The sequence below is a fragment of the Endobacterium panacihumi genome (assembly GCF_050847465.1).
Taxonomy (GTDB): Bacteria; Pseudomonadota; Alphaproteobacteria; order Rhizobiales; family Rhizobiaceae; genus Neorhizobium; species Neorhizobium panacihumi.
The window spans coordinates 171,312-286,654 of record NZ_JBOZRA010000004.1; the positions used below are offsets into that span (position 1 = coordinate 171,312).

Consider the following 115,343-nt stretch of genomic DNA (forward strand, 5'->3'; position numbering starts at 1 on the left):
GGCCGTCAACTTCGCGCCCATCGAGAAACACGCGTCCGGAATCCACCGTCTCGACGCCGGAGATGATGCGCAGCAGGGTGGACTTGCCGCAGCCGGAATGACCGACCAATGAAACGATCTCGCCCTTGGCGATGTCGAGCGAAATGCCGTTGGCGGCAGCCGTCGTTCCGAAAGCGCGACTGACATTTTCCAGCCGCACCGCAATATTTCCAGTCATGCGCAACACTCTCCCCTTGCGGCGCGGAAACTGCCACAGCGCATCCCGCCGGTGAAGACCGGGTGCATCACAATGCAGAGAATTATGGTCCGTTCAGGCTGCCGAGCGCGCGCCGGTCAGATAGGCTTCCAGCGCATCCACGGCATCGTCCAGCCTGCCGGAATTATCGATGGTGACAATACGCCCCGGCAGGTTCGGCACGGAGATCGGCATTTCGCGGGCGATGCGGCTGCGGATATCCTCCGCCGTTTCCCGTCCACGCGACAATAGCCGCTCGACACGAATGTCCGGCCGCGCCGTGATCTCCAGCACGTCCATGCGGGCAAACTGTGATGCCGCCTCCGCCAGCACGGCGCGGGAAAGATTGGCGATGAGAATACCGCCCTTCTCCACATGCTCTGCGGCTTCCCGGCGCAGCGAATAACAAAGACCGTGCGCTTCCCAGTCGAGACAGAATTCACCGTCCTGCCGCGCATCGGCGAAATCTGCGCGGGAAAGAACCTCGTGGTCCTCATTGTCGGGATCGGCATCGCGGGTGATGACACGCTGAGCGAACCGGATATCCGGCCGATCCTGAAGGCGGGCGGCGACCGCCCGCATCAGCGTATCCTTGCCGGCACCGCTCGGGCCGACAACAGCTATGAAAAGTCCCTGTCGGTCAGCAGACACGATTGCCCTCCCGCCAGACGCCGACGACCACCGGCGGCAGGTCGCGTTCGGCGCGGACCCGCACCAGATCGGCACGGCGACCGACTTCGATACGGCCGCGATCATCAAAACCCGCAGCGCGGGCCGGATTGTCGGAAATCAGCCGCACCGCATGCGGAAGATCGGCAAGTTCGCGATCAGCTAGCACGAAGGCGGCCTGCATCATCGAGAACGGAATGTAGTCGGATGACAGGATATCGAGCGCACCCTTTCCCAAGAGATCGAGCGCCGAGACATTGCCCGAATGCGAACCGCCGCGCACGACGTTCGGCGCGCCCATCAGCACCTGCAGACCAGCTTCGCGCGACAGCACTGCGGCTTCAATGGTCGTCGGGAATTCGGCAAGTGCGATGCCAAGCTCGACGCCTTCGGCGACATGGGCGGCGGTTGCATCGTCATGCGAGGCAATCGCAATACCGGCCGCGTGGCAAAGCTCGGCAATGCGCTTGCGGTTGCGGTCCGAATTGGCTTCGGATTCGGCGATGCGGCGCGTGCAGAAGGCATCGAATTCGGCATTCGAAAGTTTCTTCTTGCCCTGATAATAGATGCGGTAGGTTTCGAGGCTGACAAACTGGCGCTGGCCCGGCGCATGGTCCATCAGCGAGGCCAGACGCACGCGGTCATTGCTGCCCATCATGTCGAACTGTTCCGCCACATCCGCCACCGATACTTCGCACCGCAGATGGATGAAATGTTCGGCGCGGAGACGACCGGCCGCATTGGCCTGCGAAATCCGGGTTGCCATCGCCGCCATATCAGACGGGCCAAGATCGGTATCGTCATCGATACCGACACGCAGCGCATCGAACACGGTGGTGATACCGGAGCTTGCCACCTGCCCATCATGCGCCTGCAGCGCCGCATCCATGTTCCAGCGCACTTTTGGGCGCGGCTGAAAGTGGGTTTCCAGATGGTCGGTATGCAGCTCGACGCAGCCGGGCAGCAGATAATCGCCATTCAGGTCAATGCCGTCGGTCGAATGACCGCCAGAAATATCGGCAATCTTGCCGTCGCGCACCAACACGCTGCCGGTGACGATTTCATCGGCGAGAACGATGGCGCAATTGGTGAAGATGGTTTCTTGAGTCATGATGTGTTCACAGCTTACGGAGCGTTTTCAAAACGCTCAAGGAAAGAATGCGGGAAAGTGTCATATCACCAGTTTGCGCAACTGCTGGGACAGAAGGTCCATCAGGCTGACGGTGACAATGACGATGATGAGCATGGCGGAGGCCTGCGGGTAATAAAAACCGCGAATGCTTTCGAACAGGACCTGGCCGATGCCGCCGGCGCCGATGACGCCGAGCACGGTGGCCGAACGGATATTTGATTCCAGACGATAGAGAGACAGCGAGATCCACAGCGGCAGAACCTGCGGGATGACACCGAACAGAACCTGCTGAACACGCGAGGCGCCGGTGGTGCGGATCGCTTCGACCGGACGCGGATCGATGGCTTCGACGGCTTCCGAAAACAGTTTGGACAGCGTGCCGGTCGTGTGAATGAACAAAGCCATCACGCCCGCAAACGGGCCGAGGCCGACGGCCACGACAAAAAGAACGGCAAACACGACTTCATGGATGGCGCGGAACATGTCCATCAGGCGGCGGACCGGCTGGTTCACCCACCACGGTGCCATGTTGTGGGCGGACAGGATGCCGAGCGGAATGGAGAAAGCCACGGCCAGGAACGTGCCCCAGAGCGCGATCTGCACGGTGACGACCATTTCCTCGAGATAAAACCGCCACTCGCTGAAATTGGGCGTGAGAAAGCCGCTGGCATATTCGGCCATGTTGCCGGCATCGGTGAAGAGATATGTGAAGCGGCCCATCTCGGCCGGACCCCAGCTATAGGCAAGTGCTGCAATCACCGTCAGCAGGATCAGGCCATTGCGCGAACTGCCGGGCTGTTTCGGCAGCGGCTTGGTCGTGGCGGTGGTGGAGGTCATCGTCGCGTCGCTCATGGTTTGGGTGTTGTGCCGGAAGAAGGGCCAGCCCCCAAGGGCAAGCCGACCAGTTGAATTCCGTCATCCTCGGGCCTGTCCCGAGGATGACGGCGGAGAGACTTGCGCCCTTCGGCGTTAGCCTGGGCAGGCCCAAAGGCCTGCCCACTGATCGTTCAGACCAACTGAAATCAGTTGGTGCTGACCTTGGCGAGTTCGGCTTCGAACTTGGTCTTCTGGGCCGTCAGGTCCTTGATCTTGGCTTCCTTTGCGGCAGCGTCCAGCTTGGCGTCGCCCTGCGTCTGGCTGATCGACTTGGTCAGTTCCATGACGCGGATCGGCAGAAGCTGCGCATCGCTCGAGCTACGGAACGGTGCCCATTTCAGGCCGGCGAGAATCTTCTTTTCTTCCTCGACATTGCCCTTCGACTTGTCGGTACCGTAGGTCAGGAAAAATTCGCGGATCTTGCCCTTGTTTTCTTCCGACAGATCCTTGCGCCATACGATCGGGTCGGCCGGGATCAGCGGCGAACGCCAGATTTCGCGGATGTTGTCATAGGCCTTCGGGTTGTTCTGCTTGATCAGCGCCATGCTCTCGGTGTTGTTGGCAGCAGCATCTACCTGCTTGTTGGCAACAGCCATGGCATTGGTTTCGTGGTTGGCGTTGGTGACGTTCTTGAAGCACTTCTTCGGGTCGATGTTCTTGGCGGAAAACACAAAGGTCATCGGAACGAGGAAGCCGGAGGTGGAGTTCGGATCGCCGAGGCCAAAGTTGATCGACTGGTCGCATTTAAGGACCTGATCGATGTTCTGGATCGGGCTGTCCTTCGGGACGATGACGACGGACCAGTAGCCCGGCTCACCGGTGGCGGCGACGCTCTGCACGAAAACTTCGCCATCGGCGCGGTCGACGGCTTCCATGGCCGACTTGTTACCGTACCAGGCCATCTGCACCTTGTTGAAGCGCATGCCTTCGATGATGCCGGCGTAATCGGAGGCGAAGAACGGCTTGACGTCGAGGCCGGTCTTTTCCTTCATGTCGTCCAGCAGCGGCTGCCAGCTGGTCTTGAGGTTCTGCTGGGATTCGGTCGAGATGATACCGAAGTTGATCGTGTCTGCCGCAAAGGCTGCGGAGCTCATGGTGAAGACGACGGACATCGCCGCCATGCTTTTCAGAATCGCGTTCATCGTGGTTCTCCGAGTTTTCAAAGAGTGATCAGGCGAGCTCCAGCTCGGCCCGAGGACGTTCTCGCTCCGCGGCAATGGCAGGAGCAGCTTGACCGGCCGGTGCATCCGGCAGGACCAGTTCTTCCGAGGCCGCACCGTAAAGTTCGGCCAGGAATTCGTTGGAAAGCGCTGTGGACGGACCGTCATAAACGATCGCGCCGTCGCGCATGGCGATGGTGCGCGGGCAATAACGACGCGCATATTCCACCTGATGCAGCGACACGACGACGGTGATGCCGTCCTGCGAATTGATGTCCGACAAAACGTCCATGACGCGGCGGGCAGAGGATGGGTCGAGCGCCGAAATCGGTTCGTCGGCGATCAGGATTTCCGCTTCCTGCACCAGCGTGCGGGCAATCGCGGCGCGCTGCTGCTGGCCGCCCGAAAGCGTCGAGGACCGCTGCGCGAACACTTGCGGAATGCCGACACGCTCCAGCGCCGCATGCGCCTTCAGTTTTTCGGCGCGGTTGAAGATGCCAAGCGTTCCGCGCCAGCGTGGCGTGCGGCCCAGATGACCGATCAGCACATTGGTCATCACCGACAGGCGGCTGACCAGATTGAACTGTTGAAAGATCACCGAAATGCGGCCGCGCTTCAGCCGTGGATTGAGACGACCGCCGTCCTGGCACAGGTCACCCAGCACATCGATACGACCACCCTTGCTGTCGGCCGTTTCAAGGCCGGCAATATGGCGGATCAACGTGCTCTTGCCGGAGCCGGAGGCGCCGATCAGGGCCACCATCTCGCCACGCTCCACGGTGAGGCTTACCTTGTCGAGGGCGCGGTTTTTGCCGAAGGTTTTCGACAGATTAGAGACTGTAATCGCGGACATTCTTCTTCCCCTGAAAGTGAGAGGTTTCAAGAAACTCTGACGATGTTTCGATGATGTTTCGGAGACAGTTCAGTGAAACTTCTGTGTCAGCCAGCGTATTTCCCCAGGAAGTCCTCGGCAGACAGATCACGAAAATCCTGCAATGCTTCAAACAACTGGTCGTGGCCCCAGTCCCACCATGCAAGCGCGTCCATGCGCTCGCCGATGCCGGCGGAAAAACGGTCGCGGATCAGTTTTGCCGGCACCCCGCCGACGATGGTGTAAGGCGCCACATCCCGGCTGACGACGGCCCCCGCCCCGATGACCGCGCCATTGCCGATCTTGATGCCCGGCATCACCGTCACACCGTGGCCGATCCAGACGTCATGACCGACGATCACGCGCCTCGCGCGGCGAGCGGCAAAAAAGTCGGCCTCATGCTCGGCACCTTCGAAATAATCGCCGGCGCGGTAGGTGAAGTGGTGCAGCGTTGCCCGCTCGGTCGGGTGATTGGTCGCGTTGAGACGAACCGCAGCGGCAATATTCACGAACTTGCCGATATCCACGCACCAGACCATGCAATTTTCCCTGACATAGGAATAATCGCCCATCGTGGTTTCGGTGACGGTCGAACCGGCCGCCACTTCGGTGTAGCGGCCAAGCTGGCTGTCAGTCACGACAGCGGTCGGATCGATAAAGGGAACGGTGGCGGAAAGCTGTTTCTGCATCACGCGGCCTTTCGTGCGGAGAAGGCGGAAACGTCAATCGTGCGCGTCGCCACCGCATCACGCACCGGCTGATCGTGAAAGATGCCGAGGATGGCGGTACCGGCATCCAGCTTTTCCTGGATCATCGAAATCACCACGTCACGATTGGCGGCATCGAGCGAAGCGGTCGGCTCGTCGAGCAGCAGGATCGGGTGATCGGTGATGAAACCGCGGGCAATGTTGACACGCTGCTTTTCGCCACCGGAGAAAGTGGCGGGCGGCAAGTCGAACAGCGCTTCAGGCAGATGCAGGCGACGCAGCAGACCGGCAGCCTTTTCCGCAGCCACGGCGCGGTCGACACCACGCGAGACCAGCGGTTCGGCGACGATATCCAGCGCCGAGACACGCGGGACTGCGCGCAAAAACTGGCTGACGTAACCGATGCAATCCCGCCGCTGATCGAGCACGAGACGCGGATCACCGGCACCGAGATCACGAGCCTCGCCGGAGGTCCGGTCGCGGATGAGGATTTCGCCGCTGTCGATGGAGTAGTTTCCATAGACCATGCGCAGGATGGACGATTTGCCGACACCGGACGGCCCGCCGAGCACGACACATTCACCGGCGAACAGTTCGAAATTCACATCGTTGACGACCGGCAGGATAACGCCGTCACGCAGATGCATGGTGAAGGACTTTGCCACGTCGCGAACCGAAAGCAGCGCGTTGCCTGTCTCTTGGATTGAAACGCTCATGATCACGACTCCAGGATCGAGGCGACGAGAAGCTGGGTATAGGGATGATGCGGATCATCGAGCACGCGGTCGGTCAGACCGGTTTCAACGATGCGCCCGCTCTTCATGACAATCATCCGCTGCGACAGAAGGCGTGCCACGGCCAGATCGTGGGTGACGATCACCACCGCAAGACCAAGATCGCTGACCAAACCACGCAGCAGATCGAGCACACGCGCCTGCACCGAAACGTCGAGACCACCGGTCGGCTCGTCCATAAAAATCAGTCGAGGGCGGGTGACGAGATTGCGGGCAATCTGCAGACGCTGGCGCATGCCGCCGGAAAAGGCGACAGGCTTGTCATCGATGCGGTCACCGGCGATTTCCACGCGGCCCAGCCATTCGGTGGCCGTATCGCGGATCTCGCCATAATGACGGTCACCGATCGCCATCAGCCGTTCTCCGACATTGGCGCCGGCAGAAACCCGCATCCGAAGACCATCAGCCGGGTTCTGGTGCACAAAACCCCAGTCGGTGCGCATGAGAAACCGCCGCTCAGCCTCCGAAAGATCCGCGAGATCGGGAAAACGGCCATCACGCATATGGTATTGGATGCTGCCGCTGGAACGCTCCAGCCGACCGGAAATGCAGTTGAGTAGCGTCGTTTTGCCGGAACCGGATTCACCGACGATGGCGACCACTTCGCCCGGCCAGACATCGAAGGAAATGTCGGTGCAGCCGATGAAATCACCGTAACGGCGCTCAAGGTCACGCACGGACAGGATGGGAGAGCTCATGCCGCGTCCTCCTTGACGGTTTCTTGGCCCGCGATCGGCAGGCCCGGCCCGTGATGGCCGTCAGCGCGGCGCGTTTCGCAATGGTCGGTATCGGAGCAGACATACATGCGGCCGCCGCGATCATCGGTCACCACCTCATCGAGATAGACCCCGGTGGCATTGCAGAGCGCGCATGGCTGTTTGAATTTCTGCACTTCGAACGGGTGATCCTCGAAATCGAGGCTGACGACATGGGTGAAGGGCGGCAGCGCGTAGATGCGCTTTTCGCGACCGGCACCGAACAGCTGCAGCGCCGGCGAACCGTTCATTTTCGGATTGTCGAATTTCGGGATCGGCGACGGGTCCATCACATACCGATCCTCGACCTTGACCGGATAGGCATAGGTCGTGGCGATATGGCCGTGCTGGGCGATATCCTCGTAAAGCTTGACGTGGATCAGTCCGTATTCCTCCAGCCCGTGCATGACACGGGTTTCGGTCTCGCGCGGTTCGAGAAAACGTAAGGGTTCCGGGATCGGCACCTGATAGACGATGACCTGACCGGCGGAGAGCGGCGCTTCCGGGATACGGTGTCGCGTCTGGATGACCGTTGCATCGGCTGTTTTCGTCGTCGTCGCCACATTGGCGGTTTTCGCGAAAAAGGCGCGGATGGAGACAGCATTGGTCGTATCGTCGGCACCCTGATCGATAACTTTCAGCATATCATCGGGACCGAGGATCGCCGCCGTCACCTGCACACCGCCGGTGCCCCAGCCATACGGCATCGGCATTTCGCGTGAGGCGAACGGCACCTGATAACCGGGAATGGCGATACCTTTCAGGATCGCGCGGCGGATCATGCGCTTGGTCTGTTCGTCCAGATAGGCGAAATTATATTCCGGAAGCGTCATTCTGCGGCCTCCCTCATCTCATCGTTGGTGGCCTTGGCCTTGTTCAGTGTGCGCAACAGGTCGAGTTCTGCCTGGAAGTCGACGTAATGCGGCAGTTTCAGATGTTCGACGAAACCGGTCGCCTGAACGTTGTCGCAATGGGCGAGCACGAATTCCTCGTCCTGCGCCGGCGCCAGCCGCTGTTCATCGAATTCGTCGGCCCGAAGGGCACGGTCAACGAGGCTCATCGCCATCGCCTTGCGTTCGGACTGGCCGAAAACCAGACCGTAACCACGGGTGAACTTTGCGCCCTCTTCGCTGCCGCCGGTGAACTGCGACACCATCTGGCATTCGGTCACCCGAACGCTTCCGAGCGAGACGGCAAAGCCGAGTTCCGGCACATCGATCTCGACATCGACTAGACCGATGCGGATTTCACCGACAAACGGATGGGTGCGACCGTAACCGCGCTGCGTCGAATAACCGAGCGACAGCAGAAAACCTTCGTCGCCGCGCGCCAACGCCTGAAGGCGCACATCACGATCCGCCGGAAAGGCCGTCGGATCGCGGGTGAGATCGCCCGGCTCGTCGTCGGACAAGACGTCGCGTTCGATCAGGCCTTCATCGTTGAGAATGTCGGTCACCCGAGGGGCGCGGCGTTCATCCTCGCGGGCACGGCGCAGCGGTTCATCGACCGGTTCGTCACCGGCCATGGCCGGATCGATCAGGCGGTGGGTGTAATCGAAGGTCGGCCCCAGAAGCTGGCCACCCGGAATATCCTTGTAGGTGGCGGAAACACGGCGTTCGATACGCATCTTTGCGGTATCGATCGGTCGCGAATTGCCAAAACGGGCAAGCGTGGTGCGATAGGCACGCAGCAGAAAGATCGCCTCGATCATGTCGCCACGCGACTGGCGCACGGCCATGGCGGCAAGATCGGGATCGTAGAGCGAACCTTCGGCCATGACACGATCGACGGCGAGCGCCAGCTGGCCGGTGATCTGCGCAAGCGTCAGCGCCGGCACATCACGATCACCGCGACGGCGGTCGGCCAGCAGTCGATGGGCATTGGCAATGGCGGCTTCCCCGCCCTTGACGGCTACATACATGGCTCAAGCCTCCTCGATGCTTGTCGTGCGCGGCAGGCCGATCGCTTCACCGCCGCAGACCAGCAGCACATCAAGCCCCAGCGGATAGGCAGCGCGGTTTTCCGCCATGGCGGCAACGAAACCCAGCGGCAGACCGACCGGCGTAATGACCGTTTGGGTTTCGATGCCGGGACCGGTGAGTGTCAGTGGCTCACCTCCGACAAGGCTTTCAACCGGCAGAAGCAGGGTGGCGGAGCGATCCGGGTAATCGCTGGTGCCGATCGGAAAGGATGTCCATGCTGAAACGGGACTTCCCTTATCCAGCACCGCAAAGCCCGCGCGAAAAACATCGGCCGTGCGCGGCGCACCGGTGTGAAACGACATCCAGCCAATGGCATCGTCATTGTTTTCCGGCTTTTCGAACCAGACCGGCGTATCGTAATCGGCCAGCGTCAGCAGAATGGCGGCAGCGGCCTGCGAAAGCGGTGCCGGAGGCGTGACGAAACCGGAAAGATCGGCAATGGTGCCCGGCTCAGCCAGCGCATTCATGACGCGGCGAAAAACGGCCTGACTATCCATCACAGGATTGGCAAACCCACCCTCAAAAACATGGCCTTCCGAACGCGTATTGATCAAAACGCTCATCAGTCTTCTCCCCGCACCATGGTGAAGAAGTCGACGCGCGTCGCTTCCGTTTCTTCGGCCTGAATTGCGGCCTGCTCACGGGCATATTGCAATGCGGGTTCGACAACCGATTTTTCCACGCGGGCAACCCAGTCCGGCAGCTGGCGTAGCGCATCGAGATGGGCGACCATGCGCGCCTTGTCGGCATCACGACCGAGCACGATCGAATGGCCGAGTTCACCGCTCTCCAAACGCACCGTGGCGCGCGTCACGCTGGCCTCGCCGAGATTGAACGGGGCACCGCCGCCGCCGATCCGGCCGCGCAGCATGATCGCACCGATCTCTGGCCCGCGCACCGCAATGGCGCCGGGCGCGCCGGCTGTATTCTGATTGTAAAGTTCATGGAGCAAACTGCCCGGCATGGACGCCATCGCATCCAGGGCCCGTTTCCTCCGCGCATTCGCTGTTTCTGCCGTCATGTCACACCTATTTATCTATTTGTGTAGACAACTAATCTAATCGAGGTTATAGAACCTGACCAGTGACAGCTTGATGACATTTCGCATTTTTATTGGAGTACGTTGATGCACGCCCTCGATGACGGCATTTCCCGCTGGCGCCGCGTCGCCGACGCCATTCGCGCCGACATCGCTTCCGGCATTATCGCACAGCAGCTTCCGCCCGAAGTCGAGCTTGCAGAACGCCACGGCGTCAACCGCCATACGGTGCGCCGCGCCATTGCGGCTCTCTCGACCGAGGGATTGCTGCGCGCCGAGCGCGGGCGCGGCACATTCGTCAACGCCCAGCCGCCGCGCGTGATCTATCCGATTGGTGAGCGGGTACGTTTTCGCGAAAACATGATGAAACAGTCGATCGAGCCGTCAGGCCGGTTGATCGGCGCCGAGCGTGTGGCCGCCGATGCACGGCAGGCGGCACTATTGGATGTCTCGGTCGGCGCGCCGTTACACCGGCTGGAGCGTCTCGCCGTGGTGGACGGCATGCCGATGTCGCGCTCCACCTCGCTGTTTTCGGTGGAGCGTTTTCCGGACATCATTTCGGCTTATGCGGAAACCGGATCAATCACCCAGGCGCTGCAAAAATCCGGCGTCAGCGATTACCGCCGTCGCGAGACCCGCATCACGGCGGAGCGAGTCTCACCCAATGATGTCGACCTTCTGCAATGCGCCAGCGACGCCATCGTGCTGATCAGCAACGCCGTCGATGTCGATATGGAGGGCAAACCGGTCCAGAGCGTGCGCACACGTTTTCTCGCGGACCGGTTTGAATTATCCTTCAAGCCGGATGCCGACTGAGCTTTTTCAGGCCCAGGTACGCTCGAGAACGGAAATCCAGTTCTCGTGCCCGATCTTCTTCAATTCCGCGTCGTTAAAGCCATGCTTGCGCAGGGCTTCGACCAGACGCGGCAGGCCGGCCGCATCCTTCATTTCGGCCGGAATGGTCGTGCCGTCGAAATCGGAACCGAGCGCAACACGATCGATGCCGATGCGTTCGGCGATATAGGCAACATGGCGCACCAGCAGGTCGAGGCTGGTATTGGCATCCTTGATGCCATCGTCACGCAGGAACAGCACGCCGAAATTGATGCCGACGAGACCGTCCGTATCGCGGATCGCGTCGAGCTGGCGGTCGGTGAGGTTACGGCTGTGGTTGCACAGCGCATGCACGTTGGAATGTGAGGCCACCAACGGCGCGTTTGACAGTTTCGCGATTTCCCAGAAACCGGCCTCGTTCATGTGCGACAGGTCGACCATGATCTTCAACTCGTTGCAGGCGCGGATCAGGTCGCGACCGGCTTCCGTCAGACCGGGACCGATATCGGGAGTAGACGGGTAACGGAATGGCACACCATAGGCAAAGACGTTGGGGCGGCTCCAGACCGGACCGAGCGTTCGCAGGCCCGCCTGATGCAAAACATGAAGCGCATCGAGATCGGCGGCCACGGCTTCCGCGCCCTCGATGTGGAAAACGGCGGCAAAGCTGCCGGTATCGATCGAACGGCGGATATCCTCTGCCGTGCGGCACACAGTCACACCACTTTGCGACCGCGCCTCGATTTCGAACAGCAACCGCGCCATCGCCAGCGTTTCGTTGATGGCATCCGGTTGCGCCGGCGTCGGGTAATCACCATTGGCGTCCTTCGTCATGCTCGGCGAAGGCACGTAGATGGCGCAAAGGCCTCCGGCCAGACCACCGGCCTTGGCGCGCGGCAGGTCGATATGCCCCACATCCTCACCCTCGAGAAAACGCTTGACCGGATCGGCGCCGCCATCGCGTCGCAGGCGCAACAGCACGTCATTATGGCCATCGAAGATCGGGAGCAAATTGTTCAACATTTTCTGAAGTGTCCTGCCGGAACATTGAAGTTTCGTTTATCCGTAAGTAGGCGTGGCGACGTCCGCAAATGCAAACCGCGCATAACCTATGCGAAAAATGGAATTGGTCGGTTTTTAAACACACTGTTAAGACCGCTATAAATTGCGGCAAAATCTTGCCACCCCTTAAATCCCGGGGGCGGCACATCAAGGGGAATATAGCAATGGTATCAAGACGCAACTTTCTGATCGGCGGCGCAGCCGTTCCGTTCCTGTCCTATCTCGAACTGGCCGAAACCGCCTTTGCGGCCACGCCGAAGGACATTCTGGTCGTTGCACAGCAGCTCGACAACATGACCAGCCTTGACCCGCATGAGGGTTTTGAGGCCGTCGGCGGCGAGATGATCAGCAACATGTACCAGAAGCTGGTGCGTGCCAACAGCGACAACCCCGATACCGTGACCCCGGTCATCGCCGCTTCCTGGGAAGCCGATGCCGACAATAAGGTCTTCACCTTCAAGCTGTCCGACCAGAAGTTCGCGTCTGGCGCCGCCGTCACCGCCGAGGACGTAGCGTTCTCGCTGCAGCGCGCCATCAAGATGAACAAGAGCCCGGCCTTCATCATCAACCAGTTCGGCTTCACCGCTGAAAACGCAGAAGCCCGCATCGTCGCCAAGGACGAAAAGACCGTCGCGCTGACGACCGAAGCACCGACCGCGATCTCCTTCCTGCTGTTCTGCCTGTCGGCGAACATCGGCGCCATCGTCGAAAAGAAGACCGTTCTCGAAAACGAAACAAACGGTGACCTCGGCAACGCATGGCTGCAGAAGAACAGCGCCGGTTCCGGCCCGTTCAAGCTGCAGGCCTGGAAGGCTTCGGAAAGCATCGCGCTGACGCTGAACGAACACGGCCCCTACAAGGGCAACCTGAAGCGCGTCATCATCCGCCACGTGGTCGATCCGTCCTCGCAGATGCTGATGCTCCAGAAGGGCGACGTCGATATTGCCCGCGACCTGACCTCGGAACAGCTGAAGGCGCTTCAGTCCGACGAGAACGTCACGCTGGTGCGCAAGCAGATCGCCTCGCTCGTTCTAATCTCGCTGAACCAGAACAATGCCAACCTTGCCAAGCCGCAGGTATGGCAGGCCGTCAAGTGGGCGCTCGATTACGAAGGCATGCAGAAGAACATCGTGCCTTTGACGCACGTCGTTCACCAGAGCATGGAGCCGACCGGTTTCCCGGGCACCGTTTCCGACACGCCGTTCCAGAAGAATGTCGAGAAGGCCAAGGCCCTGATGGCCGAAGCCGGTCTTGCAGACGGTTTCGACATCACGCTCGACCACTACTCGGCCCAGCCTTACCCGGACCTCGCCCAGGCGATCCAGGCGAACCTTGGCGAAATCGGTATCCGCGTAAAGCTGCAGTCGGCTGAAAACCGCCAGGTTCTCACCAAGATGCGCGCCCGCGGCCACGAGATGGCACTTTCGGCATGGGGCACCGACTATTTCGACCCGAACTCGAATGCCGAAGTGTTCTGCATCAACAAGGACAATTCGGACGACGCCAAGAAGAAGCCGTTCGCATGGCGCTCCAGCTTCAAGAATGACGACCTGGCCGCCAAGGCAGAAGCTGCCCGTGACGAAAAAGATCCGGCAAAGCGTCTGGAGCTTTACGAAGCCCTGCAGCGCGAGTTCATGGAAAACAGCCCGTTCGCCATCATGTTCCAGACCACCAAGACCGCGGCTTGCCGCAAGAACGTCTCGGGCGTGACCATCGGCGTTCTGTCTGAAGGCAACACCTACCTCGAGACTTCCAAGTCGTGAACAAGCGTTTCAAAAGCCTTGCAGCAACACTGAGCAGCGTCCTCCTGACGCTGTTCGGTTTGACTGTGCTGACATTCCTCATCGGCCGGGTCATGCCGGTCGATCCGGTCATTGCCGCCGTTGGCGACAATGCGCCTGAGGATGTCATTCTTCGCGTACGCACTGAGATGGGCCTTGATCAGCCCATTCCGGTGCAGTTCCTGCATTATCTCTATCAACTCGCCCACGGCGATTTCGGCATGTCGGTTCTGACCAAGAACCCGGTTGCCGAAGATATCGTGCGCTTTTTCCCGGCGACATTCGAGCTTGCGACCGCAGCCCTTCTGCTGGCCATGCTGATCGGCATTCCGCTTGGCGTCTGGGCAGCCGTCCGTCAGGGTTCGTTCACCGACCAGGCGATCCGCGTCGTCTGCCTCGCCGGCCATTCCGTGCCGGTCTTTATGCTGTCGCTGATCTCGCTTCTGATCTTCTATTCCTGGCTCGATATCGCCCCCGGCCCCGGCCGTCAGGACATCATCTTTGACGGCATGATCGATACGGTCACCGGCATCCTGACCATCGACACGCTGATCGCAGGCGATTTCGATGCGTTCTTCGATGCGCTTGCGCATATGGCCCAGCCGGTCATCATCCTCGCCTATTTCTCGATGGCCTATATCGCCCGCATGACGCGCGCCTTCATGATCGACGCGCTCAAAGGCGAATATGTCATCACGGCCCGCGCCAAAGGTCTGTCGCTGACCACCGTTATCTGGGGCCACGCCTTCCCGACGGTTGCCGTGCAGCTCGTCACGGTCGTCGCACTCACCTATGCCGGCCTTCTCGAAGGCGCCGTCGTCACCGAGACCGTGTTCTCGTGGCCGGGCATCGGCCAGTATCTGACCGTCTCCCTCATGAATGCGGACATGAACCCGGTCGTCGGCACCACGCTCCTGATCGGCATTATCTATGTCGGCCTCAACCTGATTGCGGACATTCTCTACCGCGTCCTCGATCCACGGGTACAATAATGATCGCCACCTTCCGAAACTGGGCGCTGGACGAAAATCCGTCCTCGCGCCGCCAGGCCGCCTGGGGCAACTGGTACCGCATCTGGCTGAACCTGCGCGGCAATGCGCTCGGCATGATCGGCCTGACCATCATCGCCATCTTCATCGGCATCGCCATCTTCGCGCCGCTTCTTGCCACGCATGATCCGGCAGCGCAGGATCTCGCCAACCGTCTCAGCGCGCCGACCGCTATCCACTGGTTCGGCACCGACGAGCTTGGCCGCGACATCTTTTCGCGCCTGCTTTACGGCGGCCGTGTCACGCTCGGCATGGTCATCGCCGTCGTGGTTCTCGTTGCGCCGCTAGGCCTCGCCATCGGCTGCATCGCCGGTTATTTCGGCGGTGTCGTCGATACGGTCCTGATGCGCATCACCGACATCTTTCTGGCCTTCCCGCGTCTCGTTCTGGCGCTCGCCTTCGTGGCAGCCCTGCAGCCGGGCGTCGAAAGCGCCGTACTCGCCATCGCGCTCACCGCATGGCCGCCCTATGCCCGCATGGCCCGCGCCGAAACGCTGACGGTGCGCGGCAGCGACTTCATCGCGGCTTACCGTCTGACCGGTGGCTCTTCGTGGCGCATCATCTTCCGCCACATCATGCCGCTTTGCGTGCCGACGCTGATCGTGCGCGTCACGCTCGACATGTCGTCGATCATCATCACCGCCGCCTCGCTCGGCTTCCTCGGCATGGGCGCACAGCCGCCGTCGCCGGAATGGGGTGCGATGATCGCCACGGCAAAACGCTTCATCTTCGAACAGTGGTGGGTTGCCGCCATTCCCGGCATCGCGATCTTCATGGTGTCGCTGGCCTTCAACTTCCTCGGCGACGCCCTGCGCGACGTCCTTGATCCGAAGGCGGCCTGATATGCTAGTCGAAATCAAGAACCTGCATATCGGCTTTGAAAGCCGCACCGGCTTTGCGCCCGCCGTCAAGGGCGTGTCGCTGACGCTCGGCACCGAAAAGCTCGGCATTGTCGGCGAAAGCGGTTCGGGCAAGAGCCTCACCGCCCGCGCCCTGATGAAGCTTCTGCCAAAACAGACGCGGATCGAAGCCGACAAGCTGGAATTCGACGGCATCGACATGCTGTCGGCGTCGGAAAAGCAGATGCGCACGATCCGCGGCAAGCGGGCCGGATTCATCCTGCAGGACCCGAAATATTCGCTGAACCCGGTGAAGACGATCGGTAGCCAGGTGGCCGAATCCTGGCGCGCCCACAAGGGCGGCAGCAAGCGTGCAGCCCTGGAAGCCGCCATCAATCTTCTGGAAATGGTAAAGATCCACGATCCTCGCAAGGTGGCAGCATCCTATCCGCACGAAGTTTCCGGCGGCATGGGCCAGCGCGTCATGATCGCCATGATGCTGGCGCCGGATCCGGAACTGCTGATCGCCGACGAACCGACCTCGGCGCTCGATGCCACGGTACAGGCGGAAATCCTGCGCCTGATCGAGGAACTGGTATCGGAACGCGGCATGGGCCTTCTGCTCATCAGCCACGACCTGCCGCTGGTCTCGCATTTCTGCGACCGCGTCGCCGTGATGTATGCCGGCCATGTCATGGAAGAGCTGAAGGCATCCGACCTCCTCTCCGCCCAGCATCCCTATACGCGCGGCCTCTTGAACTGCATGCCCTCGCTAATGCATCCCAAGGAGCGCCTGCCCGTCTTGACCCGTGATCCGGAGTGGCTGAAATGACCATCGAGATGGACAATCTGCGCATCTCCTTCGGTGACAAGGAAGTCGTCAAGGGCGTGTCCTTCAACGTCGCCGAAGGCGCCAGCTTCGGCATCGTCGGCGAAAGCGGTTCGGGAAAATCCACCGTGTTGCGCGCCATGGCCGGCCTCAACAACGACTGGTCGGGCCGCATCGCCTTTTCCGGCGAAAATGCACCGCTGAAACGCCCACCGGCCTTCTTCCGCAAGGTGCAGATGGTGTTTCAGGACCCTTACGGCTCCTTGCACCCGCGCCAGACGATCGACCGCATCCTGTCGGAACTGCCGCTCGTGCACGGCATGGACAATATCGACGACCGCATCGCCAGGGTTCTGTCGGCTGTTGCGCTGCCGCAGACGGCGCGTTTCCGTTATCCGCACCAGCTTTCCGGCGGCCAGCGCCAGCGTGTGGCGATTGCCCGCGCGCTGATCGCCGAGCCGGACGTGCTGCTGCTGGACGAGCCGACCTCGGCGCTCGATGTCTCGGTTCAGGCGGAAATCCTCAACCTCCTCGCCGATCTGCGTGCCGAGCGAAACCTCACCTATGTGATGGTCAGTCACAATCTCAGCGTCATCTCACATCTTTGCACCGAGGTCGGCGTGATGATCGATGGCCACATGGTCGAACAGGTCACTGCCGAGGATTTGAGGCTCGGCAATATCGAACACGCTCACACGCGCGAACTGCGCAGCCTGAGCGTGGAGTTGGAAGAACCGGCCTGAGGATAAAAGCCTCTCCGTCGTCATCCTCGGGCTTGTCCCGAGGATCCAAGCCCTGACCATGCATTCGACGTGGTTGGATGCTCGGGACAGGCCCGAGCATGACGGAGGAAAAAACAAACCCGTCATTGGAGAAGCGAAATGTCGATCACAGCCAATTGGGAAGCCGCACGGAACGCCGTGAAGAAATTCACGGCCGGATGGGGCAGTGACCAGCCCGGCGGCGCGGTGATCGGTTTCGATGCCAACGGCATCCGTTTCGCGGAAGCCGGCGGCGTCGAAAGCCTCGCGACCATGGCCCCCTTCTCCGCCGATACGGTCGTGCGTTACGCCTCCGTCACCAAGCACGCATTCTGCGCCATGGTGCTATCCCACCCGCAAGCCATTTCGCTCGACGACACGCTCGGCCAGCATTTGCCCGAGCTGCAGGAACCGTTGGCGAGCGTCACCGTCGGCCGCGCTCTCGACATGAGCGGCGGCCTGCCCGACACCCGCGAATGCCTCTCGCTGCTCGGCCTTTCGGTCTACACCGAAACCAAGGCCGGACCGCTGATGGAATTCCTCGCCCGCCAGACCCGCCTGAACTACGAGGCCGGCACCGAAGTCTCCTATTCCAACACCGGCTACCGCCTCGTCGAAACGGCACTTGAACGCAAGGGCCTGTTCTTCCGCGATTTCATCCGCGGCGCCGGCGCAAAAGCCGACGCCACGCTCGATGCTCCGGATGTCTGGAACGATGCGGTCGCCGGTCTCGTGCCGGGTTACTGGCACGACGGTGAAAAATGGCAGCTCTCCGCCGCCGGCCTGCATATTTCCGCCTCCGGCAGCATGACCGGCAGCGCCACCGGCCTTGCCAACTGGGTCCGCGCGCTGGCGGCCGGCAACGGCGCGCTCGCCGGCATCCTCGATACACTTGCCGCACCCCGCGCCCTGTCGGATGGCTCCGAAAGCGGTTACGGCCTTGGCCTTCGCCGCACCATCCTCGATGGCCGCAACTTCACCGGCCACGGTGGCTCGCATCCCGGTTACAAGACCTATTTCCTCATTGATCAGCAAAGCCAGAGCGGTTTTGTCGTCGTTTCCAACCGCGAAGACACCAATGGCAACAAGATCGCGCAGGAGGCCATGGCCGCCCTGCTCGATCTCGCTTTGCCCGTCGCCTCCCCGGTCCTGACAGATGGCCTTTACGTCACCGAAACCGGTCCCTTCTGGATCGAGGTCAAGGGATCTACCGTCACCTGGCTCGATGCCGATGACACCGCTTATGAAGACTTGGACGGTTTCGTCTCATCCTTCTCCGCCTCGTCACCGATGCGCCTGAAGATGGACGGCGATGCTATTATCGGCCAGATCGGCCATCCGCCGCGCAAATTTCTGCCCGCCATCGATACCGGCATCCCGGCCACGCTTGCAGGCCGCTGGTTCTCCGATGAAGGCGCATTTTTCGAGATCGATGGCGATGCCGTCGTCATGGGCGTCGGCCCGGTCCGTCACCGCATGCCCTTGAAGGCGCTCGGCAATGGGCGCTTCCTGTTCACGCTCAAGGATGGACCGTGGACCAAGCGCGTCTGCCTGCATGTTCTTGCCAAAAACCGGCTCGAACTGGTTCTGTCGCGTGCAAGAATGATCGAATATAGCAAAGGCACCTGATTGCAATTTCCCACCAATCGGACCAATGAAAAACCGATACCGGTTTTGTTTTGGAGTGTTCGGTGGAAGTCAAATGGCTTGAAGATTTTCTGGCGCTGGCCCAGACGCTGAATTTTTCCAAGGCGGCGGACGAGCGAAATGTCACCCAATCCGCCTTCAGCCGCCGCATCCGGCAGCTGGAAGCCTGGGTCGGCACCAGCCTGATCGACCGCGCCACCTATCCGTCACGGCTGACGGAAGCCGGTAAAAGGTTCGTGCCGATCGCCGAACAGACACTGCAGAACCTTTACCAAGCCCGGCGCAATCTGCAGCACGAGGAAGGTAATGATGCCCGCACAGTGACGCTGACGGCGCTGCACACGTTGTCCTTCACCTTTTTCCCCGACTGGCTGAGCGATCTGCGCGAAAAACTCGGGCCACTCGTCTCACATATGCGGCCCGACTCGGGCAGCATGGACGAAAACCTCAATTCGCTGATCGACGGCGATTCCGATTTTCTACTCACCTACCAGAACCTGCACGTACCGATGCTGCTCGATCCGCAGTTCGAACATCACAGGCTCGGCGCCGAAACCATCATCCCTGTCAGCGCTAAAAATGAGAACGGCGAGCCCCTCCACCGGGTGGAGGCAGGCTTCGCGCATGTCAGCTATCAAAAAACGTCGTTTTTCGGTCAATTGATCGCCGGCACGCTGGCCACGCGCCTGCCAGCAGACAATCGCGTGCATGTCGGCAGTCATTCGGTTGGCCTGAAAGCCATGGTGATGTCGGGTTGGGGGCTTGCCTGGATCCCGGAAAGCCTCATCAAGGCCGAACTGGCAGACGGCCGGTTGGTGCGCGCGGCGGAACCGGAATGGGATATCGAGGTGGAAATCCGCCTCTATCGCTCAAAAGAAAACCGGCGGCCCATCGTCAGAAAAATCTGGGATGTTTTAACGGCCGCCGGCTAGTTCCGTCCCGCTCCAAACGGGGATTGTTTTAAGGAGCGATCCGGGAAACTTCAAAAATCACACTGCCGTGCGGCGGGCATTGTCCATATAGAGCGTGCGCAGGCGCTGGAACATCGGGCCGGCCTTGCCATCGCCGACCGGCTTGCCATCGATGAAGGTGATCGGCACGATGAAGTTCGAAGCGCTGGTCAGGCAGGCTTCGCGCGCCGCCATCGCTTCTTCCACCGTGAACGGGCGCTCTTCGATGGTCAGGCCCTGTTCGCGGGCAAGATCCAGAACCGCGAGGCGCGTGCAACCCGGCAGGATCGCCGTGCCATTGCCACGGGTGACGATCTTGTCGTCATGCGTGATGATATAGGCCGTCGACGATGCGCCCTCGGTGACAAAACCGTCTTCCACCATCCATGCCTCGTCGCAGCCTTCGGCCTTGGCGACGCGTTTGGCCAGAACCTGCGGCAGCAGACAGACGGTCTTGATATCGCGGCGTTCCCAGCGCTGGTCCGGCACGATCTTGACCTTCAGGCCCTTTTCGACGGCAGCGACGTGCTCCAGCGTCTTTTCCTGGGTGAAAAGAAGCAGCGTCGGCTCGATATTGTCCGAATAGAGGAAATTGCGGTCCTCGGCGCCGCGCGTGTATTGCAGGTAGATAACGCCTTCGGTCAGCTGGTTCTCCTCGACGAGGCGCTTTTCGATGGCGACGATCTCGTCGGTCGAAATCGGCAAATGCCCCCCGATTTCGCGCACGCTGCGTTCCAGACGCGCCATGTGCAGCGGGCTGTCGATAAGCTTGCCGTCGAGAACCGCCGTCACTTCATAAATGCCGTCGCCGAACAGGAAACCGCGATCGAAGATCGAGATATGCGCTTCGTTTTCGGGCAGGAAGGCACCGTTGAGATAAACGATGCGAGGCGTTGCGGCAGGCATTCAGAACTCCAGTCTTCAGTTTCAGCGGCGCTTCAGGGCGAAGAGCGAAATGGCATTGTAGGTGGAAGGTTTGTCGGTGCCGGCGTTGTAGCCGTGTGTGGTCGTTGCCATGGTCATCGAATTGATGATGGCTTCTTCCGAGGCCTCGATGACGGCTTCGAACAGGGGCGAAACCACATCGTTGGAGAGAACCGGATAGCTGGCAACCGCCTTGCGGCGCTCCGGCGTGCGGCGCAGCTCTTCGGCAGTGGAAAAGGCCAGGGCATAATCGCCCGAACCGTTGCTCAAGGCCGCACCGGTGCGCGCCAGACCACCAAAACAACGCTCGGCCAGACGTTTGAGATTGCGTGAGCACAGCGGCGCGTCGGTCGCGACGATCATGACGATCGAGCCGTCCTTGTCATGCGCACCTTCGGCCTCGTAAGGCTGGCCCGCAACCGTCAGCTTGCCGCCATAGTTCGACTGCACCAGCACGCCGACCGTATAGGCAACACCAGCCACGGAAACGACACGCGAACTGGTGCCGATCCCGCCCTTGAGGCCGAACGCTACAGTCCCCGTGCCGGCGCCAACAGCGCCTTCCTCGGCCGGACCACTCTTGGCGACAGCCAATGCCTGCGACATTTCTTCAACGGTCGGGCGCGCGGCGCGAATATCGTTGAGACGGGAATCGTTCGTTTCCCCGACGACCGCATTCAGCGAAACGACGCGCTCATTGCCAGCCTGCGCCAGCGTATGACGGTTGATCGCCTCGATGGCGCGGCCAACGCCGAGCGTATTGGTCAGCAGGATCGGCGTCTCGATCTCGCCGAGTTCCGCGATCTGCGTCGAGCCGGCAAACTTTCCAAAACCGTTGAAGACGGCAAGTGCCGCCGGAACCTTGTCCTGGAACAGATTGCCGCAATGCGGCAAAATCGCCGTGGCGCCGGTGCGCGTCCGCTCACCCTCAACGCAGGTCACATGACCGACGGCAACACCTGCGACATCGGTGATCGCGTTCAGTGCACCGGTCTCGTAATGGCCGACAGAAATGCCCAGCGCGCGCAGACGCACGCGTTTTTCGCTGCTCATCGAAGGGGTCCCAGTCCGTGATTTTTCGCAACCCTACTTGAGCGAAACGCCTTGGGGCACAACAAAAACGGAATAGTTTCAGACCGGGTTTGCAACACCCTTCAGGAAACGGCCGGGAAAGTTTCGCGGCAACACCGCGCCAGAAGACCATCAATATAACATGAGTATTCTTATCATATTAATTTACCGATTAGGAAGCGCGTGATATTGGCGGGGACGGATGGCGGGAGGAAGCCGTTGATCGTGATCAATGCCCATGTCGGCCATGGAGCTAGGATCACGAACGGAGCACACGACGAGACGTTTCGGCGTCTTGTTGTGGTGGGGAGGAGCCTTGACCACGTGTTTTAGAAAGACAGACAGATGGGCATCCTTTCCGACCGGCTCATTTCCATGGAGCCATGGCTGCACGACAGCCCAGACACCGAGTTCAGCGATGACGGCAGCCCGGCAACGGCACCGCTGACCGTAGCTGTTGCCACCGCATTTCTGGACTGCCGCTGGGCAATTTCGGCGACACAAGCAGCGCCCCCATTGCCGGTACAAGCAGCCGAACAGCCGCTATTCGACGCGCTCCACGCCTCCGAAGAATGGAGTGCCGAGGACGGCTCCCTTTTCGTTGAATTCGACGGCTTTCTCATCGATCGACAGACAGCGGCTGTTGCCTGCGCTGGCATAAGCCCTCCGATCGCCGCGTGATCAGCGCTTGAAAAAAGCCAAGCGGCCAACATCTCACATCCATCGATGGCCGCCTCGTCGTTTCCATAGACCAAGAGACTATTTTACAAGGAAATTTTGCATGGCCGAAGAACGTACGCATGTGTTGGTTATCAATTGCGGCAGTTCGTCGCTGAAGTTCAGCCTGTTCGCGGGAACGGACCGTTCCGCCATCCTTTCGGGTCTTGCCGAAAATCTCGGCCAGCCGGAAAGCCGGTTGATCCTCAAGGAGAATGACGCAAAGATAACCATCGCACTCGATGACGGCAGCCATGATGTCGCTCTTCGGCGCCTGATGGCAGAACTTCAGCAGCGTGGCCTCCTGGATGCCATCGGCGCCGTCGGTCATCGCATCGTTCACGGCGGCGAACGGTTTGTTAAGGCAACCCGTCTCGATCCCGAGGTCATCGACGAAATTGAATCCATTTCCTATCTCGCTCCCCTGCACAATCCGGCCAATGTGCTGGGCGTGCGCGTTGCCATGGAAGTTCTCGGCTGGGTCCCGCATGTCGCCGTTTTCGACACCTCTTTCCACATGACAATCCCGCAGGCGGCCCACACCTACGCCATTCCGCATGACTATCGTGATGCCGGCGTGCGCCGTTATGGTTTCCACGGCACCAGCCACAGCTTCGTTGCCAAGGAAGCCGTCGACCTGCTGGGCCTCGATCCGAAGGACCACGGTCTGGTCATCGCCCATCTCGGCAACGGCTCTTCGGCAACCGCCGTGCTCAATGGCGAAAGCGTCGACACGTCCATGGGGCTCACCCCGCTTGAAGGCCTCGTCATGGGCACCCGTTCCGGCGATATTGATCCCGGCGCAATCTTCCACATTGCCCGTCAGGACAAGCAGTCCATCGACGATCTCGACAAGCTTCTGAACCGCAAGAGCGGCCTTCTCGGCCTGTCCGGCCTGTCGAACGATTGCCGCACGCTGGAAACCGCTGCAGGCGAAGGACATGAAGGCGCAATTCTGGCGCTCGATGTCATGGTTCACCGTCTCGCCCGCTACATCGGTGGTCTCGCCACCTCGCTGCCGCGCCTTGATGCGGTGATCTTCACCGGCGGCATCGGCGAAAACTCTTCGTTTGTTCGTGCCAAAACCATCGCACGTCTGGCAGCCCTCGGCATCAAGCTCAATGAAGAGACGAATGCCGGCATGTTCGGCGGTCGTTGCGGCATCATCAGCGCCAAGGGCACCGGGCCGGCAGCCGCCGTCATCGCCACCAATGAGGAATGGGCCATCGCCAACGAGGCGCGCCCCTACATTGGGCAGGAAATCCGCAAGGCCGGGTAACCCACGCTTCGCACGATCGCAGCGCCCGCCGCTTATGATGCCGGGCGCTTGCAGCCCAAAAACTCCCGGCCATGCCGGACACAAGAGAAATATTGAAAGGCTAAAGTTATGACCGCACGTGTCATTTTCCTGGCGCCACTGGCGCAAGACGTCGGCCTCACCTCGGTTGCACTCGGTTTTGTCCGCGCTCTGCAGCGCGACGGCCTGAAGGTCGGCTTCGTCAAGCCGATCGCGCAACCGACGGCGAACGAACATCCCGGCTCCACCTTGCGGGCGACCGAAACCTCCAGTCATTTTGCCCGCACGCTGTGCCTGACGGAAGCGCCTGACCCCATCGCCTTCGCTTATGCGGAAGAGCTGCTGCGCAAGGGCGAGCTGGACCTTCTTCTTGAAGAAGTGGCCACGATGACCGAGGCGCTACGCGCCGACCATGACGTCGTGGTGGTCGAGGGCCTGATCCCGTTTGCCGACATTCAGATCGCGCAGCGCCTCAATGTCGAGATTTCCCGCAGCCTTGGCGCGGAAGTGGTGCCGGTCATCAACGGCGCCGACAACGACGGCAAGCGCCTGACGGATGCCGTAGCCCTTGCCCGCCGCCAATATATGCGCGAGGCCAACCGCCATTTTGCAGGTCTTCTCGTCAACAAGCTGCCGGAAAAGGGCAATCGCCAGGCCCTGACCGATGCGCTGGCCGCCACCGAGATGAGCGAAAGCGAGATCATCGGCACCATCCCCTATCGCCCAAGCCTTAACGCGCCGCGTCTTTCCGACCTTGTCTCCTCGCTCGACCTCAAGGTCGAACAGGGGGATGATCTCGATGGCATCCGCGTGCGTGAAATCGTCGTGGCCGCCCGCTCCGTCGAAAACATCATCGATCGCCTTGGCCCGATGACGCTGGTCGTCATGCCAGGCGACCGCAGCGATATCGCGCTCGCAACCGCACTTGCCCATATGCGCGGCATTCCAATCGCCGGCATGCTTTTGACCTGTGATGCGCTGCTCGCCCCGCCGGTTGCCGAGCTGATCACCTCTTCCGGCCCCAGCACGCTGCCGATCCTCTCCACCCCGGACGACACCTATGCGACCGCCTCGCGCCTGTCACATCTGAGCTACCATGTCAGCCGCGACGATGGCGGCCATATGGAGCAGGTGATCGAGTTCATCGCCGAACATATCGATACGCGCTCGCTGCGCCAGAAGATCGGCAAGCCGCATGAAGCCCGCCTGTCGCCACCACGGTTCCGCAACCAGCTGATCGAGTTCTCACGCCGCGCCAACAAGCGCATCGTTCTGCCGGAAGGCGAAGAGCCGCGCACGCTGCAGGCCGCCGTCATCTGCCACCGCAAGCGCATCGCCCGCTGCGTGCTGCTCGGCAATCCCGAAACCATCCACGCCATGGCCCGCGCCCAGAAACTCGATCTGCCCGCCGATCTCGAAATCGTCGATCCGCAGAGCGTTCGCGCCAACTATGTCGACGCCATGGTGGAACTGCGCAAGTCCAAGGGCATGACTCCTCCCCAGGCCATGGCACAGCTGGAAGATACAGTCGTTCTCGGCACGATGATGCTGGCGGTCGGCGAAGTCGACGGTCTCGTCTCCGGCGCCGTCCACACCACGGCCAGCACCGTTCGTCCTGCCCTTCAGCTGATCAAGACCGAACCGGGCCAGAGCATCGTCTCCTCCGTCTTCTTCATGCTGATGCCGGACCAGGTTCTCGTTTATGGCGACTGCGCCATCAACCCGAACCCAACCGCCGAGCAACTGGCCGAAATCGCGCTGCAATCCTCCGACACCGCCCGCGCCTTCGGTATCGATCCGCGCGTCGCGATGATCTCCTATTCCACCGGCGCGTCCGGCACCGGCGGCGATGTCGACAAGGTTCGTGAAGCGACGGCCCTCGCCCGCGCGAAAAACCCGGAACTGCTGATCGACGGTCCGATCCAGTATGATGCGGCAAGCGTGGAAAGCGTCGGCCGCTCCAAGGCACCGGAAAGCCCGGTCGCCGGCCGCGCCAATGTCTTCGTTTTCCCGGACCTCAACACAGGCAACACGACCTACAAGGCCGTTCAGCGTTCCGCCGATGTCGTGTCTGTCGGGCCGATGCTGCAGGGCCTGCGCAAGCCGGTCAACGACCTGTCGCGCGGCGCTCTGGTCGATGACATCGTCTTCACCATCGCGCTAACCGCCATTCAGGCGGACGCTCCGAAGATCGTCGATGAAAAACCCTTGAAGAGTGCAGTCAACGCATGAGCGCGCTCGATCATCAGGACGAAAGCCTGAAGGAAACCAAGTCCGCCATCCGCGGACTTGATGCAGGCCTCATTCTCGCACCACATGAAATTGCGGTCGAGGCCGAGGAAATGGGCGTCAAGAAAAGCAAAAGCGACACCATTACACTTCTGGCACTGGCGATCCTCGCCGGCGCCTTCATCGGGCTCGGCGCCATGTTCGCGACCACGGTCGCATCGGGCGCCGACGGCATCCTGCCCTATGGCGTCACCCGCCTTCTGGCCGGTTTCAGCTTCTCGCTCGGCCTTGTTCTGGTGCTGATCGGCGGCGCCCAGCTTTTCACCGGCGACATGCTGATGGTGATGGCCTGGGCCAGCAAACGCATCAGCACCGTGAAGATGATCAAGGTCTGGGTTCTGGTCTGGATCGGCAATTTCATCGGTGCGGCCGGTGTGGCGCTGCTGGTCTTCCTCTCCGGGCATTACAAATTTGGCGGCGGCGCAATCGGTATCGCCGCCCTGCATTATGCCGAGGCCAAATCCATGCTGCCGCCGCTCGAAGCCTTTTCGCTCGGCATCCTGTGCAACATTCTGGTCTGCCTCGCCGTCTGGCTGACACTCGCCGGCCGCAGCGCCACCGACCGCATCTTGGCGATCGTCTTCCCGGTCACGGCCTTTGTTGCCGCCGGCTTCGAGCACTGCGTCGCCAACATGTATTATTTCTCCATCGGCTTGATGATCCATTATGGCGGCGCCGAAAGTTTCCAGGCGCTCGTCGCCGGCCATACGGCTCCGATCCCGCTCAGTGGTGTCGCCATGAACCTCCTCGTCGTCACGCTCGGCAACTGGGTGGGCGGATCGCTGCTGGTGGGCGGCATCTACTGGCTGATCTACCGGCGGCCAAAACGCCTGGCGAAATAAGACACTCGGTTTCGGCTATACCAGACGCCCGCGATTTCGCGGGCGTCTGTGTTTCCAGAAGCGAGAAAAACACCGCTCACCCCGAGCAGAAACTTGCCACGCGACAGCCCGATCGTGTTAGGTGAAACACAATCGTGAATGCGTCAAAACCATTTGCGAAACAGTGAAATCCCATGATCAGGCAGAGCCCCGCATGAGCGCCCCCGTCTACAAGTCCTTCGAACAATCGCTTTCCGAATTCGAAAACATCGCAGAAAGCGTCGCGCCGATTTCCAATGACGAGCTCGCTGCGCGCATTGCAAAACTGCAGGGCCTGATGCTCGAAGCGGGTGTGAAGTCGGTTTATCTTGACACCTCCACCAGCCTCACCTATTTCACCGGCATCACGCTCGGCACCAGCGAGCGGCTGCACGGCGCGATTATCCCTTCCTCCGGCGCGCCGATCTATATCAGCCCCGCCTTCGAGGAACCGAAAACGGTCACCTTGATCCGCATCGGGGGCGAAATCGCCTGCTGGGAAGAGCATGAAGACCCGGCCCTTCTCGTCGCGAACCTGATCTGCGACCTGCCTGCAAAGGGGAGCGCGCTGGCCTTTGACCCAGCCACGCCCTTCGCATTCTTCACGCCGATCGCATACCATATCGGCGCGCGTCTGAACACCATCGGCGCAAAGGACCTCATTGCTGCCTGCCGCCAAATCAAGTCGGCCACCGAAATCGCCATCATCCAGACCGCGATGACGGCGAGCCTCAGCGTCCACAAGGCCGTATGGGAAGGCCTCTACGAAGGCATTTCGACCACTGAGATCATCGACTTCATTCAGGCCGCACACGCAAAACTCGGTATGCGCCACGTGTTCGCCGCCGCCCAGTTCGGCGAGGCCACCGCCTATCCGCATGGCGTGCCCTATGCGCAGACGCTCAAGAAAAACGACATGGTGCTCATCGATCTCGGCGGGCATATCCATCGATACAATTCGGATATCACCCGCACCTACATTTTTGGCACGCCGACCGAGCGCCAGCGCGAACTCTGGGATCTGGAAAAGAAGGCGCACCGCGCCGGCTTCGAAGCCGCACAAATCGGCACACGTTGCGAAGACGTCGATGCCGCCGCGCGAAAAGTACTGACGGATGCCGGTTACGGCCCGGATTATCAGGTGCCCGGCCTGCCCCATCGCACTGGCCATGGACTTGGTATGGATCTGCACGAAGATCCGTTCATCGTGCGCGGCAACACGACACGGCTCGAACCCGGCATGGTGTTTTCAGACGAGCCGATGCTCTGCGTTTACGGCGAATGCGGCGTTCGCCTGGAAGACATCATCTACATGTCGGAGACCGGCCCGGTGTTTTTCACCGAACCTGCGCACTTGATTGAAAGGCCGTTCGGCTAACGATCAGCCGAACCGTTGCGGCGAGAAGGCGGCGATATCGATCGCCGTTTTCTGCTCTGTCAGCATGTCCGCGACAAGCCGCGCCGTGCCTGCCGACTGGGTGAGGCCGAGATGGCCGTGGCCAAAAGCGTAGACGACATTTGGCGCGCCCTTCGCGCGGCCGATCGCCGGCAGGCTGTCCGGCAATGACGGGCGAAAGCCCATCCATTGCGTGCCGCCCTCGGCCTTGAGGCCCGGCAGAAAGGTTTGCGCCTTTTTCAGCATGGCTTCCGAGCGCTTGAAATTCGGCGGCAGATCCAGTCCGCCGAGTTCGACGGCGCCACCGACACGAATGCCGCTGGTCAGACGCGTCACGACAAAACCGTGGCCGCCGAATGTGACCTGCATGCGCAGATCAAAGGCGTCGGCGGGCAAGGTCGTGTTGTAACCACGTTCCGTTTCCAGCGGAATGTTTTCACCCAGCGTTTTCGCAATACGGTGTGAAAAGGCACCGGCCGACAGAACGACTTTTCCGGCGCTTCGCTTGCCGCCATCCGCCGTCAAGATCTCCACACCATCGCTGACCGGCTGTAGCGCCTTAACCTCGGTTATCTCGATTGTGCCACCAAGCGCGGAAAAATGCTCGGCGAGGGCCAGCGTATACAGTTTTGGATCGGCAATCGAATACCAGCCCGGCGTGAACGTGCCACGGATGAACCGTGGCGCCAGCCCAGGCTGCAGGTCCGCCATTTCGGCAGCGTCCATGTGCCGGAACTCGATACCGTGTTTTTCGCGCGCTTCCCAGCCCAGCAGCGACGCCTGAAATTCCGCATCGCCTTCATAGACCTGCAGGTTACCGTCCTTGCGCAACATCGGCAGCGTGCCGGTTGCCGACAGAAACGCTTCCAACTCGGCCTTTGAAAGATCCATTAGCGAGGTCTGGGCGCTGGTGGAATGCGCCACACGCGATGGCTGGCACGCGCGCCAGAATTTTAGCATCCACGGCGCGATCTGCAGCGCATAGGCCGGCGGAATGCTGAGCGGCCCGAGCGGATCGAGCAGCCATTTTGGCGCCTTTTTCAGAATGCCGGGAGAGGCGAGCGGAAAAATATCGGTAAAGGCAAAGGCGCCAGCATTGCCGGCCGAAGCACCGGCGGCCGGGCCCTCACGATCGATGACGGTGACATGCAAACCCCGCATCTTCGCGGCAATGGCAATCGACAGCCCGACCACGCCTGCGCCGATGACGACAACATCAGACCTCATAATGTTCCCAAACTTTCCGGCGGCCTTTTCGGCACGCTCTCGTTCCCATCCCCAAAAGAAAAGCCCTCCGCGCGGAGGGCTTTTCAAATCGTTATCAGGCCTTGGCGCTCTGGATCGCACCCGGCAGCTTGCTCCAGTCGGCATACCATGTGTCGAACAGCGCAAGCTGCGTATCGACATAACCGCGCTGGCTGTCGGAGAGCACGTCCGTTTCGATGAAGTTCAGCGCGTATTCCTTATCACCCTTCAGCACCATCATGTGCTTGAAATAGAGAACCAGATCCGGGCCTTCGTCAAAGGAGGAGAGCACGCCGAGCGCCTCTTCCAGTTCCTTGGCACGCACACGGGCATCGGCATCGCCCTTCGCCGCAGCAATGGCAAGATTGCACAGATGCAGCACTTCCTTCGGCAGGACATTGCCGATGCCGGTGATGGCGCCGGTCGCGCCGCAATTGACATAACCGTGGTAGACGGCGGTATCGACGCCGATCATCAGCGTGACATTGTCATCGCGGCTGGTGATGTTTTCGGCCGCATAGCGCATGTCGTTCGGGCCGCCGAATTCCTTGAAACCGACAAGGTTCGGATGTTCGGCGCGCAGCGAAAAAAACAGGTCGGCGCGGGTGGCAAAACCGTAATAGGGGCTGTTGTAGATGACCGCCGGAAGGTCCGGAGCGGCAGACAGGATGGCCTTAAAATGCGCCTTCTGCGCCGAGATGACCGAGCCGCGCGACAGGACGCGCGGGATGACCATCAGGCCATTGGCGCCAACCTTCTGGGCATGCGCCGCAAGCGCCACGGCAGACGCCGAATTGATGGCGCCGGTGCCGACGATGACCGGAATGCCGGCCTTCACCAAGCGCTCGACGCCCTCCATGCGCTGCGCATCGGTCAGCAGCGGCCAGTCACCCATCGAGCCGCAATAGACAACAGCCGACATGCCGGCATCTATCAGTTGCTTCGCCTTCGCAACCAGCGCATCGAAATCCGGCGTGCGGTCGGCCTTGCAGGGGGTCATCAGTGCCGGGACGACGCCCGAAAAGATATTTGCCATTCCCGAAACTCCTCAAAATCCGTTGGCGGGCAAGCACACCCACGCTTCTGGAAACGAAGAATACTCCTTCCGCATTCTTTGTCGACAAAAAAAATACAAGATTTTTTAGAGTTCGATGTCCTGCCTTTCATGGCGTGTCAGAAGACGACCGATCTGCTCGACGATCTGTTCGCCATGCGCCTTGCCGAGACGGTCGGCGGCATCGATGTCCCGCGCCTCGATGGCAGCGATGATTTCCTCATGCTCATCGACAAAACGGGCAGGCAAGCGATCATCGTAGGATTGGTAATAGAGCCGCAACATGCGCCGCCCCTCGCCCAGAAGACGATCGAAAAAGCCGGCGTAATAGGCGTTACGACCGCTCGCAGCGATGGCGGAATGGAAAGCGGCATTGGTGGCGATCATCGCCAGCGCATCCTGCGAGCGTACGGCATCGCTGAATTCGGCCTGATAGGCGCGAATGACCTCAAGATCTTCCGCTCTATGATGCTGGGCAGCCAGCCGGGTGGTGACGCGGTACATCAACACCAGCGCGTCGAAATAGGCATGCATGCCGAGGAAATCGATATTCGACACCATGGTCGAGCGATTGGGCAGGGTTTCGATCAACCCCTCACCGGCCAGTCGCACCAACGCCTCGCGGATCGGTGTGCGCGACATGCCGAAACGGCTTGCCAGCGCCACCTCATCGATGGCGCTGCCGGGTGCCAGTTTCAGGTCGAGAATTTCGTCACGCAGAAGATCATAGACCAGCTTGACGCCGGAACCGCGCTTGCGCTCGACAGTCTGCTCCGGATCGGAATCGGTCATGACGGAATCTCCTTGTCGACATGATGTCTTCTGCCTTTAGCGCATTGGCGGGAAAACGTCAGCCGGACAAAGGATATTCAGGTTTCGGATGTCACCCGTGCATAGGCCCCGAGAATGAAGCGTTCCGCTCTCAGGAGATAGGCTTCCAGCATTTCTGCGGCACCGACGGCATTGCCAGCCTCAAGTGCGGTGACGATCTCGAGATTCTGATCAATGAAAGGGCCATGCAGGAATTCGGGATCTTTCAACAGTCCGAAGACAAGCCGTAACTCTAGCGCAATCTGCGCATAAAAACTGGCCATGCGCGGGCTGTCGGACAATTCCACGATGGCCGCATGAAAGGCGATGTCGGCACTGCCGACCCCAAGCCAGTCTTTTTTCTCGCGGCATTGACGCGCCTGCTCGACAGCAGCACGCATGCGGGCGACACCGGGATGACGCGGATGCGCATGCGCCAGCGCCGGACATTCGATGAAACGACGAACGCGATAGATATCGATGATCGTCGTCATGCTTGGTGTGGAAACGAATACGCCGCGATTGGCTTCGTAACGCAGCAGACCTTCCTTGGTCAGCATGCGAAACACTTCGCGCAGCGTGTTGCGCGACACCTGCAACTCTTCGCTCAGTGTCTGTTCTGACAGATGACTGCCGGGGGTCAGGCGCCCGGAAATCACCTGTTCACGGATGCGCGCCGCAACGGTTTCGGCCAGCGTCTGCACCTGTTCGGTCGCACGCGAACCGGCCTGCATCTTGCCATCGGTCGAGCCGGAAGCTTTTGGCTCCTCTACCTGTGGTTTGCGTACAGCCAAGCCGTTCCCCTTCGTCCACGGACCATGTTCTTTCATCCCGGTAGAACGCGCGCGCGCCCTTCACAAGAGAAATGACGCGCCTGTGGCACTGCCGGGCGAATAAAACCGTGCAAAAATTTAATCACGCCCACAAATTGAGCATTTGGCGCTTTGTAGGGCAATACATAAAAATTGTTCAACACTATGGACAGCATTGTTCTCCTTTGTTAGCTTTTGTTCAGAATAAGGCGAGGGAAGAGCGTTCATGATGAACATCGACATCAACAGCGACCTGGGCGAAAGTTTTGGTGCGTGGAAGATGGGCGATGATTCCGCCATGCTCGATATCGTCAGCAGCGCCAATGTTGCCTGCGGTTTTCATGCGGGCGACCCGGCAGGCATTCTCAAGACAGTTCGCGCAGCAGCCGAGCGTGGCGTCGCCATCGGCGCCCATGTCGGTTATCGCGATCTCGCCGGTTTCGGCCGCCGCAACATGGATCCGACGAGTGAAGAACTGATCGGCGACGTGATCTATCAGATCGGCGCCCTTCAGGGTCTCGCAAAGGCGGCCGGCACGCGCGTCACCTATGTGAAGCCGCATGGCGCGCTCTACAACACGATCGCCATTGACAAGCGTCAGGCCAAGGATGTCATCGATGCCATCCTTTCCATCGATCCGTCGCTGGTGCTGATGGCGCTTGCAGGCTCGCAACTTGTCGAACAGGCCCGCGCCGCCGGCCTGACGGTGGTTGCAGAAGCCTTTGCCGACCGCGCCTATACGCCGGAAGGCAATCTCGTCTCACGTCGTGAAAAGGGTTCCGTCCTGCACGACCCCGACCTGATCGCGGCACGCATGGTGCGCATGGTGAAGGAGGGTGTGATCGAGGCGATCGACGGCACGCTCACCAAGGTCGATGCGCAGTCGATCTGCGTGCATGGCGACAGCGAAGGTGCCGTCGCCATGGCAAAGCGCCTGCGTGAAAAATTCGAACAGTCCGGCCTCGCCATCCGCGCCTTTACCGGGACCGCCTGAACGATCATGCCATCCGTCATGCAAACCACGACCCGAGACACGTCGATGCGCATCCTGCCGGTGCGCGGCGATTGTATTCTCGTGGAACTTGCCGATCTCGGCGAGGCGCTGGCGTTGTTCGATGCCCTGACGACCAACCCGGTCGAAGGCATCACCGAAATCATTCCGGCGGCACGGACGCTGCTGATCGCTTTCGATCCCTACACGATTTCCGACGATGCGCTGATCGCAGCCGTCTCGGATATGTCGGGTGGCGAGCGCAAGGCCGCATCGGGTGCGCTGGTCGAAATTCCGGTTCGTTATGACGGCGAGGATCTGGCCGAGGTTGCCGCCATGACCGGCATGAGCGTTGAGGACGTGATCCGCCTGCATGGCGAAAGCGATTTTGTTGCGGCCTTCACCGGTTTCGCGCCCGGCTTCGCTTATCTCTCGGGCGGCGATCCACGCTTGGCCGTGCCGCGCCGCAAATCTCCGCGCACCAAGGTTCCGGCCGGTGCCGTCGGCCTCGCCGGCGAATTCAGCGGCGTCTATCCGAAAACGAGCCCGGGCGGCTGGCAGTTGATCGGCACGACGCCGCTCGCCATGTTCGATATCGATCGCACGCCGGCCTCGCTTCTGCAGCCGGGCAGTCGCATCAAATTTCGCGACATGGCGAAGGATGCGGCCTATGAGATCAAGGCGTCGAGTAAATCCGTATCAGCCAAGAAAACCGCATCGACGCAAGCCGCGACCGCATCGATCGAAATCCTCTCCATCGGCCTGCCGGTCGTGTTTCAGGATCTCGGCCGCGCCGGACAGGCCGGACAGGGTATCAGCGTTTCGGGCGCAGCCGATCGTGCGGGCTTCAAGGCCGCCAACCGGCTTGTCGGAAATGCGGCAAACACGACGGCGCTTGAGATAGCTCTCGGCGGCCTCAGCTTCCGTATGCGTGGTCAGGGCGTCATGGCGCTGACTGGAGCAACGGCGCCGATCTCGATCACCGGTGCTGACGGCAGCAAAATTACGACCCCGCATCACACGGCCATCGCGCTCGATGACGGCGATGTGGTGTCTCTCGGCGCACCCGCAGCCGGCATGCGCTCCTATCTTGCCCTGCGTGGTGGTTTCGATATCGCGCCGGTTCTCGGCAGCGCCGCCACCGATACATTGGCGCAGATCGGCCCGGCAGCGCTTGTTGCCGGCGATGTCGTCGCCATTCTGCCGGCACCGGCAAACGCGCTCGTTTCATCGGAAGAGCCGGCTTTCGCCATGCCGCGCACCAACGAAACGGTCGTGCTCGATGTCGTGATGGGCCCGCGCACCGACTGGTTCACAGACGCCGCCGTCGAAGACTTTTTCGCCCAGGAATGGTCGGTTACGCCACAGTCCAGCCGTGTCGGCATTCGCCTGTCCGGCGAGGCGCTGGAGCGCGCCAACCACGGCGAACTGCCCAGCGAGGCGACCGTGCGCGGAGCCTTGCAGGTTCCGGCCAGCGGCCAGCCCGTGCTTTTCCTTGCCGATCATCCGCTGACCGGCGGTTATCCGGTCATCGCCAATGTCGCCGGCCATCATCTCGATCTCGCCGGCCAGATCCCAGTCGGCGCAAAAATCCGTTTTAACGCGATCAGCCGCTTCGCGCCCCGTTTCATTCCAGGAAAATGCCCATGAAGAAGGTTCTGATAGCAAACCGCGGCGAGATCGCGGTGCGGATCATCCGGGCCTGCAAGGATTACGGCCTGACCTCGGTCGCCGTTTATGCCGACGCCGATGCCGACGCGCTGTTCGTAGACCTGGCCGACGAGGCTTATGCGCTGAACGGTGTGACAGCAAAAGACAGCTATCTCGATATCGGCAAGCTGATCGCCATTGCAAAACGTGCAGGTGTCGATGCTGTGCATCCCGGCTACGGCTTTCTCTCTGAACGCAGCGAGTTTGCGCAGGCTGTCGTCGATGCCGGCCTTATCTGGATCGGCCCCGATCCGCAGGTGATCGAAGCACTTGGCGATAAATTGCAGGCACGTGCGATTGCCCAGAAGGTTGGAGCACCGCTGGTTGCCGGTTCCGATGGCGCGATTTCCTCGCCTGCGGAAGCGCTGGCGTTTGCCAAAAAATTCGGCCTGCCGATCGCCATCAAGGCGGCGCATGGCGGTGGCGGACGCGGTTTGAAGATCGCCCGCGAACTTGGCGAGGTCGAAGAACTGTTTTCATCGGCGACCCGCGAGGCTGTCGCCGCCTTTGGTCGCGGCGAATGTTATGTCGAGCAGTTTCTCGACCGCCCGCGGCATATCGAGGCGCAGGTGCTGGCGGACCGTCTCGGCAATGTTCTGGTGGTGGGGACCCGCGATTGCTCTTTGCAGCGTCGCAACCAGAAACTTGTTGAGGAAGCACCTGCGCCTTTCCTCTCCGATGAACAGCGCCAGAAAATCCATTCTGCTGCGCGCGATATCTGCGCCGAAGCCGGTTACACCGGTGCGGGCACCGTGGAATTCCTGCTCAGCGCCGATGGTGTGATCTCCTTCCTTGAGGTCAATACCCGCCTGCAGGTGGAACACCCGGTGACGGAAGAGACGACCGGCCTCGATCTCGTCATCGAACAGTTCCGCATCGCCGAAGGTTTGGCCGTCAGCGTGACTGAAATGCCGGAACCGCGCGGACATGCCATCGAGTTCCGCATCAACATGGAAGATCCCGGCCGCGGTTTTCTGCCCTCAGCCGGCGAGATTACCAAATTCACCGCGCCTTCCGGCCCCGGCGTGCGTCTGGATTCCGGCGTGGTTTCCGGCTCGGCCATTCCGCCGATGTTCGATTCCCTGTCGGCCAAGCTGATCGTCTGGGGCGCAAACCGCGAACAGGCAATTGCCCGCGCCCGCCGTGCCTTGAGCGAATTTGTCATCGAAGGCGTGCCGTCCGTTCTGCCCTTCCATCGCTCCGTCATCGCGCACGATGATTTCGCCAAAGATTTCCGCGTTCACACACGCTGGATCGAAACCGATTTTGCCGAAACGCTGGAAGCCGCAAGCCGCCCTGCCCCGGCGGCGAACACCGGCCTTCTGCGCAGCCATGTCGAAATCGACGGCAAGCGTGTCGAGATCGGCATTCCTGATACCTTCCTGCGCCTGCTTGGCCCGCTTTCGGCGGCTTCGCACAGTGACAACAGAGGCGAAGAAAACGATGCCGGTACGGTGCTCGCCCCAATTCCCGGCCTTCTCGTTCACTGGAACGTGTCCGATGGCGCGACTGTCGAAAAAGGTGACGTTCTGGCAATGATGGACGTGATGAAGATGGAAACGGCGGTGACCGCACCGCTTTCCGGCACCATCGCCATCCTTGCCGAAGCCGGCTCCTCCCAGACCGCCGGCGCCATTATCGCCCGCATAACCAGCGGCACCACTTCAACGACCGAACAGACCAAGCCGGAGACACGGACATGAGCGCAACCATCAAACCGCTTCTGTCGGTCGAAAATCTCAGCGTCGAATTCGGTTCGAGCCGCGTTGTCGACGATCTGTCGTTTACGGTCGAAGCCGGCAAGACGGTGGCCGTGGTCGGCGAATCCGGCTCCGGCAAGTCGGTCACCTCGCTGTCGACCATGCGGCTTGCCGACATGATGGGCGCGAAATACGCGACCGGCCGCATCCTGTTCGGCGACAAGGATCTCTTGAAGGCCAGCCAGAAGGAGATGCGCTCGATCCGCGGCAAGGAGATCGCCATGATCTTCCAGGAGCCGATGACTTCGCTCAACCCGGTCTTCACCATCGGCGACCAGATCTGCGAAGTTCTGATGCTGCACGAAAAAATGGGCAAGACCGCCGCGATGGCCGAAGCCGGTCGTCTGCTTGACATGGTTCGCCTGCCCGATTCTGCCGAGCTTCTGACGCGTTATCCGCACCAGCTCTCCGGCGGCATGCGCCAGCGCGTGATGATCGCCATGGCGCTGGCCTGTCGTCCCAAACTGCTGATTGCCGACGAGCCGACCACCGCGCTCGACGTGACCATCCAGGCGCAGATCCTCAACATCATGCGCGACCTGCAGAAAACGCTCGGCATGGGCATGGTGTTCATCACCCATGACATGGGCGTGGTGGCCGAGATGGCCGATCATGTCGTCGTCATGTGGAAGGGAAAGAAGGTCGAAGAAGGCCCGGTTCGCGAAATTTTCGCCAATCCGCAGCATCCCTATACCAAGGCGCTTCTCTCCGCCGTGCCGAAACTCGGCAGCATGACCGGCGAAGAATTCCCCAAGCGGCTGCCGCTAACCGTGTTGCAGGACGGCAAACCGACCGTGGTCGGCGAGGAGCGTATCCAGGACACCGCGAAATACGACGAAAAGCCGCTGCTTTCGGTCAAGGACCTGTTCGTCCGCTTCGACATCAGGAAGAACATCTTTGGCAAGGCCACACATCGTTGCAGCGCCGTGCAGAAGGTCAGCTTCGATATCCATCCCGGCGAAACGCTGGCGCTGGTGGGCGAGAGCGGGTCAGGCAAGTCGACCATCGGACGCACGATCCAGCAGCTGCAATCTTCGATGGGTGGAGAGATTTCGTTCAACGGCCGAAACTACTCGTCCATGTCGGCGGCCGAACGTTTTCGCATGCGCCAGGAAGTGCAGTACATCTTCCAGGACCCGTTTGCCTCGCTCGATCCGCGCAAGACGGTCGGCTTCTCCATCGCCGAACCGATCAACACCCATTCGCTGATCAACGACAGCAAGGCCGTCAAACGCCGCGTCGATGAACTGCTGGAGCGCGTCGGCCTGCCGTCGAATGTCGCCTCGCGTTATCCGCACGAATTTTCCGGCGGCCAGCGCCAGCGTGTCTGCATCGCCCGTGCGCTCGCCTCCGATCCGAAACTGATCATTGCCGACGAGGCGCTGTCGGCGCTCGACGTTTCCATTCAGGCGCAGATCATCAACCTGTTCATGGACCTGCAGGCCGAACGCGGTCTCGCCTATCTGTTCATCAGCCACGACATGGCGGTGGTGGAAAAGATGAGCCACCGCGTCGCCGTTCTCTATCTCGGCCAGATCATGGAAATGGGTTCGCGCGCCCAGGTGTTCGAGAACCCGAGCCACGATTACACCCGCCGCCTTCTCTCCGCCGTTCCGGTTGCCGATCCGACGGCCGTGCGCCAGACGGCGATGATCGAGGGCGAAATTCCCAATCCGGTCCGACGCGTCGGCGACGAGCCGGCCATCCTTTCCCATGAGGAAATCAATCCGGGCCATTTCATCGCCAAAAGCGCCTGAGGAAACCCGGATCATAAACCGCGACACAATCGCAAAGCATCTGAAGAGGAACAGGTAATGACAACGTTCAAAAGGGGACTGGCGTCGGCTTTCGTAGCCTTCGCACTCGCCGGCACGGCACTTTCCGCCGCACCCGCATTCGCTGCCGGCAAGATGACCATTTCCACGCCGCAGGATCCGGGCAGCTGGGATCCGATCGACACGTTCCTCGTACAGTGGTCGGCTGTTGCCACCAACATCTTCGACGGCCTGACCTATCGCGGCCCCGACCTCAAGATCGTGCCCGGCCTGGCTGAAAGCTGGGAAGAGCTGGATGAAGGCAAGCGCCTGCGCTTCAAGCTGCGCCAAGGTGTAAAATTCCACAACGGCGAAGATTTTAACGCCGCGGCCGTCAAGTTCACCTTCGAGCGCCTTCTCGGCGAACAGGGTGCCAAGGGTCCGCAGCGTTCCAACTACACCTCGATCGACAGCGTCGAGGTGATCGACGACTATACGGTCGATCTCAAGCTGAAGGCACCGGATCCGGTCCTGCTGACCAAGCTTGCAGGCTACGGCGGCATGATCGTTCCGCCGAAGTACATCACCGAAAAGGGTGAGGACAATTTCAACCTCAACCCGGTCGGCACGGGCGCGTTCAAGTTCGTTTCCTACCAGCCGAAGGTCAACATCAAGCTGGAAGCCAACCCGGATTATTTCGGTGGCGCGCCAAAACTTTCGGAACTCGAATATCGCTTCATCGCCGAGCCGGCGACCGCCGTTGCCGAACTGCAGGCCGGCCGCGTCGATCTCGTCATTCCGCCGACCATTCCGATCGGCATGCTGCCGGTCATCGAGGCCGACAGCAAGCTGGAGATCGTATCCGTTCCCGGCCCGACCGTCGATGCACTGCGCTTCAACACCCGTGACGGCATCACCGCCGATCCGAAGGTGCGCAAGGCGATCATCATGGCCGTCGACCGCGCCACGATCGTGCAGTCGATCCTGGCCGGTCAGGCATCGGAGATCGTCAGCTTCCAGAGCGCGCTGTCCTTCGGTTACGACGCCGACCTGAAGGCCCTGCCCTACGATCCGGAAGGCGCCAAGAAGCTGCTGGCTGAGGCCGGCGTCAAGACCGGCACCGCGCTGCAGATCGACATCCGCGGCAATGATGCGACGATGAACGAAGTCGCGCAGGTCATTTCCAGCTACCTGTCGATGGTCGGCCTCACCGCCACGATCAAGCCTTACGAAACCAACGTCATCACCAACGACATCATCCCGCAGGGCAAGACCGGCGCGATGTTCCAGCAGAAGTGGGGCGGCTGGACCTTCGACTTCGATAACACCGCTTACGCAATGTACCACTCGGGCGAAAAGTGGAACCCCTACGACAAGGACGAGAAGATGGACAAGCTGCTGGAATCCCAGCGTCCGTTGACCGACCGTGCCGAGCGCGAAAAGATCCTCAAGGAAGTCGGTGCTTACGCTGCCGAATGCGCGTTGGAACTGCCGCTGTACAACACCAACGCCATCTTCGGCATCAACAAGCGAGTCAAGGGTTTTGTTGCTCCTCCGGACAACCGCCTGAAGCTCAACGAAGTGTCCGTCGACTAATCTAGGTCACTTCATAACGAACGATACCTCGCCCGCATCCCCGCGGGCGAGGCTGGACTTCTCTTACAGGAACGAGAACTTGGCCGGTTTCCTCATCAAGCGATTGCTACAGGCGATTTTCGTCGTCATCGCCATCACGCTCGTCGTCTCTTTCGCCATTCGCCTGACCGGCGATCCCGCGCTCATGATGTTTCAGGGCGGCGGCAGCATGACGGAAGACGATCTGCAGCGCATCCGTGTATCGCTCGGCACCGACCAGCCGTTCATCGTGCAATATCTCACCTTCCTCAAGGGCATGGTGACCTTCGATTTCGGCCGCAGTTTCAACGGCGGCACGTCCGTTTCGCTGCTGATCGGCGATGCGCTGCCGGCAACCTTGCTGCTCGCCTTCATCTCGATGTTCGTGTCGATCGCGCTGTCGATCCCGCTCGGCATCAAGGCCGCCACCTCGCGTGGTTCGGCTGCCGACCAGGCGATCCGCATCTTTTCGCTGATCGGCCTGTCCTTCCCGAATTTCTGGCTCGCCACCATGCTGGTGCTGCTGTTTGCCATCACGCTCGGCTGGCTTCCGCCAAGCGGCATGGGTGGTTTTGCCAGCTATGTCATGCCGGCCATCACCATGGGCGTCATCCTGACGGCGACCAACGTCCGCCTCGTTCGCACCTCGATGCTGGAAACGCTGCAGTCGCAATATATCATGGTCGCCCGCGCAAAAGGTCTTTCCGAGAGCAAGGTTCTCTACAAACATGCGCTGCGCAACTGCGCCATTCCGCTGATCACCTATTTCGGCCTGCAGTTCGGCGGCCTGCTCGGCGGCATCGTCGTCATCGAGCGCGTCTTCAACTGGCCGGGCATGGGCACGCTGGCCTTCGACGCCGTCGCTGCCCGCGATTATCCGGTGCTTCAGGCCGTCATCACCGTTCTGTCGCTGATGATCGTCGGCATCAACCTTCTGGTCGACATCGCCTATGGCCTCGTCGATCCCCGCATCCGCACGGAGTAAACGACAATGGCAACAAAAACCTCCCGCCTGTCGCGCTTCGCAAGCCTCGAATTCATCCTCGGCACCGTGCTGACCGTCGTCATCTGCCTGGCCGTGCTGTTTTCCGACGTTCTGTTTCCGGGCGGCGCCGAAAAGATCAACCTGATGGCGCGTCTGGCAAAGCCCTTCACCAACCCGGCCTTTCCGTTCGGCACCGATCCGCTTGGTCGTGACGTGCTGGCCCGCGTTGTTGCCGGCGGCAAGATCTCGCTTCTCGTCGGTTTCACCTCCGTTATCGGCGCTGTCATCTTTGGTGTGCTGATGGGCCTGATCGCCGGTTATTATCGCGGTTTCTGGGACATGCTGGTCATGCGTTTCGCTGACCTGCAGCTCGCCATGCCGTTCATCCTTCTGGCCATCACCTTCATCGCCATTGTCGGCGGCAGCCTGACCAACACGATCATCCTCCTGATCGTGTCGCAATGGGTGCAATATGCCCGCCTCGTGCGCGGCTCCGTCCTGACGCTGCGTGAGCGCGAATTCATCCTCTCGGCCCGCGCGATCGGCGTAAAAGACTGGCGCATCATCTTCCAGCATCTTCTGCCGAACCTGATCGGCCCGGTGATCGTGCTAATGACGCTCAACGTCGCCAACAACATTCTCCTCGAAAGCAGCCTGACCTTCCTCGGCCTCGGTGTCGATCCGACCATCCCGAGCTGGGGCGGCATGCTGGCAGATGGCCGCACCTATCTGCAGACCGCGTGGTGGGTCAGCGTTTTCCCGGGCCTCGCCATTCTCCTGACCGTGCTTGGCCTCAACCTGCTCGGCGACTGGCTGCGCGACAGCCTCGACCCGACCGGCCGCACCTCCAGATAAACACTTCGATACACAGCAAGGCTTAGGCACCATGACCACGATCTTCGAGACTTCAATCGAACGCACTCTTGAAACTCTGGTCACCGGTGCCAAGCCCGGCCTGTCTTTCGAAGCCTGGACTTTCGATGACACCAAAAGCCGCCGCGCCACCGAACGGGCGCTGAAGGACAAGGGTATCACTGCCCGCATCCGCAGCGCCTACAAGCCGCTTCTATTCACCTTCCTGGAAGAGATCGATCTTGCAGGCGTTACGGCGATCGAAGTGCGTTACCCAGTGCATGCCAATGCCCCGGCCAACCGCTTTCGACTGGAAGCTTACCCGCTGGCATCGCTGGTGGGTGAAGCAAAGATCGAGTTCGTCGCCCGCGAGGACGGTGAATTCTTCTACGACGTGACACTCACGCGGAACGGCCAGGCGGAAACGCTCAAAATTCTCGTGCCGAACCGCGTGCATCAGGATGTCGTCGGCGAAACCAATGTCTCGCCGACCGGCTGGTACCGTGTCGAAGGGGATGCGACGGGCGAGCGTCTGGAAACCGATTACGAGCGCCTGTTCCATGGCGCCATCGACGCCATCGCCAGTCATGACTGGGGCTCCACCGAACCTTATTTCGAAGAACTCAACATCCGCGTCTCGCATCCGGCTGAAGACATGGATCTGCCGGTCGGCGACGAGGTGGTGAGCCTGCGCGAAGCCCTGCACGAGGATTTCTATTTCTCGCTGCTGGAATTTTTCCAGAAGAAATCCGGCCGTCCGCTCGGCGACCGTGGCCTGAAACCCGGCCAGATCGTACCCGAGATTGTGAAGAGCACCGGCGAGATCGGCATTCGTGTCGAAACCCGCCCGCTGACATCAGGTTTTCTCGACGGCAAGGAACAGGCGATCGACACCGCCACTGAGCCGCCGGCAGCCGCGCAGATGGCAAATCTGCTGGCAGACATCGGCGGCGAAGAGTTTTCCGCCAACTCCCGCTCCGGCCGCGTTCTTTCCGCGCGCTACGTCAAGGGCAGCGATGGCGCCGTGATGATCAGCGGTGGCCAGCATCCGAACGAAACGACCGGCATCGTCGGCGCCATCCGCGCCGCCCGTGCGCTGAAAGAACGCGCCAACGCGCATTTCACCATCTCGCCGCTGGAAAACCCCGATGGTTACGCGCTGCACCAGCGCCTGCGCGTCGACAATCCGCGCCACATGCACCACGCCGCGCGCTACACGGCGCTTGGTGACGATCTCGAATACCGCACCCGTGAAAATTCCGGCGAGCACCTGAACGAGAAAGCCATTCGTTTCAAGGCGCAGGAACTCAGCGGCGCAAAGCTGCACGTCAACCTGCACGGTTACCCATCGCATGAGTGGACCCGCCCGCTTTCCGGTTACGTGCCCCGCAATTTCGCCATGTGGACACTGCCAAAGGGCTTTTTCCTCGTCATGCGCCATCACGCCGGGTGGACCAGCCAAGCCGAAGCCATGCTCGATCATGTTACCCGCCATCTCGGCGCCATTCCGGGCATTCTCGAATACAACAATCGCCAGATTGCGCTGTACGAAACCCATGCCGGCGAAACAGGCTTCCGTATCATCAACGGTTTCCCCTGCCTGTCGTCGATCGACGATCGCCACACCGTGCCGCTGACGCTGATTACAGAATATCCGGATGAAACCATCTACGGCGACGATTTCATCACCGGCCACACGGCGCAGATGGAAACCGTCATTTCAGCCTATGAATCCTGGCAGTTGCTGCAGGCGGATGCGCCTTCTGCCTAACCATATGCCTCTCAGTATTGAACGATAAAACTCGCCCTTGCTTTGGCCGTCAAAGCAAGGGCGAGTTTATTTGCGTGCTCATCGCGGCCCATGCCGATCTCCGCTGTCTTCCGCTCAGATCAATTCAGTCTTGAGATGGCTCTCGCATGTTGAGCACCAGTCACAAACGCGCCACCTAAGGGCGTATATTTGTGCGCCGCAACGTGCAGCTTGCGCAAAGGCGAAAAATACTTCGATCATCACAGTTTTTTGACGCCTTTTTTAGCGGTTTGTCCACGACTTGCCGCTAGTCAATTGACAAACAACAGTTTTTTCAAGGCGGGCAAACAAGGTATTTTTACCGTAAAATCGATTTATAGCGATCACTCCTCACATTTCGACTTCCCGCATGTCAGCCAGTTGTCATTTTCGCGTTGCTAATTTTGCAGTGCGAAATGATCGCTTCATTCACACCACCGGATCGAGCGCAAGTCTCCTGACATGCTCGCCGGCCAAAGAGGATACGACCATGGGCGACCTTCTGAAGGGCATCTCCAGTTTTCGTGGCGCCGTTTTCCCGGACCATTCGGCGCTATACCGCAAGCTCGCACACGAGGGCCAGTCGCCGCAGGCGCTGATGATCTCCTGTGCCGACAGCCGCGTCATGCCTGAAACCATTACGCAATCCGGCCCGGGCGAATTGTTCGTCTGCCGCAATGCCGGCAATATCGTTCCGCCGTTCCAGACCATGAATGGCGGCGTGTCATCGGCAATCGAGTTTGCCGTCGTCGGTCTGGGCGTTCGCGATATCATCGTTTGCGGCCATTCGGACTGTGGCGCCATGAAGGGGCTCTGCCATCCCGACCTGCTGGGCAAAATGCCGAATGTTGCGGCCTGGCTGAAGCATAGCCACGCGGCGCACTCCATCGTCTGTGAGGCCTATCCGCCGAACATGGACGAAAAGGAAAAAATCCGCGCCGTCGCCATGGAAAATGTGGTGGTCCAGCTCGATCACCTGCGCACCCATCCGTCCGTTGCCGCCAAGCTTGCCAAAAGCGAAGTCACGCTGCACGGCTGGTTCTTCGACATCGAGACCGGCGACGTGCTGGTTTACGACGGCGCAGCCGCCCGCTTCACCGAGATCCGCGATGATCAGCCACTGCCGGTCGCCGTGACCGGTCGCGGCGTGCCGCATGTGATCCCGGCCACTGCCCGCATGGCTGCGGAGTAAGGTCATGGTGAGCGGTACGGCCAGCCATAACGAATCCTCCTCGCCCGCGGGTGGACCAAGCTCCACCTTCGCGGCGGATTTTGCATCGTCTGTCGTGGTCTTCCTCGTCGCCATTCCGCTTTGCCTTGGTATTGCGGTGGCGTCGGGCGTTCCGGTAGCCATGGGACTGATCTCCGGCATTGTCGGCGGTCTTGTCGTCGGCGCCATTGCCGGTTCTCCGTTGCAGGTTTCCGGACCTGCGGCGGGTCTTGCCGTCATCGTGTTCGGTTTTGTCGAGCAATATGGCGTGGCAGCCCTTGGCCCGGTTCTGGTCGCAGCAGGTGCCATCCAGATCCTTGCCGGTTTCCTGCGCATCGGTTCGTGGTTCCGTGCCATCTCTCCGGCTGTCGTTCATGGCATGCTGGCGGGTATCGGCATTCTCATCATACTCGGCCAGATCCATGTTCTGATGGATTCCAAGCCGGCGGCCGGCGGCATCCAGAATGTCGTGGCGATCGAAGGCAGTGTCGAAAAGCTCTGGCACGACGGCATCACCAATCAGACGCTGGCGCTGATGGTGGGCGTAGCCTCGCTTCTGGCGATGATCGGCTGGGAGAAGTTTCGCCCGGCGAAACTGAAGCTGGTGCCGGGTGCGCTGATCGGCGTCGCTTTCGGAACCTTGCTGGCCGTTGGTTTTGCCTTGCCGATTGCCCGTGTCGACCTGCCGGCGTCGCTGCTGGATGGCATCTCAATTCCGGGTGCTGGCGATTTCATGCGCCTGGCTGAACCGGGCATTTTCATCACCGTTCTCGTCATTGCCGTGATTGCCAGTGCCGAAACGCTGCTGTCGGCAGCGGCGGTGGATCGCATGCATGATGGCGAGCGCACGAAGTACAACAAGGAGCTTTTTGCGCAGGGTATCGGCAACGGCATCTGCGGCATGCTCGGTGCACTGCCGATTACCGGCGTGATCGTACGTTCTTCGGCCAATATTCAGGCTGGCGCGAAAACCCGTCTTTCGGCGGTCATGCACGGTGTCTGGGTTCTGGCGCTGGTGGCTCTGCTGCCGCAGCTTCTCGGCGTGGTGCCGTTGACGGCGCTGGCCGCCGTGCTGCTGGTGACCGGCTGGCGTCTGGTGAGCCTGCATCATGTGCGCCACCTGTTCGATCATCACGGCTGGGTGCCGGTCGGCATCTGGTTTGCGACGGTGTCGCTGGTGGTGACGCAGGACCTGCTGATCGGTGTCGGTGTTGGTCTTGCGCTGTCGATTGCCGAAATCGTGCCTTACCTGCGCCGCCGCCTGCATATCGAAAAGGCGGAGAGCGAAGACGAGATCTATCTCAACCTGACGGGTGCGGCGACGGCAAAAGACATTCCGGCACTGCTGAACCTGCTCGAAAAACTGCCGGCCAGCCAGCCGGTGCGTCTGACGGCTCCCGACCTGCATTATCTCGACCATACCTGCGCCGAGACGATCAGCGAATGGGTGCAGCGCGAGACACGGGCCGGACGACGGGTGCATATCGAATATGCCGCCGAAACCTCTGCCGAACGGCACCACCGTGTCGATCCGCAGCTGCGGCGCTTCTATGCCGAAGCCGCCGCCTAAAGCGGCGCCTCAAGAAATGCAAAAGGGCCGGAGCAGCGATGCTTCGGCCCTTTGTTTTTGCTCGATTATCTATCAATCATTTGATCATCGGCAGCAATTCGGAAACCGACTTCTTGGCGTCGCCGTAGAACATCCGCGTGTTCTCCTTGTAAAAGAGCGGGTTCTCGATGCCGGAATAACCGGTGCCCTGGCCGCGCTTCGATACGAACACCTGTTTCGCTTTCCACACCTGAAGAACCGGCATGCCGGCGATCGGCGAGTTCGGGTCTTCTTCTGCGGCCGGATTGACGATGTCGTTGGAGCCGATGACGATGACGACGTCCGTGTTCGGGAAATCGTCGTTGATCTCGTCCATTTCCAGAACGATGTCGTAAGGCACCTTGGCTTCGGCCAAGAGTACGTTCATGTGGCCCGGCAGACGGCCGGCAACCGGATGGATAGCGAAACGCACTTCCTTGCCGCTTGCACGCAGTTTGCGGGTGAGTTCCGATACGGCCTGCTGTGCCTGAGCCACGGCCATGCCGTAACCCGGAACGATGACGATGCTATCGGCATCGTTCAGCGCGTTCGCCACGCCTTCGGCATCGATGGCGATCTGTTCGCCTTCGATTTCCATGGCCGGACCGGTGGTGCCACCGAAACCGCCTAATATAACCGAGATGAAGGAGCGGTTCATCGCCTTGCACATGATGTAGGAGAGGATCGCACCCGACGAACCGACCAGTGCGCCGGTGACGATGAGCAGATCATTGCCGAGCGTGAAGCCGATGGCGGCGGCCGCCCAGCCGGAATAGCTGTTCAGCATCGACACCACGACCGGCATATCGGCGCCGCCGATGCCCATGATCAGATGGTAACCGATGAAGAAGGCGAGCAGCGTCATCAGGATCAGCGTCCAGACGCCCGAACCATTAGCGTACATGATCAAGAGGATCAGCGACAGGATGGCCGCGCCGGCATTGAGGAAATGACCGCCGGGCAGCTTTTTCGCCTTGCCGTCGACCTTGCCGGCCAGCTTGCCGAAGGCAACGACGGAACCGGTGAAGGTGACCGCACCGATGAAGACGCCGAGGAAGACTTCGACATTCATGATGGCCAGTTCAACCGGGGTTTTGTGGGCGAGAATGGCGGAAAAACCTTCGAGCGTGGCGCGGGTCGCTTCATCCATGCCGGCGACACGCCATGCTTCGATATGGGCGTTGTAGCCGATGAAGACGGCGGCGAGGCCGACGAAGGAATGAAGGGCTGCAACGAGCTGCGGCATTTCCGTCATCTGCACGCGGGCCGCGACGGTATAGCCCATGAACGAGCCACCGGCGATCATCAGCAGGATGATGAGCCAGTTGCCGAAACCGCCCGGAACCTGCGGCCCGAGAATGGTGGCGACAACGGCGAGCGCCATGCCGACAATGCCGTACCAGACGGCGCGCTTGGCGCTTTCCTGACCCGAAAGGCCGCCGAGCGAAAGAATGAAAAGAACAGCCGCGGAAATGTAGGCGGCGGAAACGATACCGATCGTCATAATATGAAACCCCTACCCGATCACGACTTCTGGAACATGGCGAGCATGCGCCGTGTGACGAGGAACCCGCCGACGATGTTGATGGTGGCGACCAGAACCGACAGTGCGCCAAGGATGACGACCAGCCAGTTGCCGGAGCCGATCTGCAACAGGGCGCCGAGGATGACGATGCCGGAAATGGCGTTGGTAACGGCCATCAGCGGTGTATGCAGCGAATGCGACACGTTCCAGATGACCTGGAAACCGATGAAGCAGGCGAGCACGAAGACGACAAAATGGCTCATGAAGCTGGCAGGCGCATAGGCACCGACGATCAGCAGAAGCACGGTCGCGACAGCCAGCAGAATGGCCTGGTTCTTGGTCTGCGCCTTGAAGGCGGCCACTTCTTTTGCCCGCTTTTCTTCTGCCGTCAGTTCCTTGACCTTTTCCTTCGGCTTCTGGGCGGCGATCGCCTTGATCTTTGGCGGTGGTGGCGGGAAGGTTATCTCGCCTTCCTTGGTCACGGTCGCGCCACGGATGACGTCGTCTTCCATGTTGTGGACAACGACACCGTCCTTGGCCGGCGTCAGGTCCGTCATCATGTGGCGGATATTGGTCGAATAGAGCGTCGACGACTGGGCGGCCATGCGGCTCGGGAAATCCGTGTAACCGATGACGGTGACGCCGTTTTCGGAAACGATCTTCTGGTCGGCGACGGTCAGATCGCAATTGCCGCCGCGCTCGGCGGCGAGATCGACGATGACCGAACCCGGCTTCATGGCGGCGACCATATCGGCCAGCCACAGTTTTGGCGCATCACGGCCCGGGATCAGCGCCGTGGTGATGACGATATCGATCTGCGGTGCGAGTTCGCGGAACTTTTCCAGCTGCTTTTCGCGGAATTCCGGCGAGGACGGGGCGGCATAACCACCGGTGGCGGCACCGTCCTGTTGGGCGTCCTTGAAATCGAGGAAGACGAATTCGGCGCCCATGGACTCGATCTGCTCGGCCACTTCCGGGCGAACGTCGAAGGCATACGTGATGGCGCCGAGCGAGGTGGCGGTGCCGATGGCGGCAAGACCGGCAACACCGGCACCGATGACCAGAACCTTGGCCGGCGGAACCTTGCCGGCGGCGGTGACCTGACCGGTGAAGAAACGACCGAAATTGTTGCCGGCCTCGATGACGGCGCGGTAACCGGCGATGTTGGCCATCGACGACAGCGCGTCCATTTTCTGGGCGCGAGAAATGCGCGGCACCATGTCCATGGCGATGACGTTGACGCCCTTCGCCTTGGCTTCTTCGAGAAGGGCCGAATTCTGGGCCGGGTAGAAGAACGAAATCAGCGTTTTGCCCGGACCAAGATCGGCGAGTTCCGCAGTTTCCGGCGGACGAACCTTTGCGATCACGTCAGCCTGTGACGACAGTGCTGCGGCAGTCTCGGTTACCGTTACGCCGGCGGCGCGATAGGCATCATCCGAAAAGCCGGCGGCTTTCCCTGCGCCGGTTTCGATCAAACATTCATAACCGAGCTTCTGCAATGCCAGCGCACTGTCAGGCGTCATCGCGACGCGCGCCTCGTTCTGACCGCGTTCCTTCAACGCTCCAATTTTCATAATCCCTGTACCCTTCCCCGTTTCCTCGCGGGCTTCGACGTTGCCGCCGTTTTGTTCCTGCCGCAAGCACCGCTGCCGTTCGATACGTCCGTTAGAACAAAGAAACGGCGCCGATGGCTGAAATGAATCTTTAACCGATCAATCATGCGGCCTCTTTTTCGCCACGACAAGCCGACAGTCCCGCGATCGGACAGGCAATTATGCGGCGTATTGCCGCGAAACGTCGGATTTCCACAGTCGAGTAAGATGAGGACAGACTCGTCCCTTGGCGATCCCGGTTTTTCAATTTTTGCCCGCTGTCGTTGCGGGTTATGCGGCCGGGGCACGTCCTGTGCCTCCTAATTTAATTTTATAATGGCGCACGACGTGCCCCGTTCGGGTCCTCGGGTTAAACCCGAGGATTTCCGCGCAACTCCGGTCCTTCTGCGGCGACTCGCTGTTATTGGTTATTAGATCGAGCCGGTTTGTGTGCGACACACGCACGCCCCGCCATCTTTCAGGCGAGAGGAAGACCATTTTCTGCGCAGCCCCGCATGGATCACCTGCATCAGGGCGTCCCATGCGATCACCGGCTCTATCTCGCCGGCAATGCAGACCGGTGTAGCCGAAACAGAACGCGATGAGTGTCGCACGACCCCGAAATGTGGGGATGAAATTAGATACAAGATCTTGATTTTGTTGGACCGAAGAGTGTCGGCTCGAGGAGAAAATATTCTGTTTGCGACATTGAGTGCCGTTTTTGTTGTGTAATGGCGGAGGTGGCATCCTCTCTCCTCTACGTCATTCCTGTGCTCGACACAGGAATCTAGCCACCGCGCGTCCGCGCGGTGAGAAAACTCTTCCTTTGCAGTAACAGTTTGCGAGTCTATCGTGCCGCAGACGCGGCGCTGCTGGATCCCGGCACAAGGCCGGGATGACGCCGGATAGGTTCACTCCGGCAGAGGGAGAGGGAGAGGGAGAGGGAGAGGGAGAGGGAGAGGGACCGTGAGGGAAGTCGGCGTAGACGTAAAGAAGGTGAGCCTATGCCCCGCCACGGAGCCACCTCTGTCCCTCAGGCGACTCCATCCACCAAGAGATACGGCTCGCCGCGCGAACATGTCTCGATGCGCGCATCGACCTTGTAAACATCCCGCAGCATGGCCGGGGTGATGACATCGGCGGTGCGGCCGCTGACGACCATAGTACCATTCGCGATAACGATCGTGTGGTGGCAATAACGCAGCGCATGATTGAGATCGTGCAGAGCGATCAGCACGATCATCCCGTTTTTCGCAGCCAGCTGGCTGACGAAGGCCAGAACCTCGACCTGACGATGCAGGTCGAGCGCCGAGGTCGGCTCGTCCATCAACAGCACTTCCGGCTTGCGCACCAGCGCCTGCGCCAGAGACACGAGCTGACGTTGTCCGCCCGACAATTCGCCGAGGCCGCGAAAGGCAAGGTCTTCGATGCGGAGCGCCTTCAGGATGTCGTCGATCTCGTTCAGTTCGTCATCCTGAACCCGCCAGCCGCCGCCCTGCTTGGCGGACAGGAGGACGGATTCGTAGACGGTGAGGACGGCGTTGGCGCCGGTATCCTGCGGCATGTAGCAGATGGAGCGGTCGCCCCGCTCGCTATCCGACAGTTGCACGAGGCCGGGGCCGGAGATCAGCGAGGCGATGCGCTTGAACAGCGTCGACTTGCCGGCGGCATTGGGACCGATGACGGCCGTGAGGCTGCCGCTTTCCAGCGTATCGATACCGATATTGGACAGCACGGTGACGCGGCCGTAGCTGGCGCCGACATCCTTCAGTGCGAGGCTTACCATGAACGCCTCCTGTTGCCGAAAATGAGCGCGAAGAAGAAGGGCACACCGACAAGGGCGGTGATGACGCCGATCGGCAGGATGGCGCCGGGAATGATGACCTTGCTGACGACAGAAGTGACCGACAGGAGAAGCGCGCCGCAAATGACGGAGCCGGGCAGGAAGAAGCGCTGGTCCTCGCCCACGACCATGCGGGCGATATGCGGGCCGACGAGGCCGATGAAACCGATCGTGCCAACGAAGGAGACCGGGATGGCGGCGAGCAGGCTGACGATCAGCATGGTTTCGAGCCGCAGCCTGCGGACATTGACGCCCATGCTGGCGGCCTTGTCGTCACCCAGACGCAGGGCGGTCAGCGCCCAAGCCTTGCGCATGAACAGCGGCACGGTGACGACGAGCACGGCAGCCGTGACATAGACCTTGGCCCATGTGGCCTTGGTGAGGCTGCCCATGGTCCAGAACACGACAGCGGCGAGCGCCTGTTCGGAAGCCAGATATTCCAAGAGCGACAGGGCGGCGTTGAAGGTGAAGACCAGGGCGATGCCAAGCAGAACGATGGTTTCGACGCTGACGCCGCGCATGGTGGAGGCGAAATAGATGAACAGCGAGGCGGCCATCGCCATCAGGAAGGCGTTGATCGGCACCATATATTGCACGGCAGCCGGAAAGATGGCGACACCGGCGACAAGCGCAAGCGCTGCGCCAAAACTGGCGGCCGCGGAAATGCCCAATGTAAAGGGGCTGGCCAGCGGATTGGCCAAAATGGTCTGCATCTGCGCACCGGCGACCGAAAGCGCTGCACCGACAGTGACCGCCATCAGGGCGATCGGCATGCGGATATCCCAGATGACGACGCGCAGCTGGTTGCCGGCGGTGGAGGGCGAAAAGATCGCCTGCAGCACTTCCGAGATGGTGTAGTTCGCCGGTCCGAGCGCCATGTCGGCGGCGATGCTGAAGGCGAGTGCCGCCGTCAACAGACAGAGGATGAGAATGCGCCGGAAGGCGAGAGCGCGATAGCGCTCCCGCCCTGCTGTGCTGGAACCGGCGACCGAGGATTGCTCCAAAGTCAGGTTGGCCATCAGATCATTCGCCCTTCAGGGACACGAAGAAACCCTGCTTGTAGGGAAGCGGCAGGAAGCGAGCATGCAGTTCCTTGAAGGTCGCTTCCGGGTCAAGATCCTTGAAGAGGTCCGGATGCAGCCACTTGGCAATTTCCTGGATGGCAACGAACTGGTACGGATTGTTGTAGAACTGGTGCCAGATGGCGTGGACTTGCTTCTCTTCCACGGCCTTGACGCCGGTGAAGGCCGGGCGCTTGGTGAGCGCTTCGAGCTTGACCTTGGCTTCCTTCACATCCGCACCGTAACCGACGCCGACCCATGCGCCGCCGGGAACAAAGGCTTCCCACATGCCGCCGGTGACGATGATCTGGTCAGGATTGGAAGCGATGATCTGCTCCGGGTTGACCGTGCCGAACGTGCCCGGGATAATGCCGTTGGCCATGTTCTTGCCGCCGGCGATCTCGACCATCTTGCCAAAGTTTTCACTGCCGAATGACATGCAGCAATCATCGGAATAACCGCCGGCGCGCTCGACGAAGACAACAGGTGCCTTCGGCTTTTCGGCGGCCAGCTTGTCGGTGACGACCTTGATGCTATCCGCGCGGAACTTGATGAAATCTTCCGCGACCTTTTCCTTGCCCATCAGCTTGCCCATGATGCGCATGCTCGGCTCGGTGTTTTCCATCGGCTTTTCGCGGAAGTCGACATAAACGAGCGGAATGCCGACCTTGGCGAGCTTCTCGATATAACCGGCTTCTTCCGTCGCGGTCTTGGCGTCGATGTTCATCAGGATGACATCGGGCTTCAGCGCCACGGCCTGCTCGATGTTGAACGTGCCGTCCTTCATGCCGCCGAATGTCGGCAGCTTGGCGATATCCGGGTATTTTGCGAGATACGCGTCATAGGTTTCCGGGTCGGCCTTCGGCAGGTCATCGCGCCAGCCGACGACGTGCTGGAACGGATTTTCCTTGTCGAGGGCTGCAAGGAAGTAAATCTGGCGGCCTTCGCCGAGGATCACGTGCTTGACCGGTGCCTCGACTTCGACGTCACGGCCGGTGACGTCCTTGACCGTGACCTTTTCGGCCAGAGCCGGGAAGACGGCTGAAAAAAGAAGTGCTGCCGAAAGGGCCGCGACCTTGATATTGCGAGGCATGAGTGCTCTCTCCCGTGGAAACCGAAGGCGCTCTATTCTTTTATGACTGGATCGGTCAAGTTTTATCTTTTAGAGCTATTCTCGACTATGTAAGCGGCGGACAACCAAAGACTGCAATGACTGAAACACACGGCAAGAACTACAATCTGCGGGATGAGATCAAGGCCTACTGGTCGGCGCGCGCCGAAAAATTCGACCTGTCTCCGGGGCATGAGATTTTTTCCGAAGAGGAGCGGCAGGCATGGCAGGCGCTCATCGGAAAACATCTGGGCAAGGGCGAAGGCCGCCCTGCCCTCGATCTGGCTTCGGGCACGGCGGTCGTCTCGCATCTGATGGATGATGCCGGTTTTGATGTGACGGGGCTGGACTGGTCGGAGGCCATGCTTGGACTTGCGCGCGCCAAGGCGAAACAGCGCGGTCGCGACATCAGCTTCCGTTTGGCGGATGCGGAGAACACGATGGAGCCGGATGACGCTTATGACGTGATCGTCACGCGGCATCTGGTGTGGACGCTGGTGGACCCTGCCGCCGCTTTCACTGAGTGGATGCGGGTGCTGAAACCGGGCGGAAAACTGCTGATCGTCGATGGCGATTTCGTCAATGTCGGGTTTGCCGAAAGACTGGTGAAAAAGCTTGCCGTATGGCTGGAAAAGATCGGCGCGGTGAAGAAGGCACCTTCGCATGCACCGGCGGAAATGGCCGGCAAGCATGAGGAAATCCTCTCCCAGGTGCATTTTTCCGGCGGGGCGCGGGCCGGCGATGTGGCGGCGCTTTTGCAGCAGGCCGGCTTCGCGACTGTCGTGATCGATCAGGACCTGAAGGCAATCCACCGGGCGCAGGCCAGACATCTCGGTTTCTTCAAGGCGACGGCACGGGGCCTGCAACATCGTTATGCGATCTGCGCCACAAAACCTCTGTGAACCGCCTGCATGAGAAAATTGTGATCTAAAAGCCGCACACTGCCGGTGTTCTTGCTTTGATCGCGGGCCTTACGGCGGCTTGTATTTGTGAGCACTGCACAAAAATGCTCTTCATGGTCGGCGAACGGAATGATTTGCCGGGCCAGAAAGACATGACCGACCAAAAGGATAACCAGCCGCGCGTGCTGCAACTCGTGACCCACGACAAGATGGGGGGCGTGCGCACGCTGGTAGACATGGTCACGGCGGGCCTTGAGGAACGCGGTTTTGCCGTGGAAAGCCGTGGCCTGCGGCAGGGCGGCGCGGTCGAGACCGTCAAGAACATGGTTTCGCTGGCGCGTGACATTCTCAAGGGTCGCTATCAGGCCATCCTCACCTACCAGATCGCCGCCTCCATCTATGGCAATTTCTTTGGCTGGCTGGCGCGCGTGCCGATGCGGGTGTCGCATCACACCGCCTCCCCGGAAGGTCTTCGTCCGCACTGGCGGGCAATCGACAAGATTTTTGGCACGCTCGGCGTCTATACGCATATGGTGATGAATTCGCGCGCCACCCGTGATGCCTTTGACAGCTGGCCCGCGGCTTACAAAAAACATTTCATCGACATCATCCATGGCGTCGATCCGCTGCCGGAAGCGACGGGCAGGATCGACTGGCGGGAGAAGCTGAAGATCCCGGCAGGCGCGACGGTTCTGGTCGCAACCGGACGACTGGTGGCCCAAAAGAACCATGGAACGGCCATTGGCGCGCTGGCGCTGCTGCCCGGTGTGCACCTGATCATCGCCGGTGACGGGCCGGATCAGGCAGCATTGGAAAATCAGGCGCAGCGGCTGGGCGTATTCGACCGCGTGCACCTGATCGGCGCCGTCGACCGCAGCGATCTGGGCGATGTTCTGGCGGCGGGCAATATCTACGTCTTCCCGTCCATCTGGGAGACGTTTGGTCTGGCCGGTGTGGAAGCGACCATGGCGGGCCTGCCGGTGGTGGCCGGCGATCTGCCGGTATTGCGCGAGGTATTGTCGACCGGTGAGCCGGTTGGCGTGCAGGCGATGACGCGGTTTCACCAGGTTCGCAATGCCGACGAACTGGCGCTGGCCGTGCAGGACATGATGGCCAATTATCCATCTGCCGAGATGCGCTCGAATTATGGTCGCATGCAGGTGGAACGGCATGGACGCCTGCATATGCTGGAGCTTTATGGGGAATTGCTGGCGCCGCTGAAGGCTTAAGCTTTTCCCAGTTTCCCCATCAGTTTGCCCGCCACCTCGCCGATATTAAAAATATTCCAGCGGATGGCGAAAAAGGCGCTGACGATGCCGATCAGCAGGATGCTGATCGTGTTGGCCCAGAGATGGCCGATCAGCACCTGCAACTCCAACCCGATGACGGTGAGGCTAAAACCGGCAGCGACAAGCATGCCGGCACTCACCCAGTCGATCGGCATGCGGGCGTGTTTCGGCGCACCGGCAATCAGGATCACGAGTGCTACCGTCTGGCCGATGGCGAAGGAGAAGGCGGCGCCTTTCGGCCCCATGTCCGGCACCAGCATGAAGGCGGCGACGACCGCGGCTGCGACCATTGCCACGGAGGCGGTCAGTTCAAGCAGCGAGGATGCGCCGAGATAGATGATCTGCCCGAAATAATGGGCGCGCAGGATGAGGATGGCATTGCCGATCAGCAGATAGGGCATGATCTCAAGTGCCGTGTCCACATAACTCGGCGCCAGAATGATGCCGAAGACAAGCCGGCCCAGAACGATAAAGGAGACGGTGCCGAACACCACGATGAAGAGCTGCGAGACAAAGCTGCGGCGCAGGACCTGCCCGACTTCGTGTTCATCCTTGTTCAGCATGTGTTTGCGGGCATGGGCGATGTAGCCTGCACTGATGGCCTCGGCGAGAACCAGAAAGGTCTGTTTCATCAGGTCCATGACCGCACCGTAAGGAGCGACTGAAGCTGCATTGGTGTAATGCTCAAGCACGATACGATCGATATTGAGCGCGCCGGCGGAGGCACCAAAGGCAAAGATCAGCGGCCAGCCGTAACGCAGCATGCCGAAAACATCGCTTTTCAGCGGCCAGACAAACCCTTTTGCCCAACTGGTGCGAGCGAGAAACACGAAGATCGGGATGGCGCCCAGCGCATAACCGATACCGATCACCATCAGGAGCGCGGTCGGGCTGTCGAAGAGATAAAGGGCGATGCAGCCGAGCAGCATGGACAGCGCGCTGCGCAATATGGTGGCAATGGCAACGAGGCCGGGCCGCAACCGCGCGCGGGCGATTTCCGTCGATGCGAAATAGGCGGTGAAGCAGACGGCGAGAAACGCCGAACCCCAGGCGATGTGGATTTCCAGCGTATCGGTGACGGCAAGGACGGCGATCACCGCCAAAGCCGGGATGGTCATCACAGCCGATATCACCAGCAGCGAGCCGGCGAAACGATCGGCGGCTTCCTGCGTATAGGTGCCGAAATGCGCGAACACCGCCCATTGCACCGTAAGGCTGTAAACGATGAAGCAGATCGAAAAACCGATCAGATATTCGCCGTAAAGATGCGCATCGGACAGACGGGTAAACAATGCCACGGCCACGATGTTAAAGATCGCGGCGGCTACCCGGCAGAGCAGATAGACGAGAACATCGCTCTCGCCTGATTGCGTTTTTCCCGATGTGTCGGCCATTCGCCTCGCATTAATGATTGCCGCCTAAAATACGCGGGCTGCGATCCTGGATGGATACCCTCCTCCGAGGAAAGTTCAAAGCTGATAATGGCGGATCAATGGTTACCAATCCCTCTCGTGGTATCGAAAATGCTAACGGACGCTTGTGTTTTCTGGTTCGGGGTCTGGATGGCGGCGGCGCGCAACGCGACGCCATTCTTCTGGCCAATGAATTGCAGAAAAACAGCATCGATACGGCGATCGTGACGCTTCAGAGTTCCGGCCCGCTGAACGCGCTGATCAGCCCGGATGTGCCGGTGATCGATCTGGGTGATGGCGCCAAGATAAGGCTCGCCTTTGCCGGGCCGGCAATTCGCCAACTGCTGGCAAAAGGACGACCGAAAGGCGTGGTTTCGGCGGAAGCGGCGCCCAACGCCCTTCTGGCAATGGCATCACGTTTCGTTCCAAAAACATCCCGCCCGTGGATCATCCTGCGCGAGGCGGCAAGCCCGGTTCAGGCGCGGTTAAACGACCCTTACTGGCAGAACCGGCTGGCCTACCGGATGGCGCCAAAGCTTTATCCCATGGCCGATGTGGTGATGACGCTGACGGAAGGCGCGCGAAAGGACCTGATCGAACAGTTTTCCGTGCCAGCGCAAAAAATCGTCAATCTCGGCACCAATGCCGTGATCACACCGGCGATCCGGGCGGAAATCGAAGGCAGCCACCGTTCTCCTGAACCGGGGCACATCTTTTCCGTGGGGCGGCTTTCGCCGGAAAAAGGATTTTTGACGCTGATCGAGGCGTTTGCGCTGCTCAGGAAGCAGCGACCGGCGAAACTGACGATTGTCGGCGAGGGATCGGAAAGGCCGAACCTCGAAGCAAAAATCGCCGAACTCGGCATTTCAGGTGATGTCGATCTGCCCGGACACCATCCGCATCCGATCGAGGCGCTTTCAAAAGCATCGCTGTTCGTTTCTTCCTCCAGCCACGAGGGTTTGGGCAATGCCATCATCGAGGCGATGGCCTGCGGCATTCCGGTGGCCTGTACCGATGCACCGCATGGGCCGCGCGAAATATTGCAAGGTGGCGCGCTCGGTCCGCTGGTGCCGGTGGGCGATGCGAGTGCACTTGCCGGTGCCATGGCAGATATTCTCGACAGGCCGACCGATATCAATGCGCTTCGGGAACGGGCAATGCAGTTTTCGGTTGAGCGGGCGGCGCAAGCATTCGAAGATGTGCTTGCGCGCATGGGACTTCAGCTTCGAAGTAACCATTAACACAGAACGATACTTACCCGATGCCGAGATCTCGATTAAAGAAACGGCATCAATCTATCGGGGGCGGTATGACGGATAATGGTGCGGGCCGCGGCATGCGGTCAAATTCACCGCAGGAAATTCTCTATGGATTTTCCCGCAAGATCGGCAGGCACGTTCATTTCAGGCCATATAGTCTGAGACTGGACGAGGCTGTCGTTGCTTTTACTTTCGACGATTTTCCTGTGTCCTGCTACCAGAACGCGGCACCGGCGCTGGAAGACGCCGGCATGCGCGGCACGTTCTATCTCGCAAGCGGGCTGATGGGGCGCTACGAAAATGGCCAGCTGATCGTCGACGAAGCGATGGTGCGCGATCTTTCCGACAAGGGGCACGAGATCGGTGGCCATACGCATGACCATGTGAATGTGCAGCGCACGCCGCTTGGCGACCTCAGGGAAGACGTTCGCCGAAACGACCGGATCATTTCCGAGATCGTTGGCCATTCGAAGCCGGTCTCCTTCGCCTATCCGTTCGGCATGATTTCGGTGATGTCGAAACTGACGCTGATGCAGCGTTATCCGGCGCTGCGGGGCATCAAGGTCGGCACCAATCACGGCATTATCGACCTCGCGCATCTGAAGGCGCAGGAGCTTTACGACTGCTCCAACGACTCCAGCTCGATCGACGCCATGCTGGACGATGCGCAGCGCCGCAAGGGCTGGCTGATCTTTTATACCCACGATGTGCGCCCCGATCCGACCAATATCGGCTGCACGCCGCGCTTCTTCTCCGAAGTGGTGGAGAAGGTGCGCAAACGCGGCATGAAGGTGGAAACCGTGATCGATACGGTGAACCGTCTGGGAATTGCCTGAGGCGTTACTTACCGGTAAGCGCGTCGCGCAGTTCGACGCGCCATTTTTTAGCAAGATAATCCCAGGGGCCGAACTCGTCGGACGAAAAATCCCAATAGGCCCATGTGAAGCCGCGTTTTTCCGCCTCATCGCGCATGATGCGGGTGTAACGCACGCGGTCTTCGTAACCGGCGATGGAATTGGCGCCGAATTCGCCGAGAAAGATCGGGCGATTGTTCTTGACCGACCATTCGGCGGCAATATCGAGCGGTTCGTTGATCTTGGCGATCTGTGCCTTCGAGCAGCAGGGCGTTCCGACCCACTTTGCCGAATTTTCGATCCAGCTTGCACCCTGCATGGTGAAATCGAACGGCGCGTAATTGTGGACCGACACGATCAGGCGACGATCATCCTCCGGCAGTTCCAGCGTTTCCAGCCCCCAGGCCGTCGCCCAATTGCCGGCGTCGACGATGACAAAACGGTCCGGATTGCTCTTGCGCATCACGGCAAGCGCATCCTTGACCAGCTTGTTCCAGACATCGCCATCCGTATTACCGTGCGGCTCGTTATAGATCTCGAACAGAACCTTATCGACTGGCTGTGAGCGATACCGTTCGGCGTTCTGCTGCCAGATGAGGGTGAAACGTTCGCGCAGGCCCTCGTCCGACAGATCGGCACGGCCTTCGCCCTCGTCCAGCGGATCGCCATCCATCTGCCGGTAGTGGTGGAAATCGATGATGATGGTGAGACCTTCCGCCAGCGCCGATTTCACGGCGTCATCGACATGACGCATGAAACCTTCGTCCAGCGTATAGGGCGCTGTCAGGCCCGCGTGATTGCTGAAGCGCACCGGCAGGCGAACGGTGGCAAAGCCGCCTTCCCTGACGGCTTTGAAGAGCGCGCGATCGAGGTGTTTTGCGCGATCCACGGCATCGGGCGCTTCCAGAATGCCGCCGAAATTGACGCCGCGCCCAAGCGCTGCGGTCTGCTCTTCGGCCGTGCGTAGGGATTGCGCCGCGGCGGCACCGCCAAGGAGCAGAAACAGGCAGATCGCGAGACAGTGACGCAGCGGAAGCAAATGGAGTTTCAAGCCTTCTTACCCTTTTGGCGCAACAGATCAGGCCATCACCATATAGCAAACCGGCACCTTGCGCGGGCACATCCCCCTTCGTGGTTAAGCTGACGCAAACCGCCATCACACAGCCTTGGCAAATTCTTAATGCGACATCTCTAATCTAATCGGCCTGACGGAAAGGTGCCTCTTGCAGGTCACCTGCAAGACGGAGCCACGCCAGTGCCGACAGACAGCGACATCGCCACCGGCAGACCGGCCGCACCGAAAGCAAGCCTCGGCGCGCGCCTGTTGTTCATCGGTGTGTTCCTGCTCTACTGGGTGACGCTGACGCCATTTACCGACCTGAGCGTCGATCCATCCACGGCAAAACCGCCGGGCTGGACGCAAGGGGTGATGGTGCTTCTGACGCTGATGATGGTCGCCTTTGCTGCGACCAATGCGCAGGCGCGGAAACTGGTATTGCAGCCGCGCCTCGTGTTCGGGACCCTGTTCTTCTGGCTGCTGCTGACGGCCATCCTTTCGGTCGATCCGGCCGGTGCGCTGAAACGCTCGATCATCGCCATCATGGTCACGCTCAGTGCGGGCATTCTGCTTCTGTTGCCCGCGAGCGAGGAAGAGTTTGCGCGCCTGCTTGGCAAAAGCGTGCTGATCGTGCTGGGGCTTTGTTATTTCGGGGTGATCTTCGTTCCCTATCTTTCGATCCATCAGCCCAACGACTTTCTGGAGCCGGAACATGCCGGCCTGTGGCGCGGCCTCTACGTTCAGAAGAACGAGGCGGGCGGCGTGATGGCCATGTTCTGCTTTTTCGGGCTCTATCTGGCCCGCTCCTGGTCGCGCGTCATCGGACTTCTCATTTTTGCCGCCAGCGCACTTTTTTTGCTCAAGACCGGCGCCAAGACATCGACGGCGCTGATGCCGGTCATTCTGGTTCTGGCCTTCATCTTCGAGCGTTTTCGTTGGTCACGCGTGCTGATCGTTTTCGGTGGTGTCGGGCTTATCAACTTTTCCACCGTCGGGGTGACGGCCCTGCCGTCCGTGCGCGATTTCGTGACCTCGCTCGGCATCGACGCGACGTTTACCGCCCGCGCCGACATCTGGAATCTCGCGCTTGCAGCCATCGGCGAAAACCCGATTTTCGGATATGGGTTTGATAGTTTCTGGGGTACTAACACGCTGGTGAACAGCGACCTCGGAGCCTTCACCTGGGCCGTAAAAGCAGTAGATGCACATAATGCCTATGTAGACGCCATGGTTAACATGGGATTACCGGGCCTCTTTATTCTGATAGTGTGTCTACTTTACGTCCCGCTAAGAAGCTTTAATATTCAAAGCGATCGAAACAATTCTAACAATATTTCCCGGCTGTTCTTAAGAATTTGGCTCTACGGTATCTTCCTGGCCTGCTTGGAAAGCGTCTTCCTGGCGCGATCCGGCCCATTTTGGTTCACGTTGTCGGCAGCAATGTTCGGCCTGGCTTACCAGGCTCGCTGCAGCATCGTCAGAGATACGGAGTCTGGGACAGTTCATGACAGAGCTTTCGCCCCGAGGCGTCCCATCGCAATGGGATAACGACAACAAGCATACATCCGCCGAGCACAACCTTCTGGGGTTCAATTTCACCACGTGGAATGAAGAAGTCATGCTGGCGGCACTGGCAGCGCCTGCACCACGCTCGGAAGGCCTGCAACTGCTTGTCACGGCCAATGTCGATCATATCGTACGCCTGACCAAGGATGCGGAATTCCGTGCCGCCTATCGCTCCGCCTGGAAGGCGGTTGTCGACGGCATGCCGGTCATGCTTTACGCCCGTCTGCGCCGCGCGCCCATTCCCGGCCGCCTTTCTGGCTCCGACCTGTTTCCAAAGATCCTGCGTCGCCTGTCTCCGGGCCAACATCGCCTGCTTTTCGTCTGCCCGGATGAAGACACTGCCGTGAAGCTGAATGAACGTGTGCGCGAGCTCGGCTTCAGCGACCATCTGTCGATCACCGCGCCCATGGGCTTCGAAAAGAACGAAGCTTTCGGCACCTGGCTCACCACGCTTGCCCGCAAGCAGCAGACAACACATCTCTTCCTCGGCCTCGGCGCGCCGAAATCGGAAAAATGGATGTCGCAGCACCGCCATGAACTGCCGGATTGTTATGGTTTGGCGTTCGGCGCGGCATTGCAATTTTATGCTGGCACCAAGCGCCGCGCGCCCCGGATCGTCTCGAAACTCGGCTTCGAATTTCTGTGGCGGGCCGCAAGCGAGCCGAAACGGCTGGCCAAGCGCTATTTCATATCGTCCTGGCCTTTCCTGATCGCGGTCGCACGCGATTTGGCCGGCAAGCCGATCGGCGGGCCGGATGTGGAGCCGCCGCCCTTCCACCACGACGAGGCGGAGAAGAAGCGCGCCTGAGCGGCCCTTCCGCAATAGTTGGATCATAAGAACGGCCGGGCCACCACGCCCGGCCGTTTTCGTTTGTGACATTTGCGCGCCCTGCGCCATGGCGCAGCGGTGTTCCTGCGTGTCGTATTCTGAAGAGGTGGCGCATGTTACTCCTCATAAGATCGCCCGACATTTCGAAGCACGAGGCATGCAATGGCAGAATTTCCGAGCAAGGCTAAAGTCGTCATCATCGGGCTCGGCGGTATCGTCGGCGCCTCGATCGCCCACCACCTGATCGAGCGCGGCTGGGACGACATTGTCGGCATCGACAAGTCGGGCATTCCGACAGATATCGGCTCCACCGCCCACGCTTCGGATTTCTGCTACACCACCAGCCACGATTATCTGTCGGTCTGGACCACCCAGTATTCGATCGATTTCTACGAAAAGATGGGCCATTACGCCCGTATCGGCGGGCTGGAAGTGGCGCGCACCGGCGACGATACGTGGATGGAGGAGATCAAGCGCAAGGTCACCTCGGCCAAGGCTTTCGGCACCAACGCGCATTTGGTCACGCCGGCCGAGATCAAGAAAATGTTCCCCTTGATCGAGGAGGATCAGGTGCAGGGCGGCATGTTCGATCCCGATGCCGGCCTCGTCATTCCGCGCAGCCAGACGGTTGCCGGCAAGCTGGTCGATGCCGGCGAGAAGGCGGGCAAGCTAAAAGTGTTCGGCAATACGCCGGCGACATCTCTCATCGTCGAGGGCGGCCGCATCAAGGGCGTCGTTACCCATCGCGGCACGATCATGGCCGATCACGTCATCGTCTGCGCCGGCATCTGGGGCCGCCTGATCGCCGAAATGGTGGGCGAGGACCTGCCCGTCATGCCGGTCGACCATCCGCTGACGTTTTTCGGCCCATACAATGAATTCGAAGGCACGGGTAAGGAAATCGGTTTTCCGCTGCTGCGCGACCAGGGCAATTCCGCCTATATGCGCGATACCGGCGACCCGAAGACGACCGAAGGCGGCCAGATCGAGTGGGGTTATTACGAGACCACCAATCCGCGTCTCTGCCACCCGCGCGACATTCTGGAAAAACACGAGGCACGCCTGTCGCCATCGCAGCGCGACCTCGACATGGAACAGATTCTTGAGCCGCTGGAAAAGGCGATCGAGCTGACGCCTATTCTCGGCGAGTTGGGGTATAACGAGGGGCATTCCTTCAACGGCCTCTTGCAGGTTTCGGCTGGCGGCGGCGCTTCCTGCGGCGAAAGCCAGAAGGTGCGCGGGCTGTGGTATTGCGTGGCGATCTGGGTCAAGGACGGTCCGGCCTACGGAAAACTGATCGCCGACTGGATGACCGACGGCCGCACGGAGATCGATCACAACTCGATCGACTACGCGCGTTTTTATCCGCACCAACTGGACGAAAAATTCATCGAGGGCCGCACCTATGAGGCGGCGCAAAAAATCTATTTCCCGGCCGTGCATCCGCGCGAACCCTATGCGACCGGTCGCGGCGCGAAAAAATCGCCCTTCCATGAGCGCGAGAAGGAACTCGGCGGTTACTTCATGGAGCTTGGCGGCTGGGAGCGTGCGCATGGTTATGCGGCCAACGAGCACCTTCTAGAGAAGTATGGCAATCAGGTTCCGCTTCGTGAAAACGAATGGGACAGCCGCCATTTCTGGCGCGTCTCGAATGCCGAACATCTGGCGATGAGCGAGGATTGCGGCATCGTCAACCTCAGCCACTTCCACATGGCGGATATCGAAGGCCCGGACCATGTCGAGCTGCTGGAATGGCTGTGCGCTGCAAAGATCGGCGGTGACGGCAATATCGGCAAGGGCATCTATACCCACTTCCTCGATGACGAGGGCATGGTGCGCGCCGATTTCACTGTCTTCCGCATGGAAGACCGCTGCCGTCTGGTAAACGGTGCCGATGCGGGGCCGCGTGATTATCATTACATGAAACGTGTGGCCGAGGATCGCGGCCTCAACGTCACCATCACCGACGTCTCCGAAAAATTCATTACGATCGGGATCTGGGGCCCGAATGCCCGTGAGACGCTGAAAAAAGTGGTGGCAGACCCGGATGGCCTAAACATTGAAAACTTCCCGTTCGCGGCGATCAAGCCGATCGAGATCGCCGGCAAGCCGGTCTCCGCCTTCCGCATTTCCTATGTCGGTGAACAGGGCTGGGAACTGCACATGAAATACGAGGACGGCCTTGCCGTCTGGGACGCACTTCGCGCCACCGGCGTGATGGCTTTTGGCGTCGAGACCTATGCCAATTCGCGCCGCATGGAAAAATCGCTGCGCCTGCAGAACGGCGACCTGCTCACGCAGTACAATCTGATCGAAGCCGATCTGGCGCGCCCGAAGGTCAAGGAAGCGGATTTCCGCGGCAAGGCAAAACACCTCGAATACAAGGCGCGGGAACACCAGCCAGCGATGCTGTGCACGCTGGTCATGACCGAAAACACCGATGCGTCGGGCATCAAACGCTACCCGGTCGGCAACCTGCCGGTGATGGACCCGGAGACGAGCGCCGTTCTGGTGGATGAACTGGGGCGCCGCTCCTACACGACCTCGATCGCCTATGGCCCGACGGTCGGCAAAAATATCGCGCTCGCCTACCTGCCCTGGTCGCATTGCCAGATTGGTCGCAAGCTCAACGTCGAGTATTTTACCGAGACCTATCCAGTGGAGGTCGTGAGTGTCGGTTACAAGCCGATCTATGACCCGGAGAACCTGAAACCGCGAAGCTGAGAACGGGGCTTATCGCCCCTACCCTCAGCCCCCACGCGCGGCGAGAGCGATCGCATCCGCCACCTCACCGGCGCGATCGTCCAGCGTGCTGGTGGCGACGCGCAGATGATGGCTGGGCAGGAAGGAGAACTTGTTGCCCGGCTGCACGGCAATGCCCCGCGCAGCCAGCGTGACCATGGCAAACGGTTCGCTTTCCACCTTCACCCACGCGCAAAGACCGCTGCCGACCGTCGCCTCGACGCCACGCGCCGCGAGTTTTTCCGTCAGGCCATCGCGGCGTTTTTTGTAGATGCCGCGCGCCTTCGCAATCATCTCGGCCGTTGCCTCGTCGCGCAGCAGCCACGCACCTGCCGCCTGCAGGATACGGCTCGTCCAGGCGGCGCTGAAACTGCGATAGGACTGGATCTGCTCAACGATCGCCTTCGTGCTCGACAGCACTGCGAGACGCAGGTCCGGCCCGTGGGTTTTCGAAAACGACAGGATGTGGATGACGCGATCGGGAAATTCCTGCCCAAGCGAATGACGGCCGCTTTCGGCGATGTCGGCAATACCGTCATCCTCGATGATCAGCGTATCGCTGCTGCGTAGAACATCCGCCAGTTCCCACATGCGCCCAGCCGTCACCGTGCGGCCGGTGACCGAATGCAGACGCGGCTGGAACAGGAAGACCACCGGCTTGTAGCGCATCGCTTCCTGCAGCGATGACGGCAACGGTCCATCCTGATCACATTTCACCGGAATGATATGGGCGCCGATATGCTCGAGAATATCGAGCAGGCGCATCGCCGTCGGCTCTTCGATGGCCACGGGCGCGCCCGGCGTCACCAATGCATGGATCGCCGTATAGACGGCATTATAGCCGCCATTCATGGTCAGAAACGCTTCCGCTTCATAGGCCCATGTCCTGCGCACCTCCGTTTCCAGTTCCGGCAGGATTCGGCTGCGCTCATAACTGTTGAGATCCTCCGCCGAGGCACCATAGGCGAGTGCCTTGGCCAGAGGCGGCAGCAGCCTCTGGTCCGGCACGGCCATGGTCAGATCGAGCGCATCGGGCCCGTATCGACCCGAACTGGCCAATCGTTCCGGCTTGGCGATGAAACGATCGCCGCTTACCCAGGTACCGTTTCGGCCTCTGCCGGTGATGATTTTCTGCTTTCGAAGCTCGCTCCAGGCCTCCGAAATCGTCGCGGGGCTCACGCCGAGCGAAAAAGCGAGGTCACGGATCGGAGGCAGCTTTGCGCCGACCGGAAGTGCGCCTGCCCTGATCAAGGCACTGGTTTCCAACGCAATTCCGCGAATTGTGCGGTCGCTTAATTTTTGGGCAAACCAGTTCGAATCGTAGGCGTCGCTCATTCTCTCACCAAATTTAATGTTCAATAACGTAATAACATTTGATCATTTCAAAATGAACATTTTAATCTCAGTCCATCAGCATTTTCTGAATGAGTAGCACAAATGACACTGCGCCTTCGAATTGCACTGCGTGACTGGGACTACATGACGCCGCTGGTTCTCGGTGACGTCGCCTCCGACAAACTCGATCTTCAGGTTGATCGTATCGGCACGCTGGTTTCCCATATCGGCAAAGACCCGGATCATGACGCCGCTGAAATCTCCTTCAGCCGCTATACGCAGCTTCGCCATGACGGTGATGACAGTGTTGTCGCTATCCCCAACTTCATCATGCGCGGTTTTCGCCATCGCTGCATCATGACCATGGCCGACAGTGACATCACCACACTTGGTCAACTCAAGGGCAAGCGCATCGGCGTGACCGGCTGGCGCGACAGTGGCAACACCTGGACGCGCGCCGCCGTGCGCCGCGAAGGTGTCGAGGTGAAGGACGCAATGTGGTATGCTGGTCGCCTGACCGAGGCGCACCCGATCACCGACCGTCTCGACGGTTTTGGCCAGCCCGGCCTGATCGAAGCCTGCCCCGGCGAGAAGCCGATGGTGGACCTTTTGCGCGACGGCGGACTGGATGCGATCTTCACGCCCTTCATGCCGAACGGCTATTTCGAGCCGGGTTCGCCATATCGTCAGGTTCTGTCGGATTTCCGTTCGGAAGAGCGCCGCTATTTCGATGATGTCGGTTATGTTCCGGGCATGCATCTGATCGGCATCAAGGCCGAGATCGTCAAGGAAAACCCGTGGGTGATCGCCGAAGTCAGCCGCCTCATCGACGAGTCGCAGAAAATGTGGACGGAGAAGCGCCGCAAATATGCCGAAACGACGCCGTGGATGTTCGACGAAGTGCTGAAGACGTCGCGCGAACTGCCCAAGGGCTGGGACGCCAGCGGCTTTGCCGTCAACCGCAAGATGATTGACGATTTCGCCAAGGAACTGCATGCGCAGGGCATCATGAAACGTCACATGACGCCGGAAGAGCTTTTTGCATACGATACCGACGGAAGCCGGATCGGATAAACTCAAGGCCTGCAACTTTAGCCTCTCAAGAAACGTAGCTTTGTAAAACAAAGGGGAATGAACATGTCGCATAAGAAACTTATCGCTCTCGCATTGGTCGGCGTGGCCCTGGCCGGTGTCGCCAAGGCTCAAGACGCTTCCATCAAGCTGGACGTGGTGAAGGAACTGAACGACCGCCTGCCGGCGGACATCAAGGCCGCTGGCAAGATGACCTCGGTCAACAACGGCTCCTTCCCGCCTTATGAAATCGTCACCGGCACGGAAATGACCGGCGCCAGCGCCGATCTCACCGACGCGCTCGGCCAGGTTCTCGGCGTTAAGATCGACCACGCGACCGTCGGCGGCCTGCCGGCGCTGCTGGCCGGCGTCAACTCCAACCGCTACCAGTTCGCCTTCGGTCCGGTCGGCGACTTCAAGAGCCGCGAAGAAGCCAACGATTTTGTCGACTGGGTTCAGGAATTCGTGGTCTTTGCCGTGCAGAAGGGCAACCCGAAGGGCATTACCTCGCTCGACACCGCCTGTGGCCAGCGCATTGCGGTCATGGCCGGTGGTTCCGCCGAGCGCGTGATCCAGGCACAGTCGGAAAAGTGCAAGACCGATGGCAAGGAAGCCGTCGCCGTTCAGTCCTATACCGACCAGCCGGCGTCGATCCTCGCCGTCCGCTCCAAGCGCGCCGATGCCTTCTTCTCCTCGCAGGCACCGCTGACCTATTTCGTTTCCCAGGCCAACGGCCAGCTGGAACTGACCGGCGTGGGTGAAAAGAACGGTTTCGACAACCTTTATCAGGGCGCTGTCGTGCCGAAGGGTTCCCCGCTTGGCCCGCTTCTGCAGGATGCCATCAAGGTTCTGATGGATAACGGCACCTATGCGACGATCATGAAAAAGTGGGGCCTTGAGAACAACATGCTCAAGGAGCCGGGCATCAACCTCGGTGGACAGCTGCCGAAATGAGCACGAACACTTCAACACAGGCAGCGCCTTCGGGCGCTGCGGATTTCCGCGATGTGGCAACGGCGCATGCGCCGTTCCGCTATGGCCGTCTCGCGCTCTGGCTGATCGTCACCATCGTGGTCGTCGATTTCGGCTGGATCGTTGCCAATAACGAAAATTTCGGCTGGCCGGTCGTTGCCCAGTATTTCTTCGACCCGACGGTTCTGAGCGGCCTATACGTCAGCCTTGGCCTGACCGTGATCGCCATGATCCTCGGCGTGGCGCTCGGACTGATCATCGCCATCATGCGCATGTCCGACGACAGGCTGGCGAGCGGTTTCGCCTCGCTGTTCATCTGGTTCTTCCGCGGCACGCCGCTCCTGGTCCAGCTGATCTTCTGGTACAACATGTCGACGCTGTTTCCGAACCTGTCGATCGCCATTCCCTTCGGCCCGACACTGGCCAGTTGGGACACCAATTCGGTCATCACGCCGATGACGGCGGCGATCGTCGGTCTGGCGCTCAACGAAGCGGCTTACATGGCGGAAATCATCCGCGGCGGTCTTTTGTCCGTTGAACGCGGACAGGCCGAAACGGCGCAGGCATTCGGCATGACCAAGGCGCGCGCACTGCGCCGCATCATCATTCCGCAGGCGATGCGCTCCATCGTGCCGCCGACCGGCAACCAGCTGATCAGCATGATCAAGGCAACATCGCTGGTCAGCGTCATCGCCATGGCCGACCTGCTCTACTCCGTGCAATCGATCTATAACCGCACCTTCGAAATCGTGCCCATGCTGATGGTTGCGGTCATCTGGTACCTGCTGATCACTTCTGTGCTCAACATCGGTCAGAGCTATATCGAAGCCTATTACGGCCGTAGCGACCGCCGCAACGCGACGGCTGCCGCCAAGCCGGCGGCTGTCACAGAGGAGGCAAGCCATTGACCGCAACTGTCAAAGAAATTGCCGTTGATGCAAAGCCCCTCGTTCAGGCCCGCAACGTTCACAAGGCCTTCGACCAGCTCGAAGTGCTGAAGGGTATCGATCTCGATGTCGCACCCGGTGAAGTCGTCGTCATTCTCGGGCCATCCGGCTCGGGCAAATCGACCTTCCTGCGCTGTATCAACCACCTCGAAAGCATCCAGCAGGGCTTTATCGAGGTGGACGGCGAGCAAATCGGCTACCGGGTAAAGAACGACCGGTTGGAAAAGCTGACCGATAACGGCATTGCAAAACAACGCCGCAAGATCGGCATGGTGTTCCAGCAGTTCAATCTCTACCCGCATATGACGGTGCTGCAGAACATCATCGAGGCACCGGTCGGCGTGCACGGTGAAAGCCGCAAGGATGCGATCGAGAATGCCCGCCAGCTTTTGAAGCGGGTCGGCCTTTCCGAAAAGGAAGGCAACTATCCGCGCCAGCTTTCCGGCGGCCAGCAGCAGCGCGTGGCGATTGCCCGCGCGCTGGCGATCAAGCCCAAGCTGATGCTGTTCGATGAGCCGACATCGGCGCTCGATCCCGAACTCGTCGGCGAAGTGCTGGCGACGATGAAGGATCTGGCCAAACAGGGCCTGACCATGATCGTCGTCACCCACGAGATCGGCTTTGCCCGGGAAGCCGCCGACCGCGTGGTCTTCATGGATGGCGGTGTCATCGTCGAACAGGGCAAGCCGGAGGATGTGATCGGCAACCCGCAGCATCCGCGCACACAGGCCTTTCTGTCGCGCTTCCTTTAAGAACTCCTCCCCACCTCGCCCCGGCCGAAAGGTCGGGGCATTTTTCTTGAATTTCGAACGTCTGGATAAGCCATGCCAACCCAAGACAATCTTTATGCCCGCGTTGCCGATTTCGATGCGATGGAAGCCGAACTGAAGGCGACACGTCAGCACCTGCACGCACACCCGGAACTGTCCTTCGAGGAAGCCGAGACCGCCCGTTACGTGGCTGACAAGCTGGAAGGCTGGGGTTTCGACGTGACCCGCAATGTCGGCGGCCATGGTGTCGTCGCGACGCTCAAGAACGGCACCGGCACGAAAAGCATCGGCATCCGCGCCGACATGGACGCGCTGCCGATCGCCGAAGAAACCGGTGCGACCTATGCCAGCACGGTTCCGGGAAAAATGCATGCCTGCGGCCATGACGGCCACACGACCATGCTGCTTGGCGCCGCCGAATATCTGGCCCGCACCAAACGCTTCAACGGCACGGTCACGCTGATCTTCCAGCCGGCAGAAGAGGCCGGTAAGAACAGCGGCGCGCAAAAAATGATCGAGGACGGCCTGTTCGAACGGTTTCCGATCGATGCCATTTTTGGCCTGCACAACCATCCGGGCATGCCGGCCGGCGCACTGCTGACCCGTCCGGGCGCCATCATGGCGGGCGGCAATACGGTCAAGATCACCATTCACGGCAAGGGCGGCCATGCTTCGCGTCCGCATCTGACCATCGACCCGGTCCTGATCGCCTGCAATCTCGTCGTGACGATGCAGTCCATCGTGTCGCGCAATGTCGATCCGACCCAGACGGCAGTCGTCACCGTCAGCACCATCCATGCCGGTAAGGCTTCGAACGTCATTCCCAATTCGGCAGAAATCTCGATGAGCGTACGCTATTTCGATCCGGCCGTGGCCGAACTTCTCGAAGAGCGTATCCGCAAGCTGACGGCAAGCGTGGCCGAAGGCCATGGCGCGACGGCGGAGATCGAATATGAATACGGTTATCCGGTCGTGATGAACTCGGAAGCGGAAACGGCGTTTGCCAACGAAGTGGCGCGGGAACTGGTTGGCGATGCAAACGTCTCCACCTGCCCGCCGCTGCCGGGCAGCGAGGATTTTGCCTATTTCCTCCACCACCGGCCCGGCAGCTTTCTGCGCCTCGGCAATGGCAAGGATTCGGCCATCCTGCATTCGTCGAAATACGATTTTAACGACGGCAGCCTGACGACCGGTTCGGCCATGTGGGCGCGTCTGGCGGAACGTTATCTGGACGCCTGAGCGGATCGGATTTTTGCGTGATACAAGCACCCTGCGGCCAATGTCGCGGGGTGTTTTTGATTATCGCAAGCGACCGATCGTGGGCGGCTTGCGCCCACCCTCAATCCATTCCGAAGGCGGCGCGGGCTATCAGGCACTCGTCGTCTCCCGGCAGACAGGCCCGACAGACATCGGGCCGAACATCGTAGACCATGCAGGACGTGCTTTCACCGACCTTGCCGGAAAGCGCCGAACACCTATTGTCCTCACAACGCATGCCGCGCTGATCGGCAGCGACGAACTGCGCCGGAACCTTGTCCAGCGCTTCATCGGTTTCCATCGTGAACCGTGGCCATTCCTGAGAATAGGAACAGCAGGCACCGCATGTCTGGCAATCCAGCACAGGCGTCCCGCCCGCGTCATCGGCGAACAGGTCTTCGGGTCGAGCGTCACGGCTCTCCGGATGCGTCCAGATCGATGAGGCGTCCCTCACCGTCACTTGTGCTTCAGCAGCCAGATCTTGCCGGCCATGGTGATGCCATGCGGGGTTTCATCCGCATCGACGTCTGCGGTGAGAACCTGCAAAAGGCCGTAGTCCCGCAACTGGGTGACCGTGCCGGTCGTCGCGAACTTCACCTTCAGCGGACGCTCCTTGAAGCGGTCGGTTCTCGCATAGGTCTCGACGGCGTCGAGATGGGTCCACTTCTTGCCTTCCTGCGGGTGCAGGTCGCCATCTTTTGCGAGCTTCAACCCCCTGACCTGGGTCGGCGTCAGCTCAACGGTCAGCATGGCGGTCTTCGTGTTGGTCATGTCTTTTGTTCTTCCTTTACGTGCCGAAGTCCTGCGTGGCGCGACACGGTCCGCGGGTCGGGACAATGTCTCGGTTGTCTTTGGTACGACGACCATCGCCAACAAACAAAAAAAGGCCAGGCTTGAGCCTGACCTTTCATATATGACGCTTTCAGCAATGCCAGTACATCCGTGGTCACACGAAAGCGGATATCAGATCAGGCGGCCTGGAGATTGGTGGCCGACATCTTGCCGGACTTCTTGTCGCGTTCCAGCTCGAAGGAAACCTTCTGGCCTTCAACGAGTTCGCGCATGCCTGCCCGCTCGACGGCGGAGATATGCACGAAAGCGTCGGTGTCGCCGTTGTCAGGCTGGATAAAGCCGAAGCCCTTGGTGGAATTGAACCATTTAACTGTGCCGGTGGTCATGATGAACCCTTTCTTAGCAACAAATGTGGACCACAACGCGAACCGCGGTGCGGATGGTGATAACGATGCTTTAAAGGGAGGGTCGTTCAATACGCGGTGCCAATCGCGCAGTAACCAAATCTCGGCAGGAAAATATCGATAAACTCTAAATAGAGATGCAAACGCCGAAAGTCAACTTTTAGTTTTCCGAGGGTAAAAAAACATCCGCCCCATCCGCGTTGGGTTCAGCCAGTCACGGGCGCCACCGACGCCCATGACTGGTTCCCCCCTATTCCCGCCACTGCGCCAATGCCCGCGACAGATCCGATGCGGCATCGTCGCCCATGGTCAACTGGTATTGCAGTTCGTCGGAAAACAGGCTCGGCACCAGCAGAGCCTCGCGGTCGCTTTCGTGGGTCATGATCGACCCATTCATCAAGTCGATGCGGACATCGTCGGCCACCGGTTCGCCGTCCGGCGAGATGCCGCTGATACGGATATCGATGAACGGCAAGCCGGCCGGCGGATGACCGATGACGACGCCCTGGCGGGTGGCGCGCAGCCAGTCGGGCAAAGGCGAACCATCGGCGAGCGTGACGGTGAAGCTGGCATCATCACCATAACCGGGCGACGGCATGATGTAGAGCTGGCCGGCATAAATCATCGTGTCGACGCTGAACCAGGTCAGCGCATCGCGACCGTCGAACAGGCGGGTGTTGGATCCGCCCTTGTAGAAACCGACCGTGAAATCATCGATACGGCGACCGCTTTCGATCCATTCGCTGATCTGGCGGGCAGCATACAGCACGGCCCCCTCATCCGGCAGCGAGCCGATGCCGTTGAGCGAGCGGATCGAATTGGTGACGCTGTTGACCGGGCCGTTTTCGCCGATATCACCGGCAATGCCGTTGAGGCTTTCCATGACGGAGCCGCTGGCGGGCGCAATCGTGCTGCTGGTGGTGCTGGTTTCCGGCCGCCATGTGACGGTGACAGCCCCGCCACCGAGATTGGGTGCCGGCGGTTCGTATTCGTTGGTGCCGGGCGGCGGTTCCGGCGGCTGCGGATTGCTGGCCGACACCACGATGATTTCGACCGTGAAGGAGGACACGGTCTCGCCATCGCTGACCGTATAGACAAAACTGTCCGCACCAAAATAGCCGGGCGCCGGCTGGTAACGATAGGTGCCGTCGGCAAGCACGACGAGCGTACCGTGCGCCGGCGGCTGACCGATGCCATAGGTCATCGGCGCCCCTTCCGGATCGATGGCCGGCGGCAGTGTGCCCGTCGAGACGGCATCCTGCGGCACCGAAATCGAGGTACCGGAACCGAGCGGCGCATCATTGACGGGCGTCACGTCGATGACGACACGCCAGGTCGATGTCGTCACGCCATCGCTGACCACGTATGTGAAGACATCGGTGCCGTTGTAGTTCTGATCCGGCGTGTAGCGGTAGAAGCCGTTGGGATCGATGGTGACACGGCCATGCGCAGCATCGACACCGAGGAAATACCGCACCGGCCGACCTTCGGGATCAATGGCAACCGGCAGCGGACCGGCAATCGTCGTATCCTCCGATGTCGATACGGCAAGGTCGGAACCGACCGGCGGCGCATCGGGTGCGCTGACGGAGATCGTCACCGTATAGGTCGTGCTGGCCGTGCCGTCGCTGACCGTATAGGTGAAACTATCGGGCCCGTTATATCCGGCTGTCGGCGTATAACTGTAGGTGCCATCGGCCGAGACGGTGACCGTGCCGTGTTCGGCGCCGGTTCCCAGTCCATACGAAACCGGAGAACCTTCGGCATCGAGTGCAATCGGCAGAGTGCCGGTGGTCGTGGTGTCCGGCCCGACGGAAATCGACAGGTTCGAACCTTCCGGCGCATCGTTGACGGCCGCGACATAAACGGTCGCCGTATAGGTCGAGATCGAGGTGCCGTCACTGATCGTATAGGTGAAGGTGTCCGTGCCGTTGAAATTGCGGTTCGGCGTGTAGGTGAACGAGCCGTCGCCATTGACGATGACGCTTCCGTAAACAGGGCCTGCGGCAAGGCCGTAGGTGAGAGGCAGACCTTCGGGATCGACCGCCAGCGGCAGCTGGCCGCTGGTCGGTACGTCCTCCAGCGTCGCGACGGTGGCGTCGGTTCCCTGCGGTGCATCATTCACCGGCACGACGTTGATGCTGATCGTGTAGATCTGCGTGAACTGTCCGTCCGTGACGCTGTAGGTAAAGCTGTCGGGACCGAAATAGTCGAGTGCGGGAACGTAACGATAGATGCCGTTGGCAAGGATGGTCACGGTGCCATGCGTCGCCTGTCCTGAAAGCGCATAGGTGAGCGGATCACCGTCGGCATCGGTGGCGACCGGCAGCGTGCCGTCGAAAGGTACATCCTCGATGACATTGATGGCGCCGTTCGAGCCGACCGGTGCATCCGGCGATGCGGTGACGCTGACATAAACCGTATAGCTGGATGTCAGGCCGCCATCGCTGACCGTGTAGGTAAAGCTGTCCGGGCCATTGTAATTCGGATCGGGCACATAGCTGTAGCTGCCGTTCGGGCCGATTGCCACAGTGCCATGGGCGGGCGCATTGCCGAGACCATAGGTCAGTGATTGCCCCTCGGGATCCACCGCCACCGGCAGCGTGCCATCGGCCGTCGTATCTTCCCCGACGGCAAAGGCATGGTCCGAGCCCACCGGTGCGTCATCAACCGGCAGAACGGTGATGGCGATCGTGCGGATGATCGTGTTGACGCCATCGCTGACGCTGTAGGTGAAGCTGTCGGCGCCGTAGTAGTTGGCGGCCGGGACATAACGATATGTGCCATCCGGCAGGATGGTCACCGTACCATGCGAGGCCGGGCCGGCAAGCGCATAGGTCAGCGGATCGCCATCCGGATCGCTGGCAGGCGGCAGCGTGCCGTCGTAAGGCACATCCTCGGTGACGGTGGCGGTGCCATCGTAACCGACAGGGGGATCGTTTTGCGGGGTCACGTTGATGGTAACCGTGTAGGTCGAGATCGCCGTGCCGTCCGTGACCGTATAGGTAAAGCTGTCCGGGCCGTTGTAATCCGGGTTCGGCACATAGGTGTAATTGCCATCGGCATCGACGGTGGCAGTGCCATGCAGTGGCGCCACACCCAACCCATAGATCAGGTTCGGGCTGTCGGGATCGAAAGCCACCGGCAGGGTTCCGCCGGCAGTTTCGTCTTCCTCGACGGAGATGGTCAGATCGACGCCGCGTGGCGCATCATTGACGGCCGTCACCGTGATCGAGATGACGTAAGTCGCCGTCTGGTCGCCATCGCTCACCGTGTAGGTAAAGCTGTCGGGACCGGAATAATCGGCGGCCGGCGTGTAGACGAAATTGCCATCGGTCGAGATCGTAACCGTACCATGCTGCGGGCCCTGCGGACCGGCGGCATAAATGACAACCTGACCTTCCGGATCAATGGCGGGCGGCAGGGTACCGACATAGGCCTCATCCTCGACGGCGACGATCGCCGCATCACTGCCACGCGGCGCATCATTGACGCCCTGGACATTGACGGTGACCGTATAGGTCTGCATCGCGTCACCATCGGTGACTGTATAGGTGAAGCTGTCCGGGCCCGAGTAATCCGGATAGGGCGTATAGGTGAAGGCATTGCCCGGGCCGACCGTGACGATGCCGTTGACCGGCTGCGCGCCGATGCCATAGGTGACCGGGTCACCATCGGGGTCCTCGGCAACCGGGAAAAAGCCGTTATAGACCTGATCCTCGACCGGTTCGATGCTGATATTGCCGCCGACTGGCGGGTCGTTGTCGGGGCCGACCGTGACATCGACCCTGTAGGTGGACGTACCGGTGCCATCTGTCACCGTGTATTCGAAACTGTCGGGGCCGTAGTAATTTGCGGCCGGCGTGTAGACGAAGTCGCCATTGGCAGCGATGGTGACCGAGCCATGCTGCGGCTGCAGGATACCGGGACCGTAGGTGAAGGGCTGGCCTTCCGGATCGATCGCCACGGGAAGACGGCCAGCGTAAACCTGATCCTCGATGACACTGATTTCCGTATCATTGGCGCGCGGCGCATCGTTGACGCCGGTCACCGTGATCGAGACGGTATAGGTCGAGGTCGCATTGCCGTCACTGACCGTATAGGTGAAGCTGTCGGCACCGTAATAGTCGGGATAGGCCGTATAGACATAAGCGCCAGTCGCTGTGATCGTGACCGTGCCATGCGACGGCTGGGCACCGACGGCATAGGTGACGTCATCGCCCTCGGGATCGACCGCCAGCGGCAACTGACCGTTATAGGCCTGATCCTCGGTCGCGACGATCGCATCATCGCGGCCGCGCGGCGGATCATTGATGCCGCCGACATTGACGGTGACCGTGTAGATATTGGTGGCCGTACCAACGCTGACGGTGAACTGGAACGAGTCCGGGCCGGCGTAATCGGGATTGGGCGTATAGGTGAAGGTACCGTCGGGATTGACGTTGACGATACCGTGCGCCGGCTGCGAGCCGAGGCCATAAGTGAAGGGCTGGCCTTCCGGATCGATGGCCGGCGGCAGGGTGCCATTATAGACCTGATCTTCGGACGCGTTGATCGAGATATCGTTTGAACGTGGTGCATCATTGACGTTCACGACATTGACCGTGACCGTATAGCTGACCGTATTGACACCGTCGCTGACGGTGTAGGTGAAGCTATCGGCACCATAATAGTCCGGGTTTGGCGTGTAGACGAAATCGCCATTCGCCTGGATGGACACCGTGCCGTGCTGCGGCGCGATGCTGCCGAGACCATATTCGAGCGACTGTCCTTCCGGATCGAAGGCCACCGGCAGGCGGCCGTTATAGGCCTGGTCTTCCGTTGCCGTGATGGTGACGTCGCTGCCGCGCGGCGGATCGTTCTCGCCCTGGACGTTGACGGTAACGGTATAGGTCGAGGTCGCGAAACCATCGGTCACCGTGTAGGTGAAGCTGTCCGGGCCGTCGTAATCCGGGTTCGGCGTATAGGTGAACGTGCCATCGGCCGAGACCGTGGCCGTGCCATGCGCCGGCTGCGCGCCGAGACCGTAGGTGAAGGGCTGGCCTTCGGGATCGACGGCGAGCGGAAGCGTGCCGGTCAGTGTTTCGTCTTCAGTCGCCGTGACGGCGATATCGGATGCCCGCGGCGCGTCATTGACCGGCGTGACGGTGATGGTGACGGTATAGGTGTTGAAGGCGAGACCGTCACTGACCGTGTAGGTGAACGTGTCCTGGCCATTGTAGTCGGCGTTCGGGCGATAGGTGTAATTGCCCTGTGCATCGACCGTGGCCATGCCGTTCGCCGGTCCGTTGGCGATCGCATAGATGACGGTTGTGCCCTCGGGGTCGGTCGCCACCGGCAAGCGTCCGCTGGACAGGCCGTCTTCAGGCATGGTGACGGCAAGATCGGAACCACGCGGCGCATCATTGATCGGCGTGACGGTGATATCGATCCGGTAGACAACCGTCTCGGGGCCGTCGGTGACGCTGTAGGTGAAGACATCCGGGCCCGCATAATCGGCGGCCGGAACGTAGGTGTAGCGCCCGTTGCCCAGCACCGTCACCGTGCCGTGCTGCGCCTGACCGACCAGCGCATAGGTCAGTGTATCGCCATCGACATCGGTGGCGACGGGCAGGATATCGCTATAGGGCGTGTCCTCGTTGACGGTGATGGCGCCATTCGAGCCGACCGGGGCATCATTGGCCGGCGCGACATTGATGGTGATCGTGTAGGTCGCCGTCGCTGTGCCGTCGCTGACCGTATAGGTAAAGCTGTCCTGACCGTAGAAATCGGCGTTGGGCGTGTAGATGAAATCACGGCCCGAGACAATGGTAACCGTGCCATGGGACGGAGCCTGCGTGCCAAGCCCGTAGGTGACCGCCGAGCCTTCGGGATCGGTGGCAACCGGGAACTGGCCGTTGAGCGGCTGATCTTCCGTCGTGGACAGGATCGCATCACTGCCGCGCGGCGCGTCGTTGACCGGGGTGACGGTGATGAAAACGGTGTAGGTCGCGACATCGACGCCGTCGCTGACCGTGTACTGGAAACTGTCCTGACCGAAATAATCCTGGCGCGGGACATAGGTATAGGTGCCGTCGATATTGACTGTGACGGTACCATTGGCCGGATTGGTGGCCAGACCGTACGCGACCGCGGACCCCTCCGGATCGGTCGCCGTCGGCAACCGGTTCGTAAACGGCGTGTCTTCGGTGACCGTGATGGATGTATCGGCGCCAACCGGCGCATCGTTGACGGGCGTGACGGTCATCGTCACCGTGTAGGTATTGAAGGCCTGACCGTCGCTAACGGTGTAGGTGAAGCTGTCCATACCGTAGAAATTGGCGGCCGGAGTATAAGTATACTGGCCCGTCGAAGTGATTGCGACAGTGCCATGCGCCGGGCCGGTGCCAACGGCATAGGTTATCGTCGGATTGTTGCCATCCGGATCGCTTGCGGTGGGCAACTGTCCTGTCCGGGGCGTATCTTCGGCGGTGCTATCGGCAAAATTGCCGGCGCGGGGCGCATCGTTGACGCCGATGACATTGACGAAGACCGTGTAAGTATTGAACGCCGCGCCATCGCTGACCGTATAGGTAAACGTGTCCTGCCCGTAAAAATCAGGATTGGGAACATAGGTATAGGTGCCGTTGGGCGCGATCGTCACCTGGCCGTTGAGCGGGACGACAGAACCGAGCGCATAGGTGACGGCGGAACCTTCTGGATCGGTTGCGCGCGGCAAGGTGCCGCTGCTCGTCACATCCTCCGTGACCGAGATCGTTGCGTTGGAGCCGACCGGCGCGTCGTTGACGGCGTTGATGGTGACCGAGACCGTACGGATCACGCTCGTCTGGCCATCGGAGACCCGATAGGTGAACTGATCCGTGCCGTTGTAATTGCCGGTCGGCGTGTAGGTGAAATTGCCGTCGATATCCATGCTGACGACGCCATGCGCCGGGCCTGTCGCCACCGAGAAGCGGAGCGTGTCGCCGGCATCGGCATCGGTTGCCTCGACCCGGTCGGTGAGCGGCGTGTCTTCATCGATGATGAACGTGTAGTTGCCGGCCACGGGTGGCGCATTGTCCGAACCGACATCAATGGTGACCGTGCGGGTGATCGTCACCGTTCCGTCGGTGACGGTGTAGGTGAAGGTGTCGCGTCCGAACGTCTCGGGGTTGGGGGTGTAGGTGTAGTTGCCAAGGGCATCGACCGTTGCGATACCGTTCGTGGCCTGTGTGCCCAGCGCAAATGTGAGCGTATCTTCGTCGATATCGACAGCCGTCAGCTGTCCGGCAACTGCCTGATTGCGCGGCGTTGTTACATCGACATCAGGGGCAACAGGCGCATCATTGACCGGGCGCACGGTGACGGTGACGGTATAGCTGGAGCTCGCCTGGCCATCGCTGACGGTATAGGTGAACGTGTCGGAACCGTTGAAATCGGGCCTCGGCGTATAGGTGTAACCGCCGGTCGGGGTGATCAACACGGTGCCATTGCCGGCCTGACTGCCGAGCGCATAGGTGACGGTTGTGCCTTCGCGATCCGTCGCCACCGGCAGCGTGCCGGTGACAGCGCCGCCGTCCTCGTCCATCGAGAAGGCGGCGTCGGCTGCCGTCGGCGCGTCGTTGACCGGCGAGATGGCAATGGCAATGGTGACCGTGCGCAGGCCGCCCTGACCGTCGCTGACCTCGACCTGGAAACTGTCATTGCCGTTGTAATCGAGCGCCGGCGTGTAGACGTAACGGCCGGCATTGTCGATCGTGACGGTGCCGTTCAGAGGCGGTGTAACGACAGTGAAGGTGAGCGGATCGCCATCGGCATCGAAGGCCGCGATGGTGCCGGAGACCGGTGTGTCCTCGGCGGTGACGATCGACTGGTCTTCGGCGACCGGCACATCGTTGACAGGCTGGATGAAGATGGTCGACTGACTGGTGGCGATAAGTTCGCCGCCCGCACCGGTATTGCCGCCATCGCTGGTGATCATGGTGAGGGTGACGGCGGCGCTGCTGTCGGTGACCGGCCGGTAAACCGGCGCGACCGCGCTGGCGAGATAGGCGTTGATATTGGCAAGCGTGCCGGTGAGCACGATCGTGCCCGTGCCGCCGCCGGTGACACTCACATTGCCGCCCGAGAAGGCGGAAAGCGTACCGCCGCTGACGCTCAGGCTCACCGTTATCGGGCCATTGCCGGCATCGACATCAACAATGGAAATGCCGGATAGCGGCAGCGCGCCATCCTCAAGCATAGAATAGCTGGCCGGGAGCGTGTTGACCGGCGCGTCGTTGACAGGCCGGACGAGGCCGGTGACGGTTGCCTGTGCGGTCAGCGTGCCATCCGACACGGTATAGGTGAAGGACGGCGAGCCGACATAATCGGCGGCGGCCGTGAAGGTGATCGTACCATTGGCATTGAGCGAGATAGTGCCGCCGGTCACGACGACCGGATTGCCGATCGCGATCGGCTGGCCGTCGATCTGCGTGACCACCAGCGCATCACCATCGATATCGCTGTCGTTGGCGATCACGTTGAGGGTGACGGAACCGTCCTCATCGATGGCAAAACTGTCGTCGGAAGCCACTGGGGCATCGTTGACCGCGGTGACGGTGATCGTCACCGTCGCCGAACTGATGCCACCATTGCCGTCGTTTATCTGGTAGACGAAGGTGTCGGTGCCGTTGAAGAAGGGGTTCGGCACATAGGTAAAGGTGCCGTCGGCATTCAGCGTCAGCGTGCCGTTCGCGGGCGGGCTGACCTGCGAGACAGTGAGCGGATCGCCATCGGGATCCGTATCAGGCCCATTGCCACCGCCGATCAGCACGTTGCCACCAAGAATATTGCCCTCGGCAACGGTGAAGCTGTCGGCCACCGCGGTCGGGGCCGGATTGATGACCGTCAGCACAAAGCTTTGGGAGACAGTGCCACCATTGCCGTCGGAGGCGGTGACGACGATCGTGTAATCGCTGCGGCCGCTCGGGCCGGAAGCGGAGCGATCGATGCGACCAAAGATTTCGCCGGTGGCCGGGTCGATATCAAGACCTGTCGGCTGGCCCGAAATCGTGAAGGCAAGCGGATCGCCATCGGGATCGGAGAACTTTCCGCCGGTCGGATAGGAGATGGCCTGACCGTCGCTCCAGGTCTGGTCGGGCAACGGACCGCCGACCGGTGCATCATTGACGCCCGATACGGTGACGGTCAGCACGGCTGTCGCCGTCAGGCCGCCCGGATCGGAGATCTGGTAGGTGACCGTGGTGGTGCGGGTCTGGCCGGCCTGCAGATCGTCGAAGCCCGTGCCCGGATCGAAGGAATAGGTACCATCCGCAGCAATGACGAATGTGCCGCCATTGCTGCCGATAACCGGTAATCCCACCGAGGCCGAACCATTGATCGCTGTCACGAGGATGGCATCGCCATCCGGGTCGCTGTCGCTGCCAAGGATGACATTGCCGGTAATGGCGTTATCCTGCGTGGTGGCGGCATTGTCGTTGACGGCCACCGGCGCATCGTTGACCGGATTGACGGTGATGGTGACCGTGGCGATATCGGTCAGGCCGCCGGGATCGGTGACGATGATCTGGAAACTGTCGGTGCCGTTAAAATTCAGCGCCGGCGTGTAAGTATAGGTGCCGTTGGGGTTGACGATGACAGTGCCGTGAGCGGGCTGGGCATAGGGTGCATAGACCAGCGTATTGGCGGCATTGTCGACATCGACGGCGGCGATCTGGCCGCTATAGGGCAAATCTTCATTGGTGGAGACAGAGACGTCCTGCATGACAGGCGCATCGTTGACCGCCGTGACCGTGATCGTCATCGTGTAGGTCACCGTATCGGTGCCATCGCCGACCGTGTAGGTGAACGTATCGGTGCCATTGAAGTTCGGGTTCGGCGTGTAGGTGTAGGTGCCATCCTGACGGATGACCACCGCGCCGTTGGCGGGAGCGGTGCCGACAGCGTAGCTGAGCGTATCGCCTTCCGCATCGAAGACCGGCGGCAAGGAAGCGGTCAGAACGCCGTCTTCGGCGACGGTTCCCGTCCCGTCGGAGCCGATCGGCGCATCATTCGTGCCGGTAACGATGACTGTCAGCGTCGCGGTCGAGAACCCACCCTGTCCGTCCGATATCGTATAGGTGACGGAGGTGGCGCGGGTCTCGCCGGCGCGCAGGCTGTCGAAAGCCGTACCGGGCACAAATTCATACTGACCGTCAGAAGCCACACGGAATGTGCCGCCGGCCGAACCGGTCACGACAGTACCGACGCTGCCGGCCACACCGTTGACGGCCGACACGGTGATCGTGTCGCCATCAGGGTCGACATCGGCGCCGGCGCCATTATCGGCAAAGACCGAGCCGGTGCGGGTTTCATTCTCGCCAGCATTGACGAGATCGTCATGCGCGATCGGCGCCGGGTTGGCGACGACAAGCGTGAAACTCTGGGCAACCGTGTTGCCATCCGGATCACGTGCGGTGATCGTAACCGTGTAAGGGCCAGCGACGGATGCATTGCCGGCAAGTGTTCCGGTGATCAGGCCCTGTGCAGTGATACCGAGGCCGGTGGGCAGGCCTGTCTGGCTGAAGGTGAGCGTGTCGCCGTCCGGGTCGGAGAAATAACCCGCAACATTGATCGAAACGGGATCGCTATCATTATAGGCCTGGTTCGGGATCGGTGTTGCGACCGGATCATCCGGCTGTGCCACGACATTGAGCGTTACCGTGAAGGTAACCGTCGTGCGGCCGTCGTTGACCGTATAGGTGAAGCTGTCCGGGCCATTGTAATTGGCAGCCGGTGTGTAGGTATAGTCGCCGTTCGGGCTGATGGTGACCGTTCCGCGTGACGGCTGCGTGGCGACCGCGAAGCTGAGCGTATCACCATCGATATCGAAAGCGGTCAGCGTACCGGTCGCGACCTGATCCTCGATGACGGGGATTGTGGTCGTGCCGTTGATGGGTGCATCGTTTTCGCCGGTGACCGTAATCGTCAAGGTGGCCGTGGATTCGGCTCCATCCGTATCACGGATCGTGTAGGTGACCGACGTTGTCCGGCTCTCGCCGACCTGAAGATCGTCGAAGGATGTGCCGGGATTGAAGACATAGGTTCCGTCGGCAGCGAACACGAAGGTGCCGCCGCTACTGCCGGCGACCGGCGAGCCAACCGCACCGGCAGCACCGATACGGATGATGGCCAGGGTCTGGCCTTCCGGATCGCTGTCATTGGAAAGAACCGACGGTCCGTTGAGAATGGCGTTTTCGGTGGTTGTGCCGGTGTCGTTGACGGCATTGGGCGCATCGTTGACCGGAATGACATTGATGCTCGTGACGGCGGCGGCCGACACCGCACCAAGCGTATCCGTAACAGTGAACGTGAGAGTGCGGATACCGGGCGCCGGGTTGTCGCTGCGGTTCTCGTACTGGATGGCACGCACAAGCGCAGTGAGATCGGCGTCGGGTACGGTCACGTTGGCGCCGGCAGCGTTTTCGACATGAAGGCTGGTGCCGCTATAGGTGTATCGGAACGTCGTGCCGCCGAAGCTGAGCGTGCCGCTGGACGGCGTGCCGTAGGAAATGTCGACGACGCCATTGAGGTGGAAGATTTCCAGCGCGCCACCGCCGGTAAAGCCACCCAGGGCGATATCCATGGAAACGATGCCGCCTTCGACATCGAAGACCGTCGCATCCGCAGATGCGACCGGAACGGAAGCTCCGCCCTCGGTAAAGTCTATGGCCCGATCGGTGCCAGTTGCCACGCCGTTGAGATCGATGACGGGCTGGTCGTTGACCGGGGTGACGGTGATGGAGATCAGGCCGTCATCGAAACCGCCCTGCCCGTCGCTGATGCGATAGGAAACGGAAACGGTTCCGTTGAAATTGGCAGCAGGCGTAAAAGTCAGGTTGCCCAGCGCATCCATGCTGACGACACCATTGGCGACCGCCACGCTGCCGCCTGCGATGATGGACTGGCCGTCAATGGACACCAATGTCAGCGCATCGCCGTCCGGATCACTGTCGGCACCGGCAACATCTGTGACCGGATTGAAGGTGATCGGCGTATCTTCCGCGGTCGTATAGGCATCATCAACCGCAACCGGCGGCGGGTTGGTGACGGTGAACTGGAAGCTGGTCGATGCCGAAAGTCCAGGACCGGTCGGCGGCGCCTGACCGAAACGGTCATAAGCGGTGATGGTGACCGTATAGGGGCTGTTGACCGAAGCATTGGCGGCCAGCGTGCCGCTGATGATACCGGTCTCGGCATCATAGGTGAGACCGGGCGGCAGATTGGTCACGACGTAGTCGAGATCGTCGCCGTCGACATCGGAGAAGTAGCTCGACACGTCGAGGCTGAAGGACGAACCGTCCGCCTGCGTCTGGTTCGGCACCGCCGATGCCGTCGGCGCGTCGTTGACCGGCAGAACGGTGATGGTGACACTGGCGGTATCGCTGCCGCCGTTGCCGTCACTGATCGTGTAGGTAAAGGACTCTGTACCGTTGTAATTGGGATTGGGCGTGAATCTCAGGACGGCCTCATTGGCCGCATTGAGCACAAGTCGGACAGAACCGTTCGTGGTGGCGACCGAAGCGCCGTTGACCGTGAGATTGACGCCATTGACGAAGATCACCGTGCGGGTGTCGTTATCGAGATCAACGTCATTTGCAAGGATATCGATATCGACCGGCGTGTCTTCGTTCGTGGTGGCGACATCATCACGCGCATCGGGGGCCACGTTATTGATGATGTAGACGAACTGGATCGTGCTGCTCAAGCCGGCGGGATCGCGCGCGGTGACCGAAACGACGTAGCTGCGGCTTCCCATCGGACCTGAAGCATCGCTGGCAATCTGACCGGAAATGATGCCGGTCGCGGCATCATATTCAAGGCCTGGAGGCAGGCCTGTGATGACATAGTTCAGCACGTCACCTTCGGGATCGACGAAATGCGCCGAGGTGTCGAAGGTGATGACTTCATAGTCGTTGCGCTGCATGTCGGCGATCGGAGAGGTGATCGGCGGATCGTTTTGCGCATTCACATTGATCGTTACAATGCCGGTGGAATACCCGCCCTGGCCATCGGTGATGCGATAGACGATGGTATCCGTGCCGTTGAAATCCAGATTGGGTATATAACGCAGCGTGCCGTTCGGATTGACCTCAACACTGCCATTGGCAGCGATCGGCGTGAAGGTCGGATCAAGCGAGATCGTGTCGCCATCCGGATCGACGTCATTGCCGAGGACATTGATGTTGTCGAGCGGCGTATCTTCCGGTGTGCTGTAGCTGTCGTTATTGGCGACAGGTGCCGGATTGGTCACGGTGAAGGCGAATGTCTGTGTGCTCGACAGGCCGCCGGTTGCGCGGTCGGTGGCGGTGACGCTGACGGTATAGAGGCGCGTGCCCGTGGGGCCGGATGCATCCCTGGCGATCTGACCGGTGATGCTGCCATCGGCGTTCATCGTCAGGCCGGGTGGCAGGCCTGTGGCCGAGAAGCGCAATGTGTCGCCGAGATCCGCGTCCGTGAAGAACGCGCCGTAAGACAGCTGCGCACCGGTGAGTATCTGACTGTCGGGCATGGTAACAGACGGCAGCGAGACAGGCTGTTCCGGCGCGGTATTGAGACCGGTGACGGTGACGGCGATCGTGGCGGTGCTTGAGCCGCCTTTCGAATCCGTGATGGTGTAATGCACGACCGTCGTGCGGTTCTGGCCTTCGGCGAGGTCCCGGAATGCGGTACCGGCATCGAAGGAATAGGTGCCGTCGGCACGCACGATGAACGTACCGCCCTGAGAACCGGCAATCGCCTGACCGATATTGCCGGCCGAACCGTTGACCTGGGTCAGGCTGAACGGATCGGTCTCGGGATCGGAATCGTTGCCACGCCAATTGTCGCTGCCCGAACCGCCTTCGGTGACGACCAGTTGATCATTCACCGCGTAAGGTGGCTGGTTGATGATCGTCCAGGTCAGGGTCTGTGTCGTCACGCCGCCCGGCGAGCCATCGTTGGCCGTAATGGTGACGGTATAGGTCCGGTTGCCGGTCGGGCCGGAGGCATCCGGGTCGATCGTGCCGGTGATGCTGCCATCCGGCGCGATGGTGAGGCCCTGAGGCAGGCCGGATGCGGAAAAGGACAGAACCGGTGAATCCACATCGCTGAAATACGGCGCAACGCTGAAGCTGACCGGCTGGCGATCGCCATCGATGCGATCGGGTATCGGCGTCGCGACCGGCGCATCGTTGACGGCGGTGACGTTGATCGTGACGGTGGCAGTCGAGACACCGCCATTGCCATCGGAGATCGTGTAGACGATCGTGTCGGTGCCGTTGAAATTGGCGTTCGGCGTATAGGTGATGGAAACGGGGAAGCCGTTCACGTCATTGACGAGCGTGATGGTGCCGTGACCGGCCGACGCCGAAGTGATCCGTAACGGGTCTCCGTCGGGATCGATGTCGCGGCCGGCGGTGCCCGTGTCGGTGTTGAAACCGGTGATCGGATTAAAGGTGATGCTGCTGTCTTCGGCTACCGTCACCGTATCATTGACGGCCGTCGGTCCCGGGTTTGTGACCCGCAGCACGAAATCCTGGAAAATGCTGTTGCCCGTGCCGCCTGCCCCATCATAGGCGGTGATGCGGATCGTATAGACGCCGCCGTTCAACTGGCTGGCATTCTTGTCGATCGTGCCGAGGATCGTGCCGCTGGCCGGATCGATGGACAGCCCGGCGGGAAGACCCGAAGCCATGTAGTTCAGGGCATCCCCATCCGGGTCGGTGAAGAAGTCGCCGGCATCAAGCGCCAGTGCCTGACCATCCGCACGCACGAGCGGCGGAATGGGTTTGACGACGACGGGCGCATCCGGCACCGCCGTGACATTGATACGAACGGTGGCGGTGGCAACGCCGCTGTTTCCGTCGTCGATCGTATAGGTGAAGCTTTCGGCGCCGTTATAGTTGGCATTCGGCGTGAAGCGCAGGAAGGGTTTGCCATCCTGCCCGATCAGAAGCGTGACCGTGCCGTGAGCGGTGGCCAGCGGATTGCCGAGCGTCAACTCGCGATTGTCGATACGGACAATCGACAGCGTGTCGCCATCGGGATCGCGGTCATTGCCGAGCACGAGGATATCGACCGGCGTGTCTTCCGCCGTAGTGACCGTATCGTCGGCGGCAACCGGCGGCAGGTTGAGAACGGTATACCGGAATGTGACCGGCGTCGGCGTGCCTCCCCTGCCGTCATCGGCCGTGACCGTGACGGTATAGACGGCTTCGCCGGTCGGGCCGGAGGCGCCACTGGCGATCGTGCCGCTGATGACCGTGCCGTTGAAGGTGAGCCCGGCGGGCAGGCCGGAAACGGTGTAGGTGAGGGGATCTCCATCGGGGTCGCTGAAGAATCCGCGCACGTCGAGGGAATCGGCATCGCCGTCATTGCGGGTGCGATCAGGAATGGTGCCGCCGACCGGTGCATCGTTGACCGGAGTGACGGTCACCGCCACCGTCGCGGTCGCCGTGCCGCCATTGCCGTCGGAGATCGTGTAGACGATCGTATCGGTGCCGTTGAAATTGAGGTTCGGCTGGTAGGTGATCTGACCGTTCGAACCGATCGTGACCGTGCCGTTGCCAGCGGTGGCGCTGACCACGGCAAGGGGATCGCCATCGGGATCGCTGTCATTGCCGAGGACATTGATCGTGTAGGGCGTATCCTCGGGCGTAGTGAGGCTGTCGCCCACCGCGATTGGTGCCGGATTGGTAACGGTATAGGTGAAGCTTCGGGTCACGGTGCCGCCATTGCCATCATTGGCCGTGACGGTGACCGTGTAGACTCCATTGCCGGTCGGGCCGCCTATGCTGGCCTGACGGTCGATCGTGCCGGTAATGACACCGGCCGCGGTTATGGAGAGGCCGGCAGGCAGACCGGTCTGGCTATAGCTCAGCGTATCTCCATCGGCATCGCTGAAGAAGCCGGAGAGGTTGATGTTGACGGCAGTGCTGTCGGCCGCAGCACGATTGGGCAACGTGCCGGCCGTCGGCACGTCGTTGATCGAGGCGACATCGACCGTCACCGTGTATTCGTTGGTGCCGCCCTTGCCGTCGCTGACGACGAAGCTGAACGTATCGCGGCCGTTGAAATTGGCGTTCGGCGTGTAGGTGTAGCCACCGTTGGCGCCAATGACGACAGTGCCGTTGGCCGGCGACGTGGAGCCGGCGGCATAAGTGACGATATCACCATCGACATCGGTGGCGGCCGGCAGTGTGCCGGACAGCGCGGTGTCCTCGTCCGTGGTGACGGTGACGCTGGAGGAAACCGGCGCGTCATTGACCGGCGTGACCGTACCGGCGATGTTGCCGGTCGAGGTCGTGGTGCCGTCGGAAACGGTGTAGGTGAAATTGACCTGTCCGTTGAAATTGGCGTTCGGCGTGAAGGTCAGGCGCCCATCGGCATCCAGCGTGACACTGCCGCCGGTGACGATGACGGAGCCGTTGACGGCGATCGCCGAGCCATTGATGGCGGTGATTGTCAGGGCATCTCCATCGATATCGCTGTCGTTGACGCGTGGATCAAAGGTGATGACGGTGTCTTCCGGCGTCGTGAACGTGTCATTGACGACGGTCGGGGCATCATTCACCGGCGTGACGCTACCCGACACGCTGGCAGTCGCAGTGCCGCCATTGCCATCGGAAATCGTGTAGTTAAACGAGATCGGGCCGTTATAGTTGGCGGCTGGTGTGAAGGTGAGCGTGCCATCAGCATTGAGCCGCACGCTGCCATTGGTGACGGCAATCGACGAGCCGGCGACGATCGCGCTGCCATTGATCTGGGTAACAGTCAGCGCATCGCCATCGATATCGCTGTCGTTCGCGATGACCGCGATATCGACAGTATTGTCTTCCGCCGTCGTGAACGTGTCGCCGACGGCGACCGGGGCATCATTGACCGGGGTGACGGTGCCGCTGACCGTCGCCTGGGCCGAATTCCCCTGGCCGTCGGAAATCGTATAGGTGAAGGAGATGCCGCCGTTGTAATTGGCATTCGGCGTGAAGGTCAGTGTGCCATTGGCATTCAGCCTCACCGTGCCATTGGTCACGGACACGCTGTTGCCGACGGTGATGGCGGCGCCGTTGATCTGCGTCACGGTCAGCGGATCATTATCCGGATCGCTGTCGTTCAAGCGCACATCGAATGTGGCGGAAGCGTCTTCCGCCGTTGTGAACGTATCGTTGGTAGCGACCGGCGGATCCTGAACCGGCGTGACAGTGCCGTTGACGGTGGCCGTCGCAGAATTCCCGTTACCATCCGAGATCGTGTAGGTGAAGGACGGATTGCCGTTGTAGTTCAGGCTCGGTGTGAAGGTGAGCGTACCATTGGCATTGAGCGTGACGCGGCCACCGGTGACGGTGACGCTGCCGCCGACGGAGATGGCGCTGCCGTTGATCTGCGTGACCGTCAGCGTATCATTATCCGGGTCGCTGTCGTTCAGGCGCACATCAAATGTGGTGGGCGTGTCTTCCGCCGTCGTGAACGTATCATCGGAAGCGGCAGGCGGATCCTGAACCGGGACGATGGTGCCGGTGACGCTGGCGGTGGCTGTGCCGCCCTGCCCGTCGGACAGGGTGTAGACGAAGCTGACGCCGCCGTTCGCATTGGCGTTGGGCGTAAATGTCAGCGTGCCATTGGCGTTGAGCGTGACGATACCGTTGGCAAGCGTAACGCTGTTGCCGACCGTGATGTTGATGCCATTGATCTGCGTGACCGACAGCGTGCCGCCATCGATATCGCTGTCATTGGTGCGGACATCGAAGGTGACCGGCTGATCTTCGTTGGTGGTGAACGTGTCATTGACGGCGACGGGCGCATCATTGGTGCCGGTGACAGTCACGGTGAGTGTTGCCGTGGCAGTGCCACCCTGCCCGTCCGAGATCGTATAGGTGACGGCGGTGGTACGGGTCTGGCCGGCGGCCAGATTATCGAAGGCAGTGCCGGGGTTGAAGACATAAGCGCCATTGGCGCCGATCGTGAACGTGCCGCCGTTCGAACCGGTCACGGCCGTACCGACACCGGCAGCAGAACCACCGACGGCCGAAACAGCGATCGGGTCGCCATCCGGATCGCTGTCATTGGTGATGACATTGCCGGACGTGTTGGCGTTTTCGGTCGTCGCGCCCGCATCGTTGACAGCCACGGGCGCCGGATTGGTGACCGTCCAGGTGAAGGTGCGGCTCACCTGTGCGCCGCTGCCATCCGTCGCCGTGACGGTGACGGAATAAGGACTACCAAGGCTGGCACTGCGATCGATCGTGCCGGAAATAGTGCCGGCAGCGCTGATGGTGAGACCGGCGGGCAGGCCCGTCTGACTGAAGGTCAGCGTATCCCCGGTATCCGGATCGGAAAAGTTACCTGCAACATTCAGGCTGACGAACTGTGCATCGGCACCCGACTGGTTGGCAATCGGCGTCGAGATCGGGGCGTCGTTGACGCCGGTAACCGTGACGGTGAAGGTTGCAAAGGACGTGCCGCCATTGCCGTCGGAGATCTGATAGGTGACCGAGGATGTGCGGGTCTGGCCGGCCGCAAGATCGATAAAGGCGCTGCCGGGATTGAAGACGGCCTGGCCGTTGGCACCGATGGTGAATGTGCCGCCGCCGCTGCCGGCGACGGCCTGGCTGACGCCGGCTGCAGAACCGTTGACCTGAACGACGGTCAGCGTGTCGTTATCAATATCGGTATCGTTGGCGAGAACGTTGATGGTGGCCGTGCCGGTGGCCAGGATGCTGGCTGCATCATTGTTGGCAACAGGGGCGTCGTTGACCGGATTGATACCGACCGTGACGGTGTACTCGACCGCAACCTTTCCATCGCTGACCCGGTATGTGAACGTGTCGGAGCCGTTGTAATTGGCGGAAGGCGTATAGGTGAACGTGCCGTTGGCATTGATGACCACGGTACCATGCGCCGGTGCGGTGGCGCCGGCGGAATAGGTCAGCGTATCGCCATCGACATCCGTTGCCACCGGCAACGTGCCATTCAGAACGGCATCCTCGTTCATCGTGTAGCTGGCATTCGAGCCGACCGGCGCATCATTGACCGGATTGACGGTGATGATGGCGGTATCGGTGTCCGTCAGAGGGCCACCGGCGCCGGCATTGCCGCCGTCATTGGTGACCATGGTCAGCGTGACGCTGCCATTGGCGTTCAAGGCCGGAGAGAAAAGCGGGCGGTTGGCCGAGGCGAGATAGGCGTTGATCTGGGTGACCGTGCCGGTCAGCGTGATCGACGCGGTGCCCGTGCCGGCAACCGTGACGCCGCCCGCCGTTGTTGCCGAAAGCGTGCCCGAGTTGACGCTGAGCGTGACTGTGATCGGGTTGGAACCGGCATCGACATCGGTCACGGAAATGCCGGTCAGCGCGAAGGACGTATCTTCATCGGTGACAAAAGTGCCCGGCAGCGTATTGACCGGCGCATCATTGACCGGGGTGACGTTGAAGGTGATCGTGTTGGGCGTCGGATCGGTATCGACACCGCCGTTCGCCGTGCCGCCATTGTCGCGCACCTGGAAGGTGAAGGCGGCAAGCGCCGTACCGTTGAGATTGGCAGCAGGCGTGAAGACGAGATTGGCAAGGCTGCCGGCCGGGATAACCTGACCGACCGTGACTGCAGTACCGCCCAGCGTGAGCGTGCCATTGGCCGGCAATGTGGTGATGACCACGGCCGACAATGCATTGGCCGGATTGTCGTTTGGATCGGAGAAGCCGAAATCGGCGGCGGCGAACGTATAGGTCGTGTCTTCGGCGATCGTTACCGTCTTGTCCGTGCCGGAAGGCGCGTCGTTGACGGCAGTGATTGTGATGGTGGCGGTATCGATATCCGTGAGGGCCGGTCCACCGGTATTGCCATTGTCATTGGTGGTCATGGTCAGCGTGACGCTGGCGACCGAATTGGCGGCGGGCGTGAAGGTCGGGCGATTGGCTCCGGCGAGATAGGCATTGATGGCCGACAGCGTGCCGTTGAGGGTAATCGTACCCGTTCCCGCACCACCGACCGTGACGCCGGCAACGCCGGTGGCGTTGAGGATGCCCGAGCCCACCGACAGGGTGACGGAAACATTGCCGGTGCCGGCATCCGGATCGGTGATCGACAGGCCCGAAAGCGCAAGAGCATTGTCTTCCAGCACGGTAAAGGTCGGCGGCAGCGTGTTCACCGGCGGTTTGTTGACCGCAGCGACGGCAACGGTGACGGTGGCCGTTTCGGTCGCGCCGCCGGACGTGACCGTGTAGGTGAACGAGGTGACGCCGGCATAGGCATTGTTCGGCGTGAAGATGAGCTGACCGCCGGCCGTGAGCTGGACCTGGCCATTGGCAACGGTGACAGGTGCGCCGCCAGCCGTGATCGCCACACCGCCGACAGCGGTAATGGTGCGACCGGCATTTTCAAAACTGTCATTGGCGAGGACGGAGATCGCCACAGCCGTGTTTTCCGCCGTCGAGGCCGTGTCGTCGACGATATCCGCGACACCGGTGACCGTGACGGCAATATTGGAAACGGTCGGCGTGGCGACCTTGTTATCCGTGGTCGAGATGGTGATGCCACCGGCCGTGCCGTAATAATCTGCCGTCGGCGTGTAGCTGGCCCCGGCAAGGGCGGCATTGATGGCCGCCTTGGTGCCAGAGAAGGTCATGGTCGCATTGGCCGTGCCGGTGCCGGTGGTGAAGGTCAGACCAGCGATACTCGACAGCGAGAACGTGCCGTTGGCGGCCGTGATCGTCACCGTCAGGTTCGTATCGTCGACATCGCCGACCACGATGGCGTTGCCTGCCGCTGAGGAGAAGACGAGCGTGCCGTCCTCCGTCATCGTCTGGCTGCCCGGTATGGAATTGACCGGTGCGTCGTTGACGGGCGTCACATTGACGGTGACCGTCGCGGTTTCCGTGACGCCGCCGGAGGTGACGGTGTAGGTAAAGCTGGTCTGGCCGTTGAAATCCTGTGCCGGCGTATAGGTGATCGTGCCATTGGCGTTGAAGGTGACGGTGCCCTGCCCGGCCGGCGGCTGGGTGACACTGGTCAGGACCGGCGTCCCTTCAAAATTATCCGCTGAACCACCGCCGACGCCGGTGATGGCGTTGAAGGTGATCGGCGTGTCTTCGAGCGTGGTGACCGTATCGGCGACAATATCGGCCACCGGCGTGACAGTGACCGCGATCGTATCGGTATCGCTGAGCATGCCGTCGGACGTGACGACGGTGATCGTGTCGCTACCGTTGTAATCGGCGTTCGGATTGTAGCGCAGACTGGCGAGTACGGCGTTGACGGCCGCGGCGCTGCCGCTGATCGTCACGGTGCCGGTATTGTTGTTGCCGATCGTTGCGCCGGCAGAACCGGTGACGGAGATCGTGCCACGGGTGACGCTAACCGTCGTCGTCAGGCTGTCGCCATCGATATCGGTGACGGAGATGCCGCTGATGGCCAGCGATGTGTCTTCGGCCGTCGTTTGTGCGCCGGGTACGGTGTTGACCGGACTGTCGTTGACTGGCGTGACGGTGACGTTGACCGTGCCGATTTCACTGACGCCACCGGAGGTGACCGTGTAGGTGAAGCTGGCCGGTCCGTTATAGTCGGTCGCCGGTGTGAAGGTCAGCGTGCCATTGGCATTGAGACGAACCGTCCCGTTCGGGACGGCGACAGTTCCGTTGACGGCAATGCCGGTGCCATTGACGGCCGTGATGGTACGGTTGGCATTGGTGAACGTGTCGTTGCCCAGGACGTTGATCGCGACCGCCGCATCTTCCGCGGTTGTTGCGGTATCGTTGACGATATCGGCGACCGGAAGGACGGTGATCGTGCTGGTGTCGACATCCGTCAGGCTGCCGTCGCTGCTGATCATGGAGAGGGTGACGGAGCCGTTGAAATCCGCAACCGGATTGAATTTCGGAGCCGAGGCAGACGCGAGGAAAGCGTTGATATTGGCGAGCGTGCCGGTCAGCGTGATCGATGCCGTGCCCGTGCCCGACACCGTGACGCCATTGGCGGCGGCTGCAGAGAGCGTACCGGAGTTGACCGCGAAGGTGACTGTCATCGTGCCGGACCCGACATCGGGATCGGCCAGCGTGATTCCGGAAAGCGTCAATTGCGTATCTTCGGTGACGCTGAACGTGGCGGGCAGTCCGTTGACCGGGGCATCATTGACGGGGACGACGGTGACGGTGGTAACGGCCGTATTGGAATTGAGCGCGCCGTCACTGACGGTGACGGAAATGCTGCGCGGTGTGGAACCCGGATCGCTGGAGGTAGAGCGATAAAGGACCTGCTGCAAAGCCTGCTGGTAATCCGCCTTGGTGGCAGAGCCACTTAGCGTCAGACGGAAATTCGCGGCGTCATAGCTGGCGGTGATGCCGCCGGGCAGCGTGCCGGACACGATCAGCACATCGCCGGCCACGGCGTTGGTGATACTGATGACCGCGCCGGCCATGTTGGCATTGTCGATATCGATGATCGACACATCGGTATCAACGACGGAAACGCCTGCGCCTTTTTCCGTATAGCTGGTGGCATAACCGGTGCCGGCGCCCGACGCGTCGAGATCGAGAACCGGCGCGTCGTTGACCGGCGTGACGGTGATGATGCTGGTATCGACATCCGAGAGCGTGCCGCCGGAGCCGGTATTGCCGCCATCGCTGGTGGTCATGGTCAGCGTGACATTGCCGTTGAAATCTGCAACCGGCGTGAAGACCGGCCGCGTGCCGGCGCCGGCGAGATACGCATTGATATTGGCAAGCGTGCCCGTGAGTGTCAGTGTCGCCGTGCCCGAACCGGTGACGGTCACACTGCCGCCTGCCGTGGCCGACAGAAGGCCGGAATTGACGGAGAGCACGACCGTCATCGTGCCGCCGGCGGCATCCACATCCGTTATCGACAGACCTGCGAGGCTGAGCGCCGTGTCTTCCGCCACCGAGAAGGTGGGCGGCAGCGTGTTGACCGGCGCGTCGTTGACGGCGGCAATGGTAATGGTGCGTGTATCGGTATCGGCAAGGGCGCCACCGGAACCTGTATTGCCGCCATCATTGGTGATCATCGTCAGGGTGACGGAGCCGTTGGCATTGGCGGCCGGATTGTAGACCGGCACCGAGGCGGAGGCGAGATAGGCGTTGAGGCTGGCGAGGGTACCAGTGAGGGTGACGCTGGCCGTGCCGGAATTGGCGACGGTCACACCACCGGCATTTGCGGCGGTGATCGTGCCACCGGTCACCGACAGCGTGATCGTCATCGTGCCGGTGCCGGCATCGACATCCGCCACCGACAGGCCGCTCAGCGCCACCGCGACATCTTCATTGGTGTTCCAGCCGGCGCCCGGCAGGGTGTTAACCGGTGCGTCGTTGACGGCGGCGACGTTGATGGTGACGGTCGCCGTTTCGAGGATGCCGCCGGAATTGACCGTGTAGGTGAACGTGGTCTGGCCGTTGAAATTAGCGGTCGGCGTGTAGGTGATCGTGCCATCGGCATTGAAGCTGACAGTGCCCTGGCCGGCCGGTGGCTGGGTGACGGCACTGACGAAGCGGGCGGGATTGGCAAAGGTATCGGCTGTGGCCCCACCGGTGCCGGTCAAAACGTTGAAGGAGAGAGGCGTGTCTTCGAACGCCGCGATCGTATCGTTGGTGGCATCTGCGACAGGCGTGACGGTAATCGCCACGGTGTCGGTGTCGGTCAGCGCGCCATCCGAGGTGACGATGGTCAGCGTGTCGCTGCCGTTGAAATCAGCATTCCCCTGGTAACGCAGTGAGGCGACGACGGCATTGACCTGCGCCAGCGTGCCGGACACGGTGACGCTGGCGGTGCCAACACCGGAGACCGTGCCGACATTGGTCACCGAAGGCGACAGGGTGCCGTTGGTGACCGAGAGCGTCACGGTGACATTGGTGTTATCAACATCGTTGACCGAGATGCCGGATATTGCAGTCAGCGCGTCCTCGGCGATGGACTGCGTGCCGGGCACGGTGTTGACCGGCGCATCGTTGACGGCGATGACGTTGACCGTCGCAATGGCCGTATTGGAATTCAGACCGCCGTCATTGGTGACGACACTGATATTGCGGGTGACCGTAGACGGGTTTTCCGAGGTGGACAGATAACGGATCTGCTGCAGCGCCGTCTGGTAGGCGGCATTGGAGGCGGAGCCCGACAGGACCAGCGTGAATGTCGCCGGATCGTAGCTCTGAATGGTGATGCCGGACGGCAGCGTGCCGGCGACGGAGAGAAGGTCGCCCGCCTGGCCATTGTTAATGCGCACCGTCAGCGACGCCATGCTGCCATTGTCGACATCGGTGATCAGCGCATCGTTGGCAGCGATGGCAACGCCGGTGCCATTTTCCGTGTAGCTTGTCGAATAACCCGTACCGCTGCCGGTTGCGCTGAGATCGAGGATCGGCGCGTCATTGACGGGCGTAATCGTGATGACAGCCGTATCGGTATCGGTGAGCGCACCGCCGCCGGTATTGCCGCCGTCATTGGTGACCATAGTGAGGGTCACGGCACCGTTGGCATCGGCGACCGGCACGTAGACCGGCGCGGCAGCACTGGCGAGATAGGCGTTGATATTGGCAAGCGTGCCGGTCAGCGTGAGGATGCCCGTGCCCGAACCGGTCACCGCGACGCTGCCGCCGGCCGTCGCCGTCAGCGTGCCGGCCGGCACCGACAGACGGACGGTGATCGTGCCTGAAGCGGCATCGAGATCGGTGACGGCAAGGCCGGTCAGCGCGACGCTGGTATCTTCATTGGTGGTCCAGCCGGCCGGAATGGTGTTGACCGGCGCATCGTTGACGGCAGTGACAGCGACGGTGGCAACGGCCGTGTTCGAGTTGAGGGCGCCATCACTGACAGTGACATTGATGCTGCGGCTGGTGGCCGTGCCACCATTCGTCGGGTTATCGGACGTGCTCGAATAACGAACCTGTGCGAGATAGCTCTGGTAATTGGACTTGGTATCGGAACCGGTCAGCGTCAGCGTGAAGGTGGCGGCGTTGTAGGACGCGGTAACCCCGGCGGGCAGGCCGGATACAGTCAGCAGGTCGCCGGCCTGACCATTGGTAATGACGATGCTCGCCGAGGCGATATTGAGATTGTCAACGTCGATGACCGACGTGCCCGACGCCGAGGTTATGGCGACGCCCGCTGCATTTTCCGTATAGGACGTGGCAAAACCCGTGCCCGACGCCGTGCTGTCGAGATCGAGAACCGGGGCGTCGTTGATCGGATTGATGGTGATGGTGCGGGTATCGGTATCGCTCTTTGCGCCGCCGGTGCCGGTATTGCCACCATCATTGGTGACCATGGTCAGCGTGACCGCGCCATTTGCATCGGCGACAGGAACATAGATCGGGGCCGACGAACCGGCGAGATAAGCGTTGATGGCCGTAAGCGTGCCGGTCAACGTGATGCTTGACGAACCGGAATTGGCAACCGTGACGCCACCGGCACTGGTGGCGATGATGGTGCCGCTGCCGACCGAGAGCGTGACGGTCATGGTACCGGCACCCGCATCCGGATCGGCAATCGACAGACCGGTCAGCACCACATTGGTGTCTTCATTGGTCGTCCAGCCTGCAGCCGGCAGGGTGTTGACCGGATCGTCGTTGACGGCGATGACGTTGATGGTCGACGTTGCGATGGGCGAGGAAAACGCGCCGTCGTTGACGGTGACGTTTATCACGCGGGCAGTCGTTCCGGGATTATCCCCGGAATTGGAGAAGGTGATGTTGCGGATCGCCGTCGCATAGCCCGCCTTGGTGGCGCTTCCCGTCAGGTTTATGGTGATCTGGCCGGGCGTTGACGTATCAACGCTGCCGGTGATGCCGGCAGGCAGGCTGCCCAGCGCCAGCAGGTCGCCCGCCTGGGCATTGGTGAGGACGATCGTGGCGGCGCGCATGTTGGCACTGTCGAGATCGCGCACGCTGGCAGCGGCGGCTGCAATGTTCACGCCCGCCCCGTTTTCGGTATAGGTCGCCGAATAATTGACGCCGGCAACGGCATCCACGTTCGTCAGCGCGCTGACATTGTCGATGAAGATATCATCGGTGCTTGGTGCAAGGCCGAGCAGGCCACCGGTGGAATTATAGCTGAACACCAACGGACCCGTCGCAGCGACCGTCGAAGGCAGATTGATCGTCACGGCTGTGCGCGCCCAGGTGGTCGTATTGACCGCCGAGGCCGCAACTGTGGCCGGTGAGCCGCTTGCGCCGTTCAGATAGGTAATCGTCGCCGTATTCGGCGAGCCACCGAGCACGCCTGTGGAGACGCGGGCATAAATAACGCCACCAATGGAAATCTCCAGCGTGGCCGGCGTCGTATTATCCGTCGAGCCGAGTACGTTGGCATTGTTGCTCCAGCCCACCTCGAAAGTCAGTTGTGTCGCGCCCGATGGCGCAAGGCCATCGTTCCAGCCGGACAGGCCGGTCTGAGTGATCGTGCCGGTTGCCCCGGCATTCTGCCAGGCAAAGCCGCCGTTGACGATGCTGCCGGTACCGGACACGGTCCAACTGGTGCCACCGGGATTGGCACCGTTTCCGACGATTTCCTGCGATGTGGTGCCGGAGTTCAGATCGATGGTTGGGCCGACGGCATTGTAGCCGAAATCGGCGCTGAGCACCGATGTGCCGATAGCACTCACGCTGACCGACTGGGTCGTCGCGGTGACGGCTGGCGAGGTGCCCAGAGCGCCGTTGGCATCCGTCACACGTACCACGTACTGACCGGGAAGAACGCCGGTAAACAGATAGGCGCCATTGATGTTGGTCGTATCGGTCGCCAGCACACGCTCGCCGGCATCGGCGATGCCATTATTGTTGACGTCATCCACGAGCTGCACGGTGACGCCGGAAATGCCCCCGTCCACGCCAGGGTCGAAGACGCCGTTGCCATTATTGTCGTCGAACACGGTGTCGCCGATGGAGGCTGTCGGCGGCGTCCAGGTGGCGGCATCACTGATGGCGGTCAGCGCCGTCGAACCGTTGGTGGTGATCGTGATGGCCGATCCCACGGTCGCGCCGGTCACCGGATTGAAGCGCTGAAGGATCGGCGCATTGCCCTGCGTCAGCGTGCCGACGACATAGGAATTGCCGGCCGCATCATTGGCGCCCTGCGTGGCGCCCGGATTGGCATAGGTTGTTCCGACCTGCAGGCCGGTGGCAAGGCTGTAGCGATTGATGCCGGTGCCCGTAATACTGAGCAGATTGCCATTGGTGGCGTCGATGGCGAAATCGCCCCAGTCGGTGCTGGCCAGATTGGCACCGAAGGTCGAGACACCGGCCAGCGTTTTGCCATCGGCGGAAAAAGTCAGACGCCAGATCTGTGCATCGCCAGCCCCTGATTCCACCCCGAGATAAAGGGAGCCGCTGTAGAATGCGGCAGCGCCGCTACCAACGCCACGTGTGCCGATGGTGACATTGGCGATGGCGCCGTTGCTGCCGAGATCATTGTCGATGACGATATGGGTGTTGTTGATGAAGTCGTAGGCGAACAGCGCCCTGTTGGTGTTTGCCGAAGCGGAATCCGTATAATAGATCAGCCCGTTGGTCTGATCGACCGCGAGCGAATTGATGGTGTCCGACATCGTGATGCCGCCAACCGTAGCCGGCACCACCGTGATCGCAGTTGCTTTGCCGGTGGCCAGATCGACGCTGTAGATCGTACGCTCGGAGGAGACCAGAACCGCGCCGTTGCCGACGGACGCCTGGACGTTCAGCAGTTCGGCGTAACGTTCCTGCGCATCGGCGGCAACGACGGATTTGGTCGTTACCTCGCCATAACGGTATTCCAGCGTCCAGTCGCCGCCCTTGGCTGACGCACCGGTGGCATCGTCCGAGGCGGCGATGTCGGCACCGGTCTGGTAACCCATCATCCGGGCAGCACTCTCGCCAAGCTCGCCGCGTGCGAAATCGCAACCGTAGATGAGGATATCGGCGTCGTCCGCCAGCGATGAACGCAGACTTTGCAACTCCGCCGCATATTCGTCAGCCATCGATTCGACGGTCAGCGTCGCCGTGCCGAGATAGAGACGCCCTTCATCGCCATGCGAAATGATGTGGATCGACTGAACATTGTCCATGCCGCGCAGTGATTCGGCGAGCTGCTGCACACCATCGCGGCCGGCTTCGAGAACGACGACGTCGAAATCCCCCTCGATGCCCTGCAAAAGTGATTCGTAATTGGGCACCGAACTATCGACCACAACGACCTGCCGACCGACGGTAGAGCCGGGCGCCTCCGTGGGTTGTGCGCCCACATGCGCGCCTTCGCCCGCGGCCGCCAGCGCGCGCGTAAGTGCGTCGCTGTCGCGGGTGTCGGAAACCGCCTTTTCAGTGGTTTCGTGGGCTGCCGACTGGTCTTTCTCCTGAGCATGTTCGACCGTCGCGGCGCCAGCAGCATCAAAAGCAATACGCTGCTCGAGCTCCATAAGCATGGCGCCGAACCTGTCCTGCCCCCTCGCCTTCTGCGGTTTTGCCTTCTTTTTGGAAAGAGGCTTTTTCGGGCGAGTGAAATGCTCGTTCATGACTTACCTTCCCGCGCATAAATGGTCCGGACATAACGTCCAGGTTTTGCGCTGGCGGGCTTTTCAGTCCGCCTGACATCAGCGATCGCATTAACCGGAACCGAATATTAGGATTCAGTTGTTTACCAAATTACAAACAGCTACTATTAATTTTAGCAATACATGATGTTTTGGAAAACCCGTATTTTTCCGGCACATCGCAAAAACCACCTCACCCTTTCCTCAGCCTGGACGGGAGGCTTTTTAACGCTCACACGTTCATAATCGCTAATATGTTAGCGCCTTATTAATCATATTCGGAAATGTTAAATCAGCCTTGGGTTTTCACTCTTCACGCGCAGCCACTCTTAGGTTGACTTGCTGTTTGGAATGACGCCCGCGGCGCCTGTCAGGTTGTCGAGACAGGTTTTTTGCGGGTCGTAGTTGAGGTGTTGCGGTGAAATTTCCCTATTTATGGATTGTCCCGGTCAGTTTGATTGCGGTCGGTTGCTCGGTGAAAACCGAACCACTCAAAGCCGAGGCAAATGTCTCCTTCGCCAATGACAAGCTGGTGAGGGCGACGGCGAATCAGGAACCCGTCACCGGCTCCATCGATCTTTACGAAGCCATGGCGCGGGCCTTGAAATACAACCTGGATACGAAGGTCGAAATCATGGAGGCTTCGCTGAAGCTTCGTGAAGCTGACCTGGTCAGCTACAGCGCGCTGCCGAAACTGGTGGCCGGCGCCGGATATGCCGGTCGTGACGAAGGCGACCCCTCGACGCCGTCGACCCGCGACCCGAATGTTCGCACCGGCGACCTGACCTTTTCCTGGAACGTACTCGATTTCGGCCTGTCCTATGTGCGTGCCAAGCAGGCGGCCGATCAGGCTCTCATCCAGGAAGAGATGAAGCGCCGCATCGTCAACAAGGTGATCGAGGATGTACGAACCGCCTATTGGCGCGCGGCCAGCTATCAGCGCCTCGTCGGCCGCATGCGGGCGCTCGAAGGCCGGGTGGCACGGGCCCTTCGCGAAACCCGCGGCCTTTCCGGCAGTGGCGAAGCCTCGCCGCTGGTGGCGCTGACCTATGAACGTGAACTGATTGAGGTGAAGCGTGAAGTGGAGCAGCTTGAGGGCGAGCTGAAGGTTGCCAAGAGCCAGCTGGCGGCGCTGATGAACATCACGCCGGGCACAGACTTCACGTTATCGCTGCCCAAGCGCAGCGTGCCGAAACTGAGCGTGCCGAACGATCTTTCCGAAATGTATCGCATTGCGGCGTCGAACCGGCCGGAAATGCGTGAGGTGGCCTATCGGATGCGCATCAACGAGCAGGAGGTCAATGCGGCCCTGCTCGACATCCTGCCCGGCTTCAGCGTTTATGCCGGCAAGAACTATGACAGCAACGACTTCATCACCGACCCCAACTGGGCGTCCTGGGGCGCCAAGGTCAGCTTCAATGCCATGAAGCTTTTTGCTCTTCCCGCAACCAACCGCAAGATCGAGGCCGAAAAGGACGTGCTGGACGCCCGCGCATTGTCGGTCGCCATGGCTGTCATGACGCAGGTCCATATCAGCCGCGCCCGCTTCACCCATCTCAACAAGTCCTATTCGACGGCGGCGGCCCTTTCCAACGTTTCGCACCGGATTCTCAATCAGGTGCGGGCGGAAACAAAGGCGCAGAAGACCAGCGAGCAGATCCTCATCCGCGAGGAGATGAATGCGCTGGTGGCCGATGCCAAGCTCGATATGGCCTATGCCGACATGCAGAACGCCTATGCCAATGTCTACGCCTCGCTCGGCGTCGACCCGTTTCCGCGCGGCCTGACCACCAAGGAAAGCGTTGCCGAGATTTCCGCCCGCATGAAGGCGTTGTGGAACGAGGGCGGTGGCGCGGCCGTGATTTACGTAAAGGCCGAAACGGCGAGTGTTCAGTAACATGTAAAGAGGTCGATCATGACCGATCGAACGAAATTTTTGAACACAGGATCGCGCCCGCGGCTTCGCGGCGCGATCTTCGCCGTTTGTGTCCTTGGCTCGGCCGCAAATGCCGGCTGCGCCTTTGCCCAGGCCGGCAACGAGACGCTGCGCGGCATCGTCAAACCGGTCAACGAGGCTATGATCGCTTCCGACATGACATTTCCGATCCGCTCCCTGCCCTTTCGCGAGGGACAGAGTTTTGCCAAGGGAGATATCCTTGCCGAATTCGAATGCGGTGATCTCGCCGCCCAGGTGAAATCGGCAGAGGCGATGTTGCGTGCGGAAAAGATCACGCTCGAAAACAACGAACGACTGGCGAAATCCCGGGCGGTCGGCAATTTCGAAGTCGAACTGTCACGCGCCAAGACCGATCAGGCAGCCGCTGAACTGGAAGGGTTTCGCTCCAAAATGTCGCGTTGCACGATCCGTGCCCCCTATGACGGACGCATTGCCGTCATGCGCGCGCATGAGCACGAGATACCGGAGCCCAACCAGCCGATGATGCAGATCGTTTCGCAGTCCGATCTGGAGATCGAGATCCTGCTGCCATCCGACTGGCTGCGCTGGCTGAAACCCCGCAGCCGTTTCACCATCCGCATCGACGAAACGGGGAAAAGCCTTGGTGCAGAGATCGTGCGCATTGCCGCCGTCGTCGATCCCGTCAGCCAGACAGTGAAAGTGACGGGGCGGTTCTGGAACGGCGCTGAGGGCGTGCTGCCCGGCATGAGCGGTGCGACCGTGTTCGAAGACGTACCGGCGAGCGAGTGAGCCATGGAATTCAAGATTACGCCGAATTCCGGAGAACCGCGGATGGCCCAGCCGATATCAAAAGGTTCGGCTCCACCACCCAGATCAGGTGGCAATGCGGCAAATGCATCGGATATGGCGCAGCCCGCAAACGCGCCCGGGGCCAAGGCGCTCGATCTGCTGTTAAAGGTGGAAGCAGAGGCGCGGCACGCCCAGACAGTCGGCGAACTGGCATTTCTGATCGCAAATGAAACCATGCGACTGACGCGTTGCCGTCAGGTTTTTGTGCTGCAGGGACGCTCGGATGTCTTTACGGTGCGGGCAGCCAGTTCGATTGGCGCCGTGGATCGCAATTCGCCACGCATTCGCTGGGTGGAAGCGGTGGTTGCCGATCTGCAGAAGGAAACGGGCCTCAAGTCTCCCAACACGTTTACACTTCCGGCGCATTGCCCGCCCGGAGACGTGGAACACAAGAGCTTTCCGTACCGCTTCATGAACTGGCAGCAGTTTGCCCTGCGCGACGGAAAAGTGTTCGGCGGCATGCTTTTGGCACGGGAAACGGCATGGAGCGAGATGGACAGCCTCATCTCCCGCCGTCTGGCCGATACCTATGCGCATGCATGGGCGGCACTGACCGGCGAACGCAAGCTGCGGCGGCGCCTGAAGATCAAGCCATTGCTCGCGGCAGCGGCCATCGCCACCATTGCGCTTGCCTTCGTGCCGGTGCCGATGACGGTGCTGGCACCCGCCGCCGTGGCGCCGATCGCGCCGGCCGTAATTGCTGCCCCGCTCGACGGCGTGATCGACACCATACTCGTCAATCCCGATCAGAGAGTTGCGAAAGGGCAGCGGTTGGTACAGATGTCCGACGTCGTGCTGCGCAACGAACTGGCTGTGGCCGAACAGGATGTTCGGGTGGCGGAGGCCAAGCTGATGCAGGTGACGCAAGGCGCGGTGTCCGATCCGCGCCTGCGCGCAGAACTGGCCGTGACCCGCAGCGAACTCGCCGTCGCATCGGCAAAACGCGATTATGCCCGCGACATGCTGGAGCGATCCGATATCCGCGCGCCGGTGGACGGGGTGGCGATCTATACCGACAAACGCGACTGGATCGGCCGGCCGGTGACGACGGGCGAACGCATCATGGAAGTGGCCGATCCGTCCCGCATGCAATTGCGTATCGACGTGCCGGTCGCCGATGCCATTGCGGTGGCGCCGGGGGCAAGCGTGCGCGCCTTTCTCGATTCCGACCCGTTGCGGCCCGCCAAGGCAACGGTGGTTTCCGCCTCTTTCGAGGCCCGCATGGTGGAGGGCGACAAGCTCGCCTATCGCATCTATGCCGAACTCGAGGAACAGCCGCAGGGTATGCGGCTTGGCATTCGCGGCACAGCGCAGGTCTACGGTGATCGCGTCTTCCTCGGTTATTACCTGTTCCGCAAGCCGATCGCGCTGATGCGGCAGAAGTTCGGGTTATGACGGCGGCGCCGCGAACCATTGCATTGCCGACCGGCGCGCAACTGACCGCCGGGGCGAAAGCTGCGGATGTACCGCAGGACATTCCGCTGCCGCCGATCCGCGAGGACCTGCAGATCACCAGGGGCGGCGTCAGCTATTCCGGGGCGCCGACATGGGTCGTGTTCTGTCCGTTGCGCAACAAGTTCTTCCGCATCACCTATGAAATGTTCCAGATCCTGTCCCTGTGGAATGCGGCGCGCACGGTTTCCAACCTGATCAGGGCGGTGGATACCCGTTTCGGCAACACGCTGACCGGTGAGGATATCGTTTCCATCATCCGCATGCTGGAACAGAACATGCTGCTTTCGCAGCCTGCCACCGGCTCGTGGAGAAGCCTGCACCAGCGAGCAAACCAGAAACACTCGTGGTTCATGCGATTGATCCACAACTACCTGTTTTTCAAGATTCCGCTCGTGCGGCCCGACCGGTTCATCCGCGCCTCATGGCCCTCGGTTTCGTTGCTCTTCAGCCGCAGTTTCGGCATTGTGACGCTGATCGCCGCGGCAATCGGCATCTATCTCGTTTCGCGCCAGTGGGAAGATTTTATCGGCACCTTCCCTTATGTCTTCTCGCTGGAAGGCGCGGTCGTCTCGCTGCTGTCGATCATCTTCATCAAATGCCTGCACGAGCTGGGCCACGCCTATGTGGCGCATCACCATGGCTGCCGGGTGCCGACGATCGGCATCGCCTTCATGGTGATGGTGCCGCTGCTCTACACTGATGTCAGTGACGCCTGGAAACTGACCTCCCGGCGGGCACGGCTGCGCATCGATTCCGCCGGGATCATGGTGGAACTGGCGGTCGCGTCCTTCGCACTGTTGCTGTGGGCGTTCTTGCCGGACGGGGTGCTGCGAAGCGCTGTTTTCGTGCTGGCCGCCACCGGCTGGATCATGAGCCTGATCGTCAACCTCAACCCGTTCATGCGGTTTGACGGCTATTACATGTTCGCCGATCTTTTGGGCGTCGAAAACCTGCAGCCCCGTGCCTTCCGCCACATGCGCTGGCGGTTGCGCGAATTCCTGTTCGGGATGAACGATGCGGCGCCGGAAGCCTTTCCGCGGCGGCTCGACATCATCCTGACACTCTATGCGATAGCGACGGCGATCTACCGGATCGTGCTCTATCTCGGCATTGCGCTTCTGGTCTACCACTTCGCGGTCAAGATCGTGGGCATAATGCTGTTTGCCGTCGAAATCGGCTTTTTTCTCATCCGTCCGGTCTGGATGGAAATGAAAGAATGGTGGTCCATGCGTAACGATATTCTTGCCAGCCGGCGTAGCTATGTGAGCTTCGGCATTTTTGCCGGCATGATCCTTCTCGCCTTCCTGCCGCTTTCCCGGCAGGTCAGCGCACCGGCCATGGTGCTGCCACGCGAATTCGTTCGGCTTTACCCGCAGGAACCGGGCCGGGTTGAAACGATTGCCGTCACCAAGGGCCAATCGGTCAAGGCGGGCGACATCCTGTTCGTGATCGATGCGCCGGCGGTCGAACAGGAAATGCGGATCGTCGCCGAAGAGATCAAACTGGCGCAACGACGGCTGGCGCGTGTCGGCGCCAATGCGGAGGACCTCGCCGCCCGCAGCGTCATCGAAAGCGAACTGGGTGGGCTTTCCGCCCGTGCCAAGGGGCTGGACGAACGCAATGGGCAGTTGACGGTACGGGCACCTTTCGATGGCCGCATCAACGATCTCAACCCGGATATCCACGAGGGACAATGGGTTTCCCGCGCTGATCAACTGGCCTTTCTCTCCTCGACGGCCGGCACCGTGGTGCGCGGTTATGTGGGTGGCAATGAAGGACGCAGGCTGGCGCAGGAAGCCGGCGGCTGGTTCGTACCCGACGACGTGAGCGAGCCAAGGCTGCCGATTACGCTGACCGCGCTGGCGCAATCCGGCGCGCGCGAAATCGACATTCCGCAGTTGACCTCACATTTCGGCGGCGCAATTGCCGTGCATCCGCCTACCGGCGGAAAAAGACAGACACTGGCGCCGGTCACCGCCGAATATGGCGTGACCGCCAGCGTGCTCGGCGACAGCGAATTGCCCGGGCGCTCGCTTCAGGGTGTGATGGTGCTCGATGCGGCCGGCGAAAGTTTTGCTGCCAGCGTGTGGCGGCGGGTTGTCACCGTGGTGTTGCGGGAAGCCGGTCTATAAACCATCCTTGAGACGATAACCGACACCGGTCTCCGTGAGAATGTATTTCGGCTGATCGGGCATATCTTCGATCTTCTGGCGCAATTGCCGCACATAAACGCGCAGATATTGCACATCGGTCGGCTCTCCCCAGACATGTTCCAGCAGGAAACGATGGGTGAGCACCTTGCCCGCATGCTGCACCAGAACGCGCAGGATATCGTATTCCTTCGGCGACAGTTTAATCTCATTGCCACCGACGCTGACGATGCGTTTGACCAGATCGACCATCAGGTCGCCAGTCTGGAAAACCGGTTTTTCGCCCTGCGTCTGCAACCGGTGGCGCAGCGCCACGCGAATGCGGGCGACAAGCTCGTTCATGCCGAAAGGCTTGGTGATGTAGTCATCTGCGCCCAGTTCCAGCGCCTTGACGATACCCGCCTCGTCGGTGCGGCTGGAGAGGATGACGATCGGCAGGTCCAGTCCTTCCGCGCGCCATTTGGCCAGAAGATCATGGCCGGACATATCCGGCAGGCCGAGATCGAGCAGGATCAGGTCCGGTTTGTCGGTCCTGGCAAGTTCGATCGCGACCTTGGCGTTCATCGCCTCGCTGATTGCATAATCCTGCGTGGACAGACCGACGCGCAGGAGTTTCCGGATCGGTGGTTCGTCATCGACGATGAGGATGCGCACGGTCGACTGCATCACTTGATCTCCTGTGAAATCGGTTGCTGCGCGACAAGCGGCAGACTGACGGTGAAGATGGCGCCGGAACGATCCGTGCGGTTGGCAGCCTTGATATGTCCGCCCATGGCTTCGACAAAACCACGACAGATGGAAAGGCCGAGGCCGGTGCCGGCGCGCACGAAATCACCTTTTCGCACGCGGTAGAAACTGTCGAAGATCCGTTCCAGGTCATCGACCGGTATGCCCGGTCCCTCATCGATCACGGCGAGCCTGATCCTGTCGCCATCCGACCAGCAGCGAATTTCGATCATGGTGTGTTCGGGCGAATATTTGGCGGCATTGTCGATGAGGTTGAACAGGACCTGTTCGAGCAGGACGGCATCGACCTTCACCATCGGCAGATCGGGCGGAATGACGACGCGTGTTTTATGACCGGTGGTCATCTTGGCAGCGCGACCAAGCGCCGTGCCGACGATATCACCGGCGAAATGCAGGGCATAATTCGGCTCCATCGTACCGGAGCCGAGGCGTGTCATATCCAGAAGATTGGCGATAAAGCGGTTGAGCCGTTCGGATTCGTCGATGACGGTCGAGAGCAGATCGAGCCGCGCGCTGTCGTCGAGATTGCCATGAAAATCCTTGAGCGTGCCCGCGGACCCCATGATGGAAGCGAGCGGCGTTTTCAGATCGTGAGAAATGGAGCTTAACAGCGCGCTGCGCAGCCGATCGGTCTCAGCCGCCAGACGGGCACGATCGACATCCGAAACAAGTTGGACCCGTTCGATGGCGAGCGCTGCCTGATCGGCCAGCGCATCGAACAGCCGTTGCTGCTCCGGGGTCAAAAGCGGCCCCTGCCGATCGTTATCCAGACCGATGACACCGACCGCGCCGCGGCCTGTGCTGAGCGGCAGATAAAGGCGTTTGGCGCCCGGCAACGTATCCGCGGCGCGACCGGCGGGACGGTTGTGTTCCCAGGCCCATTTGGCGGCGGCGATATCGGCATCGACCAGCGTATCATCCGGCGGATAACCGGCCTTGACGGCGATCTCACCCGCTTCGGGTAAGAGGATGACGACGCGGACCTTCAGCATGGAGGCGATCTGGAAGGCGGTTGCCCACAAGACATCGTCCAGCGTACCGGTGCCGGCCAGTTTGCGCGAAAAGAGGTAAAGGTCTTCCGTCGTTTTCGCCCTCTGGCGCGCTGCCCGGGCCTGTCGCTGCACGGCGGCAGCCAGATTGCTGGCAACCAGCGCCACGCCCAGAAAGAAGACCAGCGCCACCACACTTTCAGGATCACGGACAGTGAAATTGTAGCGCGGTTCGAGGAAAAAGAAGTTGAAGCACAGCGCCGCCAGAACCGAGGCATAGAGGCCGGCCGTCAACCCGCCTTGGACCGCCGACACCAGCACGGCCATCAGGAAGACCAGTGCAAGGTTCTGCACCGCCAGGATTTTATCCAGCAGCGTGCCGACCCCAACGGCAAGCATCACGAAGATTGTGCTGCCAAGATAGGGTAGCCAGCGAAACGGTGCTGGCGGTGCGGCGGTGCGAACGCCTGTTGCCGCCGGATGGGCCTGCTGCCCGGAAATCACGTGCAGGCTGATATCGCCGGCGTAACGGACCAGATCCTGAGTGACCGAGCCCTGCCAAAATTCCACCAGCCGGGATTTGCCGGAGCGACCGATGACGATATGCGTGAAATTGTTGGCACAGGCATAGGCAACGATTTCCGCTGCCACGCGGGAGCCGGGCAGCGTGATCGTTTCGGCGCCCAGTTGTTCGGCAAGCCGCATGGTCGCCGCCAGCCGGCTTTTGTCTTCCTCGCTGCGCATGGCGTCGCGCGGCGTTTCCAGATGGAGCGCCGCCCAGGGTGCGCGAAGGCGGTCGGCCTGCCGGCGGGCATACCGGACCAGACCCGCGCCATCGCCGCCATGATCGAGGCAGACCAGAACGCGCTCGCCCGCCGCCCATGGCCCGGAAATGGCGTGCGCACGCATGTGATTGAGCAACTGGTCATCCACACGCTCGGCCGTGCGTCTCAGCGCCAGCTCGCGCAGTGCCGTCAGGTTGCCGGGGGAAAAATAGTTCTCCGTCGCACGCCTGGCTGTTTTCGGCATGTAGACCTTGCCGTCGTGCAGGCGCTTGATCAGGTCGTCGGGCGTTATATCGATGATTTCGACATCATCGGCGCGATCGATGACCGAATCCGGTACGGTTTCGCGCACGCGGATGCGGGTGATCTGCGCAACCACATCGTTGAGGCTTTCGACATGCTGGATGTTGAGCGTCGTATACACATCGATGCCGCGTGACAGCAGTTCCAGAACGTCCAGATATCGCTTTGGATGCCGGCTTTCGGGTGCGTTGGTATGGGCCAGTTCATCGACTAAGATCAGCGCCGGGCGTCGTGCAAGCACGGCGTCGAGATCCATCTCGTCGAGCGTCTGTCCACGATAATCAATGATGCGACGCGGGATGATCTCAAAACCGTCTAGCAGTGCCATGGTTTCCTGCCGGCCATGGGTTTCGACGACACCGATAACGACGTCAATGCCATCCGCCTGCCGGGCACGACCCGACATCAGCATTTCATAGGTCTTGCCGACACCGGGTGCCGCTCCCAGAAATATTTTCAGGCGGCCACGACCTTCCTGCGCAGCGCGCTCGAGAAGCGCTTCCGGGGACGGGCGTCGGTCGCCGTCATCGAGGGCCATCAAAAGTCTCCGGACACGCAGCCACTCTTTTTAGGCTGCGTGAAAAAATGCTGTTTCGACAGACATAGATGGCTTGGGGCCGATAGGAAATCGAGTGGGCTGCGGCGGCAAACATATAGGAATTTTATATATGCCGCGACCACCTCAAACTCATCCCAGCAGATCGCGAATGGTGCGCAGGAAGACGCGCGAGCCGGTATCGATCAGCTCGTCGGGAAAATCGTAATCCGGGTTGTGCAGGCGCGGATGATTTTCACCGGCGCCGAGGAAAAACATCGCCGATTTAGAGACATGACCAAACAGGCCAAAGTCTTCCGAACCCTTCATAGGGACGAAACCGTCGCCATCGTCATAGGTCACACCTTCGGCATCCATCGCGGCTTTCAGATGCGCCACGGCCACTTCGTCGTTTTCGCAGTGGTGAAACACGTCGTGATAGGTAATGCCGAGATGGAGGCCGGCCGGCAGGGCAACGCTTTGCGCCAGTTCTTCCGCCTGTTCGACCAGCGCTGCCATACGGGCATCGACCAGCGTGCGCAGCGTCACCCAGATTTCCGCGTGGCCGGGAGCGATGCCGAAAGCTTCCTCGCCGATGCGGGCGTGGGTGAGTGTGACCAGCGAAAAATCGGCATCCACATGCGTGCTGCGATTGGCGCCGAGCCCGGGCAGTTCGGCGATCAGTCTTGCCGCCGCCGGCGCCGGCGATATGCCATCTTCCGGGCAGGACGCGTGTGCTGTCTTGCCGGTGAGTTCGATACGCATGCCGCGCGACGCGCAATTGACATGGCCGGCCATCAAGGCGACGTGGCCCAGCGGGCGGCCCGGCATGTTGTGCAGCGAGAAGGAGAAATCCGGTTTCAGCGCGGCAAATTTTTCGTCGGCAATCACGGCCGCGGCGCCGGCACCATTTTCTTCCGCCGGCTGGAACATCAGGACCACGCGGCCTTTTTGCGGGCGCTGGCGGCCGAGATCGCGGGCGACGGCAAGAAGCGTCGTCATGTGGCCATCATGGCCGCAAAGGTGGCCCTTGCCGATGACCTCCGATTTGTAGGGGAGACCGGTCAGTTCCTCGATCGGTAGCGCATCGAGCTCGCAGCGCACCAGCACGGTCGGCCCCACTTCCGGACCGACATAAACCGCGGCGACACCGTGACCGCCGATGCCGGTGACGATTTCGTCCGGCTTTGTCGCGGACAGCGCTTCGACGATCAGCCTGGCGGTCTCGACTTCCTCGCCGGAGAGTTCGGGCTGGCGGTGGAGGCGATGACGAAATGCCCGCAAATCCTCGAATTCCGCTTGTGTCAGATACATCATTCCGCCTCTCGTTCTCGCCAGTCTTTTATCGATGACTATACCCCCTCCCACAGGCTTTCAATGTGCTTTTCGCCATGCGTCATGACGCAGCAATCAAGCCAAGTTGAGTTTCCTTGGACGACTGGCGACCTACATTCGACATCACTCGACAGACCTCCTGGAGAACACCGTGCCCAATCGTCTTGCCATTCGCTTTTTCGCCTGCGCCACTGCCATGTTGTTGATGTTTTCAGCGCCTGTCGCAGCGCAGGAGCCACCACCCGAACGTGGAGAGAAAGAGGCCACGCAGGAAAACGAGCGTGCCTCGTCCGGTATTTTCAGCCTGATCCCGGCTGACTCCTCCACCGATCATATGCTGAAACTGGGCGATACCGAACTGCCCTATACGGCGACGGCCGGCACGCTCGACCTGATTGGCCAGGACGGCAACCGCACGGCAAAGATCTTCTATACCGCCTATGTGGCAAAGGACCGGAAACCGGGCCGCCCTTTGACCTTTGCCTTTAATGGCGGGCCGGGCGCCGCATCGGCCTATCTGCATATGGGGCTTGTCGGGCCAAAAGTGCTGGAATTCGGTGACACGGGAGACAACGGCACGATGCCGGTGCTGAAGGACAATCCGGACAGCTGGCTCGCCTTTACCGATCTGGTGCTGATCGATCCGGTCGGCACCGGCTGGAGCCGGGCCGCCAGCGATGATGCGGCCGGCAATTTCTACAAGGTGCGGCAGGATGCCGAGAGCCTTGCCAAGGCGATTGCGCTTTACACCCAGCGCAACAACCGGCTGGAAGCGCCAAAATATCTGCTGGGCGAAAGTTATGGTGGTTTTCGCGCCGCCAAGGTGGCGGCGGCGCTGAAGGACAGCCAGAGCATGCTGGTCTCCGGCATCGTCATGCTCTCCCCTTTTCTGGAAGGTCGTTTTCTCGCCAACGCCGATGATCCGCTGAGCGCGGCGCTGCAGCTTCCATCGCTCGCGGCGGCCGAGATGGAGCGTCGCGGCACGTTCACACCGGGCGGCATGAAGGAAGCGGAAAGTTTTGCCATGGGGGCCTATCTCACCTCACTTGCCGGACCGCGCCCCGGCGGCAGCACCGCCGACGGGCTTTATAGCCGACTTGCCGGCATGACCGGCATGCCGAAGGATGCGATTGCGCGCAGCCGCGGTTTTCTCGGTGACATCTATGCCAAGCAGATGGCCGGCACCGGCAAGGTGGTGAGCCCTTACGATGCCGCCTATGCGGTGCCGGATGCCTATCCCGAAGCGCCCTACAGCCAGAACGACGACCCGATCCTCGATGGCTATACCCGTGCCTATGGTTCGGCCTTCGCGGCCTATGCCCGCAACGATCTCGGCTTCAGGACGGACATGACCTATTCGCTGCTGAACACCGACGTGAACCGGCGCTGGGAATGGAACGGCAACCGTGGCGGCGATGTGCGGGCACTTGCGAGTGCGTCCACCGATCTGCGCGACCTTCTTTCGGTCATTCCCTCCTTTCGAATACTGATCGCACATGGGTATAGCGACGCGCTGACGCCCTATGGTGCCAGCCGATATGTGATCGACCACATGCCGCCGGAACTGGCCAACGGCCGCGCCACGCTGAAAGTCTACCGCGGCGGGCACATGTTCTACACCCAGATCCCGTCACGACAGGCAATGGCAGCGGATGCGCGTGCCTTTTATGAACCAAAACCCACGGAGTGAAATGCGGGCTGGTGCGGGCGTATTTTGAAACCATCTGCGCCGGCTTCTCGCCGGCGCAGATGGTTTGCTTCACCGTTACAAACGACCGCAAACTGGCATCATGGATAGTTGTAAAGAATGCATTTGTTAAATCGCGAACATACCCACTTCGGAACCGAATGCCGGCCAAGTTCACACGAAAAGATTTTGCATGAATATTTTTGAGCTTATACAGATAGATAATCAACATAATGCACTACGCTTAACGGTGCAAAAGCATCGAAATCTTCCCAAGAAATAATTTTCATAATTTCCACAATTGACAACTTTCCATCAACGCGCAATGTTTTGGACAGCAATCGGCGACGGGGAGGAGTCTCGTGGCCGGCATGCGGGAGATGTGCGCGCACCGGATGCGTATTGGCGGCATACGAAGCCAGCAAGAGACCTTATCTCCCGCCTGAATTGATATCCGTCCATTGCGGTGGCGGCAGGAACGATCGGGAGCACCATGAACGTCAGCACGCCCTTTTCCACACTAGAAATCTGGCCGCAGGCGAGCGCATGAGCATCGTCGTTGCCACCACCTCGCCTGGTTTCGGCCGCCATGGCCGTCTGCCGCAAATGTTGGACGAAACAGGCTGGGAAATCATCCGCTGCGTCGACACCAGCCTTCCGGATGGCGGGCTCTCAAAGCATATCGAACGCGCCGATTTTCTCGTCGCCGGCCTGACCTCAGTGACTGCCGAGAGCATCGCCAACGCGCCAAAACTTCGCGCAGTGCTGAAACACGGGGTCGGGACCGATAGCGTCGACATTC

Annotated in this window: 78 protein-coding genes (2 of these 78 cut by a window edge); 41 read left to right on the forward strand and 37 right to left on the reverse strand. The window is 60.7% G+C overall.

Annotated elements, in window-relative coordinates:
* From ACRQ1B_RS18950 to phnG, 13 genes are all read right to left on the reverse strand, one after another.
* Positions 1 to 217 carry the start of an ABC transporter ATP-binding protein gene (locus ACRQ1B_RS18950; protein ID WP_432295504.1) on the reverse strand. 818 nt of this gene lie to the left of the window's left edge, so only the first 217 of its 1,035 coding nucleotides appear in the window; the start codon lies at positions 215 to 217; its stop codon lies off the left edge, out of view.
* 93 nt (positions 218 to 310) lie between these two features.
* Positions 311 to 886 carry a phosphonate metabolism protein/1,5-bisphosphokinase (PRPP-forming) PhnN gene (gene phnN / locus ACRQ1B_RS18955; RefSeq protein ID WP_432295505.1) on the reverse strand — a complete coding sequence of 192 codons (576 nt, stop codon included), beginning with the start codon at positions 884 to 886 and terminating at the stop codon, positions 311 to 313.
* Entirely contained in the window at positions 876 to 2,015 is a 1,140-nt protein-coding gene (locus tag ACRQ1B_RS18960; protein ID WP_432295507.1) for an alpha-D-ribose 1-methylphosphonate 5-triphosphate diphosphatase, read from the reverse strand. The genes phnN and ACRQ1B_RS18960 overlap by 11 nt, the downstream gene beginning before the upstream one ends.
* A 60-nt stretch (positions 2,016 to 2,075) precedes the next feature.
* Positions 2,076 to 2,888: a phosphonate ABC transporter, permease protein PhnE gene (gene phnE, locus ACRQ1B_RS18965; RefSeq protein ID WP_432295508.1), complete on the reverse strand. Its 813-nt coding sequence runs from the start codon at positions 2,886 to 2,888 to the stop codon at positions 2,076 to 2,078.
* Between the two features lie 170 nt (positions 2,889 to 3,058).
* Complete coding sequence (gene phnD, locus ACRQ1B_RS18970; RefSeq protein ID WP_432295509.1) at positions 3,059 to 4,054, reverse strand: phosphonate ABC transporter substrate-binding protein; 996 nt, start codon at positions 4,052 to 4,054, stop codon at positions 3,059 to 3,061.
* Between the two features lie 28 nt (positions 4,055 to 4,082).
* On the reverse strand, positions 4,083 to 4,925 hold the full coding sequence (gene phnC, locus ACRQ1B_RS18975) for a phosphonate ABC transporter ATP-binding protein (RefSeq protein WP_432295510.1): 843 nt from the start codon (positions 4,923 to 4,925) through the stop codon (positions 4,083 to 4,085).
* An 86-nt stretch (positions 4,926 to 5,011) separates the two neighbouring features.
* The gene (locus tag ACRQ1B_RS18980) at positions 5,012 to 5,632 is read right to left on the reverse strand and encodes a DapH/DapD/GlmU-related protein (RefSeq protein WP_432295794.1); all 621 of its coding nucleotides are present in this window, start codon (positions 5,630 to 5,632) and stop codon (positions 5,012 to 5,014) included.
* Entirely contained in the window at positions 5,632 to 6,366 is a 735-nt protein-coding gene (gene phnL / locus ACRQ1B_RS18985) for a phosphonate C-P lyase system protein PhnL (protein ID WP_432295511.1), read from the reverse strand. The genes ACRQ1B_RS18980 and phnL overlap by 1 nt, the downstream gene beginning before the upstream one ends.
* Before the next feature lie 2 nt (positions 6,367 to 6,368).
* Complete coding sequence (phnK, locus tag ACRQ1B_RS18990; RefSeq protein ID WP_432295513.1) at positions 6,369 to 7,142, reverse strand: phosphonate C-P lyase system protein PhnK; 774 nt, start codon at positions 7,140 to 7,142, stop codon at positions 6,369 to 6,371.
* A complete protein-coding gene (locus tag ACRQ1B_RS18995; protein ID WP_432295514.1) occupies positions 7,139 to 8,032 on the reverse strand; it encodes an alpha-D-ribose 1-methylphosphonate 5-phosphate C-P-lyase PhnJ in 894 nt (297 codons plus the stop codon). Before ACRQ1B_RS18995 ends, phnK begins: the two co-directional genes overlap by 4 nt.
* Positions 8,029 to 9,120 (reverse strand): carbon-phosphorus lyase complex subunit, encoded by a 1,092-nt coding sequence (locus ACRQ1B_RS19000; RefSeq protein WP_432295516.1) that lies wholly within the window; start codon positions 9,118 to 9,120, stop codon positions 8,029 to 8,031. The genes ACRQ1B_RS18995 and ACRQ1B_RS19000 overlap by 4 nt, the downstream gene beginning before the upstream one ends.
* A gap of 3 nt (positions 9,121 to 9,123) precedes the next feature.
* Positions 9,124 to 9,744 (reverse strand): phosphonate C-P lyase system protein PhnH, encoded by a 621-nt coding sequence (gene phnH, locus ACRQ1B_RS19005; protein WP_432295518.1) that lies wholly within the window; start codon positions 9,742 to 9,744, stop codon positions 9,124 to 9,126.
* A complete protein-coding gene (gene phnG, locus ACRQ1B_RS19010) occupies positions 9,744 to 10,145 on the reverse strand; it encodes a phosphonate C-P lyase system protein PhnG (RefSeq protein WP_432295520.1) in 402 nt (133 codons plus the stop codon). Before phnG ends, phnH begins: the two co-directional genes overlap by 1 nt.
* 162 nt (positions 10,146 to 10,307) lie before the next feature.
* Here phnG and phnF point away from each other — a divergent pair, with 162 nt between their 5' ends.
* On the forward strand, positions 10,308 to 11,036 hold the full coding sequence (gene phnF, locus ACRQ1B_RS19015) for a phosphonate metabolism transcriptional regulator PhnF (RefSeq protein ID WP_432295522.1): 729 nt from the start codon (positions 10,308 to 10,310) through the stop codon (positions 11,034 to 11,036).
* A 6-nt stretch (positions 11,037 to 11,042) separates the two neighbouring features.
* On the opposite strand, the gene ACRQ1B_RS19020 is transcribed toward phnF, so the two are convergent.
* Positions 11,043 to 12,077, reverse strand: coding sequence for a dipeptidase (locus ACRQ1B_RS19020; RefSeq protein WP_432295523.1), 1,035 nt, complete (start codon positions 12,075 to 12,077; stop codon positions 11,043 to 11,045).
* Positions 12,078 to 12,280: 203 nt separating this feature from the next.
* On the opposite strand from ACRQ1B_RS19020, the gene ACRQ1B_RS19025 reads away from it, so the two are divergent.
* The 7 genes from ACRQ1B_RS19025 to ACRQ1B_RS19055 all read left to right on the forward strand — a co-directional run bounded on the left by ACRQ1B_RS19025 (position 12,281) and on the right by ACRQ1B_RS19055 (position 19,954).
* Positions 12,281 to 13,879, forward strand: coding sequence for an ABC transporter substrate-binding protein (locus ACRQ1B_RS19025; protein WP_432295525.1), 1,599 nt, complete (start codon positions 12,281 to 12,283; stop codon positions 13,877 to 13,879).
* Positions 13,876 to 14,889: an ABC transporter permease gene (locus ACRQ1B_RS19030; RefSeq protein ID WP_432295527.1), complete on the forward strand. Its 1,014-nt coding sequence runs from the start codon at positions 13,876 to 13,878 to the stop codon at positions 14,887 to 14,889. The genes ACRQ1B_RS19025 and ACRQ1B_RS19030 overlap by 4 nt, the downstream gene beginning before the upstream one ends.
* On the forward strand, positions 14,886 to 15,788 hold the full coding sequence (locus ACRQ1B_RS19035; RefSeq protein WP_432295795.1) for an ABC transporter permease: 903 nt from the start codon (positions 14,886 to 14,888) through the stop codon (positions 15,786 to 15,788). The genes ACRQ1B_RS19030 and ACRQ1B_RS19035 overlap by 4 nt, the downstream gene beginning before the upstream one ends.
* 1 nt (position 15,789) lies before the next feature.
* Complete coding sequence (locus tag ACRQ1B_RS19040) at positions 15,790 to 16,617, forward strand: ABC transporter ATP-binding protein (protein ID WP_432295528.1); 828 nt, start codon at positions 15,790 to 15,792, stop codon at positions 16,615 to 16,617.
* Complete coding sequence (locus ACRQ1B_RS19045) at positions 16,614 to 17,357, forward strand: ABC transporter ATP-binding protein (RefSeq protein ID WP_432295530.1); 744 nt, start codon at positions 16,614 to 16,616, stop codon at positions 17,355 to 17,357. Before ACRQ1B_RS19040 ends, ACRQ1B_RS19045 begins: the two co-directional genes overlap by 4 nt.
* 138 nt (positions 17,358 to 17,495) lie before the next feature.
* Entirely contained in the window at positions 17,496 to 19,004 is a 1,509-nt protein-coding gene (locus ACRQ1B_RS19050; RefSeq protein ID WP_432295531.1) for a serine hydrolase domain-containing protein, read from the forward strand.
* 62 nt (positions 19,005 to 19,066) lie between these two features.
* Positions 19,067 to 19,954 (forward strand): LysR substrate-binding domain-containing protein, encoded by an 888-nt coding sequence (locus ACRQ1B_RS19055; protein WP_432295533.1) that lies wholly within the window; start codon positions 19,067 to 19,069, stop codon positions 19,952 to 19,954.
* Between the two features lie 57 nt (positions 19,955 to 20,011).
* On the opposite strand, the gene ACRQ1B_RS19060 is transcribed toward ACRQ1B_RS19055, so the two are convergent.
* Both ACRQ1B_RS19060 and ACRQ1B_RS19065 read right to left on the reverse strand, forming a co-directional pair.
* Positions 20,012 to 20,878, reverse strand: a complete 867-nt coding sequence (locus tag ACRQ1B_RS19060; protein WP_432295535.1) for a D-amino-acid transaminase — start codon at positions 20,876 to 20,878, stop codon at positions 20,012 to 20,014.
* Between the two features lie 21 nt (positions 20,879 to 20,899).
* Positions 20,900 to 21,949: a DmpA family aminopeptidase gene (locus ACRQ1B_RS19065; RefSeq protein ID WP_432295537.1), complete on the reverse strand. Its 1,050-nt coding sequence runs from the start codon at positions 21,947 to 21,949 to the stop codon at positions 20,900 to 20,902.
* Between the two features lie 363 nt (positions 21,950 to 22,312).
* Between ACRQ1B_RS19065 and ACRQ1B_RS19070 the strand changes: the two genes are divergently transcribed.
* The 5 genes from ACRQ1B_RS19070 to ACRQ1B_RS19090 all read left to right on the forward strand — a co-directional run bounded on the left by ACRQ1B_RS19070 (position 22,313) and on the right by ACRQ1B_RS19090 (position 28,508).
* Positions 22,313 to 22,648: a hypothetical protein gene (locus ACRQ1B_RS19070; protein WP_432295538.1), complete on the forward strand. Its 336-nt coding sequence runs from the start codon at positions 22,313 to 22,315 to the stop codon at positions 22,646 to 22,648.
* Positions 22,649 to 22,748: 100 nt separating this feature from the next.
* The gene (locus tag ACRQ1B_RS19075) at positions 22,749 to 23,963 is read left to right on the forward strand and encodes an acetate/propionate family kinase (RefSeq protein WP_432295540.1); all 1,215 of its coding nucleotides are present in this window, start codon (positions 22,749 to 22,751) and stop codon (positions 23,961 to 23,963) included.
* Between the two features lie 108 nt (positions 23,964 to 24,071).
* Complete coding sequence (gene pta, locus ACRQ1B_RS19080; protein WP_432295541.1) at positions 24,072 to 26,213, forward strand: phosphate acetyltransferase; 2,142 nt, start codon at positions 24,072 to 24,074, stop codon at positions 26,211 to 26,213.
* Positions 26,210 to 27,112, forward strand: coding sequence for a formate/nitrite transporter family protein (locus ACRQ1B_RS19085; RefSeq protein WP_432295543.1), 903 nt, complete (start codon positions 26,210 to 26,212; stop codon positions 27,110 to 27,112). The genes pta and ACRQ1B_RS19085 overlap by 4 nt, the downstream gene beginning before the upstream one ends.
* 193 nt (positions 27,113 to 27,305) lie before the next feature.
* A complete protein-coding gene (locus ACRQ1B_RS19090) occupies positions 27,306 to 28,508 on the forward strand; it encodes a M24 family metallopeptidase (RefSeq protein WP_432295544.1) in 1,203 nt (400 codons plus the stop codon).
* Between the two features lie 3 nt (positions 28,509 to 28,511).
* Here ACRQ1B_RS19090 and ACRQ1B_RS19095 read toward each other — a convergent pair whose 3' ends face one another.
* The 5 genes from ACRQ1B_RS19095 to ACRQ1B_RS19115 all read right to left on the reverse strand — a co-directional run bounded on the left by ACRQ1B_RS19095 (position 28,512) and on the right by ACRQ1B_RS19115 (position 32,623).
* Complete coding sequence (locus tag ACRQ1B_RS19095; RefSeq protein ID WP_432295546.1) at positions 28,512 to 29,753, reverse strand: NAD(P)/FAD-dependent oxidoreductase; 1,242 nt, start codon at positions 29,751 to 29,753, stop codon at positions 28,512 to 28,514.
* 94 nt (positions 29,754 to 29,847) lie between these two features.
* Entirely contained in the window at positions 29,848 to 30,807 is a 960-nt protein-coding gene (locus ACRQ1B_RS19100) for a dihydrodipicolinate synthase family protein (protein WP_432295548.1), read from the reverse strand.
* Between the two features lie 105 nt (positions 30,808 to 30,912).
* Positions 30,913 to 31,617 (reverse strand): GntR family transcriptional regulator, encoded by a 705-nt coding sequence (locus ACRQ1B_RS19105; RefSeq protein WP_432295549.1) that lies wholly within the window; start codon positions 31,615 to 31,617, stop codon positions 30,913 to 30,915.
* Positions 31,618 to 31,694: 77 nt separating this feature from the next.
* Positions 31,695 to 32,369 (reverse strand): GntR family transcriptional regulator, encoded by a 675-nt coding sequence (locus ACRQ1B_RS19110; protein ID WP_432295796.1) that lies wholly within the window; start codon positions 32,367 to 32,369, stop codon positions 31,695 to 31,697.
* Between the two features lie 92 nt (positions 32,370 to 32,461).
* Positions 32,462 to 32,623, reverse strand: coding sequence for a hypothetical protein (locus tag ACRQ1B_RS19115; protein ID WP_432295551.1), 162 nt, complete (start codon positions 32,621 to 32,623; stop codon positions 32,462 to 32,464).
* Positions 32,624 to 32,673: 50 nt separating this feature from the next.
* On the opposite strand from ACRQ1B_RS19115, the gene ACRQ1B_RS19120 reads away from it, so the two are divergent.
* The 10 genes from ACRQ1B_RS19120 to ACRQ1B_RS19165 all read left to right on the forward strand — a co-directional run bounded on the left by ACRQ1B_RS19120 (position 32,674) and on the right by ACRQ1B_RS19165 (position 46,682).
* Positions 32,674 to 33,441, forward strand: a complete 768-nt coding sequence (locus ACRQ1B_RS19120; RefSeq protein ID WP_432295553.1) for a LamB/YcsF family protein — start codon at positions 32,674 to 32,676, stop codon at positions 33,439 to 33,441.
* A 45-nt stretch (positions 33,442 to 33,486) separates the two neighbouring features.
* The gene (gene pxpB / locus ACRQ1B_RS19125) at positions 33,487 to 35,088 is read left to right on the forward strand and encodes a 5-oxoprolinase subunit PxpB (RefSeq protein ID WP_432295797.1); all 1,602 of its coding nucleotides are present in this window, start codon (positions 33,487 to 33,489) and stop codon (positions 35,086 to 35,088) included.
* Positions 35,085 to 36,851, forward strand: coding sequence for an acetyl/propionyl/methylcrotonyl-CoA carboxylase subunit alpha (locus tag ACRQ1B_RS19130; RefSeq protein ID WP_432295554.1), 1,767 nt, complete (start codon positions 35,085 to 35,087; stop codon positions 36,849 to 36,851). Before pxpB ends, ACRQ1B_RS19130 begins: the two co-directional genes overlap by 4 nt.
* Positions 36,848 to 38,665, forward strand: a complete 1,818-nt coding sequence (locus ACRQ1B_RS19135) for an ABC transporter ATP-binding protein (RefSeq protein WP_432295556.1) — start codon at positions 36,848 to 36,850, stop codon at positions 38,663 to 38,665. Before ACRQ1B_RS19130 ends, ACRQ1B_RS19135 begins: the two co-directional genes overlap by 4 nt.
* Positions 38,666 to 38,722: 57 nt before the next feature.
* The gene (locus tag ACRQ1B_RS19140; RefSeq protein ID WP_432295558.1) at positions 38,723 to 40,258 is read left to right on the forward strand and encodes an ABC transporter substrate-binding protein; all 1,536 of its coding nucleotides are present in this window, start codon (positions 38,723 to 38,725) and stop codon (positions 40,256 to 40,258) included.
* 79 nt (positions 40,259 to 40,337) lie between these two features.
* Positions 40,338 to 41,261 carry an ABC transporter permease gene (locus tag ACRQ1B_RS19145; protein WP_432295560.1) on the forward strand — a complete coding sequence of 308 codons (924 nt, stop codon included), beginning with the start codon at positions 40,338 to 40,340 and terminating at the stop codon, positions 41,259 to 41,261.
* Positions 41,262 to 41,267: 6 nt separating this feature from the next.
* Positions 41,268 to 42,116 carry an ABC transporter permease gene (locus tag ACRQ1B_RS19150; RefSeq protein WP_432295561.1) on the forward strand — a complete coding sequence of 283 codons (849 nt, stop codon included), beginning with the start codon at positions 41,268 to 41,270 and terminating at the stop codon, positions 42,114 to 42,116.
* A 31-nt stretch (positions 42,117 to 42,147) separates the two neighbouring features.
* Positions 42,148 to 43,884 carry a M14 family metallopeptidase gene (locus ACRQ1B_RS19155; RefSeq protein ID WP_432295563.1) on the forward strand — a complete coding sequence of 579 codons (1,737 nt, stop codon included), beginning with the start codon at positions 42,148 to 42,150 and terminating at the stop codon, positions 43,882 to 43,884.
* A gap of 508 nt (positions 43,885 to 44,392) precedes the next feature.
* Positions 44,393 to 45,094, forward strand: a complete 702-nt coding sequence (locus tag ACRQ1B_RS19160) for a carbonic anhydrase (RefSeq protein WP_432295565.1) — start codon at positions 44,393 to 44,395, stop codon at positions 45,092 to 45,094.
* Between the two features lie 4 nt (positions 45,095 to 45,098).
* On the forward strand, positions 45,099 to 46,682 hold the full coding sequence (locus ACRQ1B_RS19165) for a SulP family inorganic anion transporter (protein WP_432295567.1): 1,584 nt from the start codon (positions 45,099 to 45,101) through the stop codon (positions 46,680 to 46,682).
* A gap of 76 nt (positions 46,683 to 46,758) precedes the next feature.
* Here ACRQ1B_RS19165 and ACRQ1B_RS19170 read toward each other — a convergent pair whose 3' ends face one another.
* The 5 genes from ACRQ1B_RS19170 to ACRQ1B_RS19190 form a co-directional block, all read right to left on the reverse strand.
* Positions 46,759 to 48,204: an NAD(P)(+) transhydrogenase (Re/Si-specific) subunit beta gene (locus ACRQ1B_RS19170; RefSeq protein ID WP_432295568.1), complete on the reverse strand. Its 1,446-nt coding sequence runs from the start codon at positions 48,202 to 48,204 to the stop codon at positions 46,759 to 46,761.
* A gap of 20 nt (positions 48,205 to 48,224) precedes the next feature.
* Entirely contained in the window at positions 48,225 to 49,799 is a 1,575-nt protein-coding gene (locus ACRQ1B_RS19175) for a Re/Si-specific NAD(P)(+) transhydrogenase subunit alpha (RefSeq protein WP_432295570.1), read from the reverse strand.
* A 1,051-nt stretch (positions 49,800 to 50,850) separates the two neighbouring features.
* On the reverse strand, positions 50,851 to 51,603 hold the full coding sequence (locus ACRQ1B_RS19180) for an ABC transporter ATP-binding protein (protein ID WP_432295572.1): 753 nt from the start codon (positions 51,601 to 51,603) through the stop codon (positions 50,851 to 50,853).
* Positions 51,597 to 52,679, reverse strand: coding sequence for a FecCD family ABC transporter permease (locus tag ACRQ1B_RS19185; RefSeq protein WP_432295573.1), 1,083 nt, complete (start codon positions 52,677 to 52,679; stop codon positions 51,597 to 51,599). The genes ACRQ1B_RS19180 and ACRQ1B_RS19185 overlap by 7 nt, the downstream gene beginning before the upstream one ends.
* 4 nt (positions 52,680 to 52,683) lie before the next feature.
* Positions 52,684 to 53,814, reverse strand: a complete 1,131-nt coding sequence (locus ACRQ1B_RS19190; protein ID WP_432295574.1) for an ABC transporter substrate-binding protein — start codon at positions 53,812 to 53,814, stop codon at positions 52,684 to 52,686.
* A 116-nt stretch (positions 53,815 to 53,930) separates the two neighbouring features.
* Here ACRQ1B_RS19190 and ACRQ1B_RS19195 point away from each other — a divergent pair, with 116 nt between their 5' ends.
* Together ACRQ1B_RS19195 and ACRQ1B_RS19200 are read left to right on the forward strand one after the other, a co-directional pair.
* Positions 53,931 to 54,734 carry a class I SAM-dependent methyltransferase gene (locus ACRQ1B_RS19195; protein ID WP_432295576.1) on the forward strand — a complete coding sequence of 268 codons (804 nt, stop codon included), beginning with the start codon at positions 53,931 to 53,933 and terminating at the stop codon, positions 54,732 to 54,734.
* A gap of 152 nt (positions 54,735 to 54,886) precedes the next feature.
* Positions 54,887 to 55,963 (forward strand): glycosyltransferase family 4 protein, encoded by a 1,077-nt coding sequence (locus tag ACRQ1B_RS19200; RefSeq protein ID WP_432295578.1) that lies wholly within the window; start codon positions 54,887 to 54,889, stop codon positions 55,961 to 55,963.
* Here the strand turns inward: ACRQ1B_RS19200 and ACRQ1B_RS19205 are convergent.
* Positions 55,960 to 57,417: a lipopolysaccharide biosynthesis protein gene (locus tag ACRQ1B_RS19205; protein ID WP_432295580.1), complete on the reverse strand. Its 1,458-nt coding sequence runs from the start codon at positions 57,415 to 57,417 to the stop codon at positions 55,960 to 55,962. The two genes, ACRQ1B_RS19200 and ACRQ1B_RS19205, sit on opposite strands and share 4 nt — an antisense overlap.
* A gap of 98 nt (positions 57,418 to 57,515) precedes the next feature.
* On the opposite strand from ACRQ1B_RS19205, the gene ACRQ1B_RS19210 reads away from it, so the two are divergent.
* Positions 57,516 to 58,676 (forward strand): glycosyltransferase, encoded by a 1,161-nt coding sequence (locus ACRQ1B_RS19210; protein ID WP_432295581.1) that lies wholly within the window; start codon positions 57,516 to 57,518, stop codon positions 58,674 to 58,676.
* A 68-nt stretch (positions 58,677 to 58,744) separates the two neighbouring features.
* Positions 58,745 to 59,530, forward strand: a complete 786-nt coding sequence (locus ACRQ1B_RS19215) for a polysaccharide deacetylase family protein (RefSeq protein ID WP_432295583.1) — start codon at positions 58,745 to 58,747, stop codon at positions 59,528 to 59,530.
* 4 nt (positions 59,531 to 59,534) lie between these two features.
* Here ACRQ1B_RS19215 and ACRQ1B_RS19220 read toward each other — a convergent pair whose 3' ends face one another.
* A complete protein-coding gene (locus ACRQ1B_RS19220; protein WP_432295585.1) occupies positions 59,535 to 60,599 on the reverse strand; it encodes a glycoside hydrolase family 5 protein in 1,065 nt (354 codons plus the stop codon).
* A 378-nt stretch (positions 60,600 to 60,977) separates the two neighbouring features.
* On the opposite strand from ACRQ1B_RS19220, the gene ACRQ1B_RS19225 reads away from it, so the two are divergent.
* The 3 genes from ACRQ1B_RS19225 (at position 60,978) to ACRQ1B_RS19235 (ending at position 65,724) form a co-directional block, all read left to right on the forward strand.
* On the forward strand, positions 60,978 to 62,153 hold the full coding sequence (locus ACRQ1B_RS19225) for an O-antigen ligase family protein (RefSeq protein WP_432295587.1): 1,176 nt from the start codon (positions 60,978 to 60,980) through the stop codon (positions 62,151 to 62,153).
* The gene (locus tag ACRQ1B_RS19230) at positions 62,110 to 62,979 is read left to right on the forward strand and encodes a WecB/TagA/CpsF family glycosyltransferase (protein WP_432295589.1); all 870 of its coding nucleotides are present in this window, start codon (positions 62,110 to 62,112) and stop codon (positions 62,977 to 62,979) included. Before ACRQ1B_RS19225 ends, ACRQ1B_RS19230 begins: the two co-directional genes overlap by 44 nt.
* Before the next feature lie 183 nt (positions 62,980 to 63,162).
* Entirely contained in the window at positions 63,163 to 65,724 is a 2,562-nt protein-coding gene (locus tag ACRQ1B_RS19235; RefSeq protein ID WP_432295591.1) for a GcvT family protein, read from the forward strand.
* A 24-nt stretch (positions 65,725 to 65,748) separates the two neighbouring features.
* Here ACRQ1B_RS19235 and ACRQ1B_RS19240 read toward each other — a convergent pair whose 3' ends face one another.
* The gene (locus tag ACRQ1B_RS19240) at positions 65,749 to 67,077 is read right to left on the reverse strand and encodes an aminotransferase-like domain-containing protein (protein ID WP_432295593.1); all 1,329 of its coding nucleotides are present in this window, start codon (positions 67,075 to 67,077) and stop codon (positions 65,749 to 65,751) included.
* A gap of 102 nt (positions 67,078 to 67,179) precedes the next feature.
* Here ACRQ1B_RS19240 and ACRQ1B_RS19245 point away from each other — a divergent pair, with 102 nt between their 5' ends.
* The 5 genes from ACRQ1B_RS19245 (at position 67,180) to ACRQ1B_RS19265 (ending at position 72,076) form a co-directional block, all read left to right on the forward strand.
* A complete protein-coding gene (locus tag ACRQ1B_RS19245) occupies positions 67,180 to 68,151 on the forward strand; it encodes a substrate-binding domain-containing protein (protein WP_432295595.1) in 972 nt (323 codons plus the stop codon).
* 63 nt (positions 68,152 to 68,214) lie between these two features.
* A complete protein-coding gene (locus tag ACRQ1B_RS19250) occupies positions 68,215 to 69,102 on the forward strand; it encodes an ABC transporter substrate-binding protein (protein WP_432295597.1) in 888 nt (295 codons plus the stop codon).
* Positions 69,099 to 70,028: an amino acid ABC transporter permease gene (locus ACRQ1B_RS19255; protein WP_432295598.1), complete on the forward strand. Its 930-nt coding sequence runs from the start codon at positions 69,099 to 69,101 to the stop codon at positions 70,026 to 70,028. The genes ACRQ1B_RS19250 and ACRQ1B_RS19255 overlap by 4 nt, the downstream gene beginning before the upstream one ends.
* A complete protein-coding gene (locus tag ACRQ1B_RS19260) occupies positions 70,025 to 70,819 on the forward strand; it encodes an amino acid ABC transporter ATP-binding protein (protein ID WP_432295600.1) in 795 nt (264 codons plus the stop codon). The genes ACRQ1B_RS19255 and ACRQ1B_RS19260 overlap by 4 nt, the downstream gene beginning before the upstream one ends.
* A 72-nt stretch (positions 70,820 to 70,891) precedes the next feature.
* The gene (locus ACRQ1B_RS19265) at positions 70,892 to 72,076 is read left to right on the forward strand and encodes a M20 aminoacylase family protein (RefSeq protein WP_432295602.1); all 1,185 of its coding nucleotides are present in this window, start codon (positions 70,892 to 70,894) and stop codon (positions 72,074 to 72,076) included.
* Positions 72,077 to 72,176: 100 nt separating this feature from the next.
* Here the strand turns inward: ACRQ1B_RS19265 and ACRQ1B_RS19270 are convergent, their stop codons facing one another.
* From ACRQ1B_RS19270 to ACRQ1B_RS19285, 4 genes are all read right to left on the reverse strand, one after another.
* A complete protein-coding gene (locus ACRQ1B_RS19270; RefSeq protein ID WP_432295799.1) occupies positions 72,177 to 72,458 on the reverse strand; it encodes a YkgJ family cysteine cluster protein in 282 nt (93 codons plus the stop codon).
* A gap of 92 nt (positions 72,459 to 72,550) precedes the next feature.
* Entirely contained in the window at positions 72,551 to 72,865 is a 315-nt protein-coding gene (locus tag ACRQ1B_RS19275) for a hypothetical protein (protein ID WP_432295603.1), read from the reverse strand.
* Positions 72,866 to 73,062: 197 nt separating this feature from the next.
* Positions 73,063 to 73,272 (reverse strand): cold-shock protein, encoded by a 210-nt coding sequence (locus ACRQ1B_RS19280; protein WP_432295604.1) that lies wholly within the window; start codon positions 73,270 to 73,272, stop codon positions 73,063 to 73,065.
* A gap of 268 nt (positions 73,273 to 73,540) precedes the next feature.
* On the reverse strand, positions 73,541 to 101,770 hold the full coding sequence (locus ACRQ1B_RS19285) for an Ig-like domain-containing protein (RefSeq protein ID WP_432295605.1): 28,230 nt from the start codon (positions 101,768 to 101,770) through the stop codon (positions 73,541 to 73,543).
* 493 nt (positions 101,771 to 102,263) lie between these two features.
* On the opposite strand from ACRQ1B_RS19285, the gene ACRQ1B_RS19290 reads away from it, so the two are divergent.
* The 4 genes from ACRQ1B_RS19290 to ACRQ1B_RS19305 are packed head-to-tail and all read left to right on the forward strand — an operon-like array spanning position 102,264 to position 108,142.
* Positions 102,264 to 103,685 carry a TolC family protein gene (locus ACRQ1B_RS19290; RefSeq protein WP_432295606.1) on the forward strand — a complete coding sequence of 474 codons (1,422 nt, stop codon included), beginning with the start codon at positions 102,264 to 102,266 and terminating at the stop codon, positions 103,683 to 103,685.
* 18 nt (positions 103,686 to 103,703) lie between these two features.
* Positions 103,704 to 104,495, forward strand: coding sequence for an efflux RND transporter periplasmic adaptor subunit (locus tag ACRQ1B_RS19295; protein ID WP_432295607.1), 792 nt, complete (start codon positions 103,704 to 103,706; stop codon positions 104,493 to 104,495).
* 3 nt (positions 104,496 to 104,498) lie between these two features.
* Entirely contained in the window at positions 104,499 to 105,950 is a 1,452-nt protein-coding gene (locus ACRQ1B_RS19300; RefSeq protein ID WP_432295609.1) for an efflux RND transporter periplasmic adaptor subunit, read from the forward strand.
* On the forward strand, positions 105,947 to 108,142 hold the full coding sequence (locus ACRQ1B_RS19305) for a biotin/lipoyl-binding protein (protein ID WP_432295611.1): 2,196 nt from the start codon (positions 105,947 to 105,949) through the stop codon (positions 108,140 to 108,142). The genes ACRQ1B_RS19300 and ACRQ1B_RS19305 overlap by 4 nt, the downstream gene beginning before the upstream one ends.
* Here the strand turns inward: ACRQ1B_RS19305 and ACRQ1B_RS19310 are convergent.
* From ACRQ1B_RS19310 to ACRQ1B_RS19320, 3 genes are all read right to left on the reverse strand, one after another.
* On the reverse strand, positions 108,137 to 108,829 hold the full coding sequence (locus ACRQ1B_RS19310) for a response regulator transcription factor (RefSeq protein WP_432295612.1): 693 nt from the start codon (positions 108,827 to 108,829) through the stop codon (positions 108,137 to 108,139). The two genes, ACRQ1B_RS19305 and ACRQ1B_RS19310, sit on opposite strands and share 6 nt — an antisense overlap.
* On the reverse strand, positions 108,826 to 111,522 hold the full coding sequence (locus ACRQ1B_RS19315; protein ID WP_432295614.1) for a DUF4118 domain-containing protein: 2,697 nt from the start codon (positions 111,520 to 111,522) through the stop codon (positions 108,826 to 108,828). Before ACRQ1B_RS19315 ends, ACRQ1B_RS19310 begins: the two co-directional genes overlap by 4 nt.
* 150 nt (positions 111,523 to 111,672) lie before the next feature.
* Positions 111,673 to 112,833 carry an amidohydrolase gene (locus tag ACRQ1B_RS19320; RefSeq protein WP_432295801.1) on the reverse strand — a complete coding sequence of 387 codons (1,161 nt, stop codon included), beginning with the start codon at positions 112,831 to 112,833 and terminating at the stop codon, positions 111,673 to 111,675.
* Between the two features lie 217 nt (positions 112,834 to 113,050).
* Between ACRQ1B_RS19320 and ACRQ1B_RS19325 the strand changes: the two genes are divergently transcribed.
* Positions 113,051 to 114,544, forward strand: a complete 1,494-nt coding sequence (locus ACRQ1B_RS19325; protein WP_432295802.1) for a S10 family peptidase — start codon at positions 113,051 to 113,053, stop codon at positions 114,542 to 114,544.
* 206 nt (positions 114,545 to 114,750) lie between these two features.
* Here the strand turns inward: ACRQ1B_RS19325 and ACRQ1B_RS19330 are convergent, their stop codons facing one another.
* Entirely contained in the window at positions 114,751 to 114,966 is a 216-nt protein-coding gene (locus ACRQ1B_RS19330) for a hypothetical protein (protein WP_432295616.1), read from the reverse strand.
* Positions 114,967 to 115,087: 121 nt separating this feature from the next.
* Between ACRQ1B_RS19330 and ACRQ1B_RS19335 the strand changes: the two genes are divergently transcribed.
* Positions 115,088 to 115,343, forward strand: the beginning of a protein-coding gene (locus ACRQ1B_RS19335) for a phosphoglycerate dehydrogenase (RefSeq protein ID WP_432295618.1). Its footprint extends 713 nt past the window's final position; 256 of the gene's 969 nt are visible here — the first part of the coding sequence; it begins with the start codon at positions 115,088 to 115,090; its stop codon lies off the right edge, out of view.

What these genes read in the sequence shown, in the direction of transcription:
- ACRQ1B_RS19250 (WP_432295597.1), top strand. Translation starts at nt 68,215, where the DNA reads ATGTCGCATAAGAAACTTATCGCTCTCGCATTGGTCGGCGTGGCCCTG.
- ACRQ1B_RS18980 (WP_432295794.1), bottom strand. Translation starts at nt 5,632, where the DNA reads ATGCAGAAACAGCTTTCCGCCACCGTTCCCTTTATCGATCCGACCGCT.
- ACRQ1B_RS19255 (WP_432295598.1), top strand. Translation starts at nt 69,099, where the DNA reads ATGAGCACGAACACTTCAACACAGGCAGCGCCTTCGGGCGCTGCGGAT.
- ACRQ1B_RS19265 (WP_432295602.1), top strand. Translation starts at nt 70,892, where the DNA reads ATGCCAACCCAAGACAATCTTTATGCCCGCGTTGCCGATTTCGATGCG.
- phnF (WP_432295522.1), top strand. Translation starts at nt 10,308, where the DNA reads ATGCACGCCCTCGATGACGGCATTTCCCGCTGGCGCCGCGTCGCCGAC.
- phnG (WP_432295520.1), bottom strand. Translation starts at nt 10,145, where the DNA reads ATGCCGGGCAGTTTGCTCCATGAACTTTACAATCAGAATACAGCCGGC.
- ACRQ1B_RS19320 (WP_432295801.1), bottom strand. Translation starts at nt 112,833, where the DNA reads ATGTATCTGACACAAGCGGAATTCGAGGATTTGCGGGCATTTCGTCAT.
- ACRQ1B_RS19085 (WP_432295543.1), top strand. Translation starts at nt 26,210, where the DNA reads ATGAGCGCGCTCGATCATCAGGACGAAAGCCTGAAGGAAACCAAGTCC.
- ACRQ1B_RS19000 (WP_432295516.1), bottom strand. Translation starts at nt 9,120, where the DNA reads ATGTATGTAGCCGTCAAGGGCGGGGAAGCCGCCATTGCCAATGCCCAT.
- ACRQ1B_RS19230 (WP_432295589.1), top strand. Translation starts at nt 62,110, where the DNA reads ATGACAGAGCTTTCGCCCCGAGGCGTCCCATCGCAATGGGATAACGAC.
- ACRQ1B_RS19215 (WP_432295583.1), top strand. Translation starts at nt 58,745, where the DNA reads ATGACGGATAATGGTGCGGGCCGCGGCATGCGGTCAAATTCACCGCAG.
- ACRQ1B_RS19205 (WP_432295580.1), bottom strand. Translation starts at nt 57,417, where the DNA reads ATGGCCGACACATCGGGAAAAACGCAATCAGGCGAGAGCGATGTTCTC.
- ACRQ1B_RS19295 (WP_432295607.1), top strand. Translation starts at nt 103,704, where the DNA reads ATGACCGATCGAACGAAATTTTTGAACACAGGATCGCGCCCGCGGCTT.
- ACRQ1B_RS19280 (WP_432295604.1), bottom strand. Translation starts at nt 73,272, where the DNA reads ATGACCACCGGCACAGTTAAATGGTTCAATTCCACCAAGGGCTTCGGC.
- phnE (WP_432295508.1), bottom strand. Translation starts at nt 2,888, where the DNA reads ATGAGCGACGCGACGATGACCTCCACCACCGCCACGACCAAGCCGCTG.
- ACRQ1B_RS19185 (WP_432295573.1), bottom strand. Translation starts at nt 52,679, where the DNA reads ATGGCCAACCTGACTTTGGAGCAATCCTCGGTCGCCGGTTCCAGCACA.
- phnH (WP_432295518.1), bottom strand. Translation starts at nt 9,744, where the DNA reads ATGAGCGTTTTGATCAATACGCGTTCGGAAGGCCATGTTTTTGAGGGT.
- phnL (WP_432295511.1), bottom strand. Translation starts at nt 6,366, where the DNA reads ATGAGCGTTTCAATCCAAGAGACAGGCAACGCGCTGCTTTCGGTTCGC.
- ACRQ1B_RS19140 (WP_432295558.1), top strand. Translation starts at nt 38,723, where the DNA reads ATGACAACGTTCAAAAGGGGACTGGCGTCGGCTTTCGTAGCCTTCGCA.
- ACRQ1B_RS19020 (WP_432295523.1), bottom strand. Translation starts at nt 12,077, where the DNA reads ATGTTGAACAATTTGCTCCCGATCTTCGATGGCCATAATGACGTGCTG.
- ACRQ1B_RS19150 (WP_432295561.1), top strand. Translation starts at nt 41,268, where the DNA reads ATGGCAACAAAAACCTCCCGCCTGTCGCGCTTCGCAAGCCTCGAATTC.
- ACRQ1B_RS19090 (WP_432295544.1), top strand. Translation starts at nt 27,306, where the DNA reads ATGAGCGCCCCCGTCTACAAGTCCTTCGAACAATCGCTTTCCGAATTC.
- ACRQ1B_RS19180 (WP_432295572.1), bottom strand. Translation starts at nt 51,603, where the DNA reads ATGGTAAGCCTCGCACTGAAGGATGTCGGCGCCAGCTACGGCCGCGTC.
- ACRQ1B_RS19120 (WP_432295553.1), top strand. Translation starts at nt 32,674, where the DNA reads ATGATGAACATCGACATCAACAGCGACCTGGGCGAAAGTTTTGGTGCG.
- ACRQ1B_RS19315 (WP_432295614.1), bottom strand. Translation starts at nt 111,522, where the DNA reads ATGGCCCTCGATGACGGCGACCGACGCCCGTCCCCGGAAGCGCTTCTC.
- ACRQ1B_RS19240 (WP_432295593.1), bottom strand. Translation starts at nt 67,077, where the DNA reads ATGAGCGACGCCTACGATTCGAACTGGTTTGCCCAAAAATTAAGCGAC.
- ACRQ1B_RS19155 (WP_432295563.1), top strand. Translation starts at nt 42,148, where the DNA reads ATGACCACGATCTTCGAGACTTCAATCGAACGCACTCTTGAAACTCTG.
- ACRQ1B_RS19195 (WP_432295576.1), top strand. Translation starts at nt 53,931, where the DNA reads ATGACTGAAACACACGGCAAGAACTACAATCTGCGGGATGAGATCAAG.
- ACRQ1B_RS19275 (WP_432295603.1), bottom strand. Translation starts at nt 72,865, where the DNA reads ATGACCAACACGAAGACCGCCATGCTGACCGTTGAGCTGACGCCGACC.
- ACRQ1B_RS19115 (WP_432295551.1), bottom strand. Translation starts at nt 32,623, where the DNA reads ATGCTGTCCATAGTGTTGAACAATTTTTATGTATTGCCCTACAAAGCG.
- ACRQ1B_RS18995 (WP_432295514.1), bottom strand. Translation starts at nt 8,032, where the DNA reads ATGACGCTTCCGGAATATAATTTCGCCTATCTGGACGAACAGACCAAG.
- ACRQ1B_RS19235 (WP_432295591.1), top strand. Translation starts at nt 63,163, where the DNA reads ATGGCAGAATTTCCGAGCAAGGCTAAAGTCGTCATCATCGGGCTCGGC.
- ACRQ1B_RS19095 (WP_432295546.1), bottom strand. Translation starts at nt 29,753, where the DNA reads ATGAGGTCTGATGTTGTCGTCATCGGCGCAGGCGTGGTCGGGCTGTCG.
- ACRQ1B_RS19245 (WP_432295595.1), top strand. Translation starts at nt 67,180, where the DNA reads ATGACACTGCGCCTTCGAATTGCACTGCGTGACTGGGACTACATGACG.
- ACRQ1B_RS19325 (WP_432295802.1), top strand. Translation starts at nt 113,051, where the DNA reads ATGTTGTTGATGTTTTCAGCGCCTGTCGCAGCGCAGGAGCCACCACCC.
- ACRQ1B_RS19040 (WP_432295528.1), top strand. Translation starts at nt 15,790, where the DNA reads ATGCTAGTCGAAATCAAGAACCTGCATATCGGCTTTGAAAGCCGCACC.
- ACRQ1B_RS19210 (WP_432295581.1), top strand. Translation starts at nt 57,516, where the DNA reads ATGGTTACCAATCCCTCTCGTGGTATCGAAAATGCTAACGGACGCTTG.
- ACRQ1B_RS19045 (WP_432295530.1), top strand. Translation starts at nt 16,614, where the DNA reads ATGACCATCGAGATGGACAATCTGCGCATCTCCTTCGGTGACAAGGAA.
- ACRQ1B_RS19165 (WP_432295567.1), top strand. Translation starts at nt 45,099, where the DNA reads ATGGTGAGCGGTACGGCCAGCCATAACGAATCCTCCTCGCCCGCGGGT.
- phnD (WP_432295509.1), bottom strand. Translation starts at nt 4,054, where the DNA reads ATGAACGCGATTCTGAAAAGCATGGCGGCGATGTCCGTCGTCTTCACC.
- ACRQ1B_RS19135 (WP_432295556.1), top strand. Translation starts at nt 36,848, where the DNA reads ATGAGCGCAACCATCAAACCGCTTCTGTCGGTCGAAAATCTCAGCGTC.
- ACRQ1B_RS19100 (WP_432295548.1), bottom strand. Translation starts at nt 30,807, where the DNA reads ATGGCAAATATCTTTTCGGGCGTCGTCCCGGCACTGATGACCCCCTGC.
- ACRQ1B_RS19075 (WP_432295540.1), top strand. Translation starts at nt 22,749, where the DNA reads ATGGCCGAAGAACGTACGCATGTGTTGGTTATCAATTGCGGCAGTTCG.
- ACRQ1B_RS19305 (WP_432295611.1), top strand. Translation starts at nt 105,947, where the DNA reads ATGACGGCGGCGCCGCGAACCATTGCATTGCCGACCGGCGCGCAACTG.
- ACRQ1B_RS19130 (WP_432295554.1), top strand. Translation starts at nt 35,085, where the DNA reads ATGAAGAAGGTTCTGATAGCAAACCGCGGCGAGATCGCGGTGCGGATC.
- ACRQ1B_RS19065 (WP_432295537.1), bottom strand. Translation starts at nt 21,949, where the DNA reads ATGAGCAGCGAAAAACGCGTGCGTCTGCGCGCGCTGGGCATTTCTGTC.
- ACRQ1B_RS19025 (WP_432295525.1), top strand. Translation starts at nt 12,281, where the DNA reads ATGGTATCAAGACGCAACTTTCTGATCGGCGGCGCAGCCGTTCCGTTC.
- ACRQ1B_RS19105 (WP_432295549.1), bottom strand. Translation starts at nt 31,617, where the DNA reads ATGACCGATTCCGATCCGGAGCAGACTGTCGAGCGCAAGCGCGGTTCC.
- phnK (WP_432295513.1), bottom strand. Translation starts at nt 7,142, where the DNA reads ATGAGCTCTCCCATCCTGTCCGTGCGTGACCTTGAGCGCCGTTACGGT.
- ACRQ1B_RS19175 (WP_432295570.1), bottom strand. Translation starts at nt 49,799, where the DNA reads ATGAAAATTGGAGCGTTGAAGGAACGCGGTCAGAACGAGGCGCGCGTC.
- ACRQ1B_RS19050 (WP_432295531.1), top strand. Translation starts at nt 17,496, where the DNA reads ATGTCGATCACAGCCAATTGGGAAGCCGCACGGAACGCCGTGAAGAAA.
- pta (WP_432295541.1), top strand. Translation starts at nt 24,072, where the DNA reads ATGACCGCACGTGTCATTTTCCTGGCGCCACTGGCGCAAGACGTCGGC.
- ACRQ1B_RS19200 (WP_432295578.1), top strand. Translation starts at nt 54,887, where the DNA reads ATGACCGACCAAAAGGATAACCAGCCGCGCGTGCTGCAACTCGTGACC.
- ACRQ1B_RS18960 (WP_432295507.1), bottom strand. Translation starts at nt 2,015, where the DNA reads ATGACTCAAGAAACCATCTTCACCAATTGCGCCATCGTTCTCGCCGAT.
- pxpB (WP_432295797.1), top strand. Translation starts at nt 33,487, where the DNA reads ATGCGCATCCTGCCGGTGCGCGGCGATTGTATTCTCGTGGAACTTGCC.
- ACRQ1B_RS19060 (WP_432295535.1), bottom strand. Translation starts at nt 20,878, where the DNA reads ATGCCTGCCGCAACGCCTCGCATCGTTTATCTCAACGGTGCCTTCCTG.
- ACRQ1B_RS19225 (WP_432295587.1), top strand. Translation starts at nt 60,978, where the DNA reads ATGGTGCTTCTGACGCTGATGATGGTCGCCTTTGCTGCGACCAATGCG.
- ACRQ1B_RS19190 (WP_432295574.1), bottom strand. Translation starts at nt 53,814, where the DNA reads ATGCCTCGCAATATCAAGGTCGCGGCCCTTTCGGCAGCACTTCTTTTT.
- phnC (WP_432295510.1), bottom strand. Translation starts at nt 4,925, where the DNA reads ATGTCCGCGATTACAGTCTCTAATCTGTCGAAAACCTTCGGCAAAAAC.
- ACRQ1B_RS19300 (WP_432295609.1), top strand. Translation starts at nt 104,499, where the DNA reads ATGGAATTCAAGATTACGCCGAATTCCGGAGAACCGCGGATGGCCCAG.
- ACRQ1B_RS19170 (WP_432295568.1), bottom strand. Translation starts at nt 48,204, where the DNA reads ATGACGATCGGTATCGTTTCCGCCGCCTACATTTCCGCGGCTGTTCTT.
- ACRQ1B_RS19285 (WP_432295605.1), bottom strand. Translation starts at nt 101,770, where the DNA reads ATGAACGAGCATTTCACTCGCCCGAAAAAGCCTCTTTCCAAAAAGAAG.
- ACRQ1B_RS19070 (WP_432295538.1), top strand. Translation starts at nt 22,313, where the DNA reads ATGGGCATCCTTTCCGACCGGCTCATTTCCATGGAGCCATGGCTGCAC.
- ACRQ1B_RS19160 (WP_432295565.1), top strand. Translation starts at nt 44,393, where the DNA reads ATGGGCGACCTTCTGAAGGGCATCTCCAGTTTTCGTGGCGCCGTTTTC.
- ACRQ1B_RS19110 (WP_432295796.1), bottom strand. Translation starts at nt 32,369, where the DNA reads ATGCAGGCCGGTTCGCGTGCGACCGAACAGGTGCAGACGCTGGCCGAA.